This is a genomic window from Arthrobacter sp. NPDC080031, from assembly GCF_040702485.1.
Classification (GTDB): domain Bacteria; phylum Actinomycetota; class Actinomycetes; order Actinomycetales; family Micrococcaceae; genus Arthrobacter.
The window spans coordinates 1-98803 of sequence record NZ_JBFBLA010000020.1 but is presented as its reverse complement, the minus strand read 5'-3'; the positions used below and the strand labels follow the sequence as shown (position 1 = coordinate 98803).

The 98803-nt window shown below is 63.2% G+C and carries 104 protein-coding genes and 2 pseudogenes; 43 read left to right on the top strand and 63 right to left on the bottom strand.

The features are described 5' to 3' along the window. Positions 1 to 123: 123 nt before the first annotated feature. Positions 124 to 1248 (bottom strand): succinyl-diaminopimelate desuccinylase, encoded by a 1125-nt coding sequence (gene dapE, locus AB0323_RS17005; RefSeq protein WP_366178358.1) that lies wholly within the window; start codon positions 1246 to 1248, stop codon positions 124 to 126. 86 nt (positions 1249 to 1334) lie between these two features. Here dapE and dapD point away from each other — a divergent pair, with 86 nt between their 5' ends. Continuing rightward, a complete protein-coding gene (dapD, locus tag AB0323_RS17000; RefSeq protein ID WP_366178357.1) occupies positions 1335 to 2360 on the top strand; it encodes a 2,3,4,5-tetrahydropyridine-2,6-dicarboxylate N-succinyltransferase in 1026 nt (341 codons plus the stop codon). Positions 2361 to 2371: 11 nt separating this feature from the next. Continuing rightward, positions 2372 to 3214 carry a hypothetical protein gene (locus tag AB0323_RS16995; RefSeq protein WP_366178356.1) on the top strand — a complete coding sequence of 281 codons (843 nt, stop codon included), beginning with the start codon at positions 2372 to 2374 and terminating at the stop codon, positions 3212 to 3214. 61 nt (positions 3215 to 3275) lie between these two features. Here AB0323_RS16995 and AB0323_RS16990 read toward each other — a convergent pair whose 3' ends face one another. Further along, positions 3276 to 3887 carry a hypothetical protein gene (locus AB0323_RS16990; protein WP_364532973.1) on the bottom strand — a complete coding sequence of 204 codons (612 nt, stop codon included), beginning with the start codon at positions 3885 to 3887 and terminating at the stop codon, positions 3276 to 3278. Between the two features lie 41 nt (positions 3888 to 3928). Further along, complete coding sequence (locus AB0323_RS16985; RefSeq protein WP_366178355.1) at positions 3929 to 4576, bottom strand: TetR family transcriptional regulator C-terminal domain-containing protein; 648 nt, start codon at positions 4574 to 4576, stop codon at positions 3929 to 3931. A 114-nt stretch (positions 4577 to 4690) separates the two neighbouring features. Here AB0323_RS16985 and galE point away from each other — a divergent pair, with 114 nt between their 5' ends. Next, positions 4691 to 5704: a UDP-glucose 4-epimerase GalE gene (gene galE, locus AB0323_RS16980; protein WP_364532969.1), complete on the top strand. Its 1014-nt coding sequence runs from the start codon at positions 4691 to 4693 to the stop codon at positions 5702 to 5704. Between the two features lie 126 nt (positions 5705 to 5830). Here the strand turns inward: galE and AB0323_RS16975 are convergent, their stop codons facing one another. From AB0323_RS16975 to fdxA, 3 genes are all read right to left on the bottom strand, one after another. Continuing rightward, complete coding sequence (locus tag AB0323_RS16975) at positions 5831 to 7114, bottom strand: citrate synthase (protein WP_366178354.1); 1284 nt, start codon at positions 7112 to 7114, stop codon at positions 5831 to 5833. A 230-nt stretch (positions 7115 to 7344) separates the two neighbouring features. Next, positions 7345 to 8493, bottom strand: a complete 1149-nt coding sequence (gene dapC / locus AB0323_RS16970) for a succinyldiaminopimelate transaminase (protein ID WP_366178353.1) — start codon at positions 8491 to 8493, stop codon at positions 7345 to 7347. A gap of 15 nt (positions 8494 to 8508) precedes the next feature. Further along, positions 8509 to 8835, bottom strand: coding sequence for a ferredoxin (gene fdxA / locus AB0323_RS16965; RefSeq protein WP_018776555.1), 327 nt, complete (start codon positions 8833 to 8835; stop codon positions 8509 to 8511). 135 nt (positions 8836 to 8970) lie between these two features. Between fdxA and AB0323_RS16960 the strand changes: the two genes are divergently transcribed. Next, on the top strand, positions 8971 to 9213 hold the full coding sequence (locus AB0323_RS16960) for a hypothetical protein (protein WP_366178352.1): 243 nt from the start codon (positions 8971 to 8973) through the stop codon (positions 9211 to 9213). A 246-nt stretch (positions 9214 to 9459) separates the two neighbouring features. Here the strand turns inward: AB0323_RS16960 and AB0323_RS16955 are convergent, their stop codons facing one another. Beyond that, positions 9460 to 10269 (bottom strand): type IV toxin-antitoxin system AbiEi family antitoxin domain-containing protein, encoded by an 810-nt coding sequence (locus AB0323_RS16955; protein WP_366178351.1) that lies wholly within the window; start codon positions 10267 to 10269, stop codon positions 9460 to 9462. A gap of 202 nt (positions 10270 to 10471) precedes the next feature. Then, a complete protein-coding gene (locus tag AB0323_RS16950; RefSeq protein WP_366178350.1) occupies positions 10472 to 11770 on the bottom strand; it encodes an MFS transporter in 1299 nt (432 codons plus the stop codon). A gap of 63 nt (positions 11771 to 11833) precedes the next feature. Here AB0323_RS16950 and AB0323_RS16945 point away from each other — a divergent pair, with 63 nt between their 5' ends. After that, positions 11834 to 12340 carry a helix-turn-helix domain-containing protein gene (locus tag AB0323_RS16945; RefSeq protein ID WP_284980700.1) on the top strand — a complete coding sequence of 169 codons (507 nt, stop codon included), beginning with the start codon at positions 11834 to 11836 and terminating at the stop codon, positions 12338 to 12340. A gap of 1 nt (position 12341) precedes the next feature. Here the strand turns inward: AB0323_RS16945 and AB0323_RS16940 are convergent, their stop codons facing one another. The 7 genes from AB0323_RS16940 to AB0323_RS16910 all read right to left on the bottom strand — a co-directional run bounded on the left by AB0323_RS16940 (position 12342) and on the right by AB0323_RS16910 (position 22664). Then, positions 12342 to 12722, bottom strand: coding sequence for a hypothetical protein (locus AB0323_RS16940; RefSeq protein ID WP_366178349.1), 381 nt, complete (start codon positions 12720 to 12722; stop codon positions 12342 to 12344). 35 nt (positions 12723 to 12757) lie between these two features. After that, on the bottom strand, positions 12758 to 14686 hold the full coding sequence (gene typA / locus AB0323_RS16935) for a translational GTPase TypA (protein ID WP_366178348.1): 1929 nt from the start codon (positions 14684 to 14686) through the stop codon (positions 12758 to 12760). 296 nt (positions 14687 to 14982) lie between these two features. Then, on the bottom strand, positions 14983 to 16695 hold the full coding sequence (locus tag AB0323_RS16930; RefSeq protein WP_366178347.1) for an ABC transporter ATP-binding protein: 1713 nt from the start codon (positions 16693 to 16695) through the stop codon (positions 14983 to 14985). An 11-nt stretch (positions 16696 to 16706) separates the two neighbouring features. Continuing rightward, positions 16707 to 17657 carry an ABC transporter permease gene (locus tag AB0323_RS16925; protein ID WP_364532943.1) on the bottom strand — a complete coding sequence of 317 codons (951 nt, stop codon included), beginning with the start codon at positions 17655 to 17657 and terminating at the stop codon, positions 16707 to 16709. After that, positions 17647 to 18576, bottom strand: coding sequence for an ABC transporter permease (locus AB0323_RS16920; protein ID WP_059387472.1), 930 nt, complete (start codon positions 18574 to 18576; stop codon positions 17647 to 17649). The genes AB0323_RS16925 and AB0323_RS16920 overlap by 11 nt, the downstream gene beginning before the upstream one ends. 133 nt (positions 18577 to 18709) lie before the next feature. Beyond that, on the bottom strand, positions 18710 to 20392 hold the full coding sequence (locus AB0323_RS16915) for an ABC transporter substrate-binding protein (RefSeq protein WP_366178346.1): 1683 nt from the start codon (positions 20390 to 20392) through the stop codon (positions 18710 to 18712). Positions 20393 to 20816: 424 nt separating this feature from the next. Beyond that, positions 20817 to 22664, bottom strand: a complete 1848-nt coding sequence (locus tag AB0323_RS16910) for an ABC transporter ATP-binding protein (RefSeq protein ID WP_364532937.1) — start codon at positions 22662 to 22664, stop codon at positions 20817 to 20819. Between the two features lie 79 nt (positions 22665 to 22743). Between AB0323_RS16910 and AB0323_RS16905 the strand changes: the two genes are divergently transcribed. Beyond that, entirely contained in the window at positions 22744 to 23370 is a 627-nt protein-coding gene (locus AB0323_RS16905; protein WP_366178345.1) for a PH domain-containing protein, read from the top strand. 24 nt (positions 23371 to 23394) lie between these two features. On the opposite strand, the gene AB0323_RS16900 is transcribed toward AB0323_RS16905, so the two are convergent. From AB0323_RS16900 to AB0323_RS16890, 3 genes are all read right to left on the bottom strand, one after another. Next, positions 23395 to 24489 (bottom strand): ABC transporter permease, encoded by a 1095-nt coding sequence (locus AB0323_RS16900; RefSeq protein ID WP_366178344.1) that lies wholly within the window; start codon positions 24487 to 24489, stop codon positions 23395 to 23397. Further along, entirely contained in the window at positions 24486 to 26027 is a 1542-nt protein-coding gene (locus tag AB0323_RS16895) for an ABC transporter permease (protein WP_366178343.1), read from the bottom strand. The genes AB0323_RS16900 and AB0323_RS16895 overlap by 4 nt, the downstream gene beginning before the upstream one ends. Positions 26028 to 26207: 180 nt before the next feature. After that, positions 26208 to 27983, bottom strand: a complete 1776-nt coding sequence (locus AB0323_RS16890; RefSeq protein WP_366178342.1) for an ABC transporter family substrate-binding protein — start codon at positions 27981 to 27983, stop codon at positions 26208 to 26210. A gap of 369 nt (positions 27984 to 28352) precedes the next feature. Between AB0323_RS16890 and AB0323_RS16885 the strand changes: the two genes are divergently transcribed. Beyond that, entirely contained in the window at positions 28353 to 28556 is a 204-nt protein-coding gene (locus AB0323_RS16885; protein ID WP_366178341.1) for a hypothetical protein, read from the top strand. Between the two features lie 254 nt (positions 28557 to 28810). Here the strand turns inward: AB0323_RS16885 and AB0323_RS16880 are convergent, their stop codons facing one another. Further along, positions 28811 to 29014 carry a hypothetical protein gene (locus tag AB0323_RS16880; protein WP_366178340.1) on the bottom strand — a complete coding sequence of 68 codons (204 nt, stop codon included), beginning with the start codon at positions 29012 to 29014 and terminating at the stop codon, positions 28811 to 28813. 194 nt (positions 29015 to 29208) lie between these two features. Next, positions 29209 to 30975 (bottom strand): GNAT family N-acetyltransferase, encoded by a 1767-nt coding sequence (locus tag AB0323_RS16875; RefSeq protein WP_366178339.1) that lies wholly within the window; start codon positions 30973 to 30975, stop codon positions 29209 to 29211. A gap of 84 nt (positions 30976 to 31059) precedes the next feature. Between AB0323_RS16875 and AB0323_RS16870 the strand changes: the two genes are divergently transcribed. The 4 genes from AB0323_RS16870 to AB0323_RS16855 all read left to right on the top strand — a co-directional run bounded on the left by AB0323_RS16870 (position 31060) and on the right by AB0323_RS16855 (position 33964). Next, a complete protein-coding gene (locus AB0323_RS16870) occupies positions 31060 to 31839 on the top strand; it encodes an alpha/beta fold hydrolase (protein WP_366178338.1) in 780 nt (259 codons plus the stop codon). A gap of 92 nt (positions 31840 to 31931) precedes the next feature. After that, entirely contained in the window at positions 31932 to 32624 is a 693-nt protein-coding gene (locus tag AB0323_RS16865) for a histidine phosphatase family protein (RefSeq protein ID WP_366178337.1), read from the top strand. A gap of 24 nt (positions 32625 to 32648) precedes the next feature. After that, complete coding sequence (locus AB0323_RS16860; protein WP_366178336.1) at positions 32649 to 33197, top strand: DUF3090 domain-containing protein; 549 nt, start codon at positions 32649 to 32651, stop codon at positions 33195 to 33197. After that, entirely contained in the window at positions 33197 to 33964 is a 768-nt protein-coding gene (locus AB0323_RS16855) for an SCO1664 family protein (RefSeq protein WP_366178335.1), read from the top strand. The genes AB0323_RS16860 and AB0323_RS16855 overlap by 1 nt, the downstream gene beginning before the upstream one ends. A gap of 256 nt (positions 33965 to 34220) precedes the next feature. Here the strand turns inward: AB0323_RS16855 and AB0323_RS16850 are convergent, their stop codons facing one another. Then, positions 34221 to 34571 carry a hypothetical protein gene (locus tag AB0323_RS16850; RefSeq protein ID WP_366178334.1) on the bottom strand — a complete coding sequence of 117 codons (351 nt, stop codon included), beginning with the start codon at positions 34569 to 34571 and terminating at the stop codon, positions 34221 to 34223. A gap of 218 nt (positions 34572 to 34789) precedes the next feature. Here AB0323_RS16850 and AB0323_RS16845 point away from each other — a divergent pair, with 218 nt between their 5' ends. Then, on the top strand, positions 34790 to 35302 hold the full coding sequence (locus tag AB0323_RS16845; protein ID WP_366178333.1) for a helix-turn-helix domain-containing protein: 513 nt from the start codon (positions 34790 to 34792) through the stop codon (positions 35300 to 35302). A 218-nt stretch (positions 35303 to 35520) separates the two neighbouring features. Next, positions 35521 to 36765: a Fic family protein gene (locus tag AB0323_RS16840; RefSeq protein ID WP_366178332.1), complete on the top strand. Its 1245-nt coding sequence runs from the start codon at positions 35521 to 35523 to the stop codon at positions 36763 to 36765. Positions 36766 to 36862: 97 nt separating this feature from the next. Here AB0323_RS16840 and ychF read toward each other — a convergent pair whose 3' ends face one another. Further along, a complete protein-coding gene (ychF, locus tag AB0323_RS16835; protein WP_364532884.1) occupies positions 36863 to 37948 on the bottom strand; it encodes a redox-regulated ATPase YchF in 1086 nt (361 codons plus the stop codon). 122 nt (positions 37949 to 38070) lie between these two features. Between ychF and AB0323_RS16830 the strand changes: the two genes are divergently transcribed. Further along, complete coding sequence (locus AB0323_RS16830) at positions 38071 to 39288, top strand: DNA recombination protein RmuC (RefSeq protein ID WP_366178331.1); 1218 nt, start codon at positions 38071 to 38073, stop codon at positions 39286 to 39288. Positions 39289 to 39341: 53 nt separating this feature from the next. Here AB0323_RS16830 and AB0323_RS16825 read toward each other — a convergent pair whose 3' ends face one another. Further along, positions 39342 to 40427 carry a 4-hydroxy-3-methylbut-2-enyl diphosphate reductase gene (locus tag AB0323_RS16825; RefSeq protein ID WP_366178330.1) on the bottom strand — a complete coding sequence of 362 codons (1086 nt, stop codon included), beginning with the start codon at positions 40425 to 40427 and terminating at the stop codon, positions 39342 to 39344. Then, positions 40424 to 41302 carry a hypothetical protein gene (locus AB0323_RS16820; protein WP_366178329.1) on the bottom strand — a complete coding sequence of 293 codons (879 nt, stop codon included), beginning with the start codon at positions 41300 to 41302 and terminating at the stop codon, positions 40424 to 40426. Before AB0323_RS16820 ends, AB0323_RS16825 begins: the two co-directional genes overlap by 4 nt. 356 nt (positions 41303 to 41658) lie before the next feature. Here AB0323_RS16820 and xseA point away from each other — a divergent pair, with 356 nt between their 5' ends. Both xseA and AB0323_RS16810 read left to right on the top strand, forming a co-directional pair. Continuing rightward, positions 41659 to 42963 (top strand): exodeoxyribonuclease VII large subunit, encoded by a 1305-nt coding sequence (xseA, locus tag AB0323_RS16815; RefSeq protein WP_366178364.1) that lies wholly within the window; start codon positions 41659 to 41661, stop codon positions 42961 to 42963. Positions 42964 to 42966: 3 nt separating this feature from the next. Next, on the top strand, positions 42967 to 43224 hold the full coding sequence (locus tag AB0323_RS16810; RefSeq protein WP_366178328.1) for an exodeoxyribonuclease VII small subunit: 258 nt from the start codon (positions 42967 to 42969) through the stop codon (positions 43222 to 43224). Here AB0323_RS16810 and AB0323_RS16805 read toward each other — a convergent pair. From AB0323_RS16805 to AB0323_RS16775, 7 genes are all read right to left on the bottom strand, one after another. Beyond that, complete coding sequence (locus tag AB0323_RS16805) at positions 43221 to 44075, bottom strand: polyphosphate kinase 2 family protein (protein WP_366178327.1); 855 nt, start codon at positions 44073 to 44075, stop codon at positions 43221 to 43223. The two genes, AB0323_RS16810 and AB0323_RS16805, sit on opposite strands and share 4 nt — an antisense overlap. A 50-nt stretch (positions 44076 to 44125) precedes the next feature. Next, a complete protein-coding gene (locus tag AB0323_RS16800; RefSeq protein WP_059387460.1) occupies positions 44126 to 45346 on the bottom strand; it encodes a pyridoxal phosphate-dependent aminotransferase in 1221 nt (406 codons plus the stop codon). Between the two features lie 230 nt (positions 45347 to 45576). Then, complete coding sequence (locus AB0323_RS16795) at positions 45577 to 46521, bottom strand: ABC transporter substrate-binding protein (RefSeq protein ID WP_366178326.1); 945 nt, start codon at positions 46519 to 46521, stop codon at positions 45577 to 45579. After that, positions 46518 to 47264, bottom strand: coding sequence for an ABC transporter permease (locus tag AB0323_RS16790; protein WP_364532866.1), 747 nt, complete (start codon positions 47262 to 47264; stop codon positions 46518 to 46520). The genes AB0323_RS16795 and AB0323_RS16790 overlap by 4 nt, the downstream gene beginning before the upstream one ends. Further along, positions 47261 to 47971, bottom strand: a complete 711-nt coding sequence (locus AB0323_RS16785) for an ABC transporter permease (RefSeq protein WP_366178325.1) — start codon at positions 47969 to 47971, stop codon at positions 47261 to 47263. Before AB0323_RS16785 ends, AB0323_RS16790 begins: the two co-directional genes overlap by 4 nt. Further along, positions 47971 to 49056 (bottom strand): ABC transporter ATP-binding protein, encoded by a 1086-nt coding sequence (locus AB0323_RS16780; RefSeq protein ID WP_364532860.1) that lies wholly within the window; start codon positions 49054 to 49056, stop codon positions 47971 to 47973. Before AB0323_RS16780 ends, AB0323_RS16785 begins: the two co-directional genes overlap by 1 nt. A 137-nt stretch (positions 49057 to 49193) precedes the next feature. Beyond that, a complete protein-coding gene (locus AB0323_RS16775; RefSeq protein ID WP_366178324.1) occupies positions 49194 to 49652 on the bottom strand; it encodes an NUDIX domain-containing protein in 459 nt (152 codons plus the stop codon). A 56-nt stretch (positions 49653 to 49708) separates the two neighbouring features. On the opposite strand from AB0323_RS16775, the gene AB0323_RS16770 reads away from it, so the two are divergent. After that, positions 49709 to 50752 carry a pirin-like C-terminal cupin domain-containing protein gene (locus AB0323_RS16770; protein WP_366178323.1) on the top strand — a complete coding sequence of 348 codons (1044 nt, stop codon included), beginning with the start codon at positions 49709 to 49711 and terminating at the stop codon, positions 50750 to 50752. Between the two features lie 96 nt (positions 50753 to 50848). On the opposite strand, the gene AB0323_RS16765 is transcribed toward AB0323_RS16770, so the two are convergent. Both AB0323_RS16765 and AB0323_RS16760 read right to left on the bottom strand, forming a co-directional pair. Continuing rightward, a complete protein-coding gene (locus AB0323_RS16765; RefSeq protein ID WP_364533767.1) occupies positions 50849 to 51751 on the bottom strand; it encodes a BadF/BadG/BcrA/BcrD ATPase family protein in 903 nt (300 codons plus the stop codon). A 115-nt stretch (positions 51752 to 51866) separates the two neighbouring features. Then, positions 51867 to 52841 (bottom strand): LysR substrate-binding domain-containing protein, encoded by a 975-nt coding sequence (locus AB0323_RS16760; RefSeq protein ID WP_366178322.1) that lies wholly within the window; start codon positions 52839 to 52841, stop codon positions 51867 to 51869. Between the two features lie 107 nt (positions 52842 to 52948). Between AB0323_RS16760 and AB0323_RS16755 the strand changes: the two genes are divergently transcribed. After that, positions 52949 to 54205 carry an MFS transporter gene (locus AB0323_RS16755; protein WP_366178321.1) on the top strand — a complete coding sequence of 419 codons (1257 nt, stop codon included), beginning with the start codon at positions 52949 to 52951 and terminating at the stop codon, positions 54203 to 54205. A gap of 50 nt (positions 54206 to 54255) precedes the next feature. On the opposite strand, the gene AB0323_RS16750 is transcribed toward AB0323_RS16755, so the two are convergent. Continuing rightward, positions 54256 to 55227: an MIP/aquaporin family protein gene (locus AB0323_RS16750; protein WP_366178320.1), complete on the bottom strand. Its 972-nt coding sequence runs from the start codon at positions 55225 to 55227 to the stop codon at positions 54256 to 54258. A gap of 114 nt (positions 55228 to 55341) precedes the next feature. Next, a complete protein-coding gene (locus AB0323_RS16745; RefSeq protein ID WP_366178319.1) occupies positions 55342 to 56523 on the bottom strand; it encodes a PLP-dependent aspartate aminotransferase family protein in 1182 nt (393 codons plus the stop codon). 131 nt (positions 56524 to 56654) lie between these two features. On the opposite strand from AB0323_RS16745, the gene AB0323_RS16740 reads away from it, so the two are divergent. Beyond that, positions 56655 to 57158: an Lrp/AsnC family transcriptional regulator gene (locus tag AB0323_RS16740; RefSeq protein WP_366178318.1), complete on the top strand. Its 504-nt coding sequence runs from the start codon at positions 56655 to 56657 to the stop codon at positions 57156 to 57158. A gap of 29 nt (positions 57159 to 57187) precedes the next feature. Here the strand turns inward: AB0323_RS16740 and AB0323_RS16735 are convergent, their stop codons facing one another. The 3 genes from AB0323_RS16735 to AB0323_RS16725 all read right to left on the bottom strand — a co-directional run bounded on the left by AB0323_RS16735 (position 57188) and on the right by AB0323_RS16725 (position 59407). Then, a complete protein-coding gene (locus AB0323_RS16735) occupies positions 57188 to 57415 on the bottom strand; it encodes a 2-nitropropane dioxygenase (protein ID WP_366178317.1) in 228 nt (75 codons plus the stop codon). Beyond that, positions 57412 to 58077 (bottom strand): winged helix-turn-helix domain-containing protein, encoded by a 666-nt coding sequence (locus AB0323_RS16730; RefSeq protein ID WP_366178316.1) that lies wholly within the window; start codon positions 58075 to 58077, stop codon positions 57412 to 57414. The genes AB0323_RS16735 and AB0323_RS16730 overlap by 4 nt, the downstream gene beginning before the upstream one ends. Before the next feature lie 91 nt (positions 58078 to 58168). Next, entirely contained in the window at positions 58169 to 59407 is a 1239-nt protein-coding gene (locus AB0323_RS16725) for an MFS transporter (protein ID WP_366178315.1), read from the bottom strand. Between the two features lie 167 nt (positions 59408 to 59574). Here AB0323_RS16725 and AB0323_RS16720 point away from each other — a divergent pair, with 167 nt between their 5' ends. The 5 genes and pseudogenes from AB0323_RS16720 (at position 59575) to AB0323_RS16700 (ending at position 62113) form a co-directional block, all read left to right on the top strand. Further along, positions 59575 to 60135 (top strand): Lrp/AsnC family transcriptional regulator, encoded by a 561-nt coding sequence (locus AB0323_RS16720; RefSeq protein ID WP_364532829.1) that lies wholly within the window; start codon positions 59575 to 59577, stop codon positions 60133 to 60135. Positions 60136 to 60144: 9 nt separating this feature from the next. After that, a complete protein-coding gene (locus AB0323_RS16715) occupies positions 60145 to 60570 on the top strand; it encodes a DUF1761 domain-containing protein (RefSeq protein ID WP_366178314.1) in 426 nt (141 codons plus the stop codon). A gap of 18 nt (positions 60571 to 60588) precedes the next feature. Beyond that, entirely contained in the window at positions 60589 to 61584 is a 996-nt protein-coding gene (corA, locus tag AB0323_RS16710; RefSeq protein WP_366178313.1) for a magnesium/cobalt transporter CorA, read from the top strand. Between the two features lie 143 nt (positions 61585 to 61727). Next, positions 61728 to 61787: pseudogene (locus AB0323_RS16705) on the top strand (hypothetical protein); the annotation flags it as partial. Positions 61788 to 61900: 113 nt separating this feature from the next. Further along, positions 61901 to 62113, top strand: coding sequence for a hypothetical protein (locus tag AB0323_RS16700; protein ID WP_366178365.1), 213 nt, complete (start codon positions 61901 to 61903; stop codon positions 62111 to 62113). A gap of 85 nt (positions 62114 to 62198) precedes the next feature. Here the strand turns inward: AB0323_RS16700 and AB0323_RS16695 are convergent, their stop codons facing one another. The 3 genes from AB0323_RS16695 to AB0323_RS16685 all read right to left on the bottom strand — a co-directional run bounded on the left by AB0323_RS16695 (position 62199) and on the right by AB0323_RS16685 (position 63134). Then, positions 62199 to 62345, bottom strand: a complete 147-nt coding sequence (locus AB0323_RS16695) for a lmo0937 family membrane protein (protein ID WP_364532817.1) — start codon at positions 62343 to 62345, stop codon at positions 62199 to 62201. 89 nt (positions 62346 to 62434) lie between these two features. Next, a complete protein-coding gene (locus AB0323_RS16690) occupies positions 62435 to 62860 on the bottom strand; it encodes a hypothetical protein (protein ID WP_366178312.1) in 426 nt (141 codons plus the stop codon). 4 nt (positions 62861 to 62864) lie between these two features. Further along, the gene (locus AB0323_RS16685; protein ID WP_366178311.1) at positions 62865 to 63134 is read right to left on the bottom strand and encodes a hypothetical protein; all 270 of its coding nucleotides are present in this window, start codon (positions 63132 to 63134) and stop codon (positions 62865 to 62867) included. Between the two features lie 335 nt (positions 63135 to 63469). On the opposite strand from AB0323_RS16685, the gene AB0323_RS16680 reads away from it, so the two are divergent. Then, positions 63470 to 64177: a TetR/AcrR family transcriptional regulator C-terminal domain-containing protein gene (locus AB0323_RS16680; RefSeq protein ID WP_366178363.1), complete on the top strand. Its 708-nt coding sequence runs from the start codon at positions 63470 to 63472 to the stop codon at positions 64175 to 64177. A gap of 26 nt (positions 64178 to 64203) precedes the next feature. On the opposite strand, the gene AB0323_RS16675 is transcribed toward AB0323_RS16680, so the two are convergent. From AB0323_RS16675 to AB0323_RS16660, 4 genes are read right to left on the bottom strand one after another with little or no spacing between them, the layout of a single operon-like run. Further along, on the bottom strand, positions 64204 to 64734 hold the full coding sequence (locus tag AB0323_RS16675) for a ferritin (protein ID WP_366178310.1): 531 nt from the start codon (positions 64732 to 64734) through the stop codon (positions 64204 to 64206). A gap of 41 nt (positions 64735 to 64775) precedes the next feature. Further along, positions 64776 to 65144, bottom strand: a complete 369-nt coding sequence (crcB, locus tag AB0323_RS16670) for a fluoride efflux transporter CrcB (RefSeq protein WP_364532805.1) — start codon at positions 65142 to 65144, stop codon at positions 64776 to 64778. Next, complete coding sequence (locus AB0323_RS16665) at positions 65141 to 65641, bottom strand: CrcB family protein (RefSeq protein WP_366178309.1); 501 nt, start codon at positions 65639 to 65641, stop codon at positions 65141 to 65143. Before AB0323_RS16665 ends, crcB begins: the two co-directional genes overlap by 4 nt. Beyond that, a complete protein-coding gene (locus tag AB0323_RS16660; RefSeq protein WP_366178308.1) occupies positions 65638 to 66174 on the bottom strand; it encodes a universal stress protein in 537 nt (178 codons plus the stop codon). The genes AB0323_RS16665 and AB0323_RS16660 overlap by 4 nt, the downstream gene beginning before the upstream one ends. Before the next feature lie 106 nt (positions 66175 to 66280). Between AB0323_RS16660 and AB0323_RS16655 the strand changes: the two genes are divergently transcribed. Then, on the top strand, positions 66281 to 67015 hold the full coding sequence (locus AB0323_RS16655; protein ID WP_366178307.1) for an SOS response-associated peptidase: 735 nt from the start codon (positions 66281 to 66283) through the stop codon (positions 67013 to 67015). Between the two features lies 1 nt (position 67016). Here AB0323_RS16655 and AB0323_RS16650 read toward each other — a convergent pair whose 3' ends face one another. After that, entirely contained in the window at positions 67017 to 67196 is a 180-nt protein-coding gene (locus AB0323_RS16650; protein ID WP_234757138.1) for a hypothetical protein, read from the bottom strand. Between the two features lie 488 nt (positions 67197 to 67684). On the opposite strand from AB0323_RS16650, the gene AB0323_RS16645 reads away from it, so the two are divergent. The 4 genes from AB0323_RS16645 to AB0323_RS16630 all read left to right on the top strand — a co-directional run bounded on the left by AB0323_RS16645 (position 67685) and on the right by AB0323_RS16630 (position 70374). Then, positions 67685 to 68281 carry a DUF2510 domain-containing protein gene (locus tag AB0323_RS16645; RefSeq protein WP_366178306.1) on the top strand — a complete coding sequence of 199 codons (597 nt, stop codon included), beginning with the start codon at positions 67685 to 67687 and terminating at the stop codon, positions 68279 to 68281. 192 nt (positions 68282 to 68473) lie between these two features. Beyond that, positions 68474 to 68884, top strand: coding sequence for a hypothetical protein (locus AB0323_RS16640; protein ID WP_366178305.1), 411 nt, complete (start codon positions 68474 to 68476; stop codon positions 68882 to 68884). 185 nt (positions 68885 to 69069) lie between these two features. Next, on the top strand, positions 69070 to 69636 hold the full coding sequence (locus tag AB0323_RS16635; RefSeq protein ID WP_366178304.1) for a hypothetical protein: 567 nt from the start codon (positions 69070 to 69072) through the stop codon (positions 69634 to 69636). A 336-nt stretch (positions 69637 to 69972) separates the two neighbouring features. Next, the gene (locus tag AB0323_RS16630) at positions 69973 to 70374 is read left to right on the top strand and encodes a hypothetical protein (RefSeq protein ID WP_366178303.1); all 402 of its coding nucleotides are present in this window, start codon (positions 69973 to 69975) and stop codon (positions 70372 to 70374) included. A gap of 17 nt (positions 70375 to 70391) precedes the next feature. Here the strand turns inward: AB0323_RS16630 and AB0323_RS16625 are convergent, their stop codons facing one another. Further along, the gene (locus tag AB0323_RS16625) at positions 70392 to 70778 is read right to left on the bottom strand and encodes a hypothetical protein (RefSeq protein ID WP_366178302.1); all 387 of its coding nucleotides are present in this window, start codon (positions 70776 to 70778) and stop codon (positions 70392 to 70394) included. Positions 70779 to 71186: 408 nt separating this feature from the next. After that, entirely contained in the window at positions 71187 to 71348 is a 162-nt protein-coding gene (locus AB0323_RS16620; RefSeq protein ID WP_366178301.1) for a recombinase family protein, read from the bottom strand. Between the two features lie 189 nt (positions 71349 to 71537). Between AB0323_RS16620 and AB0323_RS16615 the strand changes: the two genes are divergently transcribed. Next, positions 71538 to 71840 (top strand): hypothetical protein, encoded by a 303-nt coding sequence (locus AB0323_RS16615; RefSeq protein ID WP_366178300.1) that lies wholly within the window; start codon positions 71538 to 71540, stop codon positions 71838 to 71840. 375 nt (positions 71841 to 72215) lie between these two features. Further along, positions 72216 to 72407 carry a DUF4236 domain-containing protein gene (locus AB0323_RS16610; RefSeq protein ID WP_366178299.1) on the top strand — a complete coding sequence of 64 codons (192 nt, stop codon included), beginning with the start codon at positions 72216 to 72218 and terminating at the stop codon, positions 72405 to 72407. Positions 72408 to 72763: 356 nt separating this feature from the next. Here AB0323_RS16610 and AB0323_RS16605 read toward each other — a convergent pair whose 3' ends face one another. Then, complete coding sequence (locus AB0323_RS16605; protein ID WP_366178298.1) at positions 72764 to 73078, bottom strand: hypothetical protein; 315 nt, start codon at positions 73076 to 73078, stop codon at positions 72764 to 72766. Between the two features lie 451 nt (positions 73079 to 73529). Here AB0323_RS16605 and AB0323_RS16600 point away from each other — a divergent pair, with 451 nt between their 5' ends. Next, entirely contained in the window at positions 73530 to 74147 is a 618-nt protein-coding gene (locus tag AB0323_RS16600; protein WP_366178362.1) for a site-specific integrase, read from the top strand. Between the two features lie 28 nt (positions 74148 to 74175). On the opposite strand, the gene AB0323_RS16595 is transcribed toward AB0323_RS16600, so the two are convergent. The 11 genes from AB0323_RS16595 to AB0323_RS16545 form a co-directional block, all read right to left on the bottom strand. After that, positions 74176 to 76524 (bottom strand): gluconokinase, GntK/IdnK-type, encoded by a 2349-nt coding sequence (locus AB0323_RS16595; RefSeq protein ID WP_366178297.1) that lies wholly within the window; start codon positions 76522 to 76524, stop codon positions 74176 to 74178. Further along, positions 76514 to 77743 (bottom strand): D-mannonate dehydratase ManD, encoded by a 1230-nt coding sequence (gene manD / locus AB0323_RS16590; protein ID WP_366178296.1) that lies wholly within the window; start codon positions 77741 to 77743, stop codon positions 76514 to 76516. Before manD ends, AB0323_RS16595 begins: the two co-directional genes overlap by 11 nt. Before the next feature lie 118 nt (positions 77744 to 77861). Beyond that, positions 77862 to 79319 carry a glucuronide transporter gene (uidB, locus tag AB0323_RS16585; protein WP_366178295.1) on the bottom strand — a complete coding sequence of 486 codons (1458 nt, stop codon included), beginning with the start codon at positions 79317 to 79319 and terminating at the stop codon, positions 77862 to 77864. 163 nt (positions 79320 to 79482) lie between these two features. Then, positions 79483 to 79788: a hypothetical protein gene (locus AB0323_RS16580; protein ID WP_366178294.1), complete on the bottom strand. Its 306-nt coding sequence runs from the start codon at positions 79786 to 79788 to the stop codon at positions 79483 to 79485. Positions 79789 to 79805: 17 nt separating this feature from the next. Next, entirely contained in the window at positions 79806 to 81128 is a 1323-nt protein-coding gene (locus AB0323_RS16575) for a mannitol dehydrogenase family protein (RefSeq protein ID WP_366178361.1), read from the bottom strand. An 86-nt stretch (positions 81129 to 81214) separates the two neighbouring features. After that, positions 81215 to 82621 carry a glucuronate isomerase gene (gene uxaC, locus AB0323_RS16570; protein ID WP_366178293.1) on the bottom strand — a complete coding sequence of 469 codons (1407 nt, stop codon included), beginning with the start codon at positions 82619 to 82621 and terminating at the stop codon, positions 81215 to 81217. A gap of 88 nt (positions 82622 to 82709) precedes the next feature. Next, positions 82710 to 83756, bottom strand: coding sequence for a LacI family DNA-binding transcriptional regulator (locus AB0323_RS16565; protein ID WP_366178292.1), 1047 nt, complete (start codon positions 83754 to 83756; stop codon positions 82710 to 82712). Positions 83757 to 83845: 89 nt separating this feature from the next. After that, the gene (locus AB0323_RS16560) at positions 83846 to 85012 is read right to left on the bottom strand and encodes a Gfo/Idh/MocA family oxidoreductase (protein WP_366178291.1); all 1167 of its coding nucleotides are present in this window, start codon (positions 85010 to 85012) and stop codon (positions 83846 to 83848) included. Positions 85013 to 85036: 24 nt separating this feature from the next. Further along, positions 85037 to 85897 carry a sugar phosphate isomerase/epimerase gene (locus AB0323_RS16555; RefSeq protein WP_366178290.1) on the bottom strand — a complete coding sequence of 287 codons (861 nt, stop codon included), beginning with the start codon at positions 85895 to 85897 and terminating at the stop codon, positions 85037 to 85039. A gap of 40 nt (positions 85898 to 85937) precedes the next feature. Beyond that, positions 85938 to 86945: a Gfo/Idh/MocA family oxidoreductase gene (locus tag AB0323_RS16550; protein WP_366178289.1), complete on the bottom strand. Its 1008-nt coding sequence runs from the start codon at positions 86943 to 86945 to the stop codon at positions 85938 to 85940. 41 nt (positions 86946 to 86986) lie between these two features. Continuing rightward, a complete protein-coding gene (locus tag AB0323_RS16545) occupies positions 86987 to 87871 on the bottom strand; it encodes a sugar phosphate isomerase/epimerase family protein (protein WP_366178288.1) in 885 nt (294 codons plus the stop codon). Between the two features lie 186 nt (positions 87872 to 88057). Here AB0323_RS16545 and AB0323_RS16540 point away from each other — a divergent pair, with 186 nt between their 5' ends. The 3 genes from AB0323_RS16540 to AB0323_RS16530 all read left to right on the top strand — a co-directional run bounded on the left by AB0323_RS16540 (position 88058) and on the right by AB0323_RS16530 (position 91465). Beyond that, complete coding sequence (locus AB0323_RS16540) at positions 88058 to 89332, top strand: MFS transporter (protein ID WP_366178287.1); 1275 nt, start codon at positions 88058 to 88060, stop codon at positions 89330 to 89332. Positions 89333 to 89396: 64 nt separating this feature from the next. Further along, positions 89397 to 89960, top strand: a complete 564-nt coding sequence (locus tag AB0323_RS16535) for a gluconokinase (protein ID WP_366178286.1) — start codon at positions 89397 to 89399, stop codon at positions 89958 to 89960. A gap of 62 nt (positions 89961 to 90022) precedes the next feature. Next, positions 90023 to 91465, top strand: coding sequence for a gluconate:H+ symporter (locus AB0323_RS16530; RefSeq protein ID WP_366178360.1), 1443 nt, complete (start codon positions 90023 to 90025; stop codon positions 91463 to 91465). Positions 91466 to 91477: 12 nt separating this feature from the next. On the opposite strand, the gene AB0323_RS16525 is transcribed toward AB0323_RS16530, so the two are convergent. Together AB0323_RS16525 and AB0323_RS16520 are read right to left on the bottom strand one after the other, a co-directional pair. Beyond that, positions 91478 to 92122 carry an NAD(P)-binding domain-containing protein gene (locus tag AB0323_RS16525; RefSeq protein WP_366178285.1) on the bottom strand — a complete coding sequence of 215 codons (645 nt, stop codon included), beginning with the start codon at positions 92120 to 92122 and terminating at the stop codon, positions 91478 to 91480. 93 nt (positions 92123 to 92215) lie between these two features. Next, positions 92216 to 93355, bottom strand: coding sequence for a phosphatase domain-containing protein (locus AB0323_RS16520; protein ID WP_366178284.1), 1140 nt, complete (start codon positions 93353 to 93355; stop codon positions 92216 to 92218). 220 nt (positions 93356 to 93575) lie between these two features. Here AB0323_RS16520 and AB0323_RS16515 point away from each other — a divergent pair, with 220 nt between their 5' ends. The 3 genes from AB0323_RS16515 (at position 93576) to AB0323_RS16505 (ending at position 95483) form a co-directional block, all read left to right on the top strand. Then, positions 93576 to 94016 carry a VOC family protein gene (locus tag AB0323_RS16515; RefSeq protein ID WP_366178283.1) on the top strand — a complete coding sequence of 147 codons (441 nt, stop codon included), beginning with the start codon at positions 93576 to 93578 and terminating at the stop codon, positions 94014 to 94016. Positions 94017 to 94151: 135 nt separating this feature from the next. Next, a complete protein-coding gene (locus tag AB0323_RS16510; RefSeq protein ID WP_366178282.1) occupies positions 94152 to 94364 on the top strand; it encodes an SDR family NAD(P)-dependent oxidoreductase in 213 nt (70 codons plus the stop codon). Between the two features lie 102 nt (positions 94365 to 94466). Beyond that, positions 94467 to 95483, top strand: a complete 1017-nt coding sequence (locus AB0323_RS16505) for a LacI family DNA-binding transcriptional regulator (RefSeq protein WP_366178281.1) — start codon at positions 94467 to 94469, stop codon at positions 95481 to 95483. A gap of 97 nt (positions 95484 to 95580) precedes the next feature. Here AB0323_RS16505 and AB0323_RS16500 read toward each other — a convergent pair. After that, positions 95581 to 95794, bottom strand: a pseudogene (locus AB0323_RS16500) (MerR family transcriptional regulator); the annotation flags it as partial. Positions 95795 to 95927: 133 nt separating this feature from the next. Here AB0323_RS16500 and AB0323_RS16495 point away from each other — a divergent pair. The 4 genes from AB0323_RS16495 to AB0323_RS16480 all read left to right on the top strand — a co-directional run. Beyond that, positions 95928 to 96353 (top strand): Hsp20/alpha crystallin family protein, encoded by a 426-nt coding sequence (locus AB0323_RS16495; protein ID WP_366178280.1) that lies wholly within the window; start codon positions 95928 to 95930, stop codon positions 96351 to 96353. A gap of 246 nt (positions 96354 to 96599) precedes the next feature. After that, positions 96600 to 96974, top strand: a complete 375-nt coding sequence (locus AB0323_RS16490; protein ID WP_364532732.1) for a hypothetical protein — start codon at positions 96600 to 96602, stop codon at positions 96972 to 96974. A 637-nt stretch (positions 96975 to 97611) separates the two neighbouring features. Beyond that, positions 97612 to 98070, top strand: coding sequence for a transferase (locus AB0323_RS16485; protein WP_366178279.1), 459 nt, complete (start codon positions 97612 to 97614; stop codon positions 98068 to 98070). A gap of 341 nt (positions 98071 to 98411) precedes the next feature. Next, positions 98412 to 98803 (top strand): Hsp20 family protein (locus AB0323_RS16480; RefSeq protein WP_366178359.1); only part of this gene is annotated, 392 nt, incomplete at its 3' end.

Sequence of the window (98803 nt, the reverse complement as noted above, 5' to 3'; positions counted from 1 at the left end):
CACAGCTGATCTTCGAGACGCTGAACGACCGGGGCACACCTCTGCTGAAAGCGGACCTCTTGGTTCCGGAACCAAGCCCACGGGCCACACCCACGAATTGAAGGTAGAGGGAAGCCTCAATACCTAGTCAGCCAGCCACGACCGCAGCGCACGGAGGCACTCACGGATGGCGTCCGCGTCGACGTGTTCGTTGTCTTTGTGCGCCAGAAGCGGATCCCCCGGCCCGAAGTTGACCGCCGGCACGCCCAGCTCGCTGAAGCGCGCGACGTCGGTCCAACCGTATTTGGGTTTGGGCTCGGCACCGACGGCGGCAACGAAGGACGCCGCGGCCGGGTGGTTGAGGCCGGGCCGGGCTCCAGCGGCAGCATCGGTGCGGACGACGTCGAAGCCCTCCAGCAGTTCGCGGACATGGGCTTCGGCCTGGTCCGGAGTCTTGTCCGGCGCGAAACGGTAGTTGATCTCGACGACGCAGCGGTCCGGGATCACGTTGCCCGCGGTGCCGCCGTTGATCTTCACGGCATTCAGGCTTTCCCGGTAATCCAGCCCGTCCACGTTGACTGTACGCGGTTCATAGGCTGCCAGGCGGCTCAGGATGGGCGCGGCTGCGTGGATTGCGTTGCTGCCCATCCATGCCCGGGCGGAGTGCGCCGCTTCCCCGACGGTGGTCGCTTCGAAGCGGCTGGTGCCGTTGCAACCGCCTTCCACCGTGCCGTCCGTGGGTTCGAGCAGGATCGCGAAGTCCCCCTCCAGGAGATGGCCGTGGTTCCGGACCAACCGGCCGAGGCCGCTCTTGACCGCTTCAACTTCCTCATGGTCGTAGAAGACGAAGGTGACGTCTTTGCCTGGCTCCGCGCCGCCGTCGAACATGGTTGCCGCGAGCGCAAGCTGCACCGCGACCCCGCCCTTCATGTCAGTGGCTCCGCGTCCATACAAGTTTCCCGTCCCGGGGACGCCGGACTCCCACGTGGCGGGCACGGTGCCGAGTGAACCTTCCACACTGGGCAACGGCACGGTATCGAGGTGGCCGGCCAGGATCACCCGCTCCGGTCGTCCCAGTTCGGTCCGGGCAATGATGGCGTCGCCGTCGCGCACAAGCTGCAGGCCCGGGATCGTGCGGAGGGCGGATTCAACGGCGTCTGCAAGTGCGGCTTCGTTGCCGGACACGCTGTTGATGTCCATCAGCGCGGCGGTCAGCAGCGCAACGTCTTGCCTGATGTCAAGAAGGATCGGGGTAGTTTCAACAGTCACTTCTCCACTGTATCCCGAGCGAATTGCGACCCCTCCGGTCCACACACGGTTTCGAGGGAAGCAGCGGCTCTCGATAGACTTGCGCCATGACTGAAACCGCTGCCTCTGCCGCTCTCGATAGCGCTTCTGACAACGATCGCTCCGCCTATGGCTTTGGCCTGGCCACCATCGTCACCTCCGACGCCGGAGAAGCGACAGTGCTGGACGTATGGTTTCCGGCGCCGGCACTGGGCGAAGCGGCCGGATCCCTGCGGGACGTGGAGCACGCCGACGACACCCTGACCGCACTCGCGGCCGAAAGCCACGACGCCGACCGCCGGACCGAACAGAAGGTGGTCTTCGCCCAGATCAACCTCGACGAGGCCCCCGCGGACACCGTTGACGCCTACCTGCGCCTCCACTTGCTTTCGCACCGCTTGGTCAAGCCCAACAGCATCAACCTGGACGGCATCTTCGGCAAGCTCCCCAACGTTGTGTGGACGAACTTCGGTCCGGCCGCAGTGGACGGATTCGAAGTGACCCGTGCCCGCCTGCGCAAGCGCGGCACCGTGACGGTCTACGGCGTGGACAAGTTCCCCCGCATGGTGGACTACGTCATTCCCACCGGCGTCAGGATCGCCGACGCCGACCGGGTCCGCCTGGGCGCCTACCTCTCAGAAGGCACCACCGTCATGCACGAGGGCTTCGTGAACTTCAACGCCGGCACACTCGGCACGTCCATGGTGGAAGGCCGCATCTCGGCAGGCGTTGTTGCCGGTGACGGCACGGACGTCGGTGGCGGCGCATCCATCATGGGCACCCTCTCCGGCGGCGGCAAGGAAAAGATCGCCCTGGGTGAGCGCGTGCTCCTGGGCGCCAACTCGGGCGTCGGCATTAGCATCGGCGACGACTCCGTGGTTGAAGCGGGCCTCTATGTCACGGCTGGAACCCGCGTGCGCATCCCGGGCCCGAAGGACGACAACGGCGAGGACACCAGCAGCATCATCAAGGCTGTTGAGCTCTCCGGCGTGCCGAACCTACTGTTCCGCCGCAACTCCACCACTGGTGAAGTCGAGGTCCTCCCCCGCAAGGGCCAGACGGTGGAACTCAACGAAGCCCTTCACGCCAACTAGCTGATACCTGGATGCGCCGTCTCCGACGCACCATCATCTTGTTGCTGGCTCTTGCCTTGGTGGCTGGTGCCATCTTCGCCGTGGTGACTGTGCTGCAGCGCTCCGAAACCTTGGTTACGGAGCGCTGCGTCGCCGTCGTCGGCTCGGACTCATACGAGCTGGCGACCGACCAAGCCGCCAATGCAGCCCTCATCACCGCCATTGCGGTGCAGCGCGGGCTGCCCGCGCGCGCGGCCACGATCGCTGTGGCCACCGCCATGCAGGAATCCAAGCTTCGAAACATCGGCCACGGTGACGAGGTGGGCCCCGATTCGAAGGGACTGTTCCAGCAGCGCCCTTCCCAGGGGTGGGGCACGGAGGCCGAGGTCATGGACCCTGTCTACGCGACAAATGCCTTCTATGACCACTTGGTGAAAGTGCCGGGCTACGAAACCATGGCGATCACTGATGCGGCGCAAGCGGTCCAGCATTCGGCGTACCCCCAGGCCTACGCGCAGCAGGAAGCGATTGGCCGGGCGTACGCGTCGGCACTGACGGGACATTCCGAAAGGGCCCTCGACTGCACGCTCCGCGCCGCGGACACTGCCGGTGACCCGAGCGCCGTTGTGGCGGCCATGACGACGGCGTTCGGCTCCCTGCCGGCCGCGGCACAGGGCCGCACGGTCCAGCTGAACATTAGCGGCCCCCAGGCGTGGGCGGTGGCCCAATGGGCTGTGGCTAATGCCAAGGACCTTTCGGTGACGCAGGTTGACGTGGCCGGCGCCACCTGGAACCGGCAGGACCACAAGGGCTGGCAGGATTCAGCTGCGGCAGCGGGAACCGTGACCATCACGGTTTCGGCTCCGAAGACGTAAAGCCTAGGGGCCCGAGACCGGGGCCGTCAGGCCTCGGGCGTCAGACCGAGGTCCTCGGGCGTCAGACCAGTAGTTCAACCACCGGCTGAACGTAGCTGCGGAATATCTCCGGCTGGGACAACAACTGATGGCTCATGATCATCTTGTCCGGCTCCAAGTACCAGGCCCTTGGCTCGCTGAGCGGTAGCTCGATGATCGTCAGCTCGAAGTCCCGGGAGCTCCGTCCGACTTCCAGCAAGCGGTCCTCGACCATGTCGCCAAGAAGCAACATGGCACCGCTGGCCACGCGTTCCGCTTCGAGCTTTTCGTAATCTTCAAGGCGTTCACGGGCCCACGTGAGCGCGGCCCCGAAGTGGGCCTGCAGTACCCGCCGCAGGGCAGGCGAGTTGCCGAAGGCGTTGAATCCCGGGGGTGAAAGCTCCGGAGCGGCATCCGGATATGCCCTCAGCAGCTGCTCCCACCAGGCTTCCCATTCCGTCTTGAGGGCCGGTACCCCGCCGACCTCGGCGGTGAGGTGTGTGTGGTCCGCGTGTCTGACTTTGGGTGTGGCGTGGGATAACGTCGGCGTACCAGCTCCGTCCAATCCAGCAACGTCTCTCAGATACAAGGCAATGAGCATCGGTCCGGAGGTGTCCATTGTGATCCGCCACCCCTGACCGCCTGTGTCATGCATCCGATTGCCTCCCTTGGCAGGTGCCCGCTCAGAGTTCCAGTCTATTCCCGATGAGCCTTGACGTTAACGGTTGAGGGGGGTGCAACAAGGGTGTCCAGATGAGCGGTCAGAACGTCGCGGCAGACCTCGGCTGTCATCCACTCAGGCTGCAGCAGCGCGTGCATGCACAGTCCGTCGAGGGTGGCCAGGAGTCGCTCGGCCTCGGTCACCAGATGCTCCTGGACGGATCCGCCGTCGGGCATCAGCCGCATTACCAAGCGGCCGACGACGGCGGCCACGGCTCGGTGGCTGCGAGCGGCTTCTTTTTCGAGTACAGGCCGGATGCGGGCAGCGTGCCGGAACGCCATCCACACGCAGGCGTCGACGGCCAGTTCCTCGTCGAGCGGAAGGAATTGACCCAGCAGGGTTAACACCGCCGCGTCGTGTTCCGTCGAGCCCGGCTCCAAGGAGTCGACGACGGCGAACGCATCCTCAAGCCGCCCGGCAATCCTGTCGACAACCACGCCAAAGGAATGGACCAGCAGTTCATCGCTGCTGGCAAAGTAGTGCCGGACGGAGCCAACGGCGAGCCCCGCTTCGTCGGCCACCTCCCGCAAGGATGCACGCTCAAGGCCATCCGTGGCGATGATCCTGAAGACGGCTTCGACTACTTCCAGGCGCCGGGCTTCGGCATCAACAATCTTGGGCACAAATCTTCTTAGCACGAACGTGCTTGAACCGTGCCGTCCGGCGCACGGGAACCACGGGAGTGTGGCCTACGCAACACTGAGCGAGCCGCGCCAAGTTCAGCTAGCGTTGCTTGCATGAGAATTCTTGTCACGGGTGGCACCGGCTACATCGGATCGCACACCGTTCTGTCCCTGTTGGAAACCGGACACGAAGTAGTCGTGGTGGACAATCTCGTGAACTCAAGCGAAGAATCCCTGCGCCGTGTCGGTGAACTGGCGGGAAAGACAGCGGCGTTCCATAAGGTGGATCTGGTGGACGAGGCCGCCCTTGAGGCGGTGTTCGACGAGCACAGCATCGACGCCGTCATCCACTTCGCCGGGCTCAAGGCGGTCGGCGAATCCGTGCAGGAACCGCTGAATTACTACTACAACAACATCGTGGGCACGTTGAACCTGCTGCGCGCCATGGACAAGCACGGGGTCCGCTCGATCGTGTTCAGTTCCTCGGCAACGGTGTACGGCGAGCACAACCCCATCCCCTACGTCGAGAAGATGGAGATCGGGGCAAACAACCCCTACGGCCGCACCAAGGAGCAGATCGAGGACATCCTCACGGACCTCGGGGCCGCGGACGAGCGCTGGCACGTCGCCTTGTTGCGCTACTTCAACCCGGTGGGCGCACACCCCTCGGGCAGGATCGGCGAGGACCCGCAGGGCATCCCGAACAACCTGGTTCCGTACATCGCCCAGGTTGCCGTCGGCCGCCGCGAAAAGCTCATGGTCTTCGGCGGAGACTACGACACCCCGGACGGCACCTGCCTGCGGGACTACATCCACGTCGTCGACCTCGCCGATGGCCACGTCGCCGCACTGGACTACGTTGCAGAACGCCCCGGCGTGCACCGCTGGAACCTTGGCTCCGGGAAGGGCACGTCCGTGCTGGAGATGCTCCACGCCTTCGAGAAGGCCGTGGGCCACACGCTTCCGTACGAGATCACTGGACGCCGGGCCGGAGACCTGCCCGCGTTCTGGGCCGATGCCTCCTCAGCCCTGGCGGATCTGAGCTGGTCCACCACGAAAACCGTGGACCAAATGTGCGAAGACCACTGGCGCTGGCAGAAGAACAACCCCCTCGGCTACAGCTCTTAAAGCAACGCGGGGTCACTTACGGCCCATAATGTCCCTTGGGACGGACCGTAAGTGACCCCGCGTTGGCTGGGCCCACACCGGCGAGGGACCCGGGCCGAGCTTGCGAGGCCTGGGAGCCGGTGGGGACTAGACCGCCGGGTAGTCGCGCTCCGGCTCTCCTGTGTAAAGCTGCCGCGGACGGCCGATCTTCGTCTGGGGATCGTTGATCATTTCGCGCCACTGGGCGATCCAGCCGGGGAGCCGGCCGATCGCGAACAGCACGGTGAACATCTTCTCGGGGAAGCCCATGGCCTTGTAGATCAGGCCGGTGTAGAAGTCGACGTTCGGGTAGAGCTTGCGCTGGATGAAGTAGTCATCGGCCAGGGCCTTCTCTTCGAGGCGCATCGCGATGTCCAGGAGTTCGTCGTTGCCGCCGAGCTTGCCGAGAATCTCGTGCGCCGTCGCCTTGATGATCTTCGCGCGGGGGTCGTAGTTCTTGTAGACCCGGTGCCCGAAGCCCATGAGGCGGACGCCGTCCTCCTTGTTCTTGACCTTCTCCATGTATTCCTCGGGCTTGATGCCGTCGGCCTGGATCTGGCGCAGCATCTTCAGCACCGCTTCGTTGGCCCCGCCGTGGGCCGGACCGAAGAGGGCGTTGATGCCCGCGGAAACGGATGCGAACAGGTTCGCGTTCGAGGAGCCCACAAGGCGGACGGTCGACGTCGAGCAGTTCTGCTCGTGGTCGGCGTGCAGGATGAGCAGGAGGTCCAGCGCCTTGACGACGACGGGGTCCAGCTCGTACTGCTCCGCCGGTAGGCCGAAGCTCAAGCGCAGGAAGTTCTCCACCAGGTTCATGGAGTTGTCCGGGTACAGCATGGGCTGGCCGATGGACTTCTTGTGGGCGTAGGCCGCGATGACCGGAAGCTTCGCCATGAGGCGGATAGTGGAAACTTCCACGTGCTCAGGGTTGAACGGGTCCAAGGAGTCCTGGTAGAACGTGGACAGCGCGGAGACAGCCGAGGAAAGCACCGGCATCGGGTGCGCGTCCCGCGGGAATCCGCCGAAGAAGCCCTTGAGTTCTTCGTGCAGCAGGGTGTGGCGGCGGATCTTCTGGTCGAACTCCTCCAGCTCCGTGGGAGTGGGAAGGTTGCCGTAGATCAGCAGGTACGAAACTTCCAGGAAGCTTGAGTGCTGGGCAAGCTGCTCGATCGGGTAGCCGCGGTACCGCAGGATGCCGGCGTCGCCATCGATGTAGGTGATTGCCGACGTGGTGGCGGCGGTGTTCATGAAGCCGGGGTCATAGGCGACGGCGCCCGTCTGCTTCAGCAGCTTGGAAACGTCGTATCCTTCGTTCCCTTCTACAACCTTGATCCGCGGGAGCTCGAGCTCTCCGCCGGCATGGCGCAGGGTAGCGCTGGTGGTCTCAGTCATGGAGTCCCCTTCATGAGGCTCTGGGCCTCGGTCGAAAGCTTGATCCAACCAACATCTGGTGACTCCAACCGGGGGCCTGCAGGTGCAGGCGCCATCGGCCGGACTGCCTTCGTGGAGAAAGCCACCATTGATAGTCAGTTAAAAGCTACCGCCAGTAGGCGGGACAAACTAATCCACAAGCTACGATTACCGGCGGAATGACGCGCCGTGTGCGGCAAGTCACAGCATTGTTACCGAGCGGTGTTCAATCGTTCGACGGCCGCATCGATGCGTTCATCCGTGCCCGTCAGCGCCACCCGGATGAAACCGTTGCCGGCGTCCCCATAGAACACTCCGGGCCCGACGACGATCCCCAGGTCAGCGAATCGCTGAACTGTGTCCCACGTCGCCTCCCCTGCGGTGGACCACAAGTACAGGCCGGCCTTGGACTCGTGGATCTCCAGGCCGAAGTTCTGCAGCGCCGGAAGGAGGCGTTCGCGGCGACCGCGGTAGAGATCCTTTTGGGCGAGCACGTGGCCGGCATCGCCGAGCGCGATGCGCATCGCTTCCTGGACCGGGTACGGCACGATCATGCCGGCGTGCTTGCGGCTGTTGACCAGATTCGCCACGATCGACGAGTCGCCGGCCACGAAAGCGGCACGGTAGCCGGCCAGGTTCGACTGCTTGCTGAGGGAGTAGACGCACAACAGACCGTCCGTGGACCCTCCGGTGACGCGTGGGTCAAGGACACTCGGCACTGCCTCGCCGCCACGCTGGGCATCCCATTCGCCCCAGCCGAGCTCGGCATAGCATTCGTCCGACGCCACGACAGCGCCGATCTCGCGTGCCTGGGCCACGATCTGCCTGAGGGATTCGACGTCGCGGACATTGCCCGTGGGATTGCCCGGGGAATTAATCCAGATGAGCCGGACCCTGGAGCGGGTGGCCGGGTCCAGTTCGTCCAGGCTATCCGCGGCGATCGCAGTAGCCCCTGCGAGCATGGCGCCGATGTCATAGGTCGGGTAAGCCACAGTGGGGCGGACCACGACATCGCCTGCGCTCAGTCCCAGCAGGAACGGCAGCCAGGCCACCAGTTCCTTGGAGCCGATGGTCGGCAGGACGTCCCGCGGATCGATCCCAGGGACCCCGCGACGGCTGGCAAACCAGTGGGACACGGCCTCGCGAAGCGCCTCCGTGCCGTGAACCGTTGGGTAACCATGGGCGTCAGCTGCCCCCGCAAGTGCCTCGCGGACGAGCTGCGGAGTGGGATCCACAGGGGTGCCGATCGAGAGATTGACTGCCCCGCGCGGGTGTTCCGAAGCCTTGGCCACGTACGGCGCCATCGCTTCCCAAGGGTAGTCGGGCAGGTTGAGGCCGAAAGCGGGTGCCGCAGAAATCAAAGGAAGCAACCGTTCTTAGTGGTCTTGGTTCTGTGGAGGCAGCGCGGCGATGAAGGGGTGGTCCTTGCCGGTGTTGCCGATCTTGGCAGCTCCGCCAGGGGAACCAAGGTCATCGAAGAACTCGACGTTGGCCTTGTAGTAGTCGGCCCATTCCTCCGGGGTGTCGTCCTCGTAGTAGATCGCTTCCACCGGGCACACGGGTTCGCAAGCTCCACAGTCTACGCACTCATCCGGGTGGATATAGAGGGAACGTTCGCCTTCGTAGATGCAGTCAACAGGGCATTCTTCAATACACGCCTTGTCCTTGACGTCCACACACGGCTGCGCGATTACGTAGGTCACGTCCCTTGCCTCTCCACAGTTGTCCCGGACTATTCCGGGTAGTACCACCGGCCCTGTGGCCGGTACATCGAATTCTGAGCCTATTATCCCCCAGCCGGAACCCAGCAACCTAGCCGGGCGTCTTACTATGAACTGGTGAATCTGACCCGGCCCCAGGATTTCCTGCTCAATACCGTATCCGGAACACGGGTAGTTGTCCGATACAGGCTGGACAGCGGCTTCACGGACGCCCTCGGCTACCTGCTCTCCGTCACCGAGGGTGCGTGCACCATCCGTACCCGCCAGTCCGACGTCGAGATCCCGCTGGCCCTTGTAGTGGCGGCAAAGGAGGTCCCCCCTCCGCCGCCACGCCGGGGTACGCGCTCAGCCAGCGAGTAATCCCGCGCTCCACCCCCTGCCCGCACCCCACCCACCCACTGGACATGCCCCCTGCCTGCCCGAACCACTGGACATGCCCCCTGCCTGCCCGAACCACTGGACATAGCGCCAATATGCCCATTCTTGGCTCTCGGGGCAGAGCATGTCCCGTGGCAGCGCGAGCCGGGGCAAGGGACATGTCCGTTCCTGATGAGCAGCGATGGGCATGTCCCTTTGAAGACGGCTGAATGTTGGCCTATACGGAGGTCACGCGGCCCGGTCGAGAGACCTCAGCGCGTCCCGGACCATCGCCACAAATTCCCGAGGCCGGTGTTTCACCATCGAATAGCTCACAACCAAGGTGGGGACGCCCAACCTGGTGGTGACATTCCACCGCCGGCGGTCCTCCTCGAAGCTCGGCTTGTCCATGTGGAAACCTGCTCCGTCGGTTTCAATCCCCAATCTTCCGTCCACCATCAGGTCCAGATGCCCCATGCCCGGGATGTTCACTTGAGACTCGACGTGGAAACCCGCTTCGCGCAGGTGGTACCTGGCGATGCACTCGATGATCGACTGTGACTGGGGAACGATCCGTGACACGAGCCTCCGCTCCCGTGCATCGTTCCGCCCACTCAGCCTCATCCTGATAGCCGTGAGCGGCAACCTGCCAAGAGCCACGGCCGATTCGACAATGACCAGGCCGTCCAGATCCGGCAGGCAACGCAGGGCCTGGACGACTGAATCCATTAGCGCGGGCGGGGCCGCGGATCTATGGCAGACAAAACCCTCGTACTTTCGGCTGTGAGGGACTGCCACGTGGGGAAATTGAGGGGCATCCATGACCCACAACCCGGACAGCCCGGCCGCTGAAATGCAGGCCGGTTCCGCGGGAAGGGACCTAATGGCGAGCAAGCCCGGATCGGCACCCGGCACCGCGTAGACCCCTCGCGCCACGCGGAGAATCCGACCGCTCGCCAATGCGGATTTCAGCTGGAAATGCGACACCCCGGCCGCAGCGAGATGCTTAGCCCGCGCCACGCCGTCGTACGCTGAAATGACGTCAATGATGTTCACCATGCGCCCCATCGTTCCGGTCGAAGCGGTAGGTGCGGAAGCGCCAACATTCACTATGTGGAAAACATCCTGTCCGCTCCCGCGGTCAAGCATTGGACATGCGCCTTCATCACCGCAGAGCATGCGCCGCATTGGGACCAAGGAATGCGCATGTTGCCATTATGTCCAGTGCTGCGGGCGAAGGAGGGGCATGTCCGAAGGAGGGTCAGGCGCCGTGCACCCCGTCCGGCAGCCTGCGCATTCCCCAAAGCGGGGAGAACAGCACAGGCGCAACAAAAACAACGCTTCCGCCCAAGCCGATCCAGAGTGTCGGGACGAGGCCAAGGTTCTCGGCCAGGAGGCCTGAGGCAAGGGCTGCGATCGGCATGACTCCCCACACCACGAAGCGAATGGAGGCATTCATGCGCCCAAGAAGCCGGGGAGGACATACCCGCTGCCTCATGCTCAACTGCATGATGTTGTACACCAGGACTCCGAAAGCGAACCCGAACTCGGAGACGATGAGCATCACCAGGAACATCCATCGCTCGGGGGCAAGCACGCACAGCGGAACCAGGAGCAGGAAAGCCGAACTGATCATCGACGCCACGGGAATGACGGTCCCCTCGCCGATCCAGGCCGCGAGCCGGGGCGCGGCAACAGCTCCGATCAGTCCGCCGACCGCCCCGACCGCCATGATGAGGCCCATGCCCTCCGGACCGAGTTCCAGCTCACGAAGGACCAGAACCGGCATCAAGGTGAACGCGATCGTGGTGAAGAAGTTGACCCCGCCCGTGCACGCCACAATCCTGCTGATCAACGGGTGCCTGACCACAAAGACCAGGCCTTCCTTGATTTCGCTTGCCAGTGGCTGCCGATCTTTCGCCGGTGCGGGCCGTTCCGCATCTCGCGTCCTGAGCAGGAAAATGGCCGACAGCAGATATCCGATCGACTCCCCGACGAACAGCACCGGCGCGGACACAATAGTCAGCAACCCACCGCCTGCGGCAGGACCCCCGATCCGCGCGATTTGTGAGGTGGCTTCCAGGTTCGAGTTGGCCTCCGGCACTTTGGCCGCATCCACGAGAACAGGAACATAGCTCTGATAGGAAACGTCGAAAAAGACCGTTGCGGCCCCGACGACGGCGGCCACGGCGTACAGGTGCCAGATCTGCAGGATGCCGGCCCACCAGAGGATTGGCACAGTCGCCATCGCCGCGGTCCGGACCAGGTCCGCCACAATCATGGTGCGACGCTTGAGCCAGCGGTCCACCCAGGCTCCCGCGGGCAAACCGATCAGCAGGAAGGCCGCAAGGCCGGCGGCATTGAGTGCCCCGACTTCGAACTCACTGGCGCCGAGCAGAGTCACTGCGAGGACGGGAAACGCCAGTTGCCCCAGTTGCGCCCCGAGTTGGCTGACGGCCTGGCCCGACCAGAAGGTCACGAAGTTCCGGTCCCGCCACAGCGAGGAAGCGCGCGGGGCTGTGTCCGCTTGCAGAGCATTGTCAGTGGTCCCGGCATTCACCCGCCCAGTTTCCTGCAGTGATTGGTATATGTCAATCACTCTGGGATGGCTACACTGGCCACCATGACGGAACACGAGCGGGAGGACAGCGACTTGGTGGCCAAGGGCCGCGCCTTGAGCTCGCCCCTGCGCCTGAGGATTCTCCGGCTCTGCCTGCACCACGCGCGCACCAACAAAGAGATTGCGGGGCTGTTGGACATCAATCCGGCCTCGAGCCTGCACCATGTCCGGACCCTGGTGCGCACCGGTTTTCTCGTGCCGCAGGAAGGCCGGAAGGGAAAGAGGGGTGCCAAGGAGGTGCCGTACATCGCAACGCGCACCTCGTGGAGCACTCCCGTGAACGACATTTCCCCGGTCCTGATCGAAACATTCGTCCAGGAAACCCGCGGGCTCGCACCAGAGGACATCGACGTCTGGCGGCTTGGCGTGAAGTTCAACGCCGCACGGCAGCAGGAAATGATGGGCAAGCTGCGGGCGGTCGTCGAGGAATACATGCGCCTTCCGGCAGACGACGACGGCGAGGCCACCTCGCTCTTGATCGCCCACCACCGGGATCCGAGCGCCGACTAAGCTAACCGCGGGATGGACGCGTGTAGCGCCGGCACCACAAGAGCATCACAAAAGTAATGCCCGCACTCCCGTAGACCCACACATTTCCGGGCACATCCGCGACGATCAGCTGCTTGCCCGTTCCACCCATCGACAGCACGCCGATGGTGGCATAACAAACAATGCCCACTACCGCCGTCGGGAGCAAAGACCGCGACCACGCACCCAGCAGAAGTTGGAGCGATGCGAGCAGGAGCAATGCCGCTGCGGTGCCCCAATAGAGGTCGACGCCGGGCAGGAGGAGCGTCTGCCGGTGCAGTGCGGTGCCCGCAAGGGCAGCAAAAAGAGCCACCGGAACAGCCGCGGCAATGCCGCGTGCCGTTCCGGTGGCTCCCTTATTCAATGCGTCAGTCCGTTCAGTACGCAGTCAGTGCAGGATCAGACCTTGGCGCGGGCGCGGGTGGCCTTGGCACGCTCGTTGGCGTCCAGGATCACCTTGCGGATGCGGATGGACTCCGGGGTCACCTCAACGCACTCGTCTTCGCGGGCGAATTCGAGGGACTCTTCGAGGGTGAGGTCGCGCGGCGGGGTCAGGTTCTCGAAGGTGTCGGAGGAAGCTGCACGCATGTTGGTGAGCTTCTTTTCCTTCGTGATGTTGACATCCATGTCGTCGGCGCGGGAGTTCTCGCCGACGATCATGCCTTCGTAGACCTCGGACGTGGGCTTCACGAAGAAGGAGCCGCGTTCCTGCAGGTTGATCATGGCGAAGGGTGTGACAACGCCGGCGCGGTCGGCAACCATCGAACCGTTGGTGCGGTATTCGATGGGGCCGGCCCACGGCTCGTAGCCCTCGGAGATCGAGGAAGCGATGCCGGCGCCACGGGTGTCCGTGAGGAACTTGGTGCGGAAACCGATGAGGCCACGTGCCGGAACGATGAATTCCATGCGGCACCAGCCCGTACCGTGGTTGGCCATGTTGGTCATGCGGCCCTTGCGCGCGGCCATGAGCTGCGTGACCGCACCGAGGTACTCTTCGGGAACGTCGATGGTCATGTGTTCCATCGGCTCGTGGATCTTGCCGTCGATGGTCCGGGTAACAACCTGCGGCTTGCCGACAGTCAGTTCGAAGCCTTCACGTCGCATCTGCTCCACGAGGATGGCCAGCGCGAGCTCGCCACGGCCCTGGACTTCCCAGGCATCCGGACGCTCGGTGGGCAGAACCCTGATGGAGACGTTACCGATCAGTTCCTTGTCCAGGCGATCCTTCACCTGGCGGGCGGTAACCTTGGCGCCCTTGACCTTGCCGGCCAGCGGGGAGGTGTTGATACCGATGGTCATGGAGATCGCGGGGTCATCCACCGTGATGAGCGGCAGCGGCTGCGGGTTCTCGGCGTCGGTCAGGGTCTCACCGATGGTGATTTCCTCGATACCGGCAACAGCCACGATCTCGCCGGGGCCGGCCGAGTCGGTCGGAACGCGGTCGAGGGCCTTGGTGGCCAGGAGCTCGGTGATCTTGACGTTCTTCAGCTCGCCGTTGGCGCGCGCCCAAGCGACCGTCTGGCCCTTGCGGAGGGTGCCGTTGTAGATACGCAGGAGTGCGAGGCGGCCGAGGAACGGGGAAGCATCCAGGTTGGTGACGTGCGCCTGCAGGACACCGTCCGGGTTGTAGGTCGGCGCCGGGATGTGCTCGATGATCGTCTTGAAGAGAGGTTCGAGGTCTTCGTTTTCCGGTGCCGAGCCATCAGCCGGCTGGTCGAGGGAGGCGCGGCCGACCTTGGCTGCGGCGTAGACCACGGGTACTTCCAGGATCTTGTCCAGGTCCAGGTCCGGAACTTCGTCCGCGAGGTCGGAGGCCAGGCCAAGGAGCAGGTCCATGGACTCGTGGACAACCTCTTCGATACGGGCGTCGGGGCGGTCGGTCTTGTTGACCAGCAGGATGACGGGCAGGTGCGCGGCAAGGGCCTTGCGGAGCACGAAGCGGGTCTGCGGCAGCGGACCTTCGGAAGCGTCGACCAGGAGGACCACGCCGTCAACCATGGACAGGCCGCGCTCCACCTCGCCACCGAAGTCGGCGTGGCCGGGGGTGTCGATCACGTTGATGGTTATGGTCTCGCCATTGGACGACGGGCCGTTGTAGGCAACCGTGGTGTTCTTGGCGAGGATGGTGATGCCCTTTTCGCGCTCCAGGTCACCGGAGTCCATGACGCGGTCTTCCAGGTGGTTGTGCTCGGCGAAGGAGTTGGTCTGCTTGAGCATGGCGTCGACCAGGGTGGTCTTGCCGTGGTCAACGTGGGCCACAATCGCGACGTTGCGCAGATCACTGCGCGATGCAGTGGCCGCGGCGGTGTTGGTGGTGGTTTCAGACATGCGTAATGGCTCGATTCAGTGGTGAAGTCAGCTGTTGTATCGCGACATTTCCAACCGGAACGCACGACGGATTAGACCCTTTGACACAGGGCACCTTCATAGAGTCTAAGCGCTGTGGTATTTATTGGCCTAAAAATCACCCCCAAGGCTGCTGAATTGTGCCCTTCATCACAATCGGCGGCGGGTTCCGGGACAAGCCGGAAACAGCAAAAGAGCCGGGACCACTTCCCCCCACGGAAGTGGTACCGGCTCTTCTTCCCGCCTCGGTGGCACTCAGCCGACGGGCGCCAGGCCCGTCAGGCCACCACGGGCGGCAGCATCAGGCTGGCACCCGGGATCGCGTGAAGCAGCGCCTTGGTGTAGTCCTGCTGCGGCGAATCGAAGACGTCGTCAGTGCTGCCCGTCTCCACGAGCTTGCCCTTCTGCATCACGCAGACATGGTCGGCGATCTGCCGCACGACCGCGAGGTCGTGCGTGATGAAGAGGTACGTCAGTCCGAGATTGGACTGCAGCTCGGCCAGGAGGTTCAGTACCTGGGCCTGCACCAAAACGTCCAGGGCGGAGACCGCCTCGTCACAGATGATCACTTCGGGGTCGAGCGCCAAGGCACGCGCGATCGCGACGCGCTGCCTTTGCCCGCCTGAGAGCTCGTTCGGGTACCGCTGCATAGTGGACTGCGGCAGCGCCACCTGGTCCAGGAGCTCCCGGACCTTCTTCTCGCGGCTGGCCTTGTCACCGATCTTGTGGGTCCGGAGCGGTTCCTCGATGGTCCTGAAGATGTTGTACATCGGGTCGAGGGAACCGTAAGGGTCCTGGAAGATCGGCTGGACGCGGCGCCGGAACTTGAAGATCTCCCGGCTGTTCAGCGTGGAGGTGTCCACGCCGTCGAATACGATCCGCCCCGACGTCGGTGCGAGCAGGTTGAGGACCATCTGGGCCACCGTGGACTTGCCGGAACCCGACTCCCCCACGATCGCCGTCGTCGTCCCGCGTTTGACGTTGAACGAGACGTTGTCCACCGCTTTGAAGTCCGTTGCCTTGCCCACTCCGGAGCGCAGCTTGAAGACCTTGCTGAGGCTTTCGACCTTCAGTACGTCATCTGACAACGCCTTTTCGACCACAGCTTCGGTGGGTGCCAGGAGTTCTTCCGTCTGGATTCCTTCGGCCTTGGCGGCCTGGATCCTCCGGGAAGCCAGCGACGGCGCCGAGGCCACCAAGCGCTGGGTGTAGGGGTGCTGCGGGTTACGGAGCAATTCGAGCGAAGGACCGGCCTCCACAACGTTGCCGCGGTACATGACCACCACTTTGTCCGCACGCTCGGCAGCCAGGCCAAGATCGTGGGTGATGAGCAAGACCGCCGTACCGAGCTCGGCCGTCATGGTTTCGAGGTGGTCCAGGATCTGGCGCTGTACCGTGACGTCCAGGGCCGACGTCGGCTCATCCGCGATCAGGAGCCGCGGCTGGCAGGACAGGCCGATGGCGATCAGGGCCCTCTGGCGCATGCCGCCAGAGAACTCGTGCGGGTACTGCTTCGCGCGCCGCGCGGAGTCCGGCAAACCGGCCTCCCCCAGGACGCGGGCGACGTCGGCAGGACCGCTGGGCTTGCCGTTGGCGCGCAGTGTCTCGCGGACCTGGTAGCCGATCTTCCAGACCGGGTTGAGATTGGACATCGGATCCTGCGGAACCATGCCGATCGTGTTGCCGCGCAGCTCGATCATCCGCTTCTCCGAAGCGTGCGAGATGTCCTCCCCGTCCAGGAGGATCTGCCCGCCGGAAACCCGGCCGTTCTCCGGCAGGAGGCCAATAGCGGCAAGCGCCGTCGTCGACTTTCCCGAACCGGACTCCCCCACGATGGCGACAGTCTCGCCGGGCATGATGGTCAGGTGCGCGTTCTTGACGGCCTGGAATTCGCCGCCCGCCGTCTGGAAGGAGATGGCGAGGTCCCGGATCTCCAGGAGCGGACGCTCTTCGGTTCCGGCTTCGTCGATGGTGATGTTGGACGTTGTCATGATTGCCTCCTTCATCGCTTGCGGCTCTTGGGATCAAGGGCGTCACGCAGCGCGTCGCCAAGCATGATGAAGCTCAGGACCGTGATGGACAGTGCGGTTGCGGGGAACATCAGCACCTCGGGATTGGTGCGCAACGTGTCCTTCGCCGCGGAAATGTCGTTGCCCCAGGACATGATGCTGCCGGGCAGCCCGATGCCGAGGAAGGACAGCGTTGCCTCCGTCACGATGAAGACGCCAAGCTCCATGGTGGCCAGGACGATGATGGGCGCGAGCGCGTTCGGAACGACGTGCCGGACCAGCGTGCCGATCCTGGAGACACCGAGCGAGCGTGCGGCAGTCACGAAATCCGCGTTGCGGACCTCGATCACGGCACCGCGGGTGATACGGGCCATTTGGGGCCAGCCGAGCATCACGATGACCATGACCACCGTGAAGACGCTCTTGTTCTCGCGGAAGAAGGGGAGCTGGGTAACTACCAGCGCACCGAGGACCAAAGGCAACGCAAAGAAGATGTCTCCGATGCGGGCAATGATGGTGTCAACCCAGCCGCCGAAGAAGCCTGCCAGCGCGCCGAGCGTAACTCCGATGATGAGGACGAAGATGACGGAGACGACGCCGACGGTCAGGGATGCCTGCGTGCCGTGGATGACGCGGGAGTAGATGTCGCAGCCCTGGAAGGTGAATCCCAGGGGGTGGCCGGCCGAAGGACCCGCGAGGGAGTCGCCCAGCTGGCAGTTGTCGTTCGGGGCCGTCTGGGTGAACAGGCCCGGGAAGAACGCGACGACCAGGAGCAGCAGAATCATGAGCGCCGAGATGATGAAGAGCGGCCGACGGCGGAGCTTCCGCCAGGCATCCGCCCACAGGCTCAGGGGTGCTGCGTCGACCTTGAGGGTATCGGTCGCCAGCAGCGGCGTCTCGTCGATAGGGGCAACGTAGTGCTCGATCTGACGGTTACTTTTCATAGCGAATCCTCGGGTCAAGCCAGGCGTAAAGGAGGTCCACCAACAGGTTGGCGGCAACGAAGACCAGTACCAGCACGCTCACAATGGCGACGACGGTGGGGCCTTCGCTGCGGATCACGGCCTGGTAGAGCTTCTGGCCGACGCCGGGCACGTTGAAAATGCCTTCGGTGACGATCGCGCCGCCCATCAAGCCACCCAGGTTCGCGCCCAGGTACGTGACCACGGGAATCATTGAGTTCCGCAGGATGTGGGCCAGCACCACGCGGGGGCGGGAGAGGCCTTTCGCGGTTGCGGTGCGGACGTAGTCGGCGTTCATGTTTTCAATGACCGAGGCCCGGGTGAGGCGCAACACGTAGGCAAAGGACACGAGGCCAAGGACGGTGGCCGGAAGGATCAGGGTCCCCCAATCCGCGTTGGATCCAACGGTCGGCTTGGCCCAGCCGAGCTGCACGCCGACGACGAGCTGAAGCACGAAGCCCAGGACGAACGTCGGGACGGCGATGACCACGAGGGAGGCCACCAGCACGGTGGAGTCGAAGATCTTGCCCTTGCGCAGGCCGGCAATCAGGCCGAAGGCCACACCGAAGACAGCCTGGATGGCAAGGGCCTCGACGGCGAGCATGGCGGTGACCGGGAAGACGCGGCCAAGGGTGGCGGCGATTGGCTGGCCGGTGAAGTCCACCCCGAGGTTGAACGTGAAGAGGTTCTTGAGGAACAGGCCGTACTGGACCCAGAACGGCTGGTCGAGGTTGTATTGCTGGCGCAGCGCGGCAATGACGGACTCGCTGGGCGGCCGGTCGCCGAACAGGGCGCGGATAGGGTCGCCCGGGAGGGCAAAGACCATGAAGTACACGAGCAGGGTGGTTCCCAGGAATACGGGAATGACCTGCAGCAAACGCCGGAGGATGTACTGGGTCACAGCAACGGTTCCTGGGCGCTCTTGAAAATGTGGGGATTCATTAGGGACAGCTTTCGTGCCGAATCAAGGCATGGGGGCCCGGTTTGTGGCCGGACCCCCATACGCTAACGAGCTTGGAACAAGTCCAGTAGGACTACTTTGCAGTGATGTTGTAGTACAGCAGGACGCCGTTCCAGCCGGAGTCGACGTTGCTGACGTTCTGGCTCCATACAGCCTGGCGTGCCTGGTACCACAGGGGCAGGTTCGGGAGGTCCTTGAAGAGGATTTCCTGTGCCTGGGTGAACTTCTTGTTGGCGTCGTCCGTGGACTTGGATGCCAGGCCCTCGGTCAGCAGCTTGTCGAACTCAGGGTTGCTGTAACCCTCGTAGTTGGCGCTGGCACCGGTCTTCAGCAGCGGGCCGAGGAAGTTGAACAGCGACGGGTAGTCTGCCTGCCAACCGGCTCGGGTGAAGCCCGGGAGGGTCTTGGCCGTGCGGAGGTTCAGGATCTCGGCGAACTTGGCGAACGGCTGGCCTTCTGCCTTGATGCCGAGGTTGTTCTTCAGGTTGTTGGCAACGGCGTCAATCCATTCCTTGTTGCCACCATCGGTGTTGTACGCGAGCTGAAGGACCTTGTCCGCGGGCCACGGGCTCATGGCGTTTGCCTTTGCCCAGAGGTCCTTTGCCTTCGCGGCGTCGAACTTCAGAACGTCGGAGCCGGTCACGTTGGCGTTGTAGCCGTCGATCGACGGAGACGTGAAGTCCTTTGCCGGAATACGGGTGCCGTTGAAAACGACCTTGGTGATCTCATCGCGGTTGATCGCCATCGAGATGGCCTGGCGACGCAGCTGGCCTGCCGGTCCCTGGAACTCCGGCAGGTAGTTCGGGATGTTCAAGGTTGCGTTGCCGGCGTATGCCTTGTTCAGGCTGTGGTCCGGGAAGTCCGTGGTGTAGGTCTTCAGGGCGTTCGTCGGCAGGACGTCGGTAACGTCAAGGTTGTTGGCCTGGACGTCCGTGTAAGCCGGAGCCGGGTCGGTGTAGAACTTGAAGGTCACGCCGCCGTTCTTGGCCATGCGGGTGCCCTGGTAGTCCGGGTTCTTGACGAGGGCGATCTGGCTGTCGTGCTGCCAGGCACCCTTGGCGGCCATCTTGTACGGGCCGTTGCCGATGGGGTTTTCGCCGAAGGCCTTCGGGTCCTTGAGGGCGTCGGCCGGGAGCGGCATGAAGGCGGAGTAGCCGAGGCGCTGCGGCCAGTCGGCTTCCGGCTGGGCCAGCTTGACCGTGATGGTCGAATCGTCCTTCAGCACCAGGCCGGACATCGTCTGGGCGGTCGGTGCGGGAGTCGACTTTGACTTGCCGTCCGCGCCCTTGGTCTTCGTGACGGCGCTGACTGCGTCGTAGCCTTCAATGGATTCGAAGAAGCTGCTGCTGGCCTGGGCGTTGGTGCTCAGGGCGGCGAAGTTCCAAGCATCAACGAAGCTCTTGGCGGTGACTGCCTCGCCGTTGGTGAACTTGGCGCCCTTCTTGACCTTGATGGTGTAGTTCTGGCCGTCGCTCGTGTCAATGGATTCCGCGAGTGCGTTCACGGACTTGCCATTGGCGTCGTAGCTGGTCAGGCCTTCGAACAGGAGGTCGACAACGCGGCCGCCGTACACCTCGTTGGTGTTGGAAGGGATCAGGGGGTGCTGGGGTTCATTGCTGTACGCGGTGATGATTTTGTTCGGATCGCCGGCAGCGGTCTGGCCACTGCTTCCGGAGCCAGCGCTGCCGCATCCGGTGAGGGCAAGTGCGGCGACTGCCAGCAAGCCAAGAGCTTTGGAAGTGCGCGAAAAACGCATTCCGCCTCCTATGGATTCAGGGGGATGGGTCGGGGCAACTCATGGCTGCCCCCGGGGCCAGGCACAGAATTATCCTGTGACGCGGCCTACATGGATGTGTAATCCTAACCACACCTTGTCCGAAATATGGAATCCCATTGGCATGAACAACGAAGTGTGCTCTTGACAGTTTTAGTAATGAAGCAGTCATTTCAAGTAAATGAAGCAGTCATTTCACGTAATGGGTGTTCCGTTGCTACACTCGACATGCCTGAACCTTGTTTTTCCGCGGAATGCAGGGCTTTTTCGGGCACCCCAAAGAGTTGCAACGGACACACTCCGTGCCTCACAAAAAACGAAAAGGAGTCCCTGCGGCCCATGGCCACGGGGACTCCTTTGCGGTTGCGACAGCGAGTACGAGCCGCCGGGAACAGCTCCCGGGTTGCTACTCGATGCCGGCGGCCATGAGCTGGGCGCGCAGTTCCCGACGCTCGCGCTGCTTCTCGGGGTCCGGAAGCGGCACCGCGGCCAGCAGCCTCTGCGTGTAGGGCTCCTGCGGATTGCGAAGGATCTGCTCCCGGGTCCCTTGCTCCACGATCCGGCCGCGCTGCATCACGCAGATCCGGTCCGCGAGCACATCCACCACGGCGAGGTCGTGCGTGACGAACAGGCACGCGAATCCCAGCTCCCGCTGGAGGTTCTGGAAGAGCTCCAGGACCTTTGCCTGTACCGAAACGTCCAGCGCCGACGTGGGCTCATCCGCGACCATGAGCTTGGGCTGGAGGGATAGCGCCCGGGCAATGCCGACGCGCTGCTTCTGGCCGCCTGACAATTCATGCGGGTACCGGTTGCGGTAGCCGCGCGGCAGTTCCACCTGGTCCAGGAGGGTCTCAATCCGTTTCTGCAGATCGACGCCCTTCGCGACCCCGGCGAGGTACATCGGTTCGCCGATGCTTTCGCCGATGGGCAGCCGAGGGTTCAGCGACGACGAAGGATCCTGGAACACCATGCCGATGTCCCGCCGCACTTCGTGCAGTTGTTTCCCATTCCGTTTTGCGCCGGAAATGTCCTGCCCCACCACACGCATGCTGCCTGCGGCTACGGGCAAGAGTCCGACGGCGGCGCGTCCAATGGTCGTTTTGCCCGATCCGGACTCCCCGACAAGGCCTACCACTTGACCGGGGTAGATCACGAGGTTGGCGCCCTCGACAGCGCGGAAGGCGGGAACCCGGCCCTGTTTGGGGTACTCGATAGCCACGTCGATCAGCTCAAGCACGGCCTCGCCTTTGGGCTTGGCAGCTTCTTCGGCCGCTGCCTTCAAAGCAGTCTGGTTCTCGAGTTCCCGTCGGACCAGCTCATCGTGATCGACCGATTCCAGCTCGGCGTGGGTCGCGGCGGCCAATGCCGCGGTGACGTCGACGTCGGAGCTGTCCGCCCCTTGTCCCAGGTGGGGAACAGCGGCTAGCAGGGCTTGGGTGTATTCGTGCTGCGGGTTGGAGAAGATCTGTTGCGCAGTACCACTCTCCACGATGACGCCCTTGCGCATCACCGCAATACGATCGGCGAGGTCGGCCACCACGCCCATGTCGTGGGTGATCAGGACGATGGCGCTGTCCAGCTTGTTGCGCAGGTTGCGCATCAAATCCAGGATTTCGGCCTGGACAGTCACGTCCAAGGCAGTGGTGGGTTCGTCTGCGATCAGGAGTTTGGGATCACAGGACAATGACTGCGCGATCATGGCTCGCTGCCGCTGGCCGCCGGAGAGTTGGTGGGGATAGGACTTGAAGGCCTTCTCCGGGTCCGGCAGCTCCACCAGCTCAAGCATGCGCACCGCCCGCTGCCGGGCTTCGTCAGGGGAGATCGAGTTGTGCAGCCGGATCGTCTCCACTATCTGCGCACCCACTGTGTACACCGGGTTGAGTGCGGTCATGGGCTCCTGGAAGATGACAGCGACGTCCTTGCCCCGGACTTCCCGGATATTGCCTGACTTGTCGCCCAGTAGCTCTTTGCCCGAGAGCTTGACACTCCCCCGAACGCGGCTGTTGCTGGGCAGCAGGCCGAGCAGGGCCATGGAACTTGCGCTCTTGCCGGAACCAGACTCTCCGACGATCGCGAGGACCTCGCCGGCCCTGACCTCGTAGTTCAGTCCGATGGCGGCAGGGACCCACTTCTTTTCGACACCGAAGTCGACGCTGAGATCGCGTACTTCCAGGACCATGGTCCCGCGCGCGCTCTTGTCCGACTCGGTCTCGAGGTGGGTAGCCTCCGGTTCGGGGCTGGCGTTGTCAGTCATGTTGGGTCTTCCCTTCCACCCGGGCCACCCTCCAAGGGGTGATTAGTGAAGTAGCCCGGAATCCTGAATTATTAGGGGCATGAGCAGAGCGCCGTATGCCGGAAATGTCGAAATCTTCAAGGCCCGCAGCAGCAAGATGTTTGCTTGGATCTGCTGGGCAGTTGCCGTTTTCGGGATTGTCGTTACGCTCGTGGCAGCCGGTCCGCGCGCCCTTCCGGGCACCACTCCCCTGCTCTTCATAGCGTTCCTTGGCTGGTTGCTTTTCTGGCGCCCGGTAGTGGTGGTCAGGGATTCCGGCGTCGCGCTGGAGAATCCTTACCGGACCATCGATGTTCCGTGGGACGCCCTGGTGCAGGTTGATACCCGCTTCGCCCTCACCCTCGTGACGCCTCACAAGAGGTACCCTGCCTGGGCTGCTCCCGCGCCGGGAATCTGGGGCGGGCGCAATGCCCGCCCCGAGCACCTCAAGGGACTCCCGGGCACCACCTACGGCCCCGGCAGCTCGGTTCGCCCCGGAGACCTCAAGAACACCGATTCGGGCGCCGCAGCAGTCCTCGTCCGCACCCGCTGGCAGGACCTCGTTGAAGCCGGACGCGTAGAACCCGGCCGGGCTGAGGACGCTTTGGTGACGGTCGCCGTCGGATGGCTCCGGATAGCGGCCACCGTGGCCCTGGCCGCGGCCAGCTACTGGGCGGTCTTCCTTTAGGAGGTTTCCCTGCACGGGTAGCACTCAGCTGCCTTTCGAGGCATCGGCAACCGGCGCCGTCGTGCTGGAGTGGCGCGCTGTTTCGACGGCGGTCTTGGCTTTGAACTTTTTCTGCCGCGGATCGAACGCGTCCCGCAGGCCGTCGCCGATGAAGTTGATGCTCAGGCAGATGAGGATGATGAACAGGCCGGGGAACCAGAACAGCCACGGCCGTGTAGCGAAGGCTTCCTGGTTCTGCGCAACCAACAGGCCCAGCGAGGTGTCGGGAGCCTTCACGCCGAGGCCCAGGTAGCTGAGGGCGGTCTCCAGCAGGATCGCGGCGGACATGGTCAGCGTCACGTTGACGATCAGCACGCCGACGGCGTTGGGCAGGATGTGCTTGAAGATGATCCTTGCGTTGGACGCCCCGGAGATCCTGGCTGCGTCGACGAACTCCCGCTCGCGCAGGGTCAGGAACTCGCCACGGACAAGACGGGCGAGGCCAACCCAGCTGACGAAACCGAGGAAGATACCCAGAATCACGACGCCGTTGTTGGCGGCGAATCCGTTCAGCCAGCTGCCCTCATCCCTGCGATTGGCAATCTGGCCTACGACCGCGGCGAGGAGAAGCAACGGAATGATGATGATGACGTCGGTGAGGCGCATGAGAACGGCTTCGACCCAGCCGCGGAAATAGCCGGCAAGTCCGCCGACTATTGCGCCGATCGCACCAGCAATGGCACCGATCAGGACCATGACCGTGATGGACTGTTGGGCGCCGCGCATGGTCATGGCAAACAGGTCGCGTCCAATCCGGTCCTGGCCGAACGGATGCTCGCCCCAGGCAATTGGCCACAATGACGAGGTCGGGGCGCCGTCGTTCACGAGCGGTGAGACGTCCACGTGGTTGTACTTCCACCACCCGGGAATCCCGAAGGCGCCCACCGAAGAGAAAGCGAGCAGGAAGATGAGCGCGAACACCGCGAGTCCTATGAGGGCGCCGGTGTGGCCGAAAAACCTTTTGCGCACAATCTGGCCCTGGCTCAGGCCGCTGGTGACTTCGCTGCCTGCTTGGGTGGCTGCAGCTTCTGAGAGCGCCTGTTGCGCGAGGAGTTCGTCCTCTTGGGTTGGCTGGCTCATGCTTTGATCCTTACACGAGGGTCGAGTGCGGAGTACGCGAGGTCCGCTATCAGGTTGAAGACCATGGCGGTGATAGCTACACACAGGAACACACCCATCACCGGGTTCGGGTCCGTATGCAGCAATCCGTCAATGAACAAGAAACCCATGCCGCGAACGGAAAAGACGGTTTCGGTGATGACGGCTCCACCAATCAATGCACCGATGTCAAAGGCGACGATTGTCGCGATAGGAATGAGCGCGTTCCTGAAGGCGTGGCCCATGATCACCGAACGTTCGCTCAAGCCCTTGGCTCGTGCCGTCCGGATGTAGTCCATGTTCATGATTTCGAGCATCGACGACCGGGTGAACCGAGTGTAGCTGGCCAATGAAACAAGGATCAGGGCGATCGTGGGCAATACGAGGTGGGTGAGCGTATCGGTGGACATGATCCAGAAGTCACCTTGGATGTTCGGGGTTCCCGCCCCGATGGTGGCAATGGGACGCCCACGAACCCGGCTGTTGTTGAAGTACGACGGCCATGCCTGCATGAAGCGGTCCATGACCACGAGGGCTCCGACCAGGAACGCGGTGATAGCGGCGGCACGCATTGACTGTCCACGGTCGAAACCGCCCATGAAGTACCCGACGGCCACGCCAACAAGGATGGTGGCGATGGCAAGGAGGAAAATCATGAGCCCGGTCGCGTCATTGAGCAACGGCTGGACAGCGAAGTAGGCGATCACGCCGATGCCCACAACGATCAGGCTCGATTGCAGGGCCTTGCGGTTCTTGAGCCCTGAAACCAATACCGTGACTCCGAAGGCAATTCCCACTCCAAGAATGGCGATGATGACCGGGCCCAAGCCCGGATTGCGGAACCACTGTGTCAGCGAGAAGTAGAAGAGAATCAGCGAAACGGCCGCGAAGACCGAGCCGCCGATGATCAGCCGGCGTTTCGTTTCACCGCCCACCGCGACGGCGGTGATGACGCCGAGAACGGCGCCTATTCCAAGGGCTACAAGCGGTGGTATTTCCGGATTTCGAAGGAAGTCATTGAAGCCGATGGCGCCGAATTCCTTGAGGAGGACGGCCACCCAGAAGATCGGCAGCGAGAAGAACAGGAATGCCATGAAAGTCACGCCGTAGTCCAAGGCGCTGTACTGACGGAGCGCGGTGACGATACCGAGCGAAATACCGATCAGGATCGCAAGGATGGTCGCACCGGTGACAAGCGTCAGGGTTTGAACCAAGGCGAAGCCCAGGGCCTCAGTGATTGGCTGCCCCGAGATGTTCTTGCCGAGATTACAGGCATTGCTGAACGGAACGAGACATTGGGCAGCCCCTCCCAACCACTTGAAATAGCGAAGCGGCGCTGGTGTGTCGAGATCAAGCAAGTTGATTCTCGCGTCCATCAACGCTTGCCGGTTGGGTGCGCTGCTGGTGCGGAGCTCCTCCAGAGGATCTCCGGACAACGCTGTCAGGAGATACACCAGGAACGATGCTCCAAGAAGTATGAGCGCGGCGGTTACCAGCCGCCGGACAATATAGGTCACCATCGTGAAGAACCTCGAAATCCAGGCCCGGGGTCGCCGGCGCCTATAGCAGAATCGTGCCCCTTCCCCGCTTGAGGTCGTTGGGAAGCAGACAATATGCCGGTTTACCAACCCGAAGGCGCCGGGACCATGATACGTCGGTCCCGGCGCCTCGGTTGATGCTATTGCTAGCTGAGTTGGCTCCTACTTCTGAGCCCACTCCCAGAAGTTCCACCAAACACCAGTCTGGTTCGGCATGAGCTTCACGCCGGTGATGCGGTCGCTGTAAGCGTCCACGTTCACGGACTGGAAGAGCGGCACACCGTAAGCGCTGTCCCAGATCTTCTTGTCGATCTGCTTCTGGAGGTCGTCCTGCTTGCTGCGGTCAGTGGTGACCACGAGCTCTTCCATCAACTTGTCCGCATCGGTGTTGCTGAACTGGTTGAAGTTGTTGCCACCGTTGGTCTTGAAGATCTGCGGAACACCGGAAACACCGACGCCCGGGTTGATCCAGCCGAAGATGGTGGCATCGTAACCGCCCTTGCCCAAAGCCTTGCCCCAGTCAGACTTGCCCAGGCCGCCGTCGACGATCTTGAAGCCAGCCTTGGTAGCGGACTCGCGGATCAGCGAGAAGGCGTCAACACGGTTGGGGTTGTCCTTGTTGTACATGATGCGGATTTCCGGAGTCGCACCGTTGAGGAGCTTCTTGGCGCCGTCAATGTCAACGTCCTGATAGGCCGAGGAGCCGTTGTTCTTGACGGAATCCGCGTAAGCAGCCTGCTGCGGGACGAAGATCTGCGAGTCAAGCGGCTTGGCGTTCGGGTCAAGCTTGCCAATGATCTTGCTGACGATGTCCTTGCGGGGCACAGTCTTCATGAAGGCTGTGCGCACGTTCTGGTCGGCGAGCGGGCCTGAGAAGTTCAGGTCCAAGTGGTCGAAGGCCAGCTGGTTGCCCTGGTCGACGGTAACGCCCTGGCTGGAGAGCGCCTTCAACTGGTCGAGGGTGTCCGCCGAAGCCTGCGGGGCAATGATGTCCGCCTCGCCGTTCTTGAGGGCCTGGACCTGGGCCGGCGCCGAGCCGATGTACCGGACGGTGATTTCGTCAAGGTTAGGAGTCGGTCCCCAGTTGTAGTCCTTGTTGCGGACCATGGTGAGGGACTGGTCCTGGTTCATGCTCTTCACGATGTAAGGACCGTTCGAGAGGAACAGGGTCGGGTCGGCGGGAAGCGTCTTCGTATCGAAGCCGGTGTTCCACATGTCCGACATTGCCTTCAGCTTCGGATCCGCGGGAAGTGGCGCCTTGGAATCTCCGCGCGGCTTGCTTTTGAAGAAGTCGATCAAAGCCTGGGTGTCCTTCAGGCCGGCCTTCTGGGCAAGGACGTGGGCCGGAACGTCAATGCCGGGACCACCCAGCACGATCTCCCAGTCAGCGAACGGCTTGGAGTACTTGAGCGTGAGGGTCTTGTTATTGTTGCTGATCTCCGGGAAGTCAGTCAGGCTGAGGCCCGTGTTGTCCCCCGCGTAGGAGAAGTACGACGTGCCGGTCTTGGCTTTTGGATCGGCGTCGTCGTAGTAACCGGAGAAGGCCGCCCACTGCAGGAGGAGGTCAGCGGCGGAGACCGGGGTGCCGTCAGACCACTTCACACCATCGTTGATGGTGTACTTGACGGTCAGCGGGTTGTCCGAGACCTTCTCCATTTTGCCGAACTTGTCATTGTGGACGACGTTCAGCTTGTTGTCGATGTAGTAGAAGCCCGAGTGCGTCGCGTAGCTGACCTTGGAGTTGATGTCAGTATTGCCGTCGGCTGTGTTGGGGTTGAACGTGTTGAAAGCGTTGACCTCGACCACAGTGGCCGTGCCACCCGTCTTGGCTGCTCCGGTGGATGGGGTATTGCCACCGGAATTGCCGGCACAGGCGCTCAGTGCGATCGCGGCGATTGCCGCAATACCCACTGCTTTGGAAGTACGTCCGAAACGCATTCCGCCTCCTATTTTTTTGAGTGGAAAAAGCCGGCGCTGTTGACTCCGGCAGACTGCCACAACCCCCTCAGCAGGCTTGTGGCTCGTCTCACATGAGCAGTAGCCTAGCGCCCGGAACGGATGTTTGGGTGCAAAGTTTCCCGCCGGTAAAGTTTGTTATCGAGATGCAATCATTGAAGGACGTCCTAGTGGTTCCGTAATCCCCGTCAATATGACATAAGCCCCGATTCAAAGGCGAACCGGGCCCTAAGTCGGTTAATTCCCCATCACTGAACACTCCACGCGCGGACCGCTGGTATGCGACCGCATGAGCCGCCGGCAGGGCGCAGGGGGTGTCCAGGCCTCGTTTTGGGGTCTACGTTGAGGTATATGGGCGAGAAATTCACTTATGAGGGCGGTCCTCGTGATAAGGAACGCAGCGAGGGCGAGGTATCGGACTTCCCGGAGATTCACCCGGGCGGTGAGTACCAATGGTCTGGTTTGGCACACGGCGAGCCTCTAGCCGACGAACCCGCTGGTGAGTCCGACGACGGCGAGTCGGCGACCGTAGTCTGGTATCCGAAATCCGACTAGCCGGGTTAGTCTCGCTTTCCCCCGCGTGCAGGCCTAGTCTTTCATCAATTCACTGGTCTATTTGGGGGAATCATGGTCTCAACCCGTTTCATTCAGCGTGCCCTTATCGGGGCAGCCGTCAGCTTGGCGCTGGCCGCATGCGGCGCGCCGGCTTCAGAAGTGCGCAACCTGCCAAGCGAAACAGCCGTGATTACGGCCACCGCGTCGCCAAGCTTCAGCGCCCGTCCGACATTTACCTCGTCGTCGCCTTCTGCTCAGGCCCCCACGACGGCTCCCGTTGCTCCGCCCTCGGCGGAACCCGCAGCCGTTGCCCCGGCGCCCGTCCCACCGGCGCCCGTCGCACCGGCAGTCCAGGCGCCGGCGCCGGTTGTACCAGCCGCACCTGCACCGGCCGCCCCCGCAAACCCTGTCCCGGCTGCTCCGCAACCGGCAGCACCAAACACGGTCCAAGGAATCATCCCTGGAGCCTTTTGCCCGAATGCCGACGTCGGCATGCAAGGTGTTGCCGCAAATGGCCGGACCTACGTCTGCGGGGGCAAAGGCGCCGACAAAAACGGCCATTACCACTGGAATGCCTAAATCGGGCTGCCGTCAATCGCCGGGCTGGAACTGCGGCCATTCGAAAATCACCATCGATGTGCGGAGAAGGGGCCTATATCCGCCGTTTCAGTCCTACGTGGGCAGACCGATATCCGAGTCGGGAGTAGAAAGCCCGAGCCCGTTCCCGTGCTTCGTCGGTGGTGACCTGTGCCAGTTGCGCCCCTCGCGCACGCCCGAAATTATGTGCCCACTCAAGCATCGCGGTGCCCAAGCCCTGTGAGCGTTCCGTGGCCGCAACTCGCAGTCCCTCGATCTGTAGTCGGGAAGAACCACCCCGGGAAAGACCTGGAATGACGGTCAATTGCATTGTGGCAACGATGCGATCGGCATCATTGCGGACAACCCCCAGATAGTTGGAACTGTCGCGAACAACCAGGTTGTAGGCCGCCTCGTATCGTTCGAGCTCGACGCACTCCCGATCGGGACCGAACTGATCATCAGACAACAGCGCCGCGATGGCCGCAACGTCATCGTGGCTCGCCCGTTCAAGCCTGAAGGTCCGGCCCGCCACCCGCAACAGTCCTTGAACCGAGGATCGCGCATATGCCTGCAAACGAGCGACCAGCAGATCAAGCCACCCGCCGACACTGGCTCGAGCCTCCATCGTGTCGGGATAGCGGCATCTCAAATGCAGACCCGATTCGTCCAGGATGAACCAAAGCATGACGCCGTCGGTGTCGATTGTCGCGCTCACATATTGGGCGTCGAGTCCGACGGAGTCGATTCGCACCGGCAGCCTGCGCAGGTCCAGCCAGGAGATCGCGAACATACCAGGAGCTACGGGCATGCCGCCCCATGGGGCCAGGACATCCGCGAGCGGCCACGAGCCAAGCTGCACAGCCTCTTTTACCGCGGCCGCCGCGGCGCGGGGCTCGGCGACTGCCGACTCAAGTACCGAGTTAGTAATGAACCAGCCCACTGAGTCATGCCAGTTGTCGTCGAAGCGGCTGTGCACGGGAAAAACGGCCCGGAGCGGGCTTCCCGCCAACTCGCGGGTCACGGCTGTCATCGCAACAACAGCGAGCGCGAGCGTCGAGACACCGTCGTTGCGGGCCTGGGCAGCAAATGCGGCACCGTCATCGAGATCGAACACATCGCGAACTTCTACCCGCTCGCGCTGCGGATCGGGCGCACCCAGGGGCAGTGGGAATTGCGGCATGACGCCGCCGCTTTCACCTATGATCTCTTCCCATCGGTGACGCACATGGTCCGGCGCCGCATTCCGATCCAACAGTGCTTGGGTGTGTTCAACGAATGCCGGCGCGGCTCCGGGCAACAGGTCACGGCCGGCCCGCCCGGCATCCAGCGCCGACAGCAGGTCCCGCGCGATCACCAGCATGGACCACATATCGACGTGGGCGTGGTCGGCCGCAATCACGACCGTGAGTCCGGCAGCAGTCTCCAACACGCACAGCCGGTGGGAGGGCTGTTGGTATGGCGAACATGTGGCATCGAGAATGTCCCGCACCGCGTCATTGACTGCCTGACCGGGAGATACCTGATGCTCCACCCAGGTTCCCGGACCGATTTCAATTTCGTGAAGCTCCGGATCACCATCCGCACCGGGGACGAATGCCGTTCGCAGTGTGCCATGACGGGCGAGGACAGCGAGCCAGGCATCGGCGATTGACTCACGACGAGTTGGTGAAGGCAGCCGAAAAGACAATGCCATCCAGGAGCCGGGGCGGTCGCCTGCCCCCACATGGAGCCGCTGGTCAAATGACACTGGAAGACGCCGGCCGAGCGCAGACACACTGACGTCGTAGCCCCAAAGTCGTCCGAACGGTAGGCGCAGGTGCGTGACGTTGGTCAGCCGCATGGCAGTATCCTATCGCCCCGGATAGCCTGAATGTTCAACGGGGCCGCTCGACGTGACGCGGTCAGTTACGAAACGAGGAGCCTGATGCCCACTTTCGAGGTTCCCGGAGCCGAGCTTGCGGTTGCTTTGAGCGACGAAGGCGGACACCCGGTTGTCCAACTACATGGCCTTACCTCAAGCCGCGCGCACGATCGGGTACTGAACCTCGACCTCGGTCGAGGGCTTAGTGGAACGCGGCTGCTGCGGTACGACGCACGCGGCCATGGCCGGTCGACCGGGCGGAAGGTTCCCGAGGAATATCAATGGCAAAACCTCGCCGATGACCTCCTGCGAGTGCTCGACCACTGGTTCCCAGGCGAACCTGTCCACGGAGTCGGCCCCTCCATGGGTACCGGCACACTCCTGCATGCCGCTTCCCGCGAGCCAGACCGCTTTACCGGGTTCACGCTGATGGTGCCACCCACGGCGTGGGAAACCCGGGCTGCGCAGGCTGCGAACTATCGAGTTGCAGCAGCGCTGATCGAGTCTGTAGGTGTCGAGGCATTCCTCGCCACCACTCGCGGAGCAACACCTCCGCCGGCCACGGTCGGTGCGCCGGAGACGGTGCCCGACGTCGCCGGTGCCCTCTTGCCGTCGTTGTTTCGCGGCGCGGCACTCAGCGACCTGCCTGCTCGCGAAGCCGTCGCGCGAATCGACATCCCGACGACAATCTTGGCGTGGGTCGATGATCCGGGCCACCCCCTGTCTACCGCGGAATCCCTTGCCGCACTGCTCCCCCAAGCAACGCTGACGGTCGCCCGCACCCCCGGAGACGTCGAAACCTGGCCCAACATTCTGAGCCAGGATGTCGCCCGTCGGGGCTAAGCGACTATACGCTCGACTACTTGCTCACATTTAAGTGGAACGGGACCCGGCACGGTGCGCCCCGCGATCGGGCGGGTGGTTAGGCTGGGTGCATGGCGACAGTTATTCTCGTGCGGCACGGCCGCACCACAGCCAATGCCACTGGGCTGCTGGCTGGTCGGGCCGTCGGCGTCGGCCTGGACCGGATCGGGCACGACCAGGCGGCCCTGACCGGAGACCGGCTCGCGGCCGTGCCCTTGGTCGCGGTGGTGTCGAGCCCTCTTGAGCGTTGTCAGCAGACCGCACAGCTCATCCTCGATCGCCAGGGCGGCACGCCGTACGCGCCGGTCGAGCCCGATCTCATCGAGTGCGATTACGGCCAGTGGCAGGGCCGCACGCTCAGTGATCTCGCGTCCGAGGAACTGTGGCCGATCGTGCAGTCCCAACCGTCCGCCGTCGTCTTTCCCGGCGGTGAATCGATGGCTGCCATGCAGGCTCGGTCGGTGGCAGCGATTCGACGCCACGATGCAGCCTTCGAAGCCGAGTACGGACCAGGAGCCGTGTGGGTGGCGGTGAGCCACGGTGACATCATCAAGTCAATCCTTGCCGACGCACTCGGCATGCACCTTGACCTGTTCCAGCGTATTACCGTGGGTCCCGGCTCCGTATCGATCGTGCGCTACGGCGCTCCTCGGCCCAGCGTCCACGCGACCAACACCGACGCGGGTGATCTGTCATGGCTGTCGGACGGCATCCATTCTGGCGATGCGCCGGTGGGCGGCGGTGCGGGGCAAAAGGCGCCATAAGCCTCATGCGCTTAGAATACTGACATGCCTACACGTGTTCACGAGTTTGCCTGGCCTGACCGGGTCGTCGTCGGCACCATCGGCCTTCCGGGGGCGCGAACGTTCTACCTGCAGGTACGCGCAGGGACGCAGATCGTGAGCATTGCCATGGAGAAAGAGCAGTCGGCCCTGCTCGCGGAGAAGATCGACGAAATTCTCGACCAGCTCATCGCCGTCGAAGGCAACCCCTTCAGTGTCCCCACGGGTACTCCCGTTGAACTTGTCGACAATGACCAACTCGATGCCGTTCAGGAGCAGTTTCGCACCGGCGCCATGACCTTGGCTTGGGACCCAACCACGGCACAGCTCGTACTAGAGGCCTACCCCATCACCGATGTCGATGACAACGACGCATCGCTTGATGAGGACGGCGCTAAGGCGCCCGAAATGCTGCTGGTGCGAATGCCGGTCGGCACCGCCCGCGCATTCGCCAAGCGCACCCGTGAGATCGTGGGCGCCGGGCGTCCGACGTGCCCGCTGTGCGGTTACCCCATAGACGCCGACGGGCACATCTGCACCTTTCCCGAGGCCTGATGCCGACGCCGGACCTGGTGACCGCCGAGCTGACGCTCACCGGCCGCATCACAACGGCTTCAAACGCTACATTTCTTGGCCGCATCGGCGACGTGATGGTCGTCTATAAGCCGATAGCAGGCGAAACGCCGCTATGGGACTTTCCCCACGGCACCCTGGCATACCGGGAGGTGGCCGCCTACCTTGTCTCGCAGGTCTTCGGCTGGGACATCGTGCCGCAAACCTGGCTGCGCGACGGTCCGATGGGCAAAGGTATGGTGCAGCTCTGGCAGGAGCAAGACCCCGCCCAAAACGCCGTGGACCTGGTCGCGACAGACCACGTGCCGAAGACGGGCTGGAAACAAGTTCTCGAGGGACAAGATGAGAGCGGACGGATGGTCACCCTCGTTCACGAAGATTCGCCGGCGCTCAGGCGCATGGCCGTGTTCGACACGGTCGTCAACAACGCCGACCGCAAAGGCGACCACATTCTTGCCATGACGGACGGACACCGGCACGGCGTGGACCACGGGCTCACCTTCCACCGCGACCACAAGCTGCGCACGGTGCTGTGGGGATGGCTGGGAGACCCTCTGACCCCCGAGGAACGCGACGGCGTCGATCGAGTCAGCGAAGGACTCCACGGTGAGCTGGGCCGAAACCTGGCGGAATTGCTCAGCTCAGAAGAAATCGCATCGCTCGCCGAACGCTGCGCCCGTTTGCGGTTGACAGGGCGGTTTCCGGCTCCGAGCGGTGCGATGTCGGCCGTGCCCTGGCCGCTGTTCTAAGCACGACTTAACTCCTCGGGACACGCCAGGACCTTCTACTTCTTGCCGGGGCCGGTCTGATGTGGGTGGAAGGCGAACGTGGATTCATTTCGATGGATAACAACAGAAGCTCAGCAGCATCCACAGGCTCCAAGGGACAGGGCATCTTAAAGTCCCTTCGTCGCAAGGTCGCCGGTCTTTTGCTGATCAGCTCCGTGCCCCTGTGGCGTACGGATAACCACCCAGCAGTCGGAGCCTGGCCAGAGAAACCGGCGGCCTACGGTGCGATGGTCAGCTCACGGATGGCAGTGTTCTGGCCGTTGAGTACGAAGCGGTACTTGAGGTCGACGATTCCTCCGGGGAATGTTCCCTCGAGGCGGTTAACGACGAGCGTGGCGTGCTCGTCGCGTTCAGCCCGGAGGAACGTGGTGGTGTATTCGTACTCGGATGCGACGCGATCGAGCCATCCCGCAATTTCGGAAGTGCCACGGTAGAGGTGTCCGTCGTCGACGACGACGGCATCGGGGGTGAACGCCTCGATGGCCGTCCTTCGCTGGTTGCCTTGCGAACGGTCCAGATATGTGGTGATAGGGAGGGGCAGATCCGTCGGCTGGATGTTCTCCGTCATGGTTGCTTCTTCCTGGTTCTGGCGACTTGGATGGCTGTGATCTAGATGGTGGGGACGGTGCCGCCGTCGATGACGTAGTCGGCGCCGACGATCGAGGAGGCAGCACCGGAGACGAGGAAGCCGACGAGCGTGGCTCCAAACCGGAGGCCCGGTTCCAGTAACTTCTAATTTAGAAGTTACTGGATGCTACTCTAGCAGTAACTGAGGAGGTGGCCGCAATGGCTGGCAAAATTCGGCTCGAAGACCGGGAGTGCCCGCTCTCGACAGCGCTGGGCTACGTGGGCGAGTGGTGGACGATGCTGATTCTGCATGACTGCTTCGACGGCTACAGCCGCTTTGACCAGTTCCAGGAGAACATCGGCTTGTCCTCGAGCATGCTCACCAGCCGACTGCGTGCGCTTGTTGGGCAGGGACTGCTTGAGAAGCGGCAGTACCAGTCGAATCCGCCCCGGCACGAGTATGTGCTGACCGAAATGGGACGCTCCCTCCGGCCGGTTTTGGTTGCGATGGCCGCGTGGTCCAACTCCCGCCTTGAGCCTTCCGAACGCGCGATGATTCTTGTCGATATCCAAACCGGCGAGGAAGTCGAACCTGTTTTGGTGGACCGGGCCAGCGGCCGCCGCGTTGACGATCAGGCGCACGCGTTTACGGCCGGGCCGGCGGCCAGCCCGGTCATGCGCGACCGCTACCTGGCCCGAAGCGGGCAGCGGGCCGCCGCTTCGGCCCCGTGAATGACGCATCACGTCGAGACCCCTCATGGACCAAGGCGACACAGCCGGAGTGATCCTGGCTGCAACACGCGCGGCTTGACAGGAAGATACTCACGAACGCCGAAGCGGCCCTGGCGGCGATACTTCCGGCATGTCTAAATGAGAGAATCCGCAGCGGATTCTTACGTTTAGGAGTATAAATGTAAGAATCCACTGGATATTCTTACAGTTAGGTGATCATGGAGCAGCCGAGTCACACCGACGGCACCTACGGACACGTCACCCTGGGCGGTGCACCCGTCTGGCCGGCGGGCGAGTATGAAACCTACGAATGGACCGGGACCCAGGACGCCTTCCGTACCAGCAACTATCTGTCCGGGATGGCCGGGCAGCCCTATGAGGCGTTCATCCCGTCGACTATCGCAAAATCGGCTTACCTGCCCTCTCCAGGGGTCGCAGCCCTGGCCGAGGAAGCGACCCAGGAGATCAGCCGGTTCGACGAACGCTACGGCAAGCACCTGCGCCCGTTCGTGTCTCTGATGCTGCGCAGTGAGTCCGTCGCCTCCTCCCAGATCGAAAACCTGACCGCCAGCGCCCGCAGCCTGGGTGAGGCCGAGCTCGGTGCGGACGATAAGGCCAACGCCACATTGGTCGTCCGCAATGTCCGCGCCATGGAGACGGCGCTGGCCGCCGCCGACCACCTGACGCCCGCGAGCGTCCTGGACATGCACCGGGCACTGATGGACGGCACGTCCGACGCCGACGTCGCCGGACACTGGCGCGACCAACAGGTCTGGATTGGCACCAGCCAGTACAGTCCAATCGGCGCCGAATTTGTGCCGCCGCACGCCAGCCGCGTTCCGGCCCTCATGACGGACGTCATGTCCTACGCCCGGCGCCAGGACCTCCCTGCGATCGTCCAGGGCGCCATCGCGCACGCCCAGTTCGAGACCATCCACCCGTTCACCGACGGCAACGGCCGCACCGGACGAGCCTTGCTGCACGCCATGCTCAAGCACCGGGGCGTGGCCTCCAACGTGACCGTCCCCGTCTCCGCCGGGCTGCTCTCCAACGTCGGCGGCTATCACGCCGCTCTCAGTGCCTTCCGGGCCGGGGACCCGGAGTTGATTATCACAGTGACCTCCGAAGCCGCGTTCCGGGCCATTGAGAACGGCACGACCCTCGCCAACGACGTTGTCGCCATCACCGGGGGCTGGGCTGACAGGATCACAGCACGCCGTGACTCGGCCGTATGGCCGGTCCTGGATCTTCTTGCCAGCCAGCCAGTTGTCAACGCAGCGGTTCTGCAGTCAAAGCTCGGCCTCGACTACATGCGTCAGAAGCGCGCCCTGGACGCCCTGGAGGAAGCCGGGATCGTCGTCGGCGTCGGTAAGTACAAGAAAGGCCGGTTCTGGCGGGCGCCTGACATGCTGGCAGCCTTGGACGCATTCGCCGAACGTGCCGGGCGTCGCGGCCGTAGTTGAGCGAACGGGACTGCCCTCGGTTATGTTGACTCCCTGACCAGAAAGTACAGAGCCAGACACAAGCCTTGTGGCTACTTCCTGCCCTGGCCCGCAGAGCCTAGACGTTGAAGCGGAACTCCACCACGTCGCCGTCGGCCATGACGTATTCCTTGCCTTCAATACGGACCTTGCCGCGGGACTTGGCCTCGGCCATGGATCCGGCGTCGATGAGGTCATCGAAGGAGACCACTTCGGCCTTGATGAATCCGCGCTGGAAATCCGTGTGGATGACTCCTGCAGCCTGGGGCGCGGTGTCGCCTCGGTGGATGGTCCAGGCACGGGCTTCCTTTGGACCGGCCGTGAGGTAGGTCTGCAGTCCGAGCGTGTGGAATCCGACGCGTGCCAGCTGGTCGAGGCCGGATTCGTCCTGGCCGTTCATCTCGAGCATTTCGCGGGCTTCTTCCTCGTCGAGTTCGACGAGATCCGATTCCAGCTTGGCGTCAAGGAAAATGCAGTCGGCCGGGGCCACCATGGCACGCAGTTCCTCCTGCTTTTCGGGGTTGCCCAGGATTTCTTCGTCCGAGTTGAAGACGTAGATGAAGGGCTTGGCCGTGAGGAGGCTGAGTTCCTTGAGGTGTTCCATCTCGAGCTTGTCGCTCTTGACCGAGGAGAAGATCGTGTCGCCGCGTTCCAGCACGGCCTGGGCAGCCAGGATTGCTGCGAGTTCCGCGGCTTCCCGCTTCTTGATCTTGACTTCTTTTTCGATCCGGGGAATGGCCTTTTCGATCGTCTGGAGATCGGCCAGGATCAGTTCGGTGTTGATCGTCTCAATGTCCGAGCGCGGATCGACTTTGCCGTCAACGTGGACAACGTCGGGGTCATCGAAGACGCGGATGACTTGGGCGATGGCTTCTGCCTCGCGGATGTTCGCGAGGAACTTGTTGCCCAGGCCTTCGCCTTCTGAGGCGCCCTTGACGATTCCTGCGATGTCAACGAACGAGACGACGGCGGGCAGGAGGCGCTGCGATCCGAAGACCTCGGCCAACTTCTGCAGTCGCGGGTCCGGCAGGTTGACGACGCCGACGTTTGGCTCGATGGTGGCGAACGGGTAGTTCGCGGCCAGCACCTGGTTGCGGGTCAGTGCGTTGAAAAGAGTTGATTTGCCGACGTTGGGCAGTCCGACGATGCCAATAGTAAGAGCCACGAGCATTGATTCTACCCGTTGAGTGCCCTTCTCCGCTTTGCCGCAAGAACCCCGGACCCCACGCCCGGGTGCCGTGACCTGGCTTCGCTGTATTGTCCTACCCCTGTGCCAAGGTTGGAGACATGGATGGTTTCGCAGTAATACTCGCTTTGTTCATGCTTCTTCTAGGGGCCGCCGCAGGCGTGGTGGCCGGCTTCCTCCTGTTTCGGCGCCGCAATGCCGCGCTTGAAGAAGATTTCGACGGCGTCTCGGCCCGGCTTGCCGCGGTGAACGCCCAGTTTGCCGCCGCCGACGCCGAACGGCGGCTTCTGTTGTCCCAGAACCGTGAACTGAACGAGTCAAGGAACCAGGATGGCAGTGTGTTGCGCGCCCTTGCCCCGGTTGCCGAGAAGCTGACGGCCGTCCAGCAGCAGGTCTCGCTTCTGGAGCGGGATCGTTTGGAGCAGTACGGCCAGCTTGCCCAGCAGCTCCAGGAAGCCCGCTTGTCCGATGAGCAGCTGCTGCGCTCCACCCACGCCCTGGCCTCCGCCCTTCGGTCCAACAGCGCCAGGGGCCAGTGGGGTGAAGTCCAGCTGCGCCGGGTAGTGGAAGCCGCCGGCATGCTGCGTCACGTCGATTTTCACGAGCAGGTGCATTCCGCGTCCGTCGACAACGCCATCCGGCCGGATCTTGTGGTCCAGTTGCCGGGTGGAAAGCAGCTGGTGGTGGACGCAAAGGTTCCGTTGGCGTCCTACCTAGCCGCCCAGGAACAAGGCAACACCGGGCACGCGGCTGGGAGCGGCGCGCTCCCGGCAGGCAATGGCGCGGATGCCTTGCTGCTCGCACATGCGAAGGCCCTCAAGTCGCACGTGGATGCCCTGGGGTCCAAGAAGTACTGGGACATCCCCGGCAACTCCCCCGAGCTGGTGATCTGCTTCCTGCCAGCGGAATCCATCCTGGCCGCCGCACTCGAAGCGGACCCTGCACTCTTGGATCACGCCTTGTCCCGGAACGTGGTGCTCGCGTCCCCGGGCACGTTGCTGGCGGTACTTAAGTCCGTCGCCTTCACTTGGCGCCAGGACGTCTTGACGGACAACGCGCGGGAACTCTTCGAGCTCGCCCGGCAGTTGTACGAACGTATGGGGACCCTCGGTGACAACGTGGGCAAGCTGGGTTCGTCCTTGAAGACCTCGGTGGACCGCTACAACGCACTCGTCGGAACGCTCGAAGCACGTGTCCTGCCGACGGCACGGAAACTCAACTCCATGGACACCGACGGCCTGGTGTCACCGTCCGCAGTGGAAGCTGTGCCGCGGACCCTTGCCGCACCCGAACTGATCGAAGGAGAATCCGCGGCATAGGACCGGCCGAGTAGTGGTCCGGGCCCGGCAAAGCGTGCCGGAGCCGGACCCAACTACGAGGTTGGGCGGTTCCCGCGTCCGCCCAAGGCGCGTGTGACGTCTCCGGCCTCTTTGAGGGTGGCGCGCAGTTCCTTCGGCAGGGAGAACAGCAGGTCTTCCTCCGCCGTCACTACTTCTTCAACCGAACCGTAGCCGTAGTCGGCGAGCAAACGAAGAACATCCTGGACCAGGACCTCGGGAACGGAAGCGCCGGATGTGACGCCCACGGTTGCGACGCCTTCGAACCAGCTCTCGTCGACCTCGTTCGCGAAATCGACCCGGTAGGAGGCCTTGGCGCCATACTCAAGCGCCACTTCTACGAGCCGCACGGAGTTCGAGGAATTCGCCGATCCCACCACGATCACGAGGTCCGCCTGCGGGGCAATCTTCTTGATGGCCACCTGGCGGTTGGTGGTGGCATAGCAAATGTCGTCGCTGGGCGGATCCTGCAACGTGGGGAAGCGCTCCTTGAGCATCCGGACGGTTTCCATGGTCTCGTCGACGCTCAAGGTGGTCTGCGAAAGCCAGATGGTCTTCTCCGGATTGCGCACCGTGACCTTGTCCACTTCGTGCGGGCCATTGATGATCTGGATGTGGTCCGGGGCTTCGCCCGCCGTGCCTTCCACTTCCTCGTGACCGTCGTGGCCGATGAGGAGAATGTCGTAGTCTTCCTTGGCGAAGCGGACGGCTTCGCGGTGCACCTTCGTGACGAGGGGGCACGTGGCATCGATGGTGCGCAGGCCGCGGTCTTCAGCCGACTGCACTACCGCCGGGGACACTCCATGGGCGGAGAAGATCACGAGGGCGCCTTCGGGTACCTCGTCAGTCTCTTCGACGAAGATGGCACCCTTCTCCTCCAGCGAGGAGACGACATGGACGTTATGCACGATCTGCTTACGGACGTATACCGGCGGCCCATAGTGTTCCAGTGCTTTCTCCACTGCGATGACTGCGCGGTCGACACCTGCGCAATATCCGCGGGGAGCCGCGAGCAAGACCCGCTTGGGGCCGGAGACCGGCGCGGCGGCCAGCACCTCTTCCGGCGTCCGGCGCCTACGCGGGACAGAGGGCATCGGAATGGAAACTGCTGAGCTGGTCATCCCTCCATGCTACCGGCAGCGTTCGCCCGCACGCTCGGCCTGGCTTTGCGTGAGAAAATCGCACCGAGCAGGCCAAGAAGCGCAAACACTCCCGCGGCAATCCAGGCGATCGTGATCCAGCCGGTGAAATTGTCGACTGACGCCGCCACCAGCTCCCGCGCGAAAAGACCGCCTGTGGCGGTTCCGCCCAAGCCCGCATCGCCTGCGCCCTTCAGCACCGTCGTGGCCACTTGCCACAGCGCTGCGACTGCGGCCAGGCCCAGTCCGGTGAAGAAGAGAAGCACGCCCCTGCGTTTCGCGGCAAGCAGCCCCAGGACAAACAGCAGGACGGCGCCAAGTCCTGGAATCCACCACATCGGCGCGTACGCGGCGATGGCGTCTACCTGCTGGCGCTGGGCGGGGCCGCCGATGTTGACCAGGGTGGAGTCCGGCGTCGCAATGGGGAGGCCGGTTGCCGCGTGGAGCCGGTCAGCGGCGAGCTTGACCAGGGGCCCGACGTCGAGCACCAAGGACGTCCCTGCGGTCGAGTTCCCGGGACCGGCGTTCCTTGCGAAATTCAGTTGGTGGCTCCGGCGCACGGTTTCATTCCACGCTTGCGGGTATTCGGGCCACGTGGACATTGCGGTGGCCGCATCCTTGAGGAAAGCGGCGCCAAGTTGCTCCACCGGCGCCGGTAGATTGATTTTGGATTCCAGGCTTGCGACGGCGGTGCCCGCCAGGCGCGACTGGAACGCTTGGTCCTTCCCGATCGAAGAGGTGAGCGCCACGAATCCGTCTTCCCTGACGATGTTGGCGTCCGTCCATGCCATAGGGACGGCGATTCCTGTGAGCAGAAGGGCAAAGATCACTGCGATTGCAGAGACGAACGTGCGCAATGGATTCCTCAAGTTTGGAGTACAGCAATTCCAGGCGGAGCGACGACGAGTAAATGTCAGTCATGCATGCTACAAGGTATGGATAGAGTTGGAAGCCTGCCACCGTGTTTTCAGTAGCAAATCTTTTCGGTAGCAAAATTTGAGTAGCACTGACGCCAGCAGTGCTTCCCGCACCCCTTAGCAAAGTACCAGCGAGGACTGAACCATGCACCAGCCACCAGCAGGAGGCTACCCGCGTGTCCCATGATGCTGTACCGGGCGGCGCGCCTGGGGCGTTGCCGATTCCAGGATTCCCGAACCCGGAAGCCCAGGAAGAGGAGTCCTCCGGAGGAGAATCCACGAAGGCAGAGTCAACCCTGCCCGCGACGGCGTCGGAGACAAGTCCCGACAATCCGTGGCCGCTGCAACTGCTGTCCCGCAAGCTCAAGACCCACATAGAACGGGCGCCGGCTGCGTGGATCGAGGGCCAGGTCATCGAACTCAACCGTCGCGGCGGCAGCGCTTTCGTGACGCTGCGGGACACCGACGCCGAAATCTCCTTGCCCGCGTCGCTGTGGTCGAACGTCCTGGACCGCCAGAAGATGCCGCTGGAGCGTGGCTCACGCGTCGTGGCCTTGGTCAAACCGGAATTCTGGCTCAAGACCGGTCGGCTCAACATGTCGATCAAGGACATCCGGCCCGTCGGACTCGGCGATCTCCTCGCGAGAATCGAGCGCTTGCGCCAGGCCCTTGGCGCCGAGGGGCTGTTTTCAGACTCGAGGAAGAAGCGGCTGCCCCTGCTCCCCCACCGGATCGGGCTCATCACCGGCCGCGATTCGGACGCCAAGAAGGATGTCCTGCGCAACGCGGCCCTTCGCTGGCCCGCCGTCGAATTCGCCGTCCGGGAGGTCGCAGTCCAAGGTGTCACCGCTGTCGGCCAGATCCTGGCTGCGCTTAAGGAACTCGACGCCGATCCGCACGTGGATGTGATCGTGATCGCCCGCGGCGGCGGAGCCTTGGAAGATCTGCTTCCGTTCAGCAACGAAGGCCTGGTCCGGGCGGTATCGGCAGCGGCCACCCCGGTAGTCAGCGCAATAGGCCATGAAGCCGACCATCCCATCCTGGACGATGTCGCCGACCTTCGGGCATCGACGCCCACCGACGCCGCGAAGAGGATCGTCCCTGACGTCGTCGAGGAACTGGCAAGGGTGCGTCAGGCCCGCGAGCAGCTACGCCGCGGCGTGGGACGCCTCGTGGACCGCGAAACGGACCGGCTCCACGCGCTGAGATCACGCCCTGTGCTGGCGTCCCCCGAGGGAATGGTCACGGCACGGGAAGAGGACATCGAACGGCTCCGGAAACATGCCAACACCGCGGTAAGTTCCGCGGTTATCCGCGCACTTGACCAGTTGCACCACCTCCGTGCACAGCTAAGGGCACTGTCTCCGCAAAAAACACTGGACCGCGGCTACGCCGTCGTCCAGATTGCGGGAGCGGACGGGGTCGGCCACGAAGTCGTCCGGAGCCCGGACCAAGCCCCTGACGGGACGGAGCTGAGCCTCCGGCTGGCGGAAGGCCGCCTTGCAGCCGTATCTACCGCGCCCGCCGTATCTACCGGAGCCGCCGCAGCCGCCGCTGCCGCTGCCGGACAACCTAGCAAGCACCAGCACAATGAGGACTAAGAAATGACAACAGAAGACACCTCCCCTGTGGCCAAGGCATCCGCTGAGGACCTGGACGCCCTCAGCTACGAGGAAGCCCGTGAGCAGCTCATGGCTGTGGTTGGCCGCCTTGAAGCAGGCGGAGCGAGCCTTGAGGAATCACTCGCCCTCTGGGAACGCGGCGAGGCTTTGGCAAAGCGCTGCGAAGAGTGGCTGGAGGGTGCCCGCAGGAGGCTTGCCGCGGCCCGGAACACCGGCGAGGACGACGCGAAGGCTCCTTAGGATTGGACGGCCAGCGCCCGTTCCGCCGCCACGTCAAAGTCTGCTTTCGGCCAGCTCAGGTCCAGCTTCCCGAGGGCCTCGAGTAGAAGCTCCTGGACAGCGATCCTCGCAAACCATTTCTTGTTCGCTGGAACCACATACCAGGGCGCTACATCTGTTGATGTTTTCTCGAAGACGAGCTGGTAGGCCTCCATATAGGAATCCCACAGGGCACGTTCCTTGAGATCGCTCGTGTTGTACTTCCAGTGCTTGGACGGGTCATCCAATCGCGCCAGCAGGCGTGCCTTTTGTTCATCGCGACTGATGTTGAGCATGACCTTGACGATCGCAGTGCCTTGTTCGGCGAGGCGTGCCTCGAACTCGTTGATGGCCTCATAGCGACGTTCCAGTTCAGCTTCATTAGCCCAACCGTGCACGCGGTGTATCAGCACGTCCTCGTAATGGGATCGGTCAAACACCCCGACGAATCCGGCGGCGGGCACGGCCCTCTCGATCCGCCAGAGGAAATCATGGGTTTTCTCTTCATCAGTCGGAGCCTTGAACGGAGCAACCTTGACACCTTGGGGATCCATCGATCCGACGACGTGCTCAACAATCCCGCCTTTGCCGGCGGTGTCCATGGCTTGCAGGATCAACAGCACCCGTTTGGAGCTGCCGAATTTTCCCTCGGCAAAGAGCATCTCTTGCAGGACGTCCAAACGACCGTCCTGCGCTGTCAGCAAAGCGACGCCGTCGGACTTCCTCCCCTTGTACCCGGGCGTCGATTCGGGGTCTACTGCGTCCAGCGAGAATCCCGGTCCGGCCTTCAAGATCGTGGATACCTGCTTGGTGAACTCCTTGGTCCCGGCCATTTCGACGTCCCCTCTGGTCCGGCCGCATTCGTTGCGGCTTGCACTACAGGCTAGTTGCCTTGGTACCGCCCCAGGAAGTCCGCCATGCGGCCGATCGCTTCCTCGATGTCCTTGACGTTCGGCAGGGTCACCATGCGGAAGTGGTCAGGACGCACCCAGTTGAATGCCCGCCCGTGTGAGACGAGGATCTTTTGCTCCTTGAGAAGGTCGAGCACGAATTTCTCGTCGTCACGGATGTGATAAACCTCGGGGTCCAACTTCGGGAACAAATAGAGGGCGCCCCTGGCCTGTTGTGTGCTTACGCCGGGGATGGCGTTGAGAAGATCGTAGGCCTTGTTCCGCTGTTCAAGGAGCCTGCCCCCGGGCAGGATGAGATCGTTGATGCTTTGGTGGCCACCGAGGGCGGTCTGGATGGCATGCTGCGCCGGCACGTTGGCGCACAGACGCATGTTGGCCAGCAGGTTGATGCCCTCAAGATAGTCTGCGGCGTCCTTCTTGGGTCCGGAGATGGCCATCCAGCCGGCGCGGTAGCCACACACCCGGTAGGCCTTGGACAATCCACTGAACGTCAAGCAGAGCACGTCGTCGCCGGTGAGTCCGGCAAGATTCACGTGGACGGCGTCTTCGTAGAGGATCTTCTCGTAGATCTCGTCCGCGAACACCACCAGGCCATGCTTTTCGGCGAGGGCCACGATCTTCTTGAGGGTCTCCTCCGGGTACACGGCACCCGTGGGGTTGTTGGGGTTGATGACCACGATGCCCTTGGTTTGAGGCGTGATCTTCGATTCCATGTCCTCAAGGTCAGGCTGCCAGCCCGATTCTTCGTCGCACAGATAGTGGACCGGACGTCCGCCGGCCAATGCCACCGAGGCGGTCCAAAGCGGGTAGTCGGGAGTGGGGATGAGAATCTCATCTCCCACTTCGAGCAAGGCCATGAGCGACATGGTGATGAGTTCGCTGACGCCGTTGCCAAGGTAGATGTCGTCTACGTGGATGTTTTGGATGCCGCGGGTCTGGTAGTACTGCGAAACGGCGGTGCGGGCCGAGAAAATTCCGCGCGAATCGCTGTATCCCTGGGCATGGGGCAGATGGCGGATCATGTCCACCAAAATCGCGTCCGGCGCTTCAAATCCGAACGGTGCCGGGTTTCCGATGTTCAGTTTGAGGATACGGTGACCCTCTGCCTCCATCTGCTGGGCGGCCTGAAGAATCGGTCCACGGATGTCGTAAAGGACATTATGAAGCTTGGTGGACTGCTTGAATTCTGCCATTCATCAAATATGCCATACCGGGGATGTACTTCAGCTGAGACATCACTCACATTCGCGACGACGGCGGCGAGGCCCCCAAAAAGGGTTCCTCGCCGCCGTCGTCCTTTGCAGGGGCCTCCGCCGCCTGGGCCCACGCCACCGAGGGGCCCAAATCGAGCTTGCGAGTTTTGGGGAGGTGGCGGGGAGGGTTCCCTGGACGAGCGGAGCGAGGCGATGGAGGCGGTGGGGACTTACTTCACGATCCCCTTGTCCTTGAGCCAAGCGGCCGCAGCGTCCTTGGGGTTCTGCTTTTGGTTGCCGCTGACTGCCCGGTTGAGGTTGATGAGGTCGTCCGTGGTGAGGATCTTGGACACGTTGTTGAGGGCTGTCTTCGCCTTGTCCGTCATCTTGGCCATGTTGTACAGCGGGAGGACCTGCTGGGCCTTGAAGTTGTTCTTGGGATCATCCAGGACCACCAGGGCGTTGTCCTGGATGGACGGCGTGGTGGTGTAGATGTCGGCAACCTGGACGTCGTTGGAGAGCAGGGCCTGCAGCGTGAGGTTGCCGCCGCCGTCGCTAAACGGCTTCAGGCCCTTGAGCACGCAGTTGTAGTTGGCCTTGAGTCCCGGAAACCCATAGGCGCGGGTCTCGAAGGTTGCCGGTGCCGCCATCGTTAAGTCCCCACAGACCTTGGCCAGGTCCGCGATGGACTTGAGCTGGTACTTCTCCGCCGTGGCCTTCGTGACAACCATGGCGTCCTTGTCTTCAGCCTTGGCGGGGTCGAGCACTCCAAGGCCCTGCGGAAGCTTTCCTGGCAGCGCCTTGTAGACGTCGTCAGCCGAGACCTGCGTGGCATTGGCATCCAGGTAGGACAGCAGGTTCCCTGAATAGTCGGGGGCGAGGTCGATCGAACCGTCTTGCACGGCCTTGAAATAGATCTCGCGGGATCCGATGTTGGGCTTGGTGGTAGCGGTGACGCCGGCGGCGTTCAGTGCTCCGGCGTAGATTTCGGCGATGACCTGGCTCTCGGGGAAATCCGCCGAGCCCACGGTGAGCGAGCCGCCGGCCCCGGAGGGGGCACTGGTGGACGGGGTGGCCAGCGGGCTGCCGCCACATGCGCTCAGGGCAAGCGCAATGCCGACTCCGGCCGCTAGGCCGCCGAGCCCGCGGCGGGTCAGGGGGACGGGTTGCTTCATGCGGTACCTCCTTGAACGGCAGCCCCTGCTGGTGCAGCGGCTGCGAGATCTCCGGCGGCCTTGTGGCCGCCGTTGGAATCGGTGGAAAGTCCGGGCGGGAGGAGGATCCTCTGCGCCATGGCCAGAATGAGGTCGACGGCGATTGCCAACGCCGCGATGAGCAGTGACCCGCCGAGCATGCGGGGGAAGTCCTGAAGGACCAATCCGTCAAAAAGATAACGCCCCAGGCCTCCCAGCGGAAGGTACGCCACCACGGAAACCGTTGCGATGACCTGGAGGACCGCCGTGCGGATGCCGCCGAACATGACCTGGAGTCCGTTGGGCAGCTCCACGCGGAACAAGATCTGGAGTTCTGTCATGCCCATGGCCCGGGCGCCGTCAACCACCGTTGGATCAACGCTCGAAATCCCGGCGTAGGTCCCGGCCAGGAGAGGCGGCACAGTCAAGATGACCAGGGCCCAGACGGGAGGCATGAGTCCGCTTCCAGCCAACAGGGCAAAGAGCACAAGCAGGCCGAGGGTGGGGAGGGCCCGCAAGGCGCCGGCGAACGCCACGGCAACGACGCGTCCGTGTCCCGTGTGGCCGATGAAGAGGCCCACCGGCACGGCGATGGCCGCGGCGATCACCAGGACCAGCCCGGAATACTCCAGGTGCTCCAGGAGCCTCGTGGCGATTCCGCCGCTTCCTGACCAATGAGCTGGATCCGTGAGCCATGCGAGGGTGTCAACGAAGATGTTGCTCATCGGCCCGCCTCCGCATGGATCCGGGCATCGGCGATGAACTGCGCTGTTTTGGCGTCTTGCTTGGCGGTTGCCGCACCGGCCCGGGTCCAGGGCGTCAGGAGCTTCTCGAGCAGGACCAGGAACGTATCCATGATGAGGGCCAGGAGGAGGATAGCGATGATGCCGACCACCACCTCAGTGACGAACGAGCGCTGCAACCCGTCGGTGAACAGCATTCCCAAGTTCCCGACCCCCAGGAGCGCGGCGACGCTCACGAGGGAGATGTTGCTGACGGACACCACGCGCAGGCCCGCAAAAAGCACGGGCAGGGAAAGCGGAAGGTCGATTTGCAGGAACCTTGCGGTCGGTTTGAACCCCATGGACACTGCCGCCATGCGGAGGTCGTCGTCCACGGAATCGAAGGCGTCCATGGCAGCCCGCACCAGCAAGGCGACGGCATACAGGGTGAGGGCAACCACGACATTGAGCGGATCCAGGATCCGCGTACCCAGGACCGGCGGCAAAATGATGAAAAGCGCCAAGGAAGGAATGGTGTACAGCAGGGAACTTCCCGTGGTGACCACAGCCCTGAGTGTACGGTTGCGCCGGGCCAGTTGCCCCAAGGGCACCGCAATCAGCAGTCCCAAAACCATGGGAATCAACGCCAGGACAAGGTGCTCGCCGGCCCGCTCGAAGACCATCCCGCTGTTCGCCAGGAACCATTCCATCAGGGGGCGTCCTCCCGGTTGTGCCGGGTCTTCTCGATGAGCGCCAGCACTTCATCGGCCTTGAGCACACCGGCGAGCCTGCCGGCGTCGTCCACCACCACGCCAAGGCCCGAAGGTGAGGACAAAGCGGCGTCCAGCGCCCTGCGGAGCGTATCCCCGCGCCGGAACAAGGAGCCTCCGGGAATCAGGCCGGCACCGTCGCGCGGCGAGGCCCATCCCAAGGGCCGGGAGTCGCCGTCGAGCACCAAGGCCCATTCGCTGCTGCCCGCGGCAACTTGCGGGGCCTCCACCGTCTTGACCGGATGCACCGGAACATCCTCGGCGCCGTTGAAGGAAAGGTGCCTGAATCCCCTGTCGCGGCCTACGAACGAGGCTACGAAGTCATTGGCGGGCGCCCGAAGGATCTCTTCAGGTGCCGCGTATTGCGCCAGTTTGCCGCCGACGGCGAAAACGGCCACCTTGTCGCCGAGCACGGTGGCTTCATCGATGTCATGGGTGACGAAGACAATCGTCTTGGCCAGTTCGCGCTGGAGCCGGAGGAGTTCCTGCTGGAGCTCGTCGCGGACCACGGGGTCCACCGCGCTGAAGGGCTCATCCATGAGCAGCACGGGCGGGTCCGCTGCGAGCGCGCGGGCTACCCCGACGCGCTGCTGCTGGCCGCCGGACAATTGGGACGGGTACCGCTTGCCGAGCACCGACGCCAGCCCGACGACGTCGAGCAGCTCTTCCGCGCGTTTGCGGGCCGCCGCCTTGGATACGCCGTTGAGCCGCGGAACGGTGGCAATGTTGTCCAGCACCGAACGGTGCGGCATGAGTCCCGAAGACTGCATGACGTAGCCCATGGAGCGGCGCAACTGGGCGGCCGGCTCGTTCGAAACATCCTTGCCGGCCACGGTGATGGTGCCCGAGGTGGGCTCCACCATGCGGTTGATCATCCGCAGGGACGTGGTCTTTCCGCAGCCCGAGGGTCCGACGAATACAGTGATGGCACCCTTGTCGATGGACATGCTCAATCGATCAACAGCGGGTTGTCCGCCCTGATACTGCTTGGTGACGCTCTGGAACTCAATCATGGCTTCAGCCATTCCGGGGCTTACCTAACTTTTCGGGCCGCAAATATCAACGAGGGAAATCAATCAACAGCGAACTGATGTTCTACAGCCTAACCAGCACCACCGACGATGTCAGCGCAGGCGCGAAGACCGTAATGAATCGGCAATCCTCAGGGCATCGGCAGTTTTCCGTTGAGGGGCCGCTCACGGTGCAGGCGGAGGCCTATATCGACCAGGGACACCCTGTTCAGTCCGGGAACCTTGCCCAGCGGCACCCAGGCGGCGTGGGTAGTGCTGCCGTCTATCTCGTGGGTCAATTCGCCGCCCGTGATGCTTGCCTCGTAGACCAGCCGGAGTGCCTGGAAATCACGGCCGGATCCGTCCAGCCGCTCCTCACCCGGCCAGTGGCCGACGTCGATCCCGAGCATCGCTCCGATGTCGGCCTCGTACCCGGTTTCCTCCCGGATCTCGCGGCGGCAGCCGTCCACGGGATGCTCCCCCAGGTCCAGGCCTCCGCCAGGAAGGGTCCAGCCCTCTTTGCCGTCTTGCTTCCAATAGGCCAAAAGGATTGCTCCGTCGCCGATGACCACGCCGTACGCGGCCGGGCGGGTGTCGAACTGCATGCTCATGGAGCCAGCCTAGGCCTAAGCTGGGAGGAACACTGTTCAGCACATGGAGTTGTATCGTGACCAACTTGGAAACGGCCCCGTCCCAGGAAGTCTGCCCCGCCGGACACCCCGGGCAGGGTCCTTTTGTACAGCTTTGGCCGGCCCGCGAAGTTCCCTTGGGCGGTGTCCGCAACATGACGGTCTCCCGCACCCTGCCCCAGCGCGGAATGCCGACCGTAGGAGCCTGGTGCTTCCTCGATAGTTTCGGCCCGGACCGCGTCGCGATGAGCGTTCTTCCCCACCCGCACATGGGACTGCAGACGGTCACGTGGCCCCTCCAAGGCGAGGTGCGGCACCGCGACAGCGTAGGCAGCGACGTCGTGGTCCGTCCCGGACAGTTGAACATCATGACGGCCGGCCGCGGCATTTCGCATTCCGAGTTCGGCGTGCTGCCGGCAGGACTTCACCCGGACTCGCCCGACGGCGGCGCCCTCCTGCCGCTGTCCCGGGGCCTGCAGTTGTGGGTTGCTTTGCCCGACGCCGTAAGGCACCGGGCGCCGTCGTTCCAGCAGATCGTCGATCTTCCGGTGGTCGCCACTGATGGTTTCAGGGCCACGGTGCTCGTGGGCGAATTCGCCGGGCAGAGCTCTCCCGCCGTCATGTACAGCCCGATTGTCGGCGTAGAAATCTCAGCCTCGGGCCCGATCGAGCTGCCGCTGAACCCCGAATTCGAGCATGCCGTGCTGGTCCTGGACGGCTCCGCCGTCATCGACGGCCAGGAAGTCGATCCCGGTCCCTTGGCCTTCCTCGGCATGGGCCGGGAATCGCTCCGCCTTGAGGCGGCGCCAGGAACACGCTTCATGCTTCTCGGCGGGGAACCCTTCGAAGAGGACATCCTGATGTGGTGGAACTTCGTGGGCCGGACGCACGAGGAAGTGGAGCAGGCCCGGGAAGACTGGGAAGCCCAGGCGCTCCTGAGCGACGAGGATGCCCGCGCTTCGCGGTTCGGCTGGATCCATGGCCACGGGCCCGATGCCGGAGCCGAAGCCGGGCGCATCCCCGCACCACCCATGCCGGGCGTCCAGCTCAAGCCGAGGTCCCGGAACAGGGCTGCGGAGTAGACCCCACAGCCTGGCGACACACCTCAGGACTGGCGACAACGGAGTTCTCGCGTCGCCAGTCCTTTTCCGCGTCCGCTGTCCATTCGCGCGTCGGCTTTAGGGCAACTCCGCGACAATCTGCAGCACACCGAAAACCGGTTCCTGATCCAGGACCCGTACATCGGTGATCCCGTGCGCGGCCAGTCCCGCCCTGAAAGCGGACTGCAAGGGCTCGACGTTCATGCCGAGCCCGCCGCCCAGAATCACCGGTCCGGGGAGGCCAAGCTGGCGAACTGCCTGCGCCGCCAGCTCCGCGAGATCCCGCCCTGCCTGGTCCAGAAGTTGGCGGCTGATCTCGAGCCCTTCACGCGCGGTCTCGACTACGGCGCTTGCGCGCTGGGCCCAGTACCGCCGGTCGGTGTCCTCCGAATGGAACAGTGCGATGAGTTTGTTGGGGTCATCCACGCCGCAGGATTCCAGGAGGGCCACAGTGAGGCCATCCGGCTCCAGCCCTTTGTTCATCCGCCGGAGGCTGTGACGCACTGCCTCCCGGCCCAGCCAGTAACCGCTGCCCTCGTCGCCCAGGAGGAAGCCCCAGCCGCCGGCCCGGGCTTCCTCCCCCTCGGCGTTCTTTCCCCAGGCCGCGGATCCAGTCCCGGCGATGACGGCCACTCCGGTGCTGGCCCGGCCTGCCGCCAATAGCAGGCGGGAATCGTGGACTACCGTGACCTGTGCGCCCGGGACATGGGGTTCGATCAGCTCGGCCAGGGCGCGGGCATCGGCGTCAGTGTCGATTCCCCCTGCGCCGGCGAGGACGCGGTCCACGTCGCCGCCACCGATCATGGCGAAGAGCTCGCCAAGATTCTTCGCAGCCGTCTCCCGGCTCACGTTCTGGACGTTGGAGCTCCCCGTGCTTTCGTCGCGGACCGGCTTGCCGTGCTCGAAGCGGACACCGCGGGTCTTCGTGCCACCGATGTCGAGCCCGATGACCGTTGCCGCGACGGAGCCGTGACTCGGCACGGGTCCGCGGGCAGTGCCCTCGGCGGCGCCCGATACCAATCCGTCGTCGGGCCGGGGGGTCGTGTTTTCTGCAGTCTCCACGTCCAAAAGCCTAGCGCGGGCGCAGCGGGTGGATCTATTGGGTACCGGATCGCGCTTTGACAAGTCCTGCGAGCAGCCCCGGCCCATCGGAAAGCACCAGTTCACGGAAAAGCCTTACGGGGTCCGGTTCCTTGCGCCGTTCACGCCAGGCAATCCCTATCTCCCGGTATGCGAGTTCCGAGTCGAGTGACACTTCCACCCACCCCAGGTCCGTGGAATCCAGGACCCCTTGAGGTCCGGGCCCTAGTCCTCCCGGCGGCAGGATGCTGTAGCCCAGTCCAGCGGACACGAGCCCGCGGATGGTGTGCGAGTCCTGGCTCTCGAAAGCGACCCTGGGGCGGAAGCCCGCGTGCCGGAAGATCGCGTCGGTCAGCGAACGCAAGCCGAAGCCGGGCCCCATGGAAACGAACGGCTCATGCTTGAGCTCGGCGAGCCGCGCGCTGGCCCGCCGGGCCAACGGATGGCGGTGATGGACCACCAACCGCAACGGCTCGCGGTACAGCGACGCCGAGGCGAGGCCCCTGCCCGGCGCCGCCACGGGTGCCGTCAAGGCAAAGTCGGCCTCGCCCGCGATGAGCGAATCGAGGCAGGCGGCTCGTGCTCCCTGGCTGAGCTCGAACGCCGTGGAAGGGTGCCGGCTCCGGAATGCGCTCATGAGCAGCGGCAACGTGGCCTCGCCGAAAGTGTGCTGGAAGGTCACCCCGATTCGGCCGCGGACTACATCGGATTCGTGGCGGACCACGTCCAGTCCCGCCTGGAACTCGGCGAGCGCCGCTTCGATGTAGGGAAGCAGGGTCTTGGCGGCCGGGGTCAGGCGGACTCCGCGGCCTTCACGGATAAGGAGTTCGGTCCCGACGACGGCGCTTGCCCGGGCCAGCGCCCGGCTCACGGTCGATTGGGGTACTCCGAGCAGCTCGGCCGTCTCGGTGACATGTTGCGTCCGGCCAAGCTCAGCCAGCAGTGGCAGCAACGGCAGTAGCTGGACCAGTTGCTTGTGTTCGACGTCCATGCCTGTCCATCCTCGGATTGACCATTTCAATATCATCCATATTGGCTATCAATCTTAAGTGAATCATGCATTGGAATCATCACTTCGGATCGCCCTACTGTGGAAAGGTGAGTACCAACGCAGCATCCACGAGCCCCGCAGAGTCCGATCGGGAAGGCCACCTGAAGGGCTCCACTGCCTACCGGCGGATCCTCGCCGGCCTGGCCCTCGCCGGAGTGGCCACCTTCGCGCAGCTGTACTCCACCCAAGCCGTCTTGCCACTCATGGCGAACGAGCTGCACATCACGGCGGCAGAGGCAGCGCTCACCATTTCCCTGGCCACGGTAGGCCTGGCGGCAACAGTGTTGCCTTGGTCCTTCGTCGCCGACAAGATCGGCCGCGTGCGTGCGATGGCCATCGGAATCGCGGCAGCCACGGTCCTGGGCCTGCTCGTCCCCCTGGCCCCCACCTTTCCGCTCATTCTCGCCCTGAGGGCCCTGCAGGGCATGGCCCTGGGCGGTATTCCGGCGATCGCCATCGCGTACTTGAATGAAGAAGTCAACAAAGTGCACGCCGCGCTGGCCGCCGGCAGCTACGTAGCGGGCACGACCCTCGGCGGACTCGCCGGCCGTCTGCTCGCGGGACCCATCGGCGAATTGTGGGGTTGGCGGGCCGCGGCCTTCGCCGTTTCCATCCTTGCGACGGCATCGGCCGCCCTGTTCCTGCTGCTGGTCCCGAAGCCGCGGCGCTTCACACCGAGTTCCGCTGGAGGTTTCCGCGGGGCCGTGAAGACGTTGGCGGGCCATTCTTCGAATCCTCGGCTGCTGGCCCTCTATGTCCAAGCGTTCCTGTTGATGGGCGGTTTCGTGGCCGTCTACAACTACCTCGGATTCCGCCTCCATGCCGCGCCCTTCGGACTGCCCGCCACCGTGGTCAGCCTGATTTTCCTGGCGTATTTGTCCGGAACCGTGAGTTCCCGCTGGGGAGCCGGACTGTCCATGCGCTTCGGCCGCCGCACGGTCATGCTCGCCGGAATCGCGACCATGACGGCCGGCCTTGGACTCACCCTGTGGGACAACATCGCCGCGGTTTTGGCAGGCTTGGTTGTCTTCACGGGAGGCTTCTTCGCGGCGCACAGCATCGGAGCCGGCTGGACCGGAACTATCGCGACGGTCGGCCGCGCGCAAGCAGCGTCGTTGTACAACCTGTCCTACTACCTGGGTTCCAGCATTATTGGCTGGGCCGGCGGACTCGCCTTCCAGGCTTTCGGCTGGGGCGCACTCGCTTGGACGGTCATCGCGCTGGGGTGCACGACGGCGGTGATCACCGCCGTCGTGCACCGATCCCCGGCGCGCCAGGTCGCCGTCGTCGGCTCCTCCGTGTGACCGTGCGTTCGCCGCACAGCACGGCAGATCAGCGCCAGGATTGAGCTATTTTAGGCTGCCCGTTTCGGTTCGGACGCCGGAGGGATCTCCGCGCCGGCCCGTCCCGGAAGCGTGGGTTGCGCCAACAGGGTGCGCGCATGGAGCACGTCCCCGATGAACCAGTCGTAGATCAGCACACCGATCACTCCGCCGACGAGGGGGCCGACGATCGGGATCCAGAAATACCAGCTGAACGCTCCGTCAACGGTTCCCGGCAGCGCCGTTTGCCCCCATCCCGCGAGCCAGGCAAACAACCGCGGTCCGAAGTCACGGGCTGGGTTGATGGCGTATCCGGCGTTCGCGCCCACGGACATGCCGATCGCCGCCACGGCGAGCCCGATCATGAACGGGCCCAGGTTCGCCTGTACGGCCGTGTTGCGCATGTCGATGATGGCCACGACGAACAAGACGAGGAAAGCCGTGCCGACAATCTGGTCGACCAGTGGACCGACGGGATTTCCGTTGAAGTACGGTGCCGGGAAGGTGGCGAAAATGGAGTATGTCGCCAGCCCCTTGGGATCTGCGCGCCCGGTGCCGACAGCCTTGTTATAGGCGTCGATGGCATCGTGATAGAGCAGGTACACCAGCGCGGCGCCGGCGAAGGCGCCAACAATCTGGGCAAGGATGTACGGGCCTACCTTTTTCCACGGAAACTTCCGCCGGACTGCGAAGGCCAGTGTCACTGCCGGATTGATGTGCGCCCCGCTGACCCCTCCGCCGACGTAGATTGCCAGCATCACCGCTATGGCCCATCCCCACGTGATCAACAGCCAGTCGCCGGCGGCCATGAAGATCGTGGTCGACGTCGCGGCCCGTCCCGAGCCGGGCAAGGCGGCAACCGCCATCGCCACAACCCCGTCGCCGAAGGAGATCAGCACGAATGTGCCGAGGAACTCGGCAAGGAGTTCACCCCACGTACCACCCAATTGCTTGAGGCCGCTTCCTTTGCGGACTGCATTCCTTAGTGGACTGACATCACTCATTCCGAGTGCCTCCTTGAGTCATCCGATTCACCATTGGAAATTGACAACCCCAGCACCTTTATGGTATGTCGGACGATCTAAGGTAACCAGCCGATTGCCTTAGGTAACCAAGACTCACGTTCCGGAATTGAGATCAACGGTGGACTCGATAGCCTGGACCAGGTCATCGATGATGTCGGCCGGATCTTCCAAACCGATGGAAAGCCTGAGCATGCGCGCCTGGGGCTTGGCCTCCGGGGCCACCGGGCGGTGGGTCAATCCGGCCGGGTGTTGGATCAGTGTGTCGATTCCGCCTAGAGACACTGCGTGCGTGATGAGGCGGACCGCGCCGGGAACGCGCTCCGCATGCTCGGCCGATTCAAGGTCGAAAGAGACCAACGAGCCCGGACCGCTCATCTGTGTACCTACCAAGTGCAAGGGATCGCACTCGGGAAGCCCCGGGTAGTACACCTTGGCGACGAGTTCGTGGCCTACGAGCGCTGCGGCGATCTTGTGGGCGTGGTCCTGTTGGGCCCGCACCCGGATCGGGAGGGTGGCCAGGCCCCGGTGCAACAGGTATGCGGGCCACGGAGTTAGGATGCCTCCGGTCACGGCACGGACCCGGCGCAGCTGCGTGGCCCACTCCGCGCTTGTTGCCACCACTCCGCCCATGGCGTCGCCGTGGCCGCCCAGGAATTTCGTGGCGCTGTGGAGAACCATCGCAACGCCGTGCCTGAGTGGCCGCTGGAGGATCGGCGTGGCAAAAGTGTTGTCCACGAGAACCGGAACGTTTCCGGCATCGGCCACCAGGCGGTCAAGGTCCACGAGGTCAAGGCTCGGGTTCGCGGGGGTTTCCACCACCACCAGGCCGGTATCCGGACGAAGGGCATCCCGGACGCCGTCGGCCTTGACGAAGGTGACCTGGTTGCCAAGCAGGCCGCTGGCCAGAACGTGGTCCGTGCCGCCGTAGAGTGGCCGCACCGCCACCACGTGCGTCTTGCCTTCTGATTGGGACGCGAGCAGCACGGCGCTGAAGGCGGCCATCCCTGAGGCAAATCCGACGGCTTGCGCTGCACCTTCGAGCGCAGCTACGCCGTCTTCGAACCTGGCTACCGTAGGATTCCAGAGACGCTGGTACACCGTGCTCTGACCGTCGAGGCGCACGCCCCCGGTGGCCATCTGCTCGTAGGCGAGGCCGCCGTCGTGAACAGAAGGCAACGGCGCAGTGGTTGACAGGTCGATGGGAACGGCGTGCACGCCTTGCTCTGTGAGTCCTGTCCGGCCGGCGTGGACTGCGAGTGTGTCTATGGCTGTCACTGCTCTCCTTGAATTATTCACCGTTGAATTCGGTCAGTATCTGGCAATAATTCGGAGATTTACAGTGCAAATGAATGGATTGAGTGGAAACTGGCATCTATGATGAATAGACAGCACTTTCAGGAGGATCCGTGACCACCACCCCGAAGAACGTTCGGCCCGTCGGCGTCAGCGAGCCCTTGGATGCGATCGACGAACGCATCCTTGCGGCTTTGGTCGAGGATGCCCGGATCTCCAACAAGCAGCTGGCCGAACTCGTCGGAATTGCGCCGTCAACGGCGCTCATGCGGACGCGGTCACTTTCCGAACGCGGCATTATCGAGGGTTTTGAAGCCGTCCTCAGCCTCCCGGCAATCGGCCGCTCGGTCCAGGCCCTGATCGCCGTGCGCCTGCGCGCCCATGACCGCGACCAGATCGACCGGTTCACCGCCCGGGTTCCCGCCCTCCCTGCGGTCATCTCCACGTTCCACACTTCGGGCTCCGTGGACTACCTTCTGCACATCGCCGTAGCCAACACCGACGACCTCCGCGACTGGGTCCTGGACAACCTCGCTACGGACCCCGTGGTGGGCCACACCGAGACCACTTTGGTCTTCGCCCACATCCAGGGCAACCACGGGCCGCTGCCGGAATAGCGGTTGACTAGCGGGCGGTTCGACTCAGCTCAGTGGCGCGGCTCGAAGCCCGAGTGCGCGGCCCCAATGGCGTCCTGGCGCAAGTCACCGAGTTCCTGCCGGCGCGTGAGGGCGCCCCGCTGCATGGCCGGGTCGACCGGAGGCGTGTAGCGCCTGCGCTCGGCCCACGAAACCAGGCTGGTTCCGATTCCGGCGGCTGCCGACTCCAGCATGGAGGGCCGGCGGTAGGTGCCGCATGGTGCGGTGGCAGTGCTCATGACTCTTTCCCTTCGGTGGCTGCTGCGTGCGACTTGGCGTCGCGGGATTTCTTGTCTCCGGCCCACGCCGGAACGCCCAGGATCGGGAAGGCGTTGAAATGGATCTGCACGGGACGGGCATCGTCCGCCTCGGGTTCGCTCCGGATCTCCTCCAGAAGATTGCGGGCGAAGGCTTCGATGGAGCGGGCATAGCGGCCCAGCTGCTCGGCCGACATCCGGGCATTCGCCGTGTTGACGATGGCTGCGTCGAGCCAGTCTTCGTCCAAGGAGTCCATGCCGTGTGCCATGAAGTCGGCGAGGACAGCCTGCCTGCTGCGTTCGAACTCGCGGGTTACCAGCCGCGATGCCTCCTGCGTTGCCGGTGAATGTGCCAACTCGGGCGAAGTGATCTGGATTGCTCCCCTGGGCCGCTCCCACCACCGCTCCCGCGCCGTCCCTTTGCCCTGGACCTCCTGGACGAAGTCGAACTTGGCAAGTTGCCGCAGGTGGTAGCTCGTGGCACCGCTGGATTCATCGAGCAATTCGGCCAGGCTGCAGGCGGTCTGCGGCCCGTAACGGGACAGCATCTCGAGGATCTGGACGCGCAGAGGGTGCGCGAGCGCTTTGAGGGATGCCGTATCGACCTTGCGGACGGGGAATTCCGGCTCTTGAAGCGTGTCCATGCCGGAAACGCTACTCTTGCAAAGAAACCTTTGCAAGAGTTTCTTTGCAAATGAATCTTTGCGAACGCGGGCTCATCACATGGGCCGCCGGTCAGCCCTTGCGGAGCACCCCGCGGAGGGATCCCACGGCGAGCACGGTTGCGGCCAGCCCGCACATCACAGTGAAATAGCTGGCAGCTGCGCCCAGCCCGATGACCGAGGCAGCCAGTCCCAACCCGATGACCGGCACGGCGCTGCCAAGGTAGGTGATGACGTAGACGGTGCTGATGATCTGGGCGTGCCGGGACGCTTCAACCTTGCCGGCAACGTCATTGAACACCAGCCGGAAGGCGATCCCCTGCCCTACCCCTGCGGACAGGCTCGATGCCACCAGCAGCACCGGACTGGACAGGGACGCCGCCGCGCCGACCAGCACAATGGAAACCCCCAGGACCGCCAGTCCGGCGGGCACGGCGAAACGGCCGCGGACGCTCAGCAATTGGCTAAGCGCGGACGCCCCGAGCGTCAGTCCGGCGAGCAGACCGGTCATGGGGCGGGAATCGGCGTGCACGACGACGGCGAAGTAGCCGGGCGCGAGCGAAAGGCAGAATCCGAACACGGCAAAGCTGAGGAATCCCACGCTTGAGGCGAGCCAAAACGCTCCCCTGGCTTCCCGCGATACGGAGGGCCTGCGTGGGGCGAGCGCCGTGTAGGGGCGAGGGCCTTCGGCAGGCCGGATCGCCGGGCGTGCTTTGAGAAGCCACAGCGGGACCAGCAATAGGAGCAGGACGGCCGCGTGAATGAAGAACGGCGTTGAGGTGGCACCCGGGAGCAGCGAAAGCAGTCCACCGATGGCGGGACCGGCGGCCACCCCTCCGGAGGAGGACAGCAAAGTGAAACGGGAAGCCCACTCGGGCCGGGACGGAAGCAATTCACGCAGCGCCGCCGAACTCGCTCCGGTAGCAAGGCCCACGGCGACGCCCTGGAGCATCCGGCCGGCCGAGAGCATCAAGAGGTTGTCAGCGTTGGCGAAAACCAAGCCGCCCGCCAAGCCAACGAGGACAGCCAGCACCAGCGCCGCACGTCTGCCGATATGGTCCGACCAGTGGCCGGCGAGCATCAGCACAGCCACGAGTGCCAGGACGTAGCTTGCGAAAGCAATGGTCACGCCCAGTGAAGTGATTCCCAGTTCTGCCTGAAGCAGCAGATACAGCGGGCTCGCCAGGTTGGCACCGACCAGCAGCGTGAACATGACGGCGCCGGCCAGGACCAGCCGCGCCGTGGTGGAAGCATCCCAGCCCCGGCGCCCGGCGGTGGCCTGGCGCATGCGCAGTTCGCTAAAGACAGTCATTTCCGTGCCTTCGCCTCAGCGGCCATCACGGTACCTGGCCTGTGGGCCGGGACTGGACGGCCCAAAATATTGATGGCAATAGGATGCCGCAGGCCTGCTGGATAGATCAGATGTCCATGAAAGAATTGATCAGAATAGTCAAAATTGAGGTCCACTGATGACCACAAATGAGCCGGAGTGATGATTTGAATACCCTCGATCCGACGGACCTGAAGATCTTGCTCGAGTTGATCCGTGATCCCAGGGTCCAGATCGGCGAACTCAGCGAGTCCCTGGGGATTGCGCGCAACACCGCCCAATCGAGGATGCGCCGACTGGTCCGCTCGGGCGTTCTGAACGACGGCGGCCGCGAGGTCGACCTCGAAAAGGTGGGTTACGACGTCGTCGGCTTCGTGACGTTGGAGGTGACCCACCGCGAACTCGACGGCGTGATCGGAGCCTTGCGCCGCATCCCCCAGGTCCTTGAGGTCCATGAAATTTCGGGGAGGGGAGATCTCTTATGCCGGGTGGTGGCCACCGACACGCACAACCTGCAAACCGCGCTTCGCTCCATCCTCAGAACCAAAGGCGTCATCCGCACGGAGACGGTCCTTGCCCTGCACACCCATATCCCCTACCGGACAGAGCCGCTCATCGGCAGGCTCGCCGACGCCGCCGAGACCGCCGGCGCCACGAAACGGGTCAAAACGCAGCTTTCCACTGATTCGCCGGTCAGGGAAGCCGACTAGGATTCCAGCATGGATTGGCTCTCTTCTCTTCAGCACCTCAACTGGCTGGCCATACTCCTGGCGTTCGTTTCCAGCATGGTGATCGGATTTGTCTGGTACATGCCCGCCGTCCTCGGCAGACGATGGATGGAAGCCATTGGCAAGACCGAGGAAGACCTCAAGAAGATCGACGGCGGCGCAGGAATCTGGGTCCCCATGATGGTGGCCGCAGCACTCACGAGCATCCTTCTGGCCGTCCTCATCGGGAGGCTGGGCGTGCAGGGCAGCGTGGCCGCGGGTTTCTTTGCGCTAGTGATTGCGGTTGTCTTCCGCGTCGGCGGCCACGTCATCCACAACGGTTTCGCGGGCAGGCCGTCCGCCGTGACCCTCATCGACTCCGGGCATGACATCGTGGCCATGACTGTCGCCGGGTCAATCATCGGAGCGTTGCAGTAACGGGAGGAGAATAGCCTCGTGACCATCATTGACAATGCCGTCTATGTGAACGGTATCCGGACCGCCACCCCTGGAAGCCTCGAGCAAAGCGTCGAAACGCTGGCCGCCCACGGCGGGATGGTGTGGATTGGACTGTACCGGCCGGACGAGACGGAAATGGCGGCAGTTGCTGCCGAGTTCGGCCTCCACTTGCTCGCAGTCGAGGACGCCGTCAACGCCCACCAGCGGCCCAAGCTGGAACGCTACGACAACAACCTCTTCACAGTCCTCCGGCCTGCGCGATACGTAGACGCTACAGAGAGCGTGGAGTTCGGTGAGCTTCACATCTTCACGGGGAAGAACTTCGTAGTCACGGTCCGGCACGCGGAAACGCCCGGGGTGGCCCAGGTCCGTCGCGATCTGGAAAAACAACCGGAACTGCTGCGCCATGGTCCCGAAGCCGTCCTGTACGCATTGTTGGACCGGGTGGTGGACGACTACGGCCCGGTGATCTCGGGGCTGGAAAACGACATCGACGAGATCGAGGACCAGCTATTCGGCGGCGATCCCCTGGTTTCGCGGCGCATTTATGAACTTGCCCGCGAGGTCATCCAGTTCCAGCGCGCAATCAGCCCGCTCCCGGACATGATGGCCTCGCTGAAGCGCGGGTTCGTGAAATACGGAGTCGACATCGAGCTGCAGCGCATGCTCCGGGACGTGGAGGACCACGTCGAACAAGTAATCTCCCGCGCCAATGGGTTCCGCGAGCTGCTCCAAAACGCCCTGACCCTCGACGGGACCCTGACCGCGAACCGGCAAAACGAGGCGAGCGCGGCACAAAACGAACAGACCAAGAAGATCTCCTCGTGGGCCGCAATTTTCTTTGCACCAGCCTTCGTTACCGGGCTCTACGGCATGAACTTCGACGTCATGCCTGAACTCCATTGGCCATTCGGCTATCCCATGGCGCTGGGAATGATGCTTGCCGCGGGCTTCATCATGTACGTCATCTTCAAGCGGAAGAGCTGGCTCTAGTGGCTCCCGGACAGGAGGGCTTCAGCAGGGGCAAGATCATCACTCCCGGGTCGCCGGCGCAACTCGGGGCCTTCGGTTTGTTCCAGCCGGTGAAGTCACAAGAACGGATCCTCACCCCCACGACGCAACGGCTCACCGTCAAAATGGCTGACGACATGCTCTGGGTCAGTTTCGCGGAACTGTGCGGCGGCCTCATGTCAACCGCGGACTACTTGGCTTTGGCCGAGGACTACGGAACCTGGGTGATCGACGGCGTACCCTCGCCAACGATCGAGCCGGCTGCCGGGTCCGCACCGGCCTGGCAACGGTTAGTGACGTGGTGGATGTCTTGTACGACCAGGGCATCACGCTGTTCCTGGTGGGCCACGGGCCCTTGGACTGGGACCTTGCCGGTGACCTGGCCCCGGACCCGGCCCGGCGGATCGGCGCCCGGAAGGTTGATCTGGCCCGAATCGCGAGCCGCCTGTCGCTCCTGGGCCGGGTGGAAGCCTCGGAGCCTTTTGAAGAGATAGAGACCGGGGGCAGCTGATCGCCGGTTCCCGGCGAAAGGTCGGCTCGGGAATCCGCCCCCTCCGGAACCTCAGCCCAGGAGGGGGCGGCGTTGCAGTCGGACCCTACACGCGTGACCTGCCGCGGATGAAGTGGAAGATCAGAACGACGACAGCGACAACCAAAAGCAGGTGAATGAGCCCGCCGCCGATGCCGCCGATAAGGCCGAGAAGCCAGAGAACGGCAATAATGATGGCTATCCAAAGCAACATGTGAGTCTCCCTTGTTTGTTTGCGTGCCCGGGCCGACGGCCTAGGCATTCGTTACTAAGTATACTTACTAATGAAGGTAAGCGGGTCAGCTAGCGCGGCTTTTCCATTTGGAAGCCGCACCGGCAACGCAGTACCCGGATGCGGAGGTAGTTCCCGAGCAGGTCCGTTGACCGCGGCTGGGTGGAGACCGGCGTGAGCAAGCTTCTCCGGTCCGGATCGCTCGGGGTCATGGGTTCCCCGCAGTGGATGTACTCGGCGCCCAGATGGAGGACGTCAGTATTGGCTGTCGACCGGGCCAGGACCGCGGCGACGAAGGCCGCCGTGGTGGACAGGACGCGCGCGCCACCGCATTTGGCGCAGTTGAAGGCAGCGGCGAGGGTTTCGCTGCGGCGGTCCATCATGGTGATGGAGTCCACAACGAGGTGCACGTCAGTGTCGCATGTCACGCACCAGGGCTGCTTGCCCCGGGGCTGGTGGGCGTCCAGGGGGAGGTAGGTGCTTGAGATGGTGCTCATCGGATCAGGCCAGGGCCGGGCAGCTTGCCAGAATGTAGTCGGCGGCGGCCGGGCCTGTCATGGCCAATCCGTTGCCTGCAGGATCAATGCCCTTGGTCTTCATCGCCGCCCAAAAAGAGCTCTCCGGCTGCGGCACGGACTGCTGCAGCCAACTCCAACTGGTGTACAGGCCGTAAAAGCAGTCCCGTCCGAGAGTCGAGTCGGACCGGTCGTTCGTGTGGATGGTGGCTTCTTCAAGGAATTTGTCGAAGTGCATCTTAATTGCATTAGCCATGGGGGCCCTTTGTTGCGGGTGCATTGTGTGTGCTGCCATGTGGCTATAGCAGCTGAGCCCCAATGCGTGCACGCGGCACCGGGGCGGTCACCCGGTTTCTGTGGAACTCTGCGGCTCGGGCGGTCTGTGCGTTGTGCGCAGTCACGGCTTTCCAAGGGGTGCGGCGGCCGGTGGCCGTGCGCTGAAGTCCGCCTCGTTAAACCTGCGTAGGAATCTTGTCTACGATGTAGACTTTACGCGTAGACTACAAAGTAATCAAGCTTCTTTTCTTCCCCAAGAACACGCGAAACGCGATCAGATCAGGATGGAATCCCGTGCCGCCCCGAAAGACTCCGATCAATTCTTCGACTGCCGGCGAGAAGGCCCCCGGGGAGAAACCCAGGCTCAGCCGCGACCTCGTGCTCTCCACTGCCCTGGCATTGGTGGACGCGGAAGGACTGGACGCGCTCACCATGCGGCGCCTTGGGCAGGAACTGGGCCGGGATCCGATGAGTCTCTACCGGTACGCCGCCAATCGGGCCGCGCTCCTGGACGGCGTGACGGAGTTGGTCCTGAAGGAGCTTTCCATCTTCCCGGACCGCCCGGATTGGCAGGCACAGCTGCGGCAGATAGCACATGACTTGCGCTTGTTGGCCCTGCGGCACCCGAACGTGGTGCCACTGCTCGTGACCCGCCCGCTCTCGACGCCCTTGGGCCTGCGCCCGCTGGGCACGCTGCGCCCGCTTGAACAGATCCTCTCGTTGCTGATCGACGCCGGGTTCGCCCCGGCCGACGCGCTGCACGTCTACCGGGCTTACTACGGGTTCCTGTACGGCCACATCCTCAATGAACTGCAGGAATTCGTGGTGGATCCGGACGAAAACGAAGCACTGCTCCGCCTTGGCCTGCACCGCCTGCCTGCGAAGGAATTTCCCCGCCTCCGCGCCCTTGGCCCGGTGCTCGCGGACTACGACGGCGCGGCCGAACTGGACCAGGGCATCAGCATCCTTCTCGCCGGACTCACAGCGTCCCTCGCAGGCGAAAAAACCACTCCCAAAGCCTGAGCGCCACATCTGCGGCGGGTCGGGAGCTAGATCGCCCCACCTGCCGTGGGCGGCGCGCCCGTGTCGTTCCCGCTGTCGCCGACTTGTTCCCGGGCGACATAGTTCTCAAGGTCGAAGAGGTTCTCCGCACGCTCAGCAACATTCAACAAAGTGGTCATCGAGGCCACTTCTTCGACCTGCTCCTTCAGGAACCACAACATGAATTGCTCGCCGAGGGGATCATTTTGTTCCCTCGCTGCCCGGAAGAGTTCCTCAATGTTGCGGGTGACTTCCTTTTCCTGGGCCAGCGCCAAGGCAATCGGTTCCCGCACGTCGGCAAAGTCGTTTCGGACGGCCGGAACTCCTGGAATCTCGACCGGCTGATTGCGGTCCAACATGTACTGGACCATCATCATGGCGTGGTTGCGTTCTTCCAATGACTGCCGGTAGAAGTGTGCCGCCAGCTGCGGTAGATCCTGGGCATCAAAGTACACCGCCACCGCGATGTACTGCTGGGACGCGGCAAACTCGTTTCCTACCTGGGCGGACAGGAGCTCATTGAATGTCTTCTTTGCCATGCGCCCGATCCTACCTTTGGGATTTGGCTGCGGACAGCGCCTCAGAACAACAGGACCAGCCCGACGCCGGCTGCCGCAGCTGCGACGCAAGCCGCCATAGTGCCCACTCCGTTGAGGAGGGCAAGTCCGGTCCGGCCGCTCTGGACAAGCCTGACGGTCTCCAAGCTCGCCGTGCTGAAGGTCGTGTATCCGCCGAGGAATCCTGTGCCGAGAATCAACTGAAGGGATTCGGGAGCCTGATGTGCCATGACCAGTCCCGCCAGGATCCCCATGAGAAGCGACCCGGAGGTGTTGATGAAGATGGTGCCCAGCGGCAGCGCCGTCCGGGCCCAGGACCGGACCACCCCATCGACTACGAAACGGGCGGCTGCCCCTGCGCCCCCCGCGAGCGCTATGAGAAGGAGCGTCATGGCCGGGCCTTCTGCCCCTTTTGGGCGGACTTGTGGCGGAGCGCCCCTAGCCAAATCCCCAGGATCGTGGCCGCGGCACCGCCTAGCAGGCTGGCCGCCAGGTACCAGATAGCATCCATCGCGCGTCCAGCTCCGATGAGACGAACAGAGTCCAGCGCCAGAGTGCTGTAGGTGGTGTAGGCCCCGAGGAAGCCGCTTCCTATGCCCAAGCGGGCAATCCGGCGGAGGCCGGCGTCGGGCCCGCTCCGTGAGAGTGCTTCGAGGAGCCAGCCAAGCGCGAGCGCGCCGGACAGATTGATAAGCAGGGTGGGCAGCGGCCATGCGTTTGGCGCCGGAAGCGCCATGCCAAACCCGTAGCGGCTCAAAGCCCCCAGGATTCCGCCGGCGGCGACGAGCAGAACGAACCGCCCGTGCAGATGAAGCGGGCGGTGCGGGTGCCGGTCCGGTGGTGCCGTCTGGGATTTGGCTCCCGGCGGTGCGGTACTGCTTTCCTTCATTGATCCCTGCTTGGGTCGTGACGGCCCAAGGGAACCATGAGCACGGGGCAGTTTTGGCGATGTGCCAGATGCAAGGCTACCGATCCGGTGAGCAGTCCTTCAAACCTTGGGCCGAGGCGATGTTCCTTGGTTCCTACGACGATCATGGAAGCGTTGATACCCGCCGCATAACGGCCCAGTGAACGGGCAGGCTCGCCGGCAAGCGTCACAAAGGTCCACCGCACACCCGTTCCGTCAAGTTGATCCGCGATGCGGGATCGCAGCGACTCCGAGATGGCCGCGGCGTCGTCGTCAATTCCGTCTGGGTCGATCGGTTGGGCCGCCAGGTGCCCGTCCCGGTCCCCCGCCGACGGGAAGCTGGTGACATCGGCGAAGGCCAGGACCAATTCCAATCCCGCACTCAGCGCAACTTCCGCGGCTTTCTCAACCACCGCGCCAGGCTGATGTGGGAGGACACCTGCCAGCACGGGTCCGCTCAAGCGGGCGGGACGGCCCTTGGACGGCGGCGTTTCCTCGCCACGCGGATTGCTCATGGGGCCCTCCAGATGTCCGAGTGGTCAGGATGCGGGCTCTTGCATCTTGCTCCAGTATGGGCTTGTTCGGCTGGCGTTGTCCCAAGCGCTAGGCGAGAATATCGATATGTGCGGTCGGTTCAGTGTCGGGTTCGAAGCAGACTATCTCTCGAGGAAGCTCGGTGCCGTGCTGCGCGGTGATACCGACTACCCTTCGCCAACACTCCAGATCAACCCGACCGACCCCGTGATCTTTCTGCGGGGACGGGCTGGAAACGGTTCAGTCGAACGGGAGCTCGCGGCCGGGCGGTGGGGCTTGGTTCCAACCTTCTCCAAGTCTTTCGATTCGAAGGTGCCCACATGGAATGCGCGCTCGGAAACCGCCGGGGCTGTCCCGGTGTTCAGGGCTTCCCTACCCAAATGGCGGGCCGTCGTTCCGGCTTCCGCCTACTACGAGTGGAAAAAATCGGGGCCTGGCCGCAAGGATCCCAAGCAGCGCTACATCGTTGAACCCCAGGATGAGCTGATTACCTTCGCCGGATTGTTTGCGCCATGGCGCGACGAGAGCATCGAGGACAAGTCCGCACCCGGAGCCTGGCGTTTGTCCTGCTCGATCCTGACCATGGATTCCCCTCCGGAAGGCGTTCATGAGAGATTGCACAATCTGCATGACCGGATCCCGGTTCCGATCTCTGCAGACATGATCGACGATTGGATCGACCCCAAGGAAACCAGGGGCCACGCCCTGCTGGACGCCGTACTGGGCGATGCGTATGGCTTGGCGTCGTCATGGACGATGAGGCCCGTGGAACTCGTTGAAGACAACACCAAGTTGGTGGACGTCGCGAATCCGGCCGCCTGACTCAACGTTCGTAGCGCAGTTCGGCCCTCACGTCCGTGTCCTTTAGCCACGTCAATCTGGTGGCCGATCCAAAGGGATTCGGCCACCACTGCACCAGGACCTTGCCCTCCGAGGTCCGGGTGACCATGGCCGGAACATATTGAAGGTACTTCGGCCAAACGAGCTTGGCGATAACGGGCACCCTTGAAACGGTTGACAGTGGTTCCGTTTGACGCGGAGGCGGGGCACCGACTGAATTCAACGGCGCGGGATATTCGGGCTGGTCAGGCATGCCCGAATACTACTGCGAGGCATCGACAATATGGAGGTCAGGAGATTCGAACTCCTTACCCCCAAAACGTTCCGGAGGACCGCATCTACGCGGCCCAGGAAATCGCTGACATTCTCCAAATCAACATCCGCAAAGTCCGGGAAAACGCCTAGATGCGCAAGTGGCCGTCCCTCGACTGCGGTGAGCGCAGCATCCGCTTCACTAAGCAGCCCCTACAGGACATCCTGTCGCTCTCCGAGACCCCGCCACCCCCGACGACGTCATCACGCCGAAGGACACGCCGGCCGAGCCTGTGACGGAGGGCACAGAGGCGCCTAAGCGCCCGGGGGGCAACCAAGCCTTACGATCGATCCCGAGCCGCCCAGCGACTCACTCACAATAGAAAATGGGGGAATCTCATGAGCAATCCTGCCGGCTGGTATCCAGACCCGTCTAACGCGGCTCAAGCCCGATATTGGGACGGCAGTCAATGGACCGGCAAGACCTACCCTTTCGATCCACGCGGCATGGCGAGCACGTCCGCGCCGTCGATGGAATCCATCGTATCCACGGCGAAGGCCACACTTTCGCCGAAAGGTGCAAGGCTCGGTGGTATAGGCTGCGTAGTCGCGTTGTTCGTCATTGGTGGTATCGGCTTCGCGAGCTGTTCCGCGTCAGTCTTTGGCGCAAAGCCACAGTCGAGTTCGCCAGCGTCACAGGTAACCCAAGCCTCGGCGGCCGCGGACTCGCTGTCGGGCAACGATTCGGTCTTCATAAGCTACGTACGCTCGCACACGACGACGCTAGGTGCAGCGCCGGACAGCAACTTGATCAGAGTGGCCACAACCGCATGTGCCGCCCTCGATCAAGGGCACACAGTGGAGGAGCTAGTGCCGCCGATCCTGCAGACCGCGCAGAGCGCAAAGATGCGCGACGATCTGTCGCTAATGGTTGGCGCCGGTATTCAAGACTATTGCCCGCAGTATGCGACACAATTCGACAAGTATGCAGGGTAGGAAAGCCTGACAATGATGCGAAAAACGATGGGGGATAACGTGAAAATTGTTTCAGTACTTGTTGCGATAGTTCTACTTGCCAGCCTCTCGGCTTGTGCGGGGAACCCCGCCGCCAATACTCAGAGCCAGGGCGCCAGCGCCGCAGCGGGAACTGCTATTCCGACTCCGACGCCTACGCCGACTCCTACCGCGATGAGCGTCGCGGAAGCAGGACAGTTCTATCTAAGCGTCATGTGCAAGTCCAATAAGGTAGCGGATTCAATGAACGCGTCGGTCGAAGCTCATCCTTTTGTTCTTGCTGCTGCGGACCGTGACACTGCACTCTACAGGGACGCGATCAAAGCATCGATTCAGCAGCTTAGCGCCCCGCCGCGGGCATGGCCCGATGTAGTAGCCGCAGACGTGAACGCGTTCCTGGATGGCCTCTATGGCGAGCTCACTCACGCAGCCTCGGCTGCTTTGTCGACCACCCAGCAAGGCTACTTCGCAGAATGGAACGCTTGGAATAACCCCAGCGCTCCAGACCCATCCCATGTGGCAGCCCAGAAGATCAGGCTCAAGCTTGGCTTGTCGGCGGACGCAGTAGCGAGTTGTGGCCCGTAGATGGACGACTCAAAGCCAATTTCGGGATCTGTACTTTGATTTGAAAGCGGCGTCGCTGGACTCCCTGGGTCCCGCACCTTCTCCCTTTGACAAGTGACGCATGTCGAAGACAGGAGGACTGCGATAGGGAAACTCCGGTCCTCTGACGCTTCACGGCATCTTGCCGTTGGTATAAAGTTCCGGTCATGTCGTGGAGTGTGTTAGCCAAACCAACGTCAGACTGGGCCGATCCGGCACTCCTGACGGTTGGACGCGCAACCTACATCGCTCAAAACTTCGAAAACAACTGCAAAAACCTACTCAAGAGCCTCCAGCTCACGAAGCGGCTGATGAATCTGGCGGAAGCCGAAGCAGGCGACTTTGACGCCGCCATTGAAGGAATCATGGAGGACTTCCGCGGGCAGGGATTCGTATATCTGAACCGCGCACTGACCCAGCTCAACAAGCAATCACCAGACGCCTTCGCTGTGGAGGATGCGGCAGTCCTTGAGGCCGGTCGGGATGCGCGGAATTGGATCGCTCATGAGGGCGCCCGGTTTGACGTTTATGCTCTTGATCCCGACGAAGCGCTCGACTGCTTGAAAGACCTGCGTCGCCATGTCCGCGCATTGGCGGCCGCTGACGACCTTGTTGCGGGCGTGAAGGCGGCCACCGAACATAACTCCCGCGATGATGGCCGACCGCTGGAAGTTGGCAGCTACGAGCTTCTCGTCGAACGCTGGGTATTCGCTCCCATCGAAGATGCAAGCTGAGTCTGGCGCTCAGTTGACTAGCGCCTTCCTGCTCTCTCGGAAACGCCTGAGCGAGCGGCAGGTGTCCTCGCATCCAAATGTGAGACTAGGGCCCCCGCGCTCGACGCCAGCCGAAGATTCCTCAATCAGTTCTGAGGCCGCGTGACAAGTATCGAGATTTTCAGCCCTGCGGCCTGGTGTTGGGCTCCACTCCAAGACAATCCTCTGATTGCCGATCCTGACGTGCAAGACGGCTCTGCTCGGCACAGCGGGCCGCCAGACGGTGGGTGGCAGCCGATAGGCGAAGCGGTAATCGAGATGCTCGAACGCGTACAAAAGTGCCACAGAGATCTGCTGATGCCCACTCTCTGCATCGACGTCGATCTACCGATGGACGGCGAAGCCGAGTGGATCGTAGGGACCTGGTTCAGCGTCTCCGAGGGTCCCCAATTGCACCCTGGCCCGGATACCTGGTGGATAAACGGGCGCCACCGCACTTGGGGCCTCGCGCAGGCGGGATTTGAGGTTGCCCCGGTTCTGAACGCTTCATTCGGTGACCTGATAAGCGCCTGGAGCCCGGACGCCGATGCGTGCTTCCCTCCCGATCGCGATGACATCGCGGGGCATCGCGAGGTCATTCGCTGGTGGTCAACATCGGACGAAGCCAAGGCTTGGCGATTGTTCAACCCGTCGCATGCGACGGAATGGAGCGCCGTGCTTGACGCGTGGGACGATCGCTTGGCGAAGACAGGCAGATGAAAGAGACGCCAAGGCCTCTACGAAATGCGGTCGGTCCCGTCGGCTGTTGTGCTCGAAATCTCTTCCTGTCGCCGATCAGCGGTCGCAGCAACGTCGGGATCAGCTTCGTAGTCAAATAATTGGCCTCCACCGACGACCAAAAACAGGCCGCCAAATCCTACCGCGATCGCTGCGCCAATGAAGAAGAGGGGCCATACTAGAGCAAGTGCGATGAACCCATAAACGACACCGCCTGTAACCAAGGCAACAAAAACGAAGGCTGCGACGTTCCCGCCATTGACCTTACGTTTGCCCTTCCGCATCATCGCCTTGGCATATGTCTCCGCCTCAAACCTAATGAGGTCCTCGACATGACCTCGGGCTGACGCTGGCAGCAAATCGTGCAACTTTGCGTGCTGCTTCATTGATCTAACCTTGGCCGGATCTTGGCGACCGTTCCTTAGTTTCAGCCAAAGTCCTCCGGCTGGAACCAAGATGCCACCGATCAACGGGCCGAACTTTTGAAGTCATCCAACAATTTCATCCACCGAAGGATTCTATGCCGGTACGACCGACATCCAGGGCGCAACCGCCAGCATGGGCATCCGGCCTACGTGCGACGGGGGGTGCTGGAAGGCCTGGTGTTCATCGGTCGGAGCCCACGGGCTGACGCGCCCCCGCGAATCGAACTGTCGAGGCATACCATTTTGCGTCTCGGGCACCCGGCACAGACGCGCTATTGAGGCTTGCGGCTACCTCGGGGCCGGGAAGGCGCTGATCAAGCTCGCATGACCGCTGCCACCTTACCCCTCGTAGGGTGGCAGCGCGGCTCGTTACGCGTCAACGAGTATGCGTTGGGAATCGATGACGCGCTTCACCGTGCCCGCATACCAAGCCTTGCCGCCGTGAGCCGTAGGAACGTTGCGTTCATTCAAGCTCTTCGCGATGGCGTCCATCGACATTCCGCCCGCGAACTCGGCGCGGGTCGACGTCACACATCCTCGGGAAGAACGGGCAGTCGTCCGAAGGTAATCTTCCGGCCGTCCTGGTTATGCCATCGGCTGGCAGGTTCGTGATTAATTCGGCCACAGGATGAGCGATCCGGCCCGTGTCGGCAGGGCTGCTTCGGCTATGAGCTACTAACATCGGAGCGTTATTTACTTCAACCGATTTGGGGACATCTTTTGAACAAGCCCAAGGCTTCCGCATATCCAATCATTCTCGGCATCGTATTCCAATTCATTGGCATCGTCGTGTTGACTTTCTCGCTCCCGGCAAGTTTTAGCTACTACTCCGGAAGTAGCGCCATGGCCGGAGTTGTCATCGGCGTCATAGTCCTGCTGATTGGCTTGATCGCTCTGCTCGTGGGTATCGGCCGCGCAGCATCGGGGCTCGACTACCTTGTTTCCGTCGCTCCAGACCGACAAACGGAGCATGTTGCCCAAGGCGCCCCTTCGAGCGGGGACGCATCGAACGTTCCTTCGTAGTTCAAAGGCCGGGACCAGCCCTCACCCTTCACCGGGTGGGGGCTGTTCTATGCACTTATCTATCGCAGGAAGACGGACAACACGTTCAGTAGGATTGTGACGCAGAGGAGTGCCACTCCCCCTTCCCGGCGAGTTCGTAACCGCTATCGTCAACCCAGTTCTACAGGCGTCAAAAGAAAATGGAGAACACGTCGGCGAAGTAGTCGAAGATGCTATCCCTAGCGACCCTTTGAATCGATGGCTCAAACTTGGACCTGGGCTAAAGGCGCCGACGACTGGGACTTGGGCGGCCCGCGAGGCAAGTTCCGTAAGGAATGACCCGGCGCCCGAGTCCCCCGCGAACCCTGGGCAGTCCCATTGCATTAACCGGCGTCGATGGCAGAGGATACGGGCATGGGGTTCATCTATCGCAAGCGCGTCAAGCTCGGCCAGAACGGGCACGTCAACATCTCCAAGAGCGGAGCCTCGGTGTCCGAAAGGATCGGGCCGCTCACTTTGAATAGTCGGGGTCGCGCAACGTTGCGAATTCTTCCCGGCCTAACGTTCAGGTTCGGAAAGCGCCGATAACCTATGGTTGGGCTGGCCCAGAGCATGGCATTCAACGCGGCTGCTAACAAGAACACCCAACCCAAGGCTGGGCGTGGTGGTTTACATAGGCGATCCACTGGCCTCGCGTCATCCGAACGACATCGATGCACTCTCCATTGACTTCGGGCCGAGCTGAGCCGCTGCCGAGCTACGAGCACAGTGGAGTCTGCCGCCGCAATGAGACAAAGAGCGGCAGTCCTAGGCTGCCGGCTCGATGAGCTCTGGGCCGTTGTTCCGGACATGGTTGACCTTTTCGCTCACCACTCGAGGCACGAGGTAAGTTTCCGGCATGGCTCACGAAGCTGTCAGTTCTGATGGCAATCGGCTTGGAGCGACTAATCAGGTTTGGGAGCGTTCATCACCAAGGCGTTGACCGCAAAGCTTGGATGATTCCGCACCAACGAAGAATCCGTGAATAGTCGGGCTGTACCGGGAAAGGTGATAACCCCAAAGTCTGCTTTGTCGTGTTGCTGCTGTGCGGATATTTCGATCGACTGACCACGATACGTCGCAGTCAGCGTCCAATCTGCCAAAGCGCTCCCGACAAATTCGAGGTGAAGATGGTCGCCTTCGACAACCACAGCGATGTCCGCGTCCTCCCAGAAGGCTTCGGTCCACTCGAATCTCGCCAACCCGGGGATGTTCGTCATGATTTCCAGAATCCGGCGAGGGCCGTCATCGTCCCCAATTTCTTCGACGGTCTCGTCGACCCAGGCAAACCACGCGGCGCCGATGAGGCTCGTATGTAGATCCAAAGTCAGGGAAAGTCACGCTGAACTCATTCTTCGCGGACTGGGCACAGCGGCGGGCACCAGGCACGTTAAAGGCAATGAGTCTGGCCGTTCGCTCGTGCACGTTCGGGCATGTGGAGTTCCGGAACCTAAAACGCTCCCATGTTGAAGCGTGGGTGAAGAAGATGAGCGTGGACGGGCTGGCCGCCGGGACGATCAAGACTCGATATAGCAACGGCCGCTCCATCCTCCGTGGAGCTACGAAGGACCGGCTTCTTGCTGCTAATCCAGCGGATGGCATCACTTTGCCTCGGGTTAGGAAAGCCGAGGCCGCCATGACAATTCCGTCGCCCGCCGAGGTCGGGCGGATATTGGATGCCGCCCGGAGTGGTTCCGGCCGTTCATCGCTCTGTGCGCATTTGCGGCGCTGCGGCTCGGGGAAGCCGTCGGCATCCAACTTGATGACGTGGACTTTCTCCGACGCACGCTAAATATCCAGCGCCAGGTCCAGCGGTCGCTCCCGGGAACGGTTGCCATCTCTCCCCCGAAGTACGGGTCCGAGCGGACCGTGTTCATCCCGGCGGGACTGACGCAGATCCTCGCCTCCCACGTCCAGGACATTGGGGTACACGGCGCCAAGAACTGGTTGTTCGTCGGCCCTGTAAACGGCCTACCGCCGGCACAAAACACGGTCGGCGGCTGGTGGCGCAAGGCGGCCAAGGCGGCCGGACTCCCCGACGTGAAGCTGCACGACTTGAGACACTTCTATGCGTCCGGGCTCATCGCGGCAGGGAGCGACGTCGTGACCGTCCAGAGGGCACTGGGCCATGCCAAGGCGACCACAACACTGGACACGTATTCACATCTGTGGCCGACCGCGGAGGGCCGAACCAGGGCTGCCGCCGAGGATCTGCTGGATGAAGCTCTGCGGATTCCTGCGGGCTCCCTGCGGACTGACGCTGTTCAGTCGGCAGGGATTCCACTCTAAAATCCCCTAAATTCCGGGGAAAAGCAGCCTAAAGCCGGGTGTCGAACGAATCGCAGAACACGTTCTCATTGAACGTTCCGTGGAAGCCGGACTTGCCCTGGATTTTCTGGATGGTGGCCCGAATAGCCTCGCGAGTCCCTGCATGGGCGTTGATGGCCGTCTTGACCATCGGCACGTCGATCAAGTGGTTCGGCTGGTTCAGCGAGACGAACACGGTGGGGACTTCCGTGACGTACCAAGGGATTTCCGCCGCCATGGGGCTGGACCACTTGATGCGGATCGCAGCCTCTTGGGCGAAGCCCAACACACAAGCGAAGACGAACGCGGCATCATACTTTTCCGCATAGTCGCCGGTGGCTTCGTCCGAGATGACGCTCATGAAGTTCACGCCCGACTCCCCCGCAGCTTCGCGCTGTTCCGCGGTCTTGAAGAGGTGGACCTCGAAACCGGCGGTTTCAAGTTCCTCCTTGACCATATCCAGGTAGGCCAGCGGGTCCGCCCGGGTGAAATCGGAACCGCCGGAGATGCCGTAGAGGCGAATGCGCTTATGGGTTTCCGGTGTGATGGGCAGATTGCCGGCGGTGTCCTTGATCAGGGTGACGGTCTTGTCGGCGATTTCGGCGGCGACGGCGAGGTGCGCTTCGCTGCCGATCTGCCGCAGTGCCTCAGGCGACGGCGTCAGTTCTTCCGGCCGTTTCTTGTGCAGCCCGAGGCTGGCCTTCAATCCCAGAATCCGGCGCAGCGCGTCGTGCAGGCGCTGATCGGAGATCACGCCGGATTTGTATCCGTCCATCATGTACTGGAAGTCCTCCGCCGGGTTGCGGAAGAACAGGAACATATCGCAGCCGGCGGCGATGGTGGCCGGAACGAGGTCCTTGCGCTTCTTGGCCTGGGTGAGGCCTACCATTTGGGATGCATCCGTAAGTATCAGTCCGTTGAAGCCAAGCTCGCCCCGGAGCAGGTCCTGGAGAAGTTCCGGAGCGAGGGTGGCGGGCAGGATGTCCCTGTCCTCCGTCCCCGGACGAAAATGCCGTGTGAGCTCAGGCGCTCCGATGTGTCCGACCATGATGGATTGGACCCCGTGGCCGATCATTTCCCGGTACACATGTCCGTAGCTGGAATTCCATTCCGCGTACCCGAGCGTGTTGTACGAAGTGACCACGTGCTGGTCCCGTTCGTCCACGCCGTCCCCCGGGAAGTGCTTGATGGCACAGACGGTGGGGGATTCGCTGATGCCGTCGAAGTACTCCTTGGCGCGCTCCACCACGATTTCCGGTGTGTTGCCGAATGCCCGGGTGGAAATAACCGTGTTGCGCCAGTTGTAGTGGATGTCCACGATCGGCGCGAAGGCCCAGTTGCAGCCCAATGCCGCGGTTTCAACGCCCGCCACCTGGCCCATTTTCCTGGCGATCGACTTATCCGGGTGCGAACCTGCCTGCAGGTGGGTCGACACAAAAGTTCCGTCGTCGCAGCTTCCGGCTCCTCCCATTTCCGGGTTGGAGGCCACCAGGAGCGGGATGCGCGTTTTGGACTGGGCGTAACGGATGTGTTGCTGGACAGCCGCGGACGGACCCGGCCTGTACCGCATCCCGCCAACGTGATAGTTCTCCAGCACGCCGTCGAGGTACTCGGGCAAGTAATCGTTGTTGTGGTTGATGAAGAGCTGCCCGATTTTTTCCTCGAGGCTCATGCCGCGGATGGTGGAGTCCACCCACGCAACGGCGTCGTCGTCGAGGTTGAACGGCGCCGACTGGAGGTCGACGTCGAACCGGTGCGCTTGGGTGCCCGCGGCACCCGCGGGGCGGCTGCCGGCCGGAGCTTTGGAACCTGCGACGGCGGCAATCCCGGCCAGCGCTTCCGCGACGACCTCGCTTACCGGGGCGGCGATGTCCACGACGAACCCGGCCTCGTCGGCGTCGAGCGGTTCCAGGGTGGCGAGCTGCGAATCAAGGAGGGCAGGCGGCATGAAGTGGCCGGAACGCCCTTCTGTCCTTTCCCTCAGCACCTCTTTGCTGCCGTGCAGGTGCAGAAAGACGGTGTCCGGGGCTTTCTCACGAATGGCGTCACGGTAGCTGCGGCGGAGGGCGGAGCAAGCAAGGACCAGCCCGCCGTCCCCGGCGTTGGCGAGTTCCGTGCCGACCGTCGCAAGCCACGGCCAGCGGTCTTCGTCAGTCAGCGGGGTCCCGGCAGCCATTTTGGCGACGTTTTCCACCGGGTGGAGCGAATCGCCGTCGAGGAACGGAACTCCCAGCGCCCTGGCCACGAGATCCCCGATGGTTGTCTTGCCGCAACCGGAGACGCCCATCACCACAATGCGCCGCGGCTTTTCGGCGGCTGCGCCGAGATCGCCGGCCGTGCCCATGTTCCTACCAGTCATGGACGGTGCCGTCGACGAGGCGGTTGTACGGCAGGTAGGCCTGCTGATACGGGAAGGAGTTGGCGGCTTCTTCGTTGAATTCGACGCCGAGGCCCGGCCTGTCGCCCGGGTGCAGGTAGCCGTCGGTGAAGGTCATGGACTGTTCGAAGACCGTGTTGGTCTTGTCCGAGTGCTGCATGTACTCCTGGATGCCGTAGTTGTGGATGGCCAGGCCCACGTGCAGCTGCGCGGCGAAACCGACAGGGGATATGTCGGTGGGGCCGTGGAAGCCGGACTTGATCTGGTACTGCGCGGCGAAGTCCATGACCTTCTTCAGCGGCGAGATCCCGCCGAAGTGCGTGGACGCGGCACGGACATAGTCGATGAGCTGTTCCTTGATGAGGGTCTGGAAGTCATAGACCGTGTTGAAGATTTCACCGATGGCCAGCGGCGTGGTGGTGTGCTGGCGGACCAGGCGCACTCCTTCCTGGTTTTCGGCCGGAGTGCAGTCTTCGAGCCAGAACAGGTCATACGGTTCCAGCGCCTTGCCGAGCTTGGCTGCCTGGATGGGAGTCATGCGGTGGTGGCCATCGTGCAGCAGCGGGATTTCCGGGCCGAATTCGTTGCGCACGGCCTCGAAGACGGTGGGCAGGTGGCGCAGGTAGGCCCGGGTGTCCCAGTCCTCTTCCTGCGGGAACGCACCGCGGCCGGCAGGCTCGTAGTCGTAGCGCTCGCCCGAGGCCTGCGCCTGCGCGGCCACCCCGTAGACGGCCTTGATGCCCGGGATGGCGGTCTGAATACGGATCGACTTGTAACCGAGCTCCAAGTGCTCCCGGACCGAGTCGAACAAGGAGGGAATGTCCGCGCCTGAAGCGTGGCCGTACGCGCGGAGCCCGTTGCGGGAGGCCCCGCCCAGGAGCTGGTAGACCGGCAACCCCGCCACCTTGCCCTTGATGTCCCACAGGGCCATGTCGACGGCGGCGATCGCGGCCATGGTCACCGGTCCGCGGCGCCAGTACGCCGAGCGGTACAGGAACTGCCAAGTGTCCTCGATCCGGTGCGGGTCCTTGCCGATCAGCAGCTGCGCGACGTGCTCCTTCAAGTACGCGGCCACGGCGAGTTCACGGCCGTTCAGGGTCGCGTCGCCGATGCCGGTCACGCCGTCCTCGGTGGTGATCCGCAAAGTCACGAAGTTCCGGGTGGGGCTGGTCACGAAGACTTCAGCGGCAATGATTTTCACAGCTGGTCCTTTCAGGGTTGCTGATCGAGGGCTGGCCTGGCCCGGATGCGACGTGCACCACAGGGCGGGTAAAGACGATCTTAGGATGGATGACAATTATTGGCAACCGGTTGCAATATTATTTCGTGGAGATGTTTCCCGGTCCGGCGGTTTCTGCAGCGGTTTCCAAGGCGGCTTCCGACGCGGTCCGCACTGCGGGAGTCGAGACGGCACGTTCCCCACCCGACGGCTCCGCGCCGGATGTTTCCAGGGCCCGACGGGCCTTTATTTCGCCCAGGATCTGGGCATGGAACGCATCGGTCAGCTTGTACTTGGCCATGACGACGATTGCGAGGATGGTCATGATGGCGGGCAGGGCACCTGCGGCAAACTGGATAACCTGCAGGGATTCGGCGGTGTGCGTAGGACCGGACTTGTAGCCGCCGGCCGCGAGTGCATATGCGGCAAGGGCACCGCCGACGGCCTGGCCCGTCTTGCGGGTGAAAGAGAACAGCGCGTACGTAATGCCTTCAGTCCGGACACCGGTCTTCCATTCGCCGTATTCCACGGTGTCTGCCTCCAGGGCCCACACCACGATGTTGACGGCCATGACGCCAAGCATGCTCAGGAGCAGACCGGAGAACCCGATCCAGACCATGGAGGCCGGAGCGAAGAAGACGATTGCGCCGCCGATGATGGAGAGGAACCCGGCGGCCACATAGATGGTTTTCTTGCCGAAGTTTCGGACCAATCTCGGCATGAGCGGAACGAGGGCAAAGGTCACCGCCAATTGAACGATGGAGAGGACTGCGTAGAGATCCAGCCGGCCGAGGACGTCGCGCAAGTAGTACAGCTGCACGGAAGACAGGGCCATGTAGCCGGTCAGGAAGAGGAAGGAGCTCAGGCACAGCATGAGCAAGGGACGGTTGGTCTTGAGCGTTGCCATGCTTTGCTTGAAGGACACCTTGGGCACCGTCCGGTGGACACGTTCCTTGGCGGTCAGGAAGGTGAAGAAGTACAGCGCTGCGCCGATCACGACGAAGACCAGGGTGATGATGGTGAAGGTGGACTGCAGGTTGGCGCCGGGCTTGATCAGCGGAGCTACGAAGATGCCCAACGCGGAACTTACCAACAGGGCGCCGACCATGCGGGCAGAGCCCAGCTTTGCTCGCTCCCCCGGCTCTTGGGTCATCGCGCCGGCCAGCGAACCGTACGGGATGTTGACCAGCGAGTAGGCCAGGCCCAAGGCCGCGTATGTCGCGTAGGCGTAGAGCAACATCCCCGTTTCGCCGATCTGCGGAATGGAGAAGGCCGCGACACTCAGGAGCAGCAACGGAATGGAGCCGAACATGATGAATGGTCGGAATTTTCCGAAGCGCTTGCTGTAGGCGCGGTCAACCAACCGTCCGGCAAAGACATCGGCGAAAGCGTCGAAGATCCTGACAGTGAGCAACAGGGTCCCGGCGGCCGCCGCAGATATGCCCGCGACGTCGGTGTAGTAGACGAGCAGGAACATGGTTGCAGTAGTGAAGGCAAGGTTGTTGGCGGCGTCGCCAGCCCCGTAGCCTAGGATGCTGAGTTTGCTGAGCTTGTTCATTGCGGGCTCCTTTACCCTTGCCGGTACCCCATGTTCCGGCTTGCGATGATGGAAAGGCTTCGGCCGAATCAGGCCTGAAATTAGTTGAAGCTTGATGTAATTCTAATGACCCGGGCAATCATTCGGCAAGCGGTTGCCAAATGTTTCCATAAAACCTTTCCCCTCAGGCCAGATTCGTCAAAGGTGAGCGAGCGTTGAAGGAAAATGCCGTAAAGGTGAGCGAGCGTTGAAGGAAAATGCCATAAAGGTGAGCGAGCGCTGGCGAAAAGTGCCATAAAGGTGAGCGAGCGTCGGAAGAAAATACCTCAAAGGTGAGCGAGCGTTGAAGGAAAATGCCATAAAGGTGAGCGAGCGTCGGTCCTGCCAAACGCTCGCTCACATATATCGCGTGCTTGCCAAACGCTCGCTCAGATATGCGGGCCCACACGACGGCGCCCGTCACCTTCACGTGGAAGGCAACGGGCGCCATCGAAAGTGCCTGTTGGATTAGCTGAAGTTGCCGGCGGCCGCGAACGTCCCGGCCAAGCCCTCGACGAGGTCCACGATCCCCGCGTCGGCAACCAAGTCCGGATCCACGAGGCCGAGCAGGGCCTCGAGGCGGGCACGGCCCGTGAGGAGGTTCGCCGCGGCGATGTCTTCAGCCAGCGGGTCCTGGAGGCCTGTCGCCGTGGCGGTGTAGGCAGACCAGGCCGCGATCATCCGCGCAGCAGCCTGACCGCTGCGTCCCGCGGCGCGCTCGGCGCGGAGCACAGGCAGCGCCCGCATGCGCAGCTTGGCACTGCCATCCATGGCTATCTGGGCCAGATGGTGGGCGATCCGGGAATTGCCGAAGCGTTCCAGGAGAGCGGCCCGGTACTCGGGAATGCGCAAATCTTCACCCTGCAGGCTGGCAGCGGCCTCGTCCCAGAAGTCCTCCACAGCCCGTCGGCAGAAATCGTCAGCGAGGGCTTCAGCGACGGTCTTGTGTCCGCGCAGCTGGCCGGCATAGGCAAGGAGCGAATGGGCGCCGTTGAGGAGCCACAGCTTGCGGTTCTCGTACGGCTCGATCTCGTCCACGAAAACGGCGCCCGCGTCTTCCCAGTGCGGGCGTCCTGCGGGGAAGTCCCCGCTGAGGACCCAGTTGCGGAAGGGCTCGGCGAGCACGGGCGATTCGTCGCGATATCCGCAGGCCGCGGCCACGGCGTCGATATCTGCGTCCGTCGTCCGCGGCGTGATGCGGTCAACGGAAGTGCTGACAAAACTGACGTTGGCGTCGATCCACGCGGCGAGCCCGGCGTCGAACGCCTTGGCCATCCCCACCACGGCGCTCCTGGCGACGGTCCCGTTGTTGGAGAGGTTGTCGCAGCACACCACGGCGAGTGGACCGGCGTCGGCGTCCCGGCGCGCGGCGAGGCCGAGCACGAGGCGGCCCAGCGGCGTCGTCGGCCTGCCGGAAGAAGATCCGCCAGCGAGCACAGCGAGGTCAGCGACGACGTCCGGCGCTTGGGTATCCAGCTTGCCGTCGGCGCCCAGCCGGTAAGCGGCCTCAGTGATCGTGAGCGTGATGAGCGAAGTCAGCGGTGCGGCGACAAGCTCGACAAATCGCCCGACGTCGGCGCCGTCATCAGCCTCGACGATGCTGCCGATGACTTCGAAAGAATCACCAGCGTCCGAGCGCTCCACCACGGTGTACAGGCCGTCCTGGGCGGCCAGGACTTCTGCGGCATCCGGGCGGCGGCCCGTGAAGGAGGCGATGCCCCACTCCGCCGCGTCGCCTGCATGCTGGGTGTACCACGCCTGGTGGGATCGGTGGAAGGCACCCAGTCCCATGTGCACAATGCGCACCGGGGCTTTGCCGATGGGCCTGATGGCACGGTTCAGGCGGGGAAGGTCCGCGGTTTGCTCGGGTTCGTTGGTCACAGCTTGAAGACCCTCCGGGGTGAGGAGTCGACGACGTCGACGATGATTTCGTGCGCGCGGTCCTCGCTGACACGATGCTCGGCCACGAGGCGGGCGAGGAAGGATGCTTCGATCCGGCGGGAAGCGTCATGCCGGGCCGGGATGGAGCAGAACGCGCGGGTGTCGTCGATGAAGCCCGAGGACCGGGAGAAGCCGGTGGTCTCGGTAACTGCCGAGCGGAAGCGGAGCATGGCATCCGGTGCATCGAGGAACCACCACGGCGCGCCGAGGTACACAGAGGGGTAAAACCCTGCCAGCGGCGCCAGTTCGCGCGAGAACACGGTCTCGTCCAGGGTGAACAAGACCAAGTGGAAGTCCTTGGCCGTGCCGAAGTCCTGAAGCAGGGGCCGGATGGCTTCGGTGTAGTTGGTGGCGAACGGGATGTCGTGCCCGGTGTCCGCGCCGTAGGCCTCGAAGGTGGGCTGGTGGTGGTTGCGGAAGGAACCCGGGTGGATGGTCATGACCAGGCCGTCTTCGACGGACATCCTGGCCATCTGGTACATCATGTGGGCTTCGAAGGTGTTGCGGTCCGCGGCCGTGGCCTTGCCGGCACGCGCAAGCTCGAAGATCCGCTCGGCTTCGCCCCGGTCCAGCTTGAGCGTTGCCGGGGTGAGGACGCCGTGGTCCGCGGACACCGCGCCATGGTCCACGAAATAACGACGGCGGTTTTCCAGGGCCTTCATGTAGCCGGTGTAGCCGGCAGCCCCATCGCCGGCGGTTTCAATGAGCCGCTCGACGTTGGCACTCCACGCCGGGTGCGCGATGTTCACGTAGGCATCCGGACGGAAGGTCGGCAGCACCCGGCCGTTGAATGAGGGGTCCCCGGCAATGGCCTTGTGGCTGGCCAGGCTGTCCAAGGGGTCGTCCGTGGTGGCGAGGACCTCGATGTTGAAGTCCTTGAAAAGCTGGCGGGGACGGAAATCGGGCTCGACGAGCTTGGCGGCAATGGCGTCGTAGCTCGCGTCGGCAGTCATCTCGCCAAGGTCTGCGCCGAGCTTGAATACGCTGTCGAACTGGGTGCGCAGCCAGTACCCGGACGCGGTGCCTTCGAAGAGTGGCCACGCCTGGACGAAAGTCCGCCAGATCTCCCGCGACCCGGAGGGATTGGCGCCTCCCGGCAGCAGCTTGTCCATGGGGACTCCGCTGGCGTGGATCAGCCGGGTGACGTAGTGGTCCGGGCTGACCAGAAGCGCGGCCGGATCAGGGAACGGGGTGTTGTGCTCGATGACGGCGGCGTCAACGTGGCCGTGCGGAGAGATGATGGGCAGGTCCCGGACGCGCTCCAGCAGGGAGCGCGCGATGCGGCGCGTCCCGGGATCCGCGGGCAGGAGCCGGTCAGGATTGGCTGCGATCGACTGTGACATAGATCAATTTTCGGCCCGAAGAGGCAATCTGTCAACCGGTTGCCAACTATTGCCATCTCGTTGCAACTCATGCCCCGGTCGCTTGAAACTAGGCCATCAGCCGTCCGCTGGAGCCGCGAACCACAAGCTCCGTGTCTACCCGGACTGCTCCCGCGGGCCCATCATGCCCGAGCAACATGTCCAGCAGAAGGGTGGCAGCGCGGGAACCGCACTCCCCCAACGGCGACCTCACCGTAGTGAGCGGCGGCGTGGTGAAGTCTGCCCCGAAGATATCGTCGAAGCCCACGATGCTGATCTGGTCGGGAACGTGAATGCCGGCGGCCTGAAGCTCCTGCATGAGGCCTATGGCGAGGAGATCGTTGTAGGTGATCACCGCCGTCGCGCCGCTCGCCAGCACGTCACGCGCTACCTGGCGGCCGCCGTCGACGGTTGGCTTGGACGATTCCAAGCGGACCGCCCCCAACTTGTACCAATCGCAGGCAGCTTGGACGCCTTCCCAGCGGCGCCGCGACATCCAGGACTGTGGCGGCCCCGCAACATAAGCGAGCTGCTGGTGGCCATTGGCGGCAAGGCTCCGCACGGCCTGGCTGATTCCCTTGTTGACATCGGGGACCACGCATGGCACTCCCTCTATTTCCCGATTGATCACGGCCACCGGCTTGTCCGCAGCCAGGACCCGGATCTTGTCGTCGTCCATGCGCGGGCTCGCCAAGATGAGGCCGTCCACCGTACTCAACATCCTGCGGGCGGCAATGAGCTCGGTTTCAGCCGACTCCGCTGACTCGGCCAGCACCAAGGTGTAGTCCCGGGCGGACCCCGTGGTTTCCGCACCGCGGATAATGTCGAAGAATGTCGGGTTGGTGATATCCGCGACGATTAGTCCGATCGTCTGGGTACGGCCGGTGGGAAGAGCCCGGGCGAAGGGGTTCACCTGGTAGTTCAGCTGCTCGGCGGCATCCTCGATGATCTTCTGGGTCTTGGCGCTGACCCTGCCCGGTTTACTGAGCGCCCGCGAAACCGTGGATGGGTTGACTCCCGCAAGCCTCGCAATGTCGTAGATGGTGGTCGAGGTCTTCTCCCCGCGTCCACGTTTGGCGGGGAAAGTTGCTGCTCCGGAATTCGTCGCTTCAGTCACCGCTCCATCGTAGTGCGGCATGGCAACAAAAAGCAGGACGGTTGCCAAACCATTCGGCTGGCGACCGCCCTGCTTGAGTGCCCCGCTGATTACGAGCGCTCGGCGAACTTGCCTTCTTCGCTGATGCGCTTGTTGAGCTCGCGCATGTACTCCTCCTCGTCGAAGTCGAGGGAGACCTCCTTGCCGGTCCAGCTCGACAGGTGGATGGCGTTGGCCAGCCGGACGCCTTTGATCCCGTCCGAGCCGGGTGCCAAAAGCGGGGTGCCGTCCAGGATGTTGGCCGCGAAGTTCTCCAGGACGCCTGCGTGCTGTCCGCCCCAGGCCGACTCGAATTCGATGACCTCGGTGGTGTAGTAGTCCTCGGCCTTCAATTCGCCCATGAAGAGCTTGCGGACATCGTCCATGTCCATGCCGTCGCTGAGTTCGCGCTCGGGCTTGACCAGTCGGGTGACCGTGGCGGTCTTGCTGTTTTCCACCACGATCTTGCCCTGGTCGCCCAGAATCTCGAAGCGGTCCGTGCCCACGAGGTCGTGCGTGGCCGTGACGAAGACGCCGGTGGCGCCGTTGCCGTAGTCGACGACGGCCGTGACCTCGTCTTCGACGGCGATGTCCCGGCGGAATCCGTACGCCACCTTCGAGTAGACGGACTTCGGCACGCCGCAGATCCATTGCCACAGGTCGAGCTGGTGGGGCGCCTGGTTGACCAGGACACCGCCGCCTTCGCCGCCCCACGTGGCGCGCCATTGGCTGGAGTTGTAGTAGCCCTGCGGACGCCACCAGTTGGTGATGATCCAGTTGGTGCGGCGGATGGCCCCGATCTCGCCGTTGTCGACGATCTCCTTGAGCTTCTTGTACAGCGGGTTGTTGCGCTGGTTGAACATGATCCCGAAGGAAAGCCCGGGCTTGGAGGCCGCGAACTCATTGAGCTCCTTGACCTGCTTGGTGTAGACACCGGCGGGCTTCTCCACGAGGGCGTGGATATTGCGCTTGAGCGATTCGATGCCCATTTCCGGGTGCAGGTAGTGGGGCACGCAGGTGACGATCGCATCGACGTCGCCGCTTTCAAGCATGGCGATGTAGTCGTCGTAGAAAGGCGCATCAGGGTACCGGGAGGCCGCCAGTTCCTTCTTTGCCGGATCGGTGTCGCAGATAGCGCCGATCACCATGTTTGGAACCATTCCTTCAGTGATGAACTTGGCGTACGTGCCGCCCTGCTGGCCCAGGCCGATGATGCCAAGGCGTACTTTCTTGCTCATGAGTGGATCTCCGTTGTTGTGCGATTAGAAGAGGTCTGCGTGGCCCATGGCCACCAGGTTGTCGTAGGAAGTCTGCAGCGCTTCCCACACCGTCCGGCCGTAGAGCTCGTCCTGCTCGACGAGCAAATACTTCGCGCCGGCAGCCTGGGCTGCGGGAATGATGGACGGGAAGTCAAGGTTGCCCTCCCCCACTTCGGCGAACTGGACCACGTTCTTGAACTCGGCCATGAAGCCCGCGATATCCCCCGTTTCCAGGAGCCCGAAGGCCTGCTCCGGCAGCTCGCCGATCCGGTAGTCCTTCAGGTGCACCATGGCAGTGCGTCCGGCGTATTTGGCCAGGGTGCGGACCGGGTCCAGTCCGCCGCGCTGCACCCAGTGCACGTCGATCTCCATGCCCATGGCCGGAGAGTTTTCGGCAATGATGTCCAGCATGTACTTGCCGTCGAACTTCGCGAACTCGATGTGGTGGTTGTGGTAGTACAGGCCGATGCCGTGTTCCCGGAGGTTTTCGGCGTATTCGTTGGCTTGCTTTGCGAAGTCCACCACTGCGTCGATCGACTTCATGGCAGGGAACGGCATCATGCCGATCCGCAGGAGGTGGGTGTCCAGCCGCTTTGCGTCGTCAACGATCTTGGCGAAATGGTCCTTGAGGGAGTCGCCGGGCATACCCTTCGGCGTCTCCATGGCGACCGAAAGGGCCGCGATGTCCATGCCCAGTTCGCTGCGCGAACGGTCAAGTTCGGCAACGTTTTCCGGGGTCATCGGGATCTGGGAGATCTCGACGGCGTTGTACCCGATCGCGCTGACCTTGCGGAGCGTTTCAAACGCCCCTGCTTCGGCAAAGCTGCCCTTCAGCATCATTGCCTGTATGCCGATTTTGGCCACTTTGTCCTCCGTTGGTTCCGGGCCCTCGTGGGCCGCGTGGTTAGCCCACCTGCCCGGAGATCTCCGGGTAGCTCTGGGCATAGATCTCTTTGACGATCCTGAGCGACTTTTCGGCCTCCGCGGGGCTGATCCAGAACGGAGCAGGGTCCCCGAGCTTGGCGTAGAAGTCCTTGATCAGGAGTTCGTGGGATACGCCCCAGTACGCACGCCCACCCGATTCCAAGGCACGTTCCGGGACAGTTTCCTGGGTGCCGTCGGCGTAGCTGACAACAAGGTCGCCCCGGAGGCTGAGGGTGGCGTTTTCGGTCACGATGTCGAGCGTCACCGGCGCGTTGGTTGCGTTGGCCAGGGTGGCATAGAAGACGCTGGTGGCACCATTCGCGTGCCCGGCGATAAATTCCGCCGTGTCCTCCACTTCGATCACGCCGCCGAGCGAGCGCGTGGAGGCGTGGCCTTCCACCTTGGTCACGTCACCTACCAGCCACTGGAGCAGGTCCACCGTGTGGATGGCCTGGTTCATCATGAGGCCGCCGCCTCCTTCAGCCCAGGTCCCCCGCCACGGCCGGTCCCGGTAGTACTCGGCCGTCCGGTGCCACATCACGGTTGCCGAGGCGCCCAGAACCTGACCCAGCCTGCCGCCGTCGAGCAGTCTCAGCATGGCCTGCGACGTCGCGTTGTAGCGGTTCTGGAAACATACGGCGATCTTCGCCGTGCTCCGTTCAGCCGCCTCGGCCAGCCGGTGCCCCTCTTCAAGAGTGTGGGCGAGCGGCTTTTCGACAATCACACTGACGCCGCGCTCAAGGCAGTCCGCGGCCAGCGAAGCGTGCAGGTGGTGCGGGGTGCAGACGTGCACGACGTCGGGCCTCACCGCATCGAGCATCTCCAGGTAGTCCGCGTACCCCGCCGCGCCGTAGGCGTCCGTTGCCGCCTGGAGGCGTCCGGCGTCGGTGTCACAGACTGCCACGAGTTCAACGTCGTCCAGCTTGGCGATCGCTCCGAAGTGCACGCTCGATACATCGCCGCAACCGATGACTGCTGCTGTAGGCATTCTTCTCCTCGAAAGATGTTTTTCTTTGAACCTACAGGCCCTCAGGCGAGGGCAACACCGTTCTTGGCTGCCAGTGCCGCAAAGGCGCGCGCCGCAGCGCCGAAGGCGACGGGTCCGGAGAATCCGCCCAGTTCGTGGGTGCTTGCGAGGTGCGGTTCCAGCGATGCGAAGCCGGCAAAGCCGTCGGCCTTGAGCGCGGCGATGGTGGCGTCCAGTTCGCCGTCGCCTTCACCGGCAGGCACCACTTCACCTGTACCGGCGACCGCATCCTTGACCTGGAAGTACTCCAGGTAGGGGCGCAGCACGGCATAACCCTCGGTGTACGGCTTGACGCCCACCTGGACAAAGTTGGCGCTGTCCCAGGCAACGCGCAGCGAGGGGGAATCGACGGTCTCCATGATGTCCAGGACGCGCTCGGGCTTGTCGCCGTAGATGCCCTTTTCGTTTTCGTGCAGGAGCACGACGCCGGACGCGGCAGCCTCGTTCGTGAGTGCGGTCAGGCGCTCCATGACTGAGTCGCGGATGTCTTTGTGGCTCTGCCCTTCGGCCCGGTAGAAGGAGAAGATGCGGATGTATTTGGCATCGAGGCCCTTGGCCACCGAAATGATTTGCCGCAGCCGGGCGAGCTCATGGTCCACGGGAACACTGACGTCGATCTTGCCGATGGGGCTCGCGACCGCGGAAACCTTCAGGCCCTTCTCGTCCAGGATGGCCTTGAGCCGCTCGATTCTTTCCGGCTCGAGTTCCGAAACGTTGGTGCCCCATGCGCTGCGCACTTCGATATGGCTGGCACCGAGGGCTTGCAGTACGGCGGCCTGGACCGCGGGATCGGGATCCACTTCGTCGCCGAAACCGGACAGGCTCCACACGGCATTGGTTTCAGTCACGGAAATCTCCTTTGGATCCGTTCGCCCGCACGGCGGCATATGGCGCCAAGTGGTAGTTCACGGGCATGCGTTCGCCTCGAGTCTAGCCAGCTTGGCACTCGATTGACAACCGATTGCCAAATCTTGGCAACCAGTCGGGCTGACAATGGGGCTAAAATCGGGTCGACTGGTTTGTTTCGCAAGCGCGGTGTCCGTAGCGTCTCAAACACGGACAGGGGACCTATCATGACTGATCAAATAGAGCGCAGCTCCGCCAAGCTCTGGAATCGCGATTTCAGCACACTGTGGTGGAGCGAAGCCGTATCGTTCTTCGGAAGCCAGCTCACCCTGTTCGCGATTCCCATCGTGGCGCTCCAGATCCTTGACTCTTCCGCCTCGGACGTCGCGTGGATCAACACGGCAGCAGGACTGGGAACCGTGGTCTTTCTCGGGCTGCTGGGACCTTGGACCGACAAGGTGCGCAGGACGCGGTTCATGTCCCTGATGTCCGGACTTCGAGCACTGGTCCTCAGCGCGATGGCAGTTCTGTTTCTCACGGGAACCCTGTCACTGCTTGCCCTCGTGATTGCGGCTTTCCTGGTGTCGGGCTTGACCGGGCTCTACGACAGCGCCTTCGCAGCCCTTCTCCCGAGCGTCGCCCACCGTTCCAAGCTGACGACGGCGAACACCTGGGTCGCGGGAATCAGATCCGCTGGCGACATTGGTGCTGGAGCGACGGCCGGAATACTCCTGCAGCTGCTCTCACCTGTGGCCCTCTTTATTTCGGATGCACTCACGTACTTGGTGTCAGCGCTGGCGGTTGGCCGGATCCGGGAAGAGCGACAGGCGCCACCGGAGACATTCACTTTCAGGGGCTACTTCTTGTCGCTGGGTACAGGATTCGCAATTCTCGTACGGGATCGCGTGATGCGGCCAGTCACCTTGTCGATTGCCCATTTCAACCTATTCACCGCGGCGATCCAGTCGGTCTATGTCACACATGCACTGCGGACTGGATCCATGACGCCGGCCGAGATCGGCATCGCTGGAGCTATCGGTGGAATCATCGGCCTGCTCTCCATGATGGCCGCACCCTGGGTCTGGGACATGTTTCGGCCTGTCCGGGCACTCATGGCAACTTTCATGCTCCCAGCCTTCGCAGGCCTCGGCATGCTTTTACTCACGCCGGGACAAGTCGTCGCGAACGTGCTTCTCCTCGGGCTTTCGCTCGGTTTCTGGGCGTCTTGCGTGATGGTCAACATCACCGGAACCGAAACACTCAAACAGCTTCTTATTCCCCACGAAGCCCTCGGAAGATTCTCATCCGCCAGCAGGATCCTCACGTGGGGTATCGACCCGATCGGCGCTGCTCTGGCCGGTGTTCTGGCCCTGTTCCTTCCGACCGGTGCCGTACTCGCCGCGGCGAGCTCCGGCGTCGTGATTTCAGCTTGCTGGATTGCCGCCTCCCGTGCCGTTCGAGAATTGCCGCTCCTATCCGAGATCGAACAGCGTCCCGAATAAGCGCCGTCAGGCCGGCTGCGATTAGCTATGGCACAGAGCCCCACGTGCTGCCAAGATGGGCTCCATGGACCCTCTGGACATGGCGACGCCGCCTCTGGACGAACCGGTTGTGCTGGTTGTCATGGGCGTTTCCGGTTCCGGCAAGTCCACAGTTGCGGCCCTCCTTGCGGGCCGGCTTGGCTGGGCGTTCGAAGAGGGCGATGCCTTGCATCCCCAAACAAACATCGACAAGATGGCAGCGGGACATCCGCTCACGGATGAGGACAGATATCCCTGGCTGGAGAAGGTCGCCGAGTGGGTCGACCGGAGGCTGGATCATGGGGAAAACGGCGTCATCACTTGTTCGGCGCTCAAACGGTCTTACCGGAACATCATTAATCGCCGAGGTTCAGGTGTTGTCTTCGTTTTTCTGTCCGGGACGCCCGAGACCATCAGCGCACGGTTGGCCGAACGCCATGGCCATTTCATGCCCGCCAGCATGTTGGGGAGTCAGTTCGCAGACCTTGAGGAGCTGTCCCCGAGTGAGCCCGGAATCCGGATCGACGTGGGTCCGGGTCCGGGAGTGATTGCCCAACAAATCATGGACAAGTTCGGCCTGCGGCCGAGCGGAACAGGACGAGAACCATGAACGGAATCTCCATCCTCGACAGGACCTTCGCCGGGGTCGCCACCGATGCCACCACGGACGCGATGCATCAACCGTGGACCGGCCACGACACCCAGGTCCTTGTGGTGGCGGCCATCGGCATCGCGATAGTCGTCTTGCTGATCGTTTGGGTAAAGATGCATGCTTTCCTGGCCTTGAGCATCGGCGCCCTCTTTGTCGGCATTGCCTCGGGAATCGCCTTGGACAAGGTGACCACGTCCTACGAAAACGGCGTCGGCGGCGTGCTGGGCTACGTCGGCGTGCTCATTGCCTTGGGAGCGATGCTTGGCAAACTCTTGGCCGATTCCGGCGGTGCGGACAAGATCGTGGACACACTTCTCCACGGCCGCCCTGCAACGCTGCCGTGGAAGATGGCGTTGATCGCCGGCATTATCGGTATCCCCATGTTTTTCGAGATCGGGCTCGTGCTTCTCATACCCGTCGTGATGCTCGCCGTCCACCGTTCCAAGGGCCCGGCGATGCGTCTTGGCATTCCGGCCCTGGCGGGCTTATCGGTACTCCACGGTTTCATCCCACCGCACCCGGGCCCGTTGGCCGCGATCGGCATCCTCCATGCCAATGTCGGTGTGACTCTTGCCTTTGGCTTGCTTATAGCGGTTCCAACCGTCATCATCGCAGGTCCCCTCTTTGGCCGTCTCGCCGCCCGGATCGTACCGATCGGAGCTGCAGGCGCTGGCCTGGCCGTCACGGTCGGAGCCGGTGACAGCCAGTCGGCCAGGTCCCAAGGCCCCGGCGCAAAAGCCGCAGGGTCCCGTGGCGAAGCGCCCGTCGGCAAGGCACAGGATCCACAGGCCACGCGCAGCCCGTCCTTTGCCTGGACCCTGGTGACCTTGCTGTCGCCGTTGGTGCTCATGCTGATCAAAGCCGGGGCAGACATTTGGATGGACAAGAGCGCCGCGCTCCGGCCCTTGCTGGACTTCATCGGCGATCCGGTGTTTGCGCTGCTCGTCGCGGTGCTTCTGGCCATGGTGACTTTTGGTACAAGGGTGGGATTCTCCGCCTCGACCCTGACGAAGAAGATCGGCGAGAGCCTGTTGCCGATTGTCGGGGTCATGCTCATCGTCGGCGCGGGCGGCGGCTTCAAGCAGGTGCTAGTCGACGGCGGTACCGGAACCGCGATCGCCAAGATCGCGGTGGCGGCGAGCCTGTCGGCCCTGGTGCTTGGGTGGATCATCGCAGTGCTGATTCGCCTCGCCACCGGCTCAGCGACTGTTGCTACGGTGACGGCGGCCGGCATCATCGCACCCCTGGCAACCGGCTTGTCGCCGGCTCAGCTGGCGCTGGTTGTACTCGCCATCGGGGCCGGATCGCTGTTCTTCTCCCATGTCAACGATGCCGGCTTCTGGCTGGTCAAGGAATACTTCGGGCTGACAGTAGGGCAAACGATCAAGACCTGGTCGGTCATGGAAACCATAATTTCCGTCGTGGGATTCGGCTTCACAGTGCTGCTATCCGTTTTCGTCTAGCCAGGACGGGGCCTAGAGTGCGGCACGCGCCTCGTCGGCGTTCAAAAGCCTTCCACCAAGCCCGCCGTTCTGGTGAAGGTCGCCTCGCATCAGCTCCAGCCTGCCGGCCACGTCGAGTCCTCCGGCCTTGACCGGATCAAAGCCAGCGGCACCAATGAGCCTCTCGACCGTTTCGGCCGCCGCGTCGTCGTCGGTTGCGTAAAACAGAACTGCCCGCCCGGATGCCCGGTTGGCGGCCGAACCCAGTGCGTCGGCGCCCAAGGTGCCGAAGGCTTTCACGAAATGCGCGCCGTCAGGGAGCAGGCTTGCCACGATCGAGGCTGCTGATTGACCCTCCGGCAGCGTAGTGGTGTAGCCGCCGTGGCCATCAGGCCCGATCGGGTTGGTCGGGTCGATTACCACCTTGCCGACCAGCGCGTCGGACAATTGGGAGATGAGTTCCTTCTCGGTGTCCAGCCACACGGCCATCAGGACCGCGTCAGCTTGTGCCACGGCATTGGCGACGCTCGCCGAACTCGCCAACGCACCCAGCTCAGCGGCCAACGATTCAGCATGGGATTGATCGCGGGCCGCCAAGACGACCGGCTCGCCGCCCTCAACAAGATGGCGGGCGACGCTGGACCCGATATTGCCGACTCCGATAATTGCAGTTGTCACGTCAACCTCCGTGCGCGCCTTCATCTCAATCATAGGCGGAGTTAGGCGTCAGAGCTGGGGCGGATTCCTGACACGGCCCGATGGAACTGCTTCTCAGTCGGAACCCTCAGGAACGTCTGCGGACCGGTCGCCGCGCCGGATGATGCCCATTTGCTCGAGCTGGGCCGACATCCCGGCACCGTCCGGAGAGTAGATCCACGGGACCCCCGGGGTCGGCGGAGCTGGGGACTTCGACCGCCCGCCGGCGAGCACCGCCTCACTGACGGAAAGCTGGCGGATCGCGATGGCCCTGACGTTCTGCGGATGGCGTTGGGCGAACTCGGCGTAGATGGCCTCGTCGTGCTGTCCGTCATCACCAACCAGCAGCCACTTAACGCCGGGGAACTCCGCCGCGAGGCGTTCCAGAGATGTCCGCTTGTGCTCCTGGCCGCTGCGGAACCAGCGGTCGGGCGTGGGACCCCAATCGGTCAGGAGCATGGGACCGGCGGGATACAAATTGCGGGACAGGAACCTCGACAGGGTCGGTGCGACATTCCAAGCCCCGGTCGACAGATACACCACGGGAGCCGAGGGCGTCGTCCTTACGATCCGCTCGTACAGCACTGCCATGCCCGGCGTCGGGGTCCTCGCGTGTTCATCGAGGACGAAAGTGTTCCAAGCGGCCAGGAACGGACGGGGCAGCGCGGTGACCATCACGGTGTCGTCGATATCGGAGACGATACCGAAGTGTGTATCGTCAGCGACGATCTGCACCGGAGCCTCCACCACCCCGGATCCCCCGGATTGCAGGGTGATCGTATGCCAGCCGGCGTCGAGGGCTACGGGGATATGCGCGTCGACCACGCCTCCGCGGTCCGCTTCGACGTCATGGACGGTGCCTGCGACGGTCACGCGCACGGCGGCGTGTGCCACGGGCGCACTCGTGAAATTGCGCCAGCCGCGCATTCTATCCTGCAATGGTTTGAGCGCACTTGCCTGAGCACCGGTCCCGGTGTCCCTCGCGTCACTGCGGACAACGCGCGCCAACACCCGGACCCAGGAAGTGGTGCCGTAACCGGTGTATGGGATGACGGTCTCCACCCGACCGCGCCGGATAGCCAGTCGCGTCTGGAACCTGAGCCAGGCATCGTCCAGTCTCAGGGCGAGATGGCGGCGCGCGCGGCCCGGCAGCGTCGGGCTCCCGCTGTCAACGCTGTCGGACAGGGCGCGCGGCTTCACAGGGAGGGGACACATGCGTCCAGTCTTACATGGTCACTCCCCGCGCCTACGCACAGTCCGTGCGCCAACCGGCAGGCTTGCCGGCACCCAGCAGGGCCGCCGGCTCGAATGGAATCCGTACCCCGTACGGAGGCTGCCGCCCGCGGCAGGAGCCTTTCCCCCGACGTGGATTCGCCTTAAAGTCCGCGGTAGGCTCCGTCTTGGCCGTGTAAAAGAACACTTGGAGGCTTTTCCCATGTCGCGAATCGTGCGGTTCGACCACGTCGGTGTCACCGTTCAGGACCTCGACCACGTGACGGCGTTCTTCGTTGGACTCGGGCTCGAGGTCGAGGGCCGGATGTTCGTGGAGGGCGAGTTCATCGACACCGTCATAGCCATCCCTGATTCCCGTACAGAGATCGTCATGCTGCGGACACCTGACGGAGGAACAGGCGTGGAGCTATCCAGCTTCGTCAGGCCGGACCCCGAGCCTGGATCACCCGCCGCGATGGCCAACGAGCTCGGGCTGCGCAGTCTGTCCTTCGAAGTTGACGATCTTCAGGCGCACGTCGACCGGCTGGCCGCGCAGGGATACGGGTTGATCGGCGGCATCGGCCAGTATGAGGGATCCTGGCGCATGGCCTACGTCCGAGGTCCAGAGGGAATCATCGTCGCCCTGGCCGAGCGGATCAACTGACGCGACCCCCTGGTAGTCGCAGCGCGTCACGCTGAGCAGGTTTTCGGCGCCCCCAACGGACTGCGAGCCCGGGATTCCGGGGTTTCGGAGCAGTGTGGGCGCCAAAAATGTGCGTGGCGTGACGCGGCGCACGCGGTGCTGACGCGGGTGCAGCTCAAGGGCTACCTTGACGCCATGGTCTATGACAAGGCGGTCGGACCCTTGGGCTACCCCGGCATCACCCACTACAGCGCGAACAAGGCCCGGCTCATCGGGTTTACGATCTCCCTCGCGGTTGAAGTGGCACCGGCAGTGCGCGTCAACGCCATCTGCCCCGGGGCCATCATGAATCTAGGCAACCTCTGGTGATGGCTCGAGGTGAGTCAGACACCTCCCTTCTGTTAGTTATCAAAATGTAAGGTAGAAAAGACTTCATGTCGTCGGCGCCATTCATCAGAGCAGGTTGTTCATGTGACTCTCCATAAGCCTTCAGGGCGACTTCACTCAGTCACGCAGGAAGATGTTGCGCGCGAGGTGGGTGTATCTCGGACACTCGTATCATTTGCCTTCCGCGGAGCCCCTGGCGTGAGCGATGAGACCAAACAGGCAATCTTCGACGCGGCAAAACTTCTGGGCTACCGGCACAATGCAGCCGCTGCAGACCTGGCGAGTAAACGCCCCTCTACCATCGGTCTTTTCCTTCTCGATCTCAGCAATCAGGTCTACGTTGATATTTTCAGCGGGGTGCGCGAGGCCCTCTCCCCCATGAAGAAGCGCCTCATCCTCAGCGTTTCCCACTCCCGTGGCAGCATCGACGAAGGATCGATCGGTTCGCTCATCGAAGCGCGAGTCGGGGTCGTCATCGCGGCGACGCTCCTCGAGCCTGACGCGGAGGTACAGGAACTCGCCAGGAACGTGCCTCTCGTGAACGTTACGCGGCGCGTGGAAGGCGTTGACAGCGTATATTCAAACGACGTAGCGGGCGCCCGAGCCGCTACAGAGCATCTGCTCAGGCTCGGACACACCCGCATTGCCCATGTGACCGGACCAACGCACCAAGGCCATGAGGAGCGTCGCCAGACCTACGAAAAGGTCATGCGCGAAGCCGGCCTCGTACCGCAAGTGGTGTTTGTCCACGACTACACCCAGGAAGCGGCACGGCAAGCCTCCGATCAACTCTTCGGCGCATTGGACCGGCCGACCGCCATCTTCGCGCACAACGACGAGATAGCGCTCGGCGTCCGCGAGAGCGCCTACGTACACGGCCTTGAAGTCCCACGGGACCTCTCGCTCGTCGGCTACGACAACTCGAGAATCGCCAGACTCCACGGAATCGATCTGACCTCGGTGGATCTCCACGCGCTTGAGCTTGGACGGACTGCCGGAATCACAGCGCTCGACAGGCTTGCCGACCCCACCCAGCCTGTCATCGAGCGCATGCTCGAGCCACGTCTGGTCGTGCGCAGCTCAACATCGACGGCCCCTTAAGTGCTTAACGCGCCCTGGCCATGTCAATGCCCGGGCTGGGAGACGCTTCTAAGCCACGGTCACATGATCGCGGTCGTACCCAGCTGAAGGCGGCACGAGCTAGGTTCAACCCCAGGTCCAGCAGCTCACCGATCCGCCGCAATGTCACCAGATCGTCCTCGCTGTACTGCCGGGTGCCGCCCAGGGTCCTGCCCGGCACCACCAGCCCCCCTGCGCTCGTAGAGGCGCAGGTTTTGCTGCCGCATCCCCACCAGCTCGGCGGCCCCGGAAATCGCGTACACACCCCTGCCCCGGTCCTCGGCGTCGCCCATCGGGTACCTCCAAAATCTCTCCTACCAGGCTTGCCCCGACCCATTCATAGTGCTATAAGAAATATATACCAGCTGCCATAGATCGGCTGGGTTTACAAAGAAGTAAACTGCGATCTGCAAGGAGTGAGAAACCATGCTGATGCGAACAGATCCGTTCCGTGAATTCGACCGGCTGGCCCAGCAGGTATTCGGAACGACGTCACGGCCCGCGGCGATGCCAATGGACGCTTGGCGCGAAGGCGAGGACTTCGTGGTCGCCTTCGATCTGCCAGGAGTCAACGTGGACTCGGTGGACATCGACGTCGAGCAAAACGTGCTGACCGTCAAGGCCGAACGCCCGGAGCCCGTCGGCGAGGGCACGGAACTGATCGCCTCCGAACGCCCCCGCGGCGTCTTCAGCCGCCAGCTCATCCTCGGCGACGCGCTGGATACCGACGGCGTGAAGGCAAGCTACGACGCCGGCGTCCTGACCCTGCGGATCCCGGTGGCGGAGAAGGCAAAGCCGCGCCGCATCGAAATCGAAACCTCCGGAAACCAGCGCCAGGAGATCAGCGCCTGAGCATCGACGTGGCTTCCATGACCGGGAGCACCGAAGCGGCCAACACGTAAAGAGGGCGATGAAGTCCATAGACCACGCCACAGCGCGGGTAGCGCAGAGATAGAGGCCCCAAGGACGACTCCCGCAACGATGGTCCCCGGCTGAACGGACCGGGGACCATCCCTGTCCCCATCCCATGAACACACGGCACCGGACCCCGCCCGATTGCGCCCGTATCGCCGAACCACACATGACCAAGGAGACCCAATGAGTGCCTGGCGTCCGTACGACAGCCAGTTGTTGCCCGCGTTCTACGAACGCTTCGAGAAGCGGTGGGGCACGGGAACAGCACCGTTCCTGGACCCCGAAACCCACGAACAACCCATGCCCCGGGCCCAATGGATCAATGTCGACACCGGCGCCGCGGTCGCGGTCGTCCCGATCTGGACCGAGGACCCCCAGCACCGCTCCTTCGGAGTGTTCTACTTGCCCCCGGCCGGCGACATCTGGGTCCTGCGGCCCGGCTACACCAACTACCTCGAAACCGACCCCAAGAACCCCGAGCAAGCCACCCTGCGCAACGACGCCTTCAGAAAAGCCGTCGCCCACGCCAAGGAATTCATCTACGGAACCCAACCCTGAAACCGCACCCGGGCCGGGCAACCGGGCAACCGTCAAAGAACCCGGAAGGGCACTATGACCCCGCAACAAATCGGCCAGTTCCTCCAGGACTGCACCCTCCCCGATGGGGCGGGCCGTTCACGGCCCGGCTCCGCTGCGTTAGTGAGCAGTCATGGCCACCGTGCGGGAATCCGTCGACGTGAACTGGGAACCCCCGCACCGTCCTGGAACGGGCCGGCGCCTCGGCTCATCTGGAGGACCGGCAGATCGAGAAGGACCTGGAACGGTTCAAGGAATCCATCGAGGGCCGGGAAGTAGAGACCGGGGCCTGGCGGGGAAGCATCGCTGGGGGCGAGGTCGAAGGCCACAGTTAACCCCAAACCCGCTCGACGCAGAGTAAAGCTAAGTACCTCAGCCGGAGCCCGCCCACGCAACCCGGGGCCAGGTCGCCCGGACACCGCATCCTTTCGTGACTGCGCCTCCTCGACTCCGGACGAGTTCCCGGCTGCCCTTCCTTCCTTCTTTCCTACCTGGCTGCCCGCCTGCCCAGGACGGGGAACACTGGTCCGTGACCATCGCCCGTTGGGCCGGTTCCGGAATCAACGCCGGATCTGCGGCGTTAATTTTCATGCGGCAAATAGTCGCAGGAAGGAACAGGATGAGCAGGAGGAGAGGGAACCTCGAGGTGGTCGAGGACGATGCCGGCAAGGCCACCACCTATCGCCGGCATCCTCAAGGGGGAGGCTTGATCGGGCCCGGGGCCCGGGTAGCGGCGGATTCATTCATCGCTGAAACAACCTACGTCGAGGCCGGAGCCTGTGTCGGCTCCGGATGCCGGGTCGGCCGGGGAGGCTGGATCGATCGGCAGGCAGTGGTAGGTGACCTTGTCTTCATTGGGGACGATGTCTACGTGGGCCGCGGAGCGGTTCTGGGCAGCAGGGTGCGCGTCGGCAGCCATTCGCGCATCGGCGCAGGGGCACGCATCGGCCACGGAGTACGGCTACACGGGGACAGCCTGGTGCCCGACGGCGCCAGCATCCCCGACGCCGGGCGTCCCCGAGGCGCTTCGCCGCACACCCGCAAGTCCCACAGCCAGGACTCCGGGCTGGCAGCCTAGACCCCCTTTGACGCGGGCCTGGAGGATTCATGCCGGCGAAAGGCACAGGGAGGCCCCACAGGCGGCGCAGCTGGCCGCCGACACAAACCTTGCCGGTCCGGAGAAGCGCTCCTGCCCGCATGTGCGGCACGGTCCGGCACCGCCTTTCGTGGCAGGCTGCGGAAACGGCGGTTCCGGGCCGTGTGGCCACTCTTCCGGTCCCTGATCCGGCCCCAAAAACCTAACCAGGTTCCTTGCCCGGCCCTCATCCAAGTGCTATAAAAAATCTATGCCAGCCACCATAGCAAACCAGGTGGCTGAAGGAAATGATCGCACCGATCTGCAAGGAGTGAGGAATGACCATCCTGATGCGTACCGACCCGTTCCGCGAGCTCGACAGGCTCGCACAGCAGGTTCTGGGCACCACGGCCCGCCCGGCGGCCATGCCCATGGACGCCTGGCAGGAAGGCGAGGAATTCGTCGTCGCCCTTGACCTGCCCGGGGTCGACGTCGACTCAGTGGACATCGACGTCGAACGCAACGTCCTGACCGTGAAGGCAGAGCGGAAGGACCCTGCCGGTGAGAACACCGAACTTATCGCCGCCGAACGGCCCCGCGGGGTCTTCAGCCGCCAGCTCATCCTCGGCGACGCCCTGGAGACCGACGCCGTGCGGGCCAGCTATGACGCCGGGGTGCTGACGTTGCGGATCCCGGTGGCCGAGAAGGCCAAACCGCGCCGGATCGAGATCGAGTC

What these genes read in the sequence shown, in the direction of transcription:
- galE (WP_364532969.1), top strand. Translation starts at nt 4,691, where the DNA reads ATGAGAATTCTTGTCACGGGTGGCACCGGCTACATCGGATCGCACACC.
- AB0323_RS16790 (WP_364532866.1), bottom strand. Translation starts at nt 47,264, where the DNA reads ATGAGCAACATCTTCGTTGACACCCTCGCATGGCTCACGGATCCAGCT.
- AB0323_RS16840 (WP_366178332.1), top strand. Translation starts at nt 35,521, where the DNA reads ATGGAGCAGCCGAGTCACACCGACGGCACCTACGGACACGTCACCCTG.
- AB0323_RS16520 (WP_366178284.1), bottom strand. Translation starts at nt 93,355, where the DNA reads ATGTGTCCCCTCCCTGTGAAGCCGCGCGCCCTGTCCGACAGCGTTGAC.
- AB0323_RS16610 (WP_366178299.1), top strand. Translation starts at nt 72,216, where the DNA reads ATGGCAGAGGATACGGGCATGGGGTTCATCTATCGCAAGCGCGTCAAG.
- AB0323_RS16780 (WP_364532860.1), bottom strand. Translation starts at nt 49,056, where the DNA reads ATGGCTGAAGCCATGATTGAGTTCCAGAGCGTCACCAAGCAGTATCAG.
- AB0323_RS16575 (WP_366178361.1), bottom strand. Translation starts at nt 81,128, where the DNA reads ATGGGACTGGGTGCCTTCCACCGATCCCACCAGGCGTGGTACACCCAG.
- AB0323_RS16640 (WP_366178305.1), top strand. Translation starts at nt 68,474, where the DNA reads ATGAGCGTCGCGGAAGCAGGACAGTTCTATCTAAGCGTCATGTGCAAG.
- AB0323_RS16900 (WP_366178344.1), bottom strand. Translation starts at nt 24,489, where the DNA reads ATGAGCCAGCCAACCCAAGAGGACGAACTCCTCGCGCAACAGGCGCTC.
- AB0323_RS16580 (WP_366178294.1), bottom strand. Translation starts at nt 79,788, where the DNA reads ATGGCGCCCGTTGCCTTCCACGTGAAGGTGACGGGCGCCGTCGTGTGG.
- AB0323_RS16850 (WP_366178334.1), bottom strand. Translation starts at nt 34,571, where the DNA reads ATGACGGAGAACATCCAGCCGACGGATCTGCCCCTCCCTATCACCACA.
- AB0323_RS16545 (WP_366178288.1), bottom strand. Translation starts at nt 87,871, where the DNA reads ATGCCGCCGTGCGGGCGAACGGATCCAAAGGAGATTTCCGTGACTGAA.
- AB0323_RS16880 (WP_366178340.1), bottom strand. Translation starts at nt 29,014, where the DNA reads ATGATTCCTTGGACCGTGTTTGGTGCTGCCGGTTGCGGAGCAGCCGGG.
- AB0323_RS16490 (WP_364532732.1), top strand. Translation starts at nt 96,600, where the DNA reads ATGAGTGCCTGGCGTCCGTACGACAGCCAGTTGTTGCCCGCGTTCTAC.
- AB0323_RS16720 (WP_364532829.1), top strand. Translation starts at nt 59,575, where the DNA reads ATGAGCCGGAGTGATGATTTGAATACCCTCGATCCGACGGACCTGAAG.
- AB0323_RS16795 (WP_366178326.1), bottom strand. Translation starts at nt 46,521, where the DNA reads ATGAAGCAACCCGTCCCCCTGACCCGCCGCGGGCTCGGCGGCCTAGCG.
- AB0323_RS16805 (WP_366178327.1), bottom strand. Translation starts at nt 44,075, where the DNA reads ATGGCCGGGACCAAGGAGTTCACCAAGCAGGTATCCACGATCTTGAAG.
- AB0323_RS16975 (WP_366178354.1), bottom strand. Translation starts at nt 7,114, where the DNA reads ATGACTGAGACCACCAGCGCTACCCTGCGCCATGCCGGCGGAGAGCTC.
- AB0323_RS16675 (WP_366178310.1), bottom strand. Translation starts at nt 64,734, where the DNA reads ATGGCAAAGAAGACATTCAATGAGCTCCTGTCCGCCCAGGTAGGAAAC.
- AB0323_RS16685 (WP_366178311.1), bottom strand. Translation starts at nt 63,134, where the DNA reads ATGGCTAATGCAATTAAGATGCACTTCGACAAATTCCTTGAAGAAGCC.
- AB0323_RS16630 (WP_366178303.1), top strand. Translation starts at nt 69,973, where the DNA reads ATGCCCACTCTCTGCATCGACGTCGATCTACCGATGGACGGCGAAGCC.
- AB0323_RS16530 (WP_366178360.1), top strand. Translation starts at nt 90,023, where the DNA reads ATGCATCAACCGTGGACCGGCCACGACACCCAGGTCCTTGTGGTGGCG.
- AB0323_RS16535 (WP_366178286.1), top strand. Translation starts at nt 89,397, where the DNA reads ATGGACCCTCTGGACATGGCGACGCCGCCTCTGGACGAACCGGTTGTG.
- AB0323_RS16725 (WP_366178315.1), bottom strand. Translation starts at nt 59,407, where the DNA reads ATGACTGTCTTTAGCGAACTGCGCATGCGCCAGGCCACCGCCGGGCGC.
- uxaC (WP_366178293.1), bottom strand. Translation starts at nt 82,621, where the DNA reads ATGTCACAGTCGATCGCAGCCAATCCTGACCGGCTCCTGCCCGCGGAT.
- AB0323_RS16665 (WP_366178309.1), bottom strand. Translation starts at nt 65,641, where the DNA reads ATGAAGGAAAGCAGTACCGCACCGCCGGGAGCCAAATCCCAGACGGCA.
- uidB (WP_366178295.1), bottom strand. Translation starts at nt 79,319, where the DNA reads ATGAACAAGCTCAGCAAACTCAGCATCCTAGGCTACGGGGCTGGCGAC.
- AB0323_RS16875 (WP_366178339.1), bottom strand. Translation starts at nt 30,975, where the DNA reads ATGCGGCTGACCAACGTCACGCACCTGCGCCTACCGTTCGGACGACTT.
- AB0323_RS16930 (WP_366178347.1), bottom strand. Translation starts at nt 16,695, where the DNA reads ATGACAACGTCCAACATCACCATCGACGAAGCCGGAACCGAAGAGCGT.
- AB0323_RS16855 (WP_366178335.1), top strand. Translation starts at nt 33,197, where the DNA reads ATGCCGACGCCGGACCTGGTGACCGCCGAGCTGACGCTCACCGGCCGC.
- dapD (WP_366178357.1), top strand. Translation starts at nt 1,335, where the DNA reads ATGACTGAAACCGCTGCCTCTGCCGCTCTCGATAGCGCTTCTGACAAC.
- AB0323_RS16990 (WP_364532973.1), bottom strand. Translation starts at nt 3,887, where the DNA reads ATGCATGACACAGGCGGTCAGGGGTGGCGGATCACAATGGACACCTCC.
- AB0323_RS16660 (WP_366178308.1), bottom strand. Translation starts at nt 66,174, where the DNA reads ATGAGCAATCCGCGTGGCGAGGAAACGCCGCCGTCCAAGGGCCGTCCC.
- AB0323_RS16750 (WP_366178320.1), bottom strand. Translation starts at nt 55,227, where the DNA reads ATGAGTGATGTCAGTCCACTAAGGAATGCAGTCCGCAAAGGAAGCGGC.
- AB0323_RS16860 (WP_366178336.1), top strand. Translation starts at nt 32,649, where the DNA reads ATGCCTACACGTGTTCACGAGTTTGCCTGGCCTGACCGGGTCGTCGTC.
- AB0323_RS16715 (WP_366178314.1), top strand. Translation starts at nt 60,145, where the DNA reads ATGGATTGGCTCTCTTCTCTTCAGCACCTCAACTGGCTGGCCATACTC.
- AB0323_RS16515 (WP_366178283.1), top strand. Translation starts at nt 93,576, where the DNA reads ATGTCGCGAATCGTGCGGTTCGACCACGTCGGTGTCACCGTTCAGGAC.
- AB0323_RS16785 (WP_366178325.1), bottom strand. Translation starts at nt 47,971, where the DNA reads ATGGAATGGTTCCTGGCGAACAGCGGGATGGTCTTCGAGCGGGCCGGC.
- AB0323_RS16690 (WP_366178312.1), bottom strand. Translation starts at nt 62,860, where the DNA reads ATGAGCACCATCTCAAGCACCTACCTCCCCCTGGACGCCCACCAGCCC.
- AB0323_RS16655 (WP_366178307.1), top strand. Translation starts at nt 66,281, where the DNA reads ATGTGCGGTCGGTTCAGTGTCGGGTTCGAAGCAGACTATCTCTCGAGG.
- AB0323_RS16800 (WP_059387460.1), bottom strand. Translation starts at nt 45,346, where the DNA reads ATGGCAGAATTCAAGCAGTCCACCAAGCTTCATAATGTCCTTTACGAC.
- AB0323_RS16865 (WP_366178337.1), top strand. Translation starts at nt 31,932, where the DNA reads ATGGCGACAGTTATTCTCGTGCGGCACGGCCGCACCACAGCCAATGCC.
- AB0323_RS16550 (WP_366178289.1), bottom strand. Translation starts at nt 86,945, where the DNA reads ATGCCTACAGCAGCAGTCATCGGTTGCGGCGATGTATCGAGCGTGCAC.
- AB0323_RS16595 (WP_366178297.1), bottom strand. Translation starts at nt 76,524, where the DNA reads ATGACTGGTAGGAACATGGGCACGGCCGGCGATCTCGGCGCAGCCGCC.
- AB0323_RS16890 (WP_366178342.1), bottom strand. Translation starts at nt 27,983, where the DNA reads ATGCGTTTCGGACGTACTTCCAAAGCAGTGGGTATTGCGGCAATCGCC.
- AB0323_RS16910 (WP_364532937.1), bottom strand. Translation starts at nt 22,664, where the DNA reads ATGACTGACAACGCCAGCCCCGAACCGGAGGCTACCCACCTCGAGACC.
- AB0323_RS16885 (WP_366178341.1), top strand. Translation starts at nt 28,353, where the DNA reads ATGGGCGAGAAATTCACTTATGAGGGCGGTCCTCGTGATAAGGAACGC.
- AB0323_RS16485 (WP_366178279.1), top strand. Translation starts at nt 97,612, where the DNA reads ATGAGCAGGAGGAGAGGGAACCTCGAGGTGGTCGAGGACGATGCCGGC.
- AB0323_RS16495 (WP_366178280.1), top strand. Translation starts at nt 95,928, where the DNA reads ATGCTGATGCGAACAGATCCGTTCCGTGAATTCGACCGGCTGGCCCAG.
- AB0323_RS16870 (WP_366178338.1), top strand. Translation starts at nt 31,060, where the DNA reads ATGCCCACTTTCGAGGTTCCCGGAGCCGAGCTTGCGGTTGCTTTGAGC.
- AB0323_RS16905 (WP_366178345.1), top strand. Translation starts at nt 22,744, where the DNA reads ATGAGCAGAGCGCCGTATGCCGGAAATGTCGAAATCTTCAAGGCCCGC.
- AB0323_RS16730 (WP_366178316.1), bottom strand. Translation starts at nt 58,077, where the DNA reads ATGGACACGCTTCAAGAGCCGGAATTCCCCGTCCGCAAGGTCGATACG.
- AB0323_RS16825 (WP_366178330.1), bottom strand. Translation starts at nt 40,427, where the DNA reads ATGACCAGCTCAGCAGTTTCCATTCCGATGCCCTCTGTCCCGCGTAGG.
- crcB (WP_364532805.1), bottom strand. Translation starts at nt 65,144, where the DNA reads ATGACGCTCCTTCTCATAGCGCTCGCGGGGGGCGCAGGGGCAGCCGCC.
- AB0323_RS16760 (WP_366178322.1), bottom strand. Translation starts at nt 52,841, where the DNA reads ATGGACGTCGAACACAAGCAACTGGTCCAGCTACTGCCGTTGCTGCCA.
- AB0323_RS16895 (WP_366178343.1), bottom strand. Translation starts at nt 26,027, where the DNA reads ATGGTGACCTATATTGTCCGGCGGCTGGTAACCGCCGCGCTCATACTT.
- AB0323_RS16845 (WP_366178333.1), top strand. Translation starts at nt 34,790, where the DNA reads ATGGCTGGCAAAATTCGGCTCGAAGACCGGGAGTGCCCGCTCTCGACA.
- AB0323_RS16540 (WP_366178287.1), top strand. Translation starts at nt 88,058, where the DNA reads ATGACTGATCAAATAGAGCGCAGCTCCGCCAAGCTCTGGAATCGCGAT.
- typA (WP_366178348.1), bottom strand. Translation starts at nt 14,686, where the DNA reads ATGTCTGAAACCACCACCAACACCGCCGCGGCCACTGCATCGCGCAGT.
- AB0323_RS16775 (WP_366178324.1), bottom strand. Translation starts at nt 49,652, where the DNA reads ATGAGCATGCAGTTCGACACCCGCCCGGCCGCGTACGGCGTGGTCATC.
- AB0323_RS16635 (WP_366178304.1), top strand. Translation starts at nt 69,070, where the DNA reads ATGTCGTGGAGTGTGTTAGCCAAACCAACGTCAGACTGGGCCGATCCG.
- AB0323_RS16925 (WP_364532943.1), bottom strand. Translation starts at nt 17,657, where the DNA reads ATGAAAAGTAACCGTCAGATCGAGCACTACGTTGCCCCTATCGACGAG.
- AB0323_RS16945 (WP_284980700.1), top strand. Translation starts at nt 11,834, where the DNA reads ATGACGGAACACGAGCGGGAGGACAGCGACTTGGTGGCCAAGGGCCGC.
- AB0323_RS16625 (WP_366178302.1), bottom strand. Translation starts at nt 70,778, where the DNA reads ATGAAGCAGCACGCAAAGTTGCACGATTTGCTGCCAGCGTCAGCCCGA.
- AB0323_RS16645 (WP_366178306.1), top strand. Translation starts at nt 67,685, where the DNA reads ATGAGCAATCCTGCCGGCTGGTATCCAGACCCGTCTAACGCGGCTCAA.
- AB0323_RS16810 (WP_366178328.1), top strand. Translation starts at nt 42,967, where the DNA reads ATGACAACAGAAGACACCTCCCCTGTGGCCAAGGCATCCGCTGAGGAC.
- AB0323_RS16995 (WP_366178356.1), top strand. Translation starts at nt 2,372, where the DNA reads ATGCGCCGTCTCCGACGCACCATCATCTTGTTGCTGGCTCTTGCCTTG.
- AB0323_RS16915 (WP_366178346.1), bottom strand. Translation starts at nt 20,392, where the DNA reads ATGCGTTTTTCGCGCACTTCCAAAGCTCTTGGCTTGCTGGCAGTCGCC.
- AB0323_RS16955 (WP_366178351.1), bottom strand. Translation starts at nt 10,269, where the DNA reads ATGGTGAACATCATTGACGTCATTTCAGCGTACGACGGCGTGGCGCGG.
- AB0323_RS16560 (WP_366178291.1), bottom strand. Translation starts at nt 85,012, where the DNA reads ATGAGCAAGAAAGTACGCCTTGGCATCATCGGCCTGGGCCAGCAGGGC.
- AB0323_RS16735 (WP_366178317.1), bottom strand. Translation starts at nt 57,415, where the DNA reads ATGAGCACTGCCACCGCACCATGCGGCACCTACCGCCGGCCCTCCATG.
- AB0323_RS16605 (WP_366178298.1), bottom strand. Translation starts at nt 73,078, where the DNA reads ATGACGAACATCCCCGGGTTGGCGAGATTCGAGTGGACCGAAGCCTTC.
- AB0323_RS16830 (WP_366178331.1), top strand. Translation starts at nt 38,071, where the DNA reads ATGGATGGTTTCGCAGTAATACTCGCTTTGTTCATGCTTCTTCTAGGG.
- AB0323_RS16695 (WP_364532817.1), bottom strand. Translation starts at nt 62,345, where the DNA reads ATGTTGCTTTGGATAGCCATCATTATTGCCGTTCTCTGGCTTCTCGGC.